At 68.7% G+C, this 94,376-nt stretch carries 80 protein-coding genes and 7 pseudogenes; 45 read left to right on the top strand and 42 right to left on the bottom strand.

What is annotated here, in order from left to right; translation table 11 throughout:
• Positions 1 to 339: 339 nt before the first annotated feature.
• Together ABZ479_RS30040 and ABZ479_RS30035 are read right to left on the bottom strand one after the other, a co-directional pair.
• Positions 340 to 2,688 carry an ABC transporter permease gene (locus tag ABZ479_RS30040; RefSeq protein WP_500464487.1) on the bottom strand — a complete coding sequence of 783 codons (2,349 nt, stop codon included), beginning with the start codon at positions 2,686 to 2,688 and terminating at the stop codon, positions 340 to 342.
• Positions 2,685 to 3,392 carry an ABC transporter ATP-binding protein gene (locus ABZ479_RS30035; protein ID WP_500464486.1) on the bottom strand — a complete coding sequence of 236 codons (708 nt, stop codon included), beginning with the start codon at positions 3,390 to 3,392 and terminating at the stop codon, positions 2,685 to 2,687. The genes ABZ479_RS30040 and ABZ479_RS30035 overlap by 4 nt, the downstream gene beginning before the upstream one ends.
• A gap of 215 nt (positions 3,393 to 3,607) precedes the next feature.
• On the opposite strand from ABZ479_RS30035, the gene ABZ479_RS30030 reads away from it, so the two are divergent.
• Together ABZ479_RS30030 and ABZ479_RS30025 are read left to right on the top strand one after the other, a co-directional pair.
• Positions 3,608 to 4,915 (top strand): sensor histidine kinase, encoded by a 1,308-nt coding sequence (locus tag ABZ479_RS30030; RefSeq protein ID WP_500464485.1) that lies wholly within the window; start codon positions 3,608 to 3,610, stop codon positions 4,913 to 4,915.
• Positions 4,912 to 5,613 (top strand): response regulator, encoded by a 702-nt coding sequence (locus tag ABZ479_RS30025; protein WP_500464484.1) that lies wholly within the window; start codon positions 4,912 to 4,914, stop codon positions 5,611 to 5,613. Before ABZ479_RS30030 ends, ABZ479_RS30025 begins: the two co-directional genes overlap by 4 nt.
• A 117-nt stretch (positions 5,614 to 5,730) precedes the next feature.
• Here the strand turns inward: ABZ479_RS30025 and ABZ479_RS30020 are convergent.
• Positions 5,731 to 7,261, bottom strand: a pseudogene (locus ABZ479_RS30020) (ISL3 family transposase).
• Positions 7,262 to 7,357: 96 nt separating this feature from the next.
• Positions 7,358 to 7,855: a DUF6841 family protein gene (locus ABZ479_RS30015; RefSeq protein WP_500464483.1), complete on the bottom strand. Its 498-nt coding sequence runs from the start codon at positions 7,853 to 7,855 to the stop codon at positions 7,358 to 7,360.
• A 161-nt stretch (positions 7,856 to 8,016) separates the two neighbouring features.
• Between ABZ479_RS30015 and ABZ479_RS30010 the strand changes: the two are divergent.
• Positions 8,017 to 8,343, top strand: a pseudogene (locus ABZ479_RS30010) (calcium-binding protein); the annotation flags it as partial.
• A 183-nt stretch (positions 8,344 to 8,526) separates the two neighbouring features.
• On the opposite strand, the gene ABZ479_RS30005 reads toward ABZ479_RS30010, so the two are convergent.
• Positions 8,527 to 10,563 carry an ATP-binding protein gene (locus tag ABZ479_RS30005; RefSeq protein WP_500464482.1) on the bottom strand — a complete coding sequence of 679 codons (2,037 nt, stop codon included), beginning with the start codon at positions 10,561 to 10,563 and terminating at the stop codon, positions 8,527 to 8,529.
• A 325-nt stretch (positions 10,564 to 10,888) separates the two neighbouring features.
• Here ABZ479_RS30005 and ABZ479_RS30000 point away from each other — a divergent pair, with 325 nt between their 5' ends.
• Positions 10,889 to 12,286 (top strand): carboxylesterase/lipase family protein, encoded by a 1,398-nt coding sequence (locus ABZ479_RS30000; RefSeq protein WP_500464481.1) that lies wholly within the window; start codon positions 10,889 to 10,891, stop codon positions 12,284 to 12,286.
• A 628-nt stretch (positions 12,287 to 12,914) separates the two neighbouring features.
• On the opposite strand, the gene ABZ479_RS29995 is transcribed toward ABZ479_RS30000, so the two are convergent.
• Positions 12,915 to 13,841, bottom strand: coding sequence for a DMT family transporter (locus tag ABZ479_RS29995; RefSeq protein WP_500464480.1), 927 nt, complete (start codon positions 13,839 to 13,841; stop codon positions 12,915 to 12,917).
• Positions 13,842 to 13,862: 21 nt separating this feature from the next.
• On the opposite strand from ABZ479_RS29995, the gene pdxR reads away from it, so the two are divergent.
• From pdxR to ABZ479_RS29970, 5 genes and pseudogenes are all read left to right on the top strand, one after another.
• Positions 13,863 to 15,431 (top strand): MocR-like pyridoxine biosynthesis transcription factor PdxR, encoded by a 1,569-nt coding sequence (gene pdxR, locus ABZ479_RS29990; RefSeq protein ID WP_500464479.1) that lies wholly within the window; start codon positions 13,863 to 13,865, stop codon positions 15,429 to 15,431.
• A 238-nt stretch (positions 15,432 to 15,669) separates the two neighbouring features.
• Positions 15,670 to 16,384, top strand: a pseudogene (locus ABZ479_RS29985) (DUF2637 domain-containing protein); the annotation flags it as partial.
• Between the two features lie 561 nt (positions 16,385 to 16,945).
• Positions 16,946 to 17,314, top strand: a complete 369-nt coding sequence (locus tag ABZ479_RS29980) for a GNAT family N-acetyltransferase (RefSeq protein ID WP_500464478.1) — start codon at positions 16,946 to 16,948, stop codon at positions 17,312 to 17,314.
• Between the two features lie 948 nt (positions 17,315 to 18,262).
• Complete coding sequence (locus ABZ479_RS29975) at positions 18,263 to 22,879, top strand: NPP1 family protein (protein ID WP_500464477.1); 4,617 nt, start codon at positions 18,263 to 18,265, stop codon at positions 22,877 to 22,879.
• Positions 22,880 to 22,988: 109 nt separating this feature from the next.
• The gene (locus ABZ479_RS29970; protein WP_500464476.1) at positions 22,989 to 23,999 is read left to right on the top strand and encodes a polyprenyl synthetase family protein; all 1,011 of its coding nucleotides are present in this window, start codon (positions 22,989 to 22,991) and stop codon (positions 23,997 to 23,999) included.
• Positions 24,000 to 24,765: 766 nt separating this feature from the next.
• Here the strand turns inward: ABZ479_RS29970 and ABZ479_RS29965 are convergent.
• The 6 genes from ABZ479_RS29965 to ABZ479_RS29940 form a co-directional block, all read right to left on the bottom strand.
• Entirely contained in the window at positions 24,766 to 25,899 is a 1,134-nt protein-coding gene (locus ABZ479_RS29965) for a PP2C family protein-serine/threonine phosphatase (RefSeq protein ID WP_500464475.1), read from the bottom strand.
• 99 nt (positions 25,900 to 25,998) lie between these two features.
• Positions 25,999 to 26,175, bottom strand: a complete 177-nt coding sequence (locus tag ABZ479_RS29960; RefSeq protein WP_500464474.1) for a hypothetical protein — start codon at positions 26,173 to 26,175, stop codon at positions 25,999 to 26,001.
• 32 nt (positions 26,176 to 26,207) lie between these two features.
• Positions 26,208 to 26,492 carry a hypothetical protein gene (locus tag ABZ479_RS29955; RefSeq protein WP_500464473.1) on the bottom strand — a complete coding sequence of 95 codons (285 nt, stop codon included), beginning with the start codon at positions 26,490 to 26,492 and terminating at the stop codon, positions 26,208 to 26,210.
• A 600-nt stretch (positions 26,493 to 27,092) separates the two neighbouring features.
• Complete coding sequence (locus ABZ479_RS29950; RefSeq protein WP_500464472.1) at positions 27,093 to 27,581, bottom strand: carboxymuconolactone decarboxylase family protein; 489 nt, start codon at positions 27,579 to 27,581, stop codon at positions 27,093 to 27,095.
• Positions 27,582 to 29,577: 1,996 nt separating this feature from the next.
• A complete protein-coding gene (locus ABZ479_RS29945) occupies positions 29,578 to 30,072 on the bottom strand; it encodes a DUF6233 domain-containing protein (RefSeq protein WP_500464471.1) in 495 nt (164 codons plus the stop codon).
• A gap of 40 nt (positions 30,073 to 30,112) precedes the next feature.
• Positions 30,113 to 30,730: an HNH endonuclease family protein gene (locus tag ABZ479_RS29940; RefSeq protein WP_500464470.1), complete on the bottom strand. Its 618-nt coding sequence runs from the start codon at positions 30,728 to 30,730 to the stop codon at positions 30,113 to 30,115.
• A 300-nt stretch (positions 30,731 to 31,030) separates the two neighbouring features.
• Here ABZ479_RS29940 and ABZ479_RS29935 point away from each other — a divergent pair, with 300 nt between their 5' ends.
• The 3 genes and pseudogenes from ABZ479_RS29935 to ABZ479_RS29925 all read left to right on the top strand — a co-directional run.
• Positions 31,031 to 31,234, top strand: coding sequence for a cold-shock protein (locus ABZ479_RS29935; protein WP_500464469.1), 204 nt, complete (start codon positions 31,031 to 31,033; stop codon positions 31,232 to 31,234).
• Between the two features lie 180 nt (positions 31,235 to 31,414).
• Complete coding sequence (gene ku / locus ABZ479_RS29930; protein ID WP_500464468.1) at positions 31,415 to 32,209, top strand: non-homologous end joining protein Ku; 795 nt, start codon at positions 31,415 to 31,417, stop codon at positions 32,207 to 32,209.
• 18 nt (positions 32,210 to 32,227) lie between these two features.
• Positions 32,228 to 32,965: pseudogene (locus tag ABZ479_RS29925) on the top strand (C40 family peptidase); the annotation flags it as partial.
• A gap of 253 nt (positions 32,966 to 33,218) precedes the next feature.
• Here the strand turns inward: ABZ479_RS29925 and ABZ479_RS29920 are convergent.
• Positions 33,219 to 33,809 (bottom strand): TetR/AcrR family transcriptional regulator, encoded by a 591-nt coding sequence (locus ABZ479_RS29920; RefSeq protein WP_500464490.1) that lies wholly within the window; start codon positions 33,807 to 33,809, stop codon positions 33,219 to 33,221.
• A 111-nt stretch (positions 33,810 to 33,920) separates the two neighbouring features.
• Between ABZ479_RS29920 and ABZ479_RS29915 the strand changes: the two are divergent.
• Positions 33,921 to 34,898: pseudogene (locus ABZ479_RS29915) on the top strand (NADP-dependent oxidoreductase).
• A gap of 32 nt (positions 34,899 to 34,930) precedes the next feature.
• Here ABZ479_RS29915 and ABZ479_RS29910 read toward each other — a convergent pair.
• Positions 34,931 to 35,179: a hypothetical protein gene (locus ABZ479_RS29910; protein ID WP_500464467.1), complete on the bottom strand. Its 249-nt coding sequence runs from the start codon at positions 35,177 to 35,179 to the stop codon at positions 34,931 to 34,933.
• A gap of 162 nt (positions 35,180 to 35,341) precedes the next feature.
• Complete coding sequence (locus ABZ479_RS29905) at positions 35,342 to 36,634, bottom strand: DUF8175 domain-containg protein (RefSeq protein WP_500464466.1); 1,293 nt, start codon at positions 36,632 to 36,634, stop codon at positions 35,342 to 35,344.
• Between the two features lie 545 nt (positions 36,635 to 37,179).
• Between ABZ479_RS29905 and ABZ479_RS29900 the strand changes: the two genes are divergently transcribed.
• Both ABZ479_RS29900 and ABZ479_RS29895 read left to right on the top strand, forming a co-directional pair.
• Complete coding sequence (locus ABZ479_RS29900; RefSeq protein WP_500464465.1) at positions 37,180 to 37,422, top strand: hypothetical protein; 243 nt, start codon at positions 37,180 to 37,182, stop codon at positions 37,420 to 37,422.
• An 87-nt stretch (positions 37,423 to 37,509) separates the two neighbouring features.
• Positions 37,510 to 37,773: a hypothetical protein gene (locus ABZ479_RS29895; RefSeq protein ID WP_500464464.1), complete on the top strand. Its 264-nt coding sequence runs from the start codon at positions 37,510 to 37,512 to the stop codon at positions 37,771 to 37,773.
• Positions 37,774 to 37,793: 20 nt separating this feature from the next.
• On the opposite strand, the gene ABZ479_RS29890 is transcribed toward ABZ479_RS29895, so the two are convergent.
• From ABZ479_RS29890 to ABZ479_RS29880, 3 genes are all read right to left on the bottom strand, one after another.
• The gene (locus tag ABZ479_RS29890; RefSeq protein ID WP_500464463.1) at positions 37,794 to 39,062 is read right to left on the bottom strand and encodes a hypothetical protein; all 1,269 of its coding nucleotides are present in this window, start codon (positions 39,060 to 39,062) and stop codon (positions 37,794 to 37,796) included.
• 288 nt (positions 39,063 to 39,350) lie between these two features.
• A complete protein-coding gene (locus ABZ479_RS29885) occupies positions 39,351 to 40,127 on the bottom strand; it encodes a helix-turn-helix domain-containing protein (protein ID WP_500464462.1) in 777 nt (258 codons plus the stop codon).
• A 70-nt stretch (positions 40,128 to 40,197) separates the two neighbouring features.
• Positions 40,198 to 41,040, bottom strand: a complete 843-nt coding sequence (locus ABZ479_RS29880) for a helix-turn-helix domain-containing protein (RefSeq protein ID WP_500464461.1) — start codon at positions 41,038 to 41,040, stop codon at positions 40,198 to 40,200.
• A 325-nt stretch (positions 41,041 to 41,365) separates the two neighbouring features.
• On the opposite strand from ABZ479_RS29880, the gene ABZ479_RS29875 reads away from it, so the two are divergent.
• A complete protein-coding gene (locus ABZ479_RS29875; RefSeq protein WP_500464460.1) occupies positions 41,366 to 42,313 on the top strand; it encodes a quinone oxidoreductase family protein in 948 nt (315 codons plus the stop codon).
• Between the two features lie 61 nt (positions 42,314 to 42,374).
• Here the strand turns inward: ABZ479_RS29875 and ABZ479_RS29870 are convergent, their stop codons facing one another.
• Positions 42,375 to 43,310, bottom strand: a complete 936-nt coding sequence (locus ABZ479_RS29870; RefSeq protein WP_500464459.1) for a hypothetical protein — start codon at positions 43,308 to 43,310, stop codon at positions 42,375 to 42,377.
• Between the two features lie 272 nt (positions 43,311 to 43,582).
• Here ABZ479_RS29870 and ABZ479_RS29865 point away from each other — a divergent pair, with 272 nt between their 5' ends.
• From ABZ479_RS29865 to ABZ479_RS29845, 5 genes and pseudogenes are all read left to right on the top strand, one after another.
• On the top strand, positions 43,583 to 43,780 hold the full coding sequence (locus ABZ479_RS29865; RefSeq protein ID WP_500464458.1) for a hypothetical protein: 198 nt from the start codon (positions 43,583 to 43,585) through the stop codon (positions 43,778 to 43,780).
• A 188-nt stretch (positions 43,781 to 43,968) separates the two neighbouring features.
• Complete coding sequence (locus ABZ479_RS29860) at positions 43,969 to 44,772, top strand: IclR family transcriptional regulator (protein WP_500464457.1); 804 nt, start codon at positions 43,969 to 43,971, stop codon at positions 44,770 to 44,772.
• 729 nt (positions 44,773 to 45,501) lie between these two features.
• Positions 45,502 to 46,719: a pyridoxal-dependent decarboxylase gene (locus tag ABZ479_RS29855; RefSeq protein ID WP_500464456.1), complete on the top strand. Its 1,218-nt coding sequence runs from the start codon at positions 45,502 to 45,504 to the stop codon at positions 46,717 to 46,719.
• Positions 46,720 to 46,886: 167 nt separating this feature from the next.
• Positions 46,887 to 47,261 carry a hypothetical protein gene (locus ABZ479_RS29850; protein ID WP_500464455.1) on the top strand — a complete coding sequence of 125 codons (375 nt, stop codon included), beginning with the start codon at positions 46,887 to 46,889 and terminating at the stop codon, positions 47,259 to 47,261.
• A gap of 126 nt (positions 47,262 to 47,387) precedes the next feature.
• A pseudogene (locus tag ABZ479_RS29845) lies at positions 47,388 to 47,696 on the top strand (transposase); the annotation flags it as partial.
• 15 nt (positions 47,697 to 47,711) lie between these two features.
• On the opposite strand, the gene ABZ479_RS29840 reads toward ABZ479_RS29845, so the two are convergent.
• Positions 47,712 to 48,035, bottom strand: coding sequence for a hypothetical protein (locus tag ABZ479_RS29840; RefSeq protein WP_500464454.1), 324 nt, complete (start codon positions 48,033 to 48,035; stop codon positions 47,712 to 47,714).
• A gap of 799 nt (positions 48,036 to 48,834) precedes the next feature.
• Here ABZ479_RS29840 and ABZ479_RS29835 point away from each other — a divergent pair.
• The 7 genes from ABZ479_RS29835 to ABZ479_RS29805 all read left to right on the top strand — a co-directional run bounded on the left by ABZ479_RS29835 (position 48,835) and on the right by ABZ479_RS29805 (position 54,249).
• Complete coding sequence (locus tag ABZ479_RS29835; RefSeq protein WP_500464453.1) at positions 48,835 to 49,209, top strand: SH3 domain-containing protein; 375 nt, start codon at positions 48,835 to 48,837, stop codon at positions 49,207 to 49,209.
• An 80-nt stretch (positions 49,210 to 49,289) separates the two neighbouring features.
• Positions 49,290 to 50,516, top strand: coding sequence for an MFS transporter (locus tag ABZ479_RS29830; RefSeq protein ID WP_500464452.1), 1,227 nt, complete (start codon positions 49,290 to 49,292; stop codon positions 50,514 to 50,516).
• A complete protein-coding gene (locus tag ABZ479_RS29825; protein ID WP_500464451.1) occupies positions 50,507 to 50,884 on the top strand; it encodes an SH3 domain-containing protein in 378 nt (125 codons plus the stop codon). Before ABZ479_RS29830 ends, ABZ479_RS29825 begins: the two co-directional genes overlap by 10 nt.
• A gap of 29 nt (positions 50,885 to 50,913) precedes the next feature.
• Positions 50,914 to 51,759, top strand: a complete 846-nt coding sequence (locus ABZ479_RS29820) for an isopentenyl transferase family protein (RefSeq protein WP_500464450.1) — start codon at positions 50,914 to 50,916, stop codon at positions 51,757 to 51,759.
• Entirely contained in the window at positions 51,747 to 52,373 is a 627-nt protein-coding gene (locus ABZ479_RS29815) for an LOG family protein (protein WP_500464449.1), read from the top strand. The genes ABZ479_RS29820 and ABZ479_RS29815 overlap by 13 nt, the downstream gene beginning before the upstream one ends.
• Positions 52,367 to 53,560 (top strand): MFS transporter, encoded by a 1,194-nt coding sequence (locus ABZ479_RS29810; RefSeq protein ID WP_500464448.1) that lies wholly within the window; start codon positions 52,367 to 52,369, stop codon positions 53,558 to 53,560. The genes ABZ479_RS29815 and ABZ479_RS29810 overlap by 7 nt, the downstream gene beginning before the upstream one ends.
• A complete protein-coding gene (locus tag ABZ479_RS29805) occupies positions 53,557 to 54,249 on the top strand; it encodes an HAD-IA family hydrolase (RefSeq protein ID WP_500464447.1) in 693 nt (230 codons plus the stop codon). Before ABZ479_RS29810 ends, ABZ479_RS29805 begins: the two co-directional genes overlap by 4 nt.
• 86 nt (positions 54,250 to 54,335) lie before the next feature.
• On the opposite strand, the gene ABZ479_RS29800 is transcribed toward ABZ479_RS29805, so the two are convergent.
• From ABZ479_RS29800 to ABZ479_RS29790, 3 genes are all read right to left on the bottom strand, one after another.
• Positions 54,336 to 54,554, bottom strand: coding sequence for a hypothetical protein (locus tag ABZ479_RS29800; RefSeq protein WP_500464446.1), 219 nt, complete (start codon positions 54,552 to 54,554; stop codon positions 54,336 to 54,338).
• Positions 54,555 to 54,579: 25 nt separating this feature from the next.
• Positions 54,580 to 55,809, bottom strand: a complete 1,230-nt coding sequence (locus ABZ479_RS29795; protein WP_500464445.1) for an MFS transporter — start codon at positions 55,807 to 55,809, stop codon at positions 54,580 to 54,582.
• A 341-nt stretch (positions 55,810 to 56,150) separates the two neighbouring features.
• Entirely contained in the window at positions 56,151 to 57,488 is a 1,338-nt protein-coding gene (locus ABZ479_RS29790) for a helix-turn-helix domain-containing protein (protein ID WP_500464444.1), read from the bottom strand.
• A gap of 209 nt (positions 57,489 to 57,697) precedes the next feature.
• On the opposite strand from ABZ479_RS29790, the gene ABZ479_RS29785 reads away from it, so the two are divergent.
• The 9 genes from ABZ479_RS29785 to ABZ479_RS29745 all read left to right on the top strand — a co-directional run bounded on the left by ABZ479_RS29785 (position 57,698) and on the right by ABZ479_RS29745 (position 65,383).
• Entirely contained in the window at positions 57,698 to 58,255 is a 558-nt protein-coding gene (locus ABZ479_RS29785; protein WP_500464443.1) for a hypothetical protein, read from the top strand.
• On the top strand, positions 58,252 to 58,776 hold the full coding sequence (locus ABZ479_RS29780; protein WP_500464442.1) for a dCTP deaminase: 525 nt from the start codon (positions 58,252 to 58,254) through the stop codon (positions 58,774 to 58,776). The genes ABZ479_RS29785 and ABZ479_RS29780 overlap by 4 nt, the downstream gene beginning before the upstream one ends.
• A gap of 37 nt (positions 58,777 to 58,813) precedes the next feature.
• On the top strand, positions 58,814 to 59,353 hold the full coding sequence (locus tag ABZ479_RS29775; protein WP_500464441.1) for a dCTP deaminase: 540 nt from the start codon (positions 58,814 to 58,816) through the stop codon (positions 59,351 to 59,353).
• Positions 59,350 to 59,832 (top strand): cytidine/deoxycytidylate deaminase family protein, encoded by a 483-nt coding sequence (locus ABZ479_RS29770; protein WP_500464440.1) that lies wholly within the window; start codon positions 59,350 to 59,352, stop codon positions 59,830 to 59,832. The genes ABZ479_RS29775 and ABZ479_RS29770 overlap by 4 nt, the downstream gene beginning before the upstream one ends.
• A 12-nt stretch (positions 59,833 to 59,844) precedes the next feature.
• A complete protein-coding gene (locus tag ABZ479_RS29765; RefSeq protein ID WP_500464439.1) occupies positions 59,845 to 60,741 on the top strand; it encodes a class I SAM-dependent methyltransferase in 897 nt (298 codons plus the stop codon).
• 46 nt (positions 60,742 to 60,787) lie between these two features.
• Entirely contained in the window at positions 60,788 to 61,864 is a 1,077-nt protein-coding gene (locus ABZ479_RS29760; RefSeq protein WP_500464438.1) for an NAD-dependent epimerase/dehydratase family protein, read from the top strand.
• Positions 61,822 to 62,853 (top strand): Gfo/Idh/MocA family protein, encoded by a 1,032-nt coding sequence (locus ABZ479_RS29755; RefSeq protein WP_500464437.1) that lies wholly within the window; start codon positions 61,822 to 61,824, stop codon positions 62,851 to 62,853. The genes ABZ479_RS29760 and ABZ479_RS29755 overlap by 43 nt, the downstream gene beginning before the upstream one ends.
• 37 nt (positions 62,854 to 62,890) lie before the next feature.
• Positions 62,891 to 64,444 carry a glycosyltransferase gene (locus ABZ479_RS29750; RefSeq protein WP_500464436.1) on the top strand — a complete coding sequence of 518 codons (1,554 nt, stop codon included), beginning with the start codon at positions 62,891 to 62,893 and terminating at the stop codon, positions 64,442 to 64,444.
• 72 nt (positions 64,445 to 64,516) lie between these two features.
• Positions 64,517 to 65,383 (top strand): glycosyltransferase family 2 protein, encoded by an 867-nt coding sequence (locus ABZ479_RS29745; protein WP_500464435.1) that lies wholly within the window; start codon positions 64,517 to 64,519, stop codon positions 65,381 to 65,383.
• 17 nt (positions 65,384 to 65,400) lie between these two features.
• Here the strand turns inward: ABZ479_RS29745 and ABZ479_RS29740 are convergent, their stop codons facing one another.
• The 3 genes from ABZ479_RS29740 to ABZ479_RS29730 form a co-directional block, all read right to left on the bottom strand.
• Positions 65,401 to 66,222 carry a phosphotransferase gene (locus tag ABZ479_RS29740; RefSeq protein ID WP_500464434.1) on the bottom strand — a complete coding sequence of 274 codons (822 nt, stop codon included), beginning with the start codon at positions 66,220 to 66,222 and terminating at the stop codon, positions 65,401 to 65,403.
• Positions 66,223 to 66,684: 462 nt separating this feature from the next.
• Positions 66,685 to 67,335, bottom strand: a complete 651-nt coding sequence (locus tag ABZ479_RS29735; protein WP_500464433.1) for a hypothetical protein — start codon at positions 67,333 to 67,335, stop codon at positions 66,685 to 66,687.
• A gap of 390 nt (positions 67,336 to 67,725) precedes the next feature.
• Complete coding sequence (locus ABZ479_RS29730) at positions 67,726 to 68,622, bottom strand: LysR family transcriptional regulator (RefSeq protein WP_500464432.1); 897 nt, start codon at positions 68,620 to 68,622, stop codon at positions 67,726 to 67,728.
• Positions 68,623 to 68,762: 140 nt separating this feature from the next.
• Here ABZ479_RS29730 and ABZ479_RS29725 point away from each other — a divergent pair, with 140 nt between their 5' ends.
• A complete protein-coding gene (locus ABZ479_RS29725) occupies positions 68,763 to 69,656 on the top strand; it encodes an SDR family oxidoreductase (RefSeq protein ID WP_500464431.1) in 894 nt (297 codons plus the stop codon).
• A 646-nt stretch (positions 69,657 to 70,302) separates the two neighbouring features.
• On the opposite strand, the gene ABZ479_RS29720 is transcribed toward ABZ479_RS29725, so the two are convergent.
• The 8 genes from ABZ479_RS29720 to ABZ479_RS29685 all read right to left on the bottom strand — a co-directional run bounded on the left by ABZ479_RS29720 (position 70,303) and on the right by ABZ479_RS29685 (position 81,348).
• Positions 70,303 to 71,406: an FAD-dependent monooxygenase gene (locus ABZ479_RS29720; RefSeq protein ID WP_500464430.1), complete on the bottom strand. Its 1,104-nt coding sequence runs from the start codon at positions 71,404 to 71,406 to the stop codon at positions 70,303 to 70,305.
• A 424-nt stretch (positions 71,407 to 71,830) separates the two neighbouring features.
• Positions 71,831 to 72,931: an alpha/beta hydrolase gene (locus tag ABZ479_RS29715; protein ID WP_500464429.1), complete on the bottom strand. Its 1,101-nt coding sequence runs from the start codon at positions 72,929 to 72,931 to the stop codon at positions 71,831 to 71,833.
• 198 nt (positions 72,932 to 73,129) lie between these two features.
• Positions 73,130 to 73,864, bottom strand: a complete 735-nt coding sequence (locus ABZ479_RS29710) for an alpha/beta fold hydrolase (protein WP_500464428.1) — start codon at positions 73,862 to 73,864, stop codon at positions 73,130 to 73,132.
• Between the two features lie 118 nt (positions 73,865 to 73,982).
• A complete protein-coding gene (locus tag ABZ479_RS29705; protein WP_500464427.1) occupies positions 73,983 to 76,634 on the bottom strand; it encodes a winged helix-turn-helix domain-containing protein in 2,652 nt (883 codons plus the stop codon).
• Positions 76,635 to 77,131: 497 nt separating this feature from the next.
• Positions 77,132 to 77,764 carry a SigE family RNA polymerase sigma factor gene (locus ABZ479_RS29700; RefSeq protein WP_500464426.1) on the bottom strand — a complete coding sequence of 211 codons (633 nt, stop codon included), beginning with the start codon at positions 77,762 to 77,764 and terminating at the stop codon, positions 77,132 to 77,134.
• A gap of 73 nt (positions 77,765 to 77,837) precedes the next feature.
• Positions 77,838 to 78,221: a hypothetical protein gene (locus ABZ479_RS29695; protein ID WP_500464425.1), complete on the bottom strand. Its 384-nt coding sequence runs from the start codon at positions 78,219 to 78,221 to the stop codon at positions 77,838 to 77,840.
• 544 nt (positions 78,222 to 78,765) lie between these two features.
• Positions 78,766 to 80,127 carry a SpoIIE family protein phosphatase gene (locus ABZ479_RS29690; RefSeq protein WP_500464424.1) on the bottom strand — a complete coding sequence of 454 codons (1,362 nt, stop codon included), beginning with the start codon at positions 80,125 to 80,127 and terminating at the stop codon, positions 78,766 to 78,768.
• A gap of 816 nt (positions 80,128 to 80,943) precedes the next feature.
• Entirely contained in the window at positions 80,944 to 81,348 is a 405-nt protein-coding gene (locus ABZ479_RS29685) for a RidA family protein (protein ID WP_354799635.1), read from the bottom strand.
• Positions 81,349 to 81,441: 93 nt separating this feature from the next.
• On the opposite strand from ABZ479_RS29685, the gene ABZ479_RS29680 reads away from it, so the two are divergent.
• Entirely contained in the window at positions 81,442 to 81,816 is a 375-nt protein-coding gene (locus tag ABZ479_RS29680) for a winged helix-turn-helix transcriptional regulator (protein WP_354799637.1), read from the top strand.
• 366 nt (positions 81,817 to 82,182) lie between these two features.
• On the opposite strand, the gene ABZ479_RS29675 is transcribed toward ABZ479_RS29680, so the two are convergent.
• From ABZ479_RS29675 to budC, 4 genes are all read right to left on the bottom strand, one after another.
• Entirely contained in the window at positions 82,183 to 82,893 is a 711-nt protein-coding gene (locus ABZ479_RS29675) for an alpha/beta fold hydrolase (protein ID WP_500464489.1), read from the bottom strand.
• Positions 82,894 to 83,412: 519 nt separating this feature from the next.
• Positions 83,413 to 84,153 carry an SDR family NAD(P)-dependent oxidoreductase gene (locus ABZ479_RS29670; RefSeq protein ID WP_354799641.1) on the bottom strand — a complete coding sequence of 247 codons (741 nt, stop codon included), beginning with the start codon at positions 84,151 to 84,153 and terminating at the stop codon, positions 83,413 to 83,415.
• 91 nt (positions 84,154 to 84,244) lie between these two features.
• A complete protein-coding gene (locus tag ABZ479_RS29665; RefSeq protein ID WP_500464423.1) occupies positions 84,245 to 84,895 on the bottom strand; it encodes a helix-turn-helix domain-containing protein in 651 nt (216 codons plus the stop codon).
• A 269-nt stretch (positions 84,896 to 85,164) separates the two neighbouring features.
• Positions 85,165 to 85,935, bottom strand: coding sequence for a meso-2,3-butanediol dehydrogenase (budC, locus tag ABZ479_RS29660; protein ID WP_500464422.1), 771 nt, complete (start codon positions 85,933 to 85,935; stop codon positions 85,165 to 85,167).
• 138 nt (positions 85,936 to 86,073) lie between these two features.
• On the opposite strand from budC, the gene ABZ479_RS29655 reads away from it, so the two are divergent.
• Positions 86,074 to 87,024 carry a helix-turn-helix domain-containing protein gene (locus ABZ479_RS29655; protein WP_500464421.1) on the top strand — a complete coding sequence of 317 codons (951 nt, stop codon included), beginning with the start codon at positions 86,074 to 86,076 and terminating at the stop codon, positions 87,022 to 87,024.
• A gap of 361 nt (positions 87,025 to 87,385) precedes the next feature.
• On the opposite strand, the gene ABZ479_RS29650 is transcribed toward ABZ479_RS29655, so the two are convergent.
• Both ABZ479_RS29650 and ABZ479_RS29645 read right to left on the bottom strand, forming a co-directional pair.
• The gene (locus tag ABZ479_RS29650) at positions 87,386 to 87,952 is read right to left on the bottom strand and encodes a DUF6233 domain-containing protein (protein WP_500464420.1); all 567 of its coding nucleotides are present in this window, start codon (positions 87,950 to 87,952) and stop codon (positions 87,386 to 87,388) included.
• A gap of 12 nt (positions 87,953 to 87,964) precedes the next feature.
• The gene (locus ABZ479_RS29645) at positions 87,965 to 88,990 is read right to left on the bottom strand and encodes a DNA polymerase Y family protein (RefSeq protein WP_500464419.1); all 1,026 of its coding nucleotides are present in this window, start codon (positions 88,988 to 88,990) and stop codon (positions 87,965 to 87,967) included.
• A gap of 161 nt (positions 88,991 to 89,151) precedes the next feature.
• Between ABZ479_RS29645 and ABZ479_RS29640 the strand changes: the two genes are divergently transcribed.
• From ABZ479_RS29640 to ABZ479_RS29630, 3 genes are all read left to right on the top strand, one after another.
• Positions 89,152 to 89,892: an SOS response-associated peptidase gene (locus ABZ479_RS29640; protein ID WP_500464488.1), complete on the top strand. Its 741-nt coding sequence runs from the start codon at positions 89,152 to 89,154 to the stop codon at positions 89,890 to 89,892.
• 72 nt (positions 89,893 to 89,964) lie between these two features.
• Positions 89,965 to 90,786, top strand: coding sequence for a hypothetical protein (locus tag ABZ479_RS29635; protein WP_500464418.1), 822 nt, complete (start codon positions 89,965 to 89,967; stop codon positions 90,784 to 90,786).
• 13 nt (positions 90,787 to 90,799) lie between these two features.
• The gene (locus ABZ479_RS29630; protein ID WP_500464417.1) at positions 90,800 to 91,324 is read left to right on the top strand and encodes a ferredoxin; all 525 of its coding nucleotides are present in this window, start codon (positions 90,800 to 90,802) and stop codon (positions 91,322 to 91,324) included.
• On the opposite strand, the gene ABZ479_RS29625 is transcribed toward ABZ479_RS29630, so the two are convergent.
• Both ABZ479_RS29625 and ABZ479_RS29620 read right to left on the bottom strand, forming a co-directional pair.
• On the bottom strand, positions 91,325 to 91,810 hold the full coding sequence (locus ABZ479_RS29625; RefSeq protein ID WP_500464416.1) for a hypothetical protein: 486 nt from the start codon (positions 91,808 to 91,810) through the stop codon (positions 91,325 to 91,327).
• Between the two features lie 72 nt (positions 91,811 to 91,882).
• Positions 91,883 to 92,161 (bottom strand): hypothetical protein, encoded by a 279-nt coding sequence (locus tag ABZ479_RS29620; RefSeq protein ID WP_500464415.1) that lies wholly within the window; start codon positions 92,159 to 92,161, stop codon positions 91,883 to 91,885.
• 173 nt (positions 92,162 to 92,334) lie between these two features.
• Here ABZ479_RS29620 and ABZ479_RS29615 point away from each other — a divergent pair.
• Both ABZ479_RS29615 and ABZ479_RS29610 read left to right on the top strand, forming a co-directional pair.
• Positions 92,335 to 93,583, top strand: a pseudogene (locus ABZ479_RS29615) (IS3 family transposase).
• Positions 93,584 to 93,603: 20 nt separating this feature from the next.
• On the top strand, positions 93,604 to 94,376 hold a 773-nt coding region (locus ABZ479_RS29610; protein ID WP_500464414.1), incomplete at its 3' end, for an IS630 family transposase.

Here is a 94,376-nt window from a genome sequence, read left to right as displayed (position 1 = left end):
CCGGTGGCCGTTTGTCTATGCGGGCACCAACCCAGACGCCGGAGCAAACCCCCGCATCAGGTCCAACCCGCTACACCACTTCCAAGGACGCAACCCAGCGCACACGTCGGCCGTGGCGAAGATCTCCCCCAGAGCTGTCTGTGGCTGGCCGGGCCAGGTCCCCAGCTGACTTCTTTGAACTCTGCAGTCCGTATCGCGTGACCTGCTTCGCGGGGAACGATCTTGATGTGTGCGGGAAACGATCTTCGCTGGTGGGATGCAAACCCCTGATCAGCGCATTTCGTCGGGCCCCGAATACAGCTAGCGGGGGCCGGTGGCGCGAGCTCTGGATCCGACCTCCTATTCGGTACGCAGGGCCGTGGCGGTTCGGGTTCTGGCAGTCCAGCCGGCGGGCAGGAGCGCGCCCAGGATGGCGATGAGCAGGCCGCCGAGTGCGAGTGGGAGTAGTTCGGCCAGGTGGTAGACGGCGATGACGGAATCGGGGAGGCGAAGTCCCACGCTGTCGCCCATCGCGGGGATGACCCAGCCGTGCAGGGCGACGCCCAGCGGCACGCCCAGAGTGCCCGCAACCAGTCCGGTCAGGGCGACCGAGGTGATGACCATCGCGATGGTTTGCCGGGGCGTCATGCCGAGCGCCTTGTGGACCCCTAGTTCCCGGACCCGCTCCCGGGTGTCGAGCAGCACACCGTTGAGCACTCCGAGCGCCGCGACGGCGACGAGCATCAGCGTGAGGGTCACGGACAGCGCGTTGAGGGTCGCCACCATGTCGCCGCCGTTGCCGAGCCCGCCGGCACGGGCGGTGACGCCCAGCGGTTTCAGATCCCTGTTCAGGGCATCGACGTACTCGGTGACGTTGGTGCCTGGCCTGACCGCGATGTGATGGGTCGTCTCCGTCAGGTCGGGATGTGCGGCCGTGAGGGTCGAGGCGTCGGTGAAGACCTGCATGCCGTCGTTGCGGGGGTCGAGGACCTCGCCGACGATCCGGACCGTGACCGGCAGGGCCAGGCCGGTCAGGGTGACGGTGTCGCCGATCCGGGTGCCGGTGGCGGTCAGGAAAGGTGTGGGGACCACGGCCTCGCCGGCCCTGTCGATCCAGCGGCCCGAGACCATCGTGTAGCCGCCCCAGGAGGCGTCGCCGGTGAAGGCGATGACGTTGACGGTGCCGGTCAGGCCGGACACGGTCGCCCGTACCGTTGCAGCGCTGTAGTGCTTGCCGGTTCCGGTGCTGGCGACGATGGCCGCGGTCACCGCGGCGGGATCGACCTCGGACTTCTTCTCAGAACCAGCGCTTTGGGCGCCGAAGTCCGGTATAGGCGCGGGCACGGTGACGTCGGCGGCGTCGTGGGCCCTGGCCTTCGTCACCTGGCCGAGCGACGCGCCCATCCCCACGGTGAAAGTCACGGCAATGGCGCCGAACAAGACCGCCGTACCCATGGCCAGTTGGCGGGCGGGCCGGGCGAAGGGCCTGGCCAGGCCCAGGGCGACCGGCTGCGGCAAAGGCAACCGTGCGGCCAGGCGGGTCGCCCACCGGCCGCGCCCCGCCGACGCGATACGCCCGACGGTGAGCGCGTCGACCGTCCGCAGCCGCCCCGCCCGCCACGCACTGGCCCACGCGGTCGATGCCACCAGCACGAGCACCCCGGCGATCACCGCAAGGTCGACCCAGGGGGCGACGGACAGGGCAGAGGTGCCGTAGATGTCTCCGGCCTCGGCCAGGACGGGCACGGCGAGCAGGTGACCGGTGAGGACCCCGAGCGCCGTTCCGACGGCGGCCGGGATCAGCGCCTGGCCCACGTACGCCCGGACGACCTGGGCCGGAGTGAAGCCGACGGCCTTGAGGATGCCGATGCGGCGCGTTCCCGTGCCGACGGCCGACGCGACGATGTTGCCGACGATGAGCACCGACATGACCAGGCTCAGGACACCGAACGCGATGAGGAACGGGACGTAGACAGCGGTGTCGCGCTCTGAGGCCTCCTTGACGGTGAGCCATGACTGTCGCCCGACGGCCGCTCCCGGTGGCAGGGACTCCGTGACCGCCCTGCCGCCCGCGGTGACCCGCGCGACGGTCCCCGCGTCGGTGAAGCGGTAGAGCATCTGGTAGCCGCCACTGCCGGGCGCCGTGAGGGCGGGCATCTGGGCCGGGACCACCCAGGCATCGGCGGTCCGCGTGACCGAGCGGGCCACACCGACAACCGTCAGCTCCGGGCTGCCGGACAGACCGAGGAAGCCAATTTTCATGCCCATGGTCGGGATGAGCGAAGAGTCGGCGGACAGAGCGACCTCGCTGCCGCGCGTGGGCCAACGCCCCTCAAGCAGCGTTACCTCGTCCACGTCTCCGCCGGGATCGCCCCGGCCGACCACGGTCATCGGCCACCCGGAGCCCGCCCTGTCCGCCCGCGGGGTGACCGTCGCCGTACGAAACGGCCCGGCCACGCCGCTCACCCCATCGGCGCCCGCGGACCCCGACAGCTGCCCGGCGCTCACCTTGCCCGCGTCGAACTGCACCGATAGATGCGCGCCCTGGTGCCTGGCGAAAGCGTCCTTGAAAGGCGCGCCGGAGACCGCGAGCAGCGAACCGCCCAGGACCGAGGCGGCCACCGCCATCATCGCGGCGAGCCCGATCACCAGCGTCTGCACCCGCCGACGCCCCACTCCCGAGCGCACGACCGCGCCGAGCGCGCTCATCGGACGGCCTCCGAGGCGACGGCCCGCGAACGGAGGTCTTCGGTGAGCCGGCCGTCGGCGATCCGGACCGTACGGTTCGTGCAGGACCGCGCCAGCGCCAGGTCGTGGGTGACCACCACGATGGTCTGGCCCTCGGCGTTCAGGTCGGTGAGCAGCCTGCTGACGTCCCGTCCGGCGGCCGCGTCAAGGGCCCCGGTCGGCTCGTCGGCCAGCAGCAAGGCCGGCCGGTTTATCAACGCCCGGGCCACCGCGACGCGCTGTCGCTCACCGCCTGACAGGCGTCCCGGGTGGGCGCGGGCGTGCCGGTCGATGCCGAGGCTCTCCAGGAGTTCGGCAGCCCGGCGGTCGGCCTCGGCGCGCGGGTGGCCCGCCAGGCGCGCCGGCAGGGCGACGTTGTCGGTGACGGTCAGGTCGTCGAGCAGGTTGAAGAACTGGAAGACCATGCCGATCTTCGATCGCCGATAGAGCGCCGATCCGGCCTCGCCCAGCCGGTCCACGCGCACCCCGTCCACGGTGACGGTTCCCGTGTCGGGCCGGTCCAGGCCGGCGATCAGGTTGAGCAGCGTGGATTTGCCGCTGCCGGAGGGGCCGAGGATCGCGACGGCCTCGCCGGGTCGCACGGTCAGTGACGCGTCGTGCAGGGCGGGCGGGCCGTCGTCGTATCGGCGGCTCACCTCGCGCAGTTCGATCACCGGCACGGTCATGGAAGGGCTCTTTCGGTGGGGGCATCGGATGCCCTGGACGGTAGGAGCGCACCCGGCATGTGCGCGTCGCCCGCTCGGACCCCTTGCCGTACCGTGTCGGGATGATCTGCTGGCACGTCATCCTTGCGATGTAGGCGCGCGATGTACGCGAGGTGCCGGAATCGACCACTGAGGCGGACTCCGAAGGATCGGGCTGCGGCGACAATGAACCGGTGATGAACCTGCGTACGGCGCTGGAGCGGCTGAGGGTCCTGGCCCGCGAGGCCGTCCGCGACGTCAGAGTCCCGACCGGTCCGCCACTGCGGCTCAGCCGTCGCGCCCGGGGGTTCGACGTGCTGGTGGCGCTGGTGCTCGGCGTCACCACCGTCTATTACGGCATCGACAACACGAACAACGTCGTGGTGCGCGAGATCGCACCCGGTGTGGAGTACGTCGTGCCGCGCCCGTCCGGCCCCGGTGGCATGGCGTTCATGGTGATCCTCGCGGTCGTCGCATCGGGTGCCCTGGCGCTGCGCCGCCGCTACCCGCTCGCCGTGCTGTGCGTCGTGACGGCGGCGACCCTGGCGACACCGCACAGTGTGCTGCGGCTGACCTTCTACGCGTTCGTCATCGCCGTGTACAGCGCCGCCGTGTACAGCCCGTACCGGGTGGCGACCCTAGGGGCGCTGCTGTCGGCGGTCGTCCTGGTCGGCACCGCGGGGAACTCGGTGACGCCGATCGTTCCCAACGAGTACATCGCCCTACTGATCCTGGTCCCGATGGCGGGAGCCGCCCTCGGGCTGCGCACCTGGAAACTCCGGACCGACGAGGGCCGGACGCGGCTGTCCGCCCTGGAGAACGAACAGGCCGAGGCGCTTCGCCGGGCGGTCGAGCACGAGCGAGCGCGGATCGCCCGCGAACTCCACGACGTCGTCACGCACAACGTCAGCGTGATGGTCATTCAGGCAGGCGCCGCCCGCAAGATCATGAAGGCCTCGCCCGAACAGGCCCATGAGGCCCTGCTCGCCGTCGAGGCAGGCGGCCGGGCGGCCATGACCGAACTGCGACACGTCATGGGCCTGCTCACGATGACCGGTGAGGGCGAGCCGACGGCCGGGGCCGACGACCCCGGCGCCGGCGTGGAACTGGCACCGCAGCCCGGCCTCGACCAACTGGACGCACTCGTCGGGCGGGTACGGGACGCCGGTCTGCCGGTCGACCTGACCGTGACCGGCCCGCCCCGCGAGATCCCGTCCGGCGTCGGGCTCGCGGTCTATCGCGTGGTCCAGGAGGCCCTGACCAACACGGTGAAGCACGCGTCGGGTGCCACCGCCTCCGTGACCGTCGAGTACGGACCGGAACGGCTGCGGGTGGAAGTCACCGACACCGGTGGACGCCCGGATCCGGGCGCCGCCACCGGGAACGGCCGGGGCCTGATCGGCCTGCGTGAGCGCCTCGCCGTCTACGAAGGAACCCTGAGCACCGGCCGGCGCCTGACCGGCGGCTACCGTGTGGAAGCGCTCATCCCCCTGGAGGCACCGTGACCGAGCACGCGCCGCGTGTGCTCCTGGCCGACGACCAGACCCTGGTCCGCACCGGATTCCGGATGATCCTCGGCGCCGACGGCATCGACGTCGTCGCCGAGGCAACCAACGGGGCCGAAGCGGTCGAAGCTTCCCGCCGGACACGTCCCGACGTGGTCCTGATGGACATCCGGATGCCCGAGATGGACGGCCTGGAGGCCACCCGCCGCATCCTCACCGGGACACCCGGCGAACCCCGCGTCATCATCCTGACCACCTTCGACCTCGACCGATACGTCTACGCGGCACTGTCCGCCGGGGCCAGCGGCTTCCTCCTCAAGGACGTCACCCCCGAACACCTGGCCTCGGCCGTCCGCACGGTACGTACCGGCGACGCCCTCCTCGCGCCCGCGATCACCCGCCGCCTCGTACAGCGGTTCGCACGGCACGGCAGCGACACCGCCGCCCTCCACCGCGACCTCGCTTCGCTCACCCCGCGCGAACTGGAGGTCCTGGGCCTGCTGGCCAGGGGACTGAGCAACGCCGAACTCGCCACCCGCCTGCGCCTGGCCGAGGCGACCGTCAAGACCCACGTCGCCCGCATCCTCGCCAAACTCGGACTCCGCGACCGCGTCCAGGCCGTCATCGTCGCCTACGAGACAGGGCTGGTCAGCGTCGGCGCGCACGAGGTCGCCCGGCAGTTCACAGATCAGGCATAGACCGAAGCCGACTCTCGGCAGACAACGCAGGTGTGCCACCGAATAGCCACGCCTGCCTTGAACGGGTCTGTCCATCGAACGGCTCTGTCTCACATTCGGTGGTGACGGGGTGTGCTGCTACCCGAGGAGGATGCGGTGGCGAAGCAGGGGGAAGCCTGCTCGTCCGTGCATCTGTCGCGCGATCCGCTTGGTTTTGGTGTTGATGCCCTCAGTGGGGCCGTTGCTGTACGGAAGCGTGAGCGCGGCGATCACTGCTTCCCGGTCTCGATCCAGGCCCCGGGCGAAGGAGTGCAGATGGGAAAGGTCGGTCATGCGGACCTGGTCGAGCCAGCGCGTGAGCCCGTCGGCGTTTTCTTCGCGAGGCGTCAGCAGCTGGGCAAAGTCCGCAATGCGGGAGGCCAGTTGGGTCATCTCGGGACAGGCGGCGGTGACGTGCCAGGAGGTCCTGACTTTCGGACTTGAGGTTGTCGGGCCTGGTGAGGAGCATCCGGGCGAGCCGGCGTGGGGAGATGTGGCTGCGGTCGGCGTCCGCGCGGCCTTGGTTGATGTACTTGTAAAGCAGGTTGAGGCAGCCTTCGTAGCCGATGGCCTTGATCTCTTCGAAGAGCTGATTAACGGGGACGGCGGGGTCCTCGGCCCGGCGTTTTCGAAGGTGCTCGCGGTAGGGGTCGACGAGGCCGGCGCGGTACTTGGGGACGCGGAGCATCCGCTCGGGCCGGTCGGCTCGTGCGTAGCGTTTGATGGTGTTCAGGGCCAGTTGCAGACGGCGGGCGCATTCGAGCAGGCCCACGCCCTGGTCGAGCAGGTCATGGATCTGATGCCAGCGTTCCAGGGTGGTTCGGGCGCGTGGCCCGTCGTAGATGGGTGCGTCCAGTACTGTGGCCCAGCAGGTGCTGTGGGCCTTCACCTCACTGGTGGCGGCTTCGCACAGGTTGTTCCACAGATGCCATCTGTCGGCGACCTGCACCGCGTCGGGCAGGGCGCGGCGGATGGCCTCGGCATAGGTCGTGGAGCCGTCGCGGCAAACGATCTCGACGCCCGGATGTTCGCGCAGCCACACCTCCAGCGTGTCGGCCGTGCGGTGAGGCAGCACGTCGATCCGCTCATGGGTCTCGGCGTCGATCACCACGGTGGCATAGCGGTGCCGCCGGCGCAGGGCGAAGTCGTCGACGCCGATCACGCGGGGCGTCCGCCCGGTGGGCAACGGGATGCGCAGCAGGGTGCGCAGGGCCGTGTGACGGGACAGGCCTACCGCGAGTATCGCCAGCAAACGTGATCCCGCCCGGCCCGCTAACTCTTTGACCACGGCCTTGACCTGCCTGTTTAGTCGGGCCGTGCGTCGCTGGTATCGCTCCAGCACCCCGGGCACCTGTTCGCGGAAGGTGTGACGGCAGCCTCGCGTGGGGCACACCAGACGCCGCAGCCGCACACGGACCACCACCCGCCGACCGTCCACCGGAACGTCGGCCACCGTCCGCCAGTGATATCCGTGCACCCGTCCCGACGAAGCTCCGCACACCGGGCAGACCGCGGTGTCCAGCGGCGTCCGGGCCCGAACCAGGATCCGCTCACCCTCATCGGCCACATCCTCCACGACCAGCGGAGACAGGCCCGAAAACACCATCTGCACAAGCTCGTTGACATCCATCACATGAAAATCAACGACCCTCACAACTCTCCGTCACCACCGAATGTGAGACAGAGCCGTTCTTTGTACAGTCCCTTCGGGGACACCATAGGCAGATCAGGGGGTCACGGTGACGAAGGTGTCCGCGATGCGGTTGGCGTTGGTCGGGTGGGAGGCGATGGCGATGATGCGCCAGGTACCGGAGGTGTGACGCCGGACCTCGAAGTGGACTCCGAGGCGCTCGATCTCGGTGTTGTCGGCGCTGCGGCGCGACCAGATCACGTCGATCCCGGCGGAGTGCGAGCTGTAGGCGGTTACTCGGCTGTCGGGAACTTCGGTGTGGGTGTATCCGGCAGCCCGCAACGGCTCCTGCTGCGTAGCAAGGTAGGCCAGTACCGAGTCCGGGTCGGGGCACCAGTCGTACAGGGCGCGGGCCGGGTCGGGGTCGTCCCTTGAGACGCTGAGCGGAGGGACCCAGAAGTTCAGAACGACCCGGGGATCGGTGGACGGGTCCGCAGCCACGGCGGTCCAGGCCGGGAGGTACTGGTTGAAGAACCAGTCACGGGCCTCCTCGGCCGCACGCGCCACGTTGTTCTTGTACTGCTCGAGGTTCACTTCGTTCCTTCGCCTTTCTTGCACCCCGGGCACGAGCGTTGCCCGGGTCTGGGATTGCCCCTGAGGCCATTCTGACGAGACGTCAGGCAATAGAAACCCGACCCGCCGACCCACACCGGGAGCGGCCGCCTCACCGGCCGCACGCCGCCGAAAGCGTTCTCGTGCAGCGTGACTCCGAGCTCACGGCGAACGCTTCGCCTGAGCCGATCGTCAAGGGCAAGACGCTCACGATCACCGGGACTCTGACCCAGGCGAACTGGCAGTCGGACACCAAGGCCGACGCGGGCTACGGCAGCCAGCCGGTGAAACTCCGGTTCCGCAAGAGGGGCACCACCACCTACACGACCATCAAGACGATCATGTCGTTGGGTGGAGCCCTGAGGACCACCGTCACCGCCTCTGCCGACGGCTACTGGCGCTTCAGCTTCGCCGGAACGACCACCACCCCGGCCGTCTCCGCAGCCGGCGACTACGTCGACGTGCGATAGCGAGCAGCACGACAGCGACACGACCCCCGACCACGCGCGGACGCTGTTGGTGAACCCGCCCCGCTGTATCTCGTCCGGCGGGGCGGGGTGCCACCGCCTGACCGGTCTCCCGCATCGACGGCGGGTGTCCGAGTACGGCCACGGAGTCGGCGATCACCTCGATGACGTGCGGGCGGCCGGGGGTCAGTCGTCCTTGGCGAGTTCCTGCCGCCAGAGGCGGTCGCAGAGCAACTCCGTGCCCCTGGTGAGGTGCCGGCGGTAGGTGGTGAAGGGAACGGCCAGTGACTGGGCGGCCAGTTCCTGGGTCGGAGCGGTGCCCAGGAACGTCGCGTCGAGCACCCGGTGCAGCTTCGCGAGCCGCTGGTCCACGGCCATGGCCCGGATCGTGCGCGTCAGCAGTTCCCGTAGTTCGCGCGTACGGTCGGTGAGGTTACCCGTGGCCACCAGGTGGCTGCGTACGAGCGGGTTGTCGGCCAGGGCGTCGCTGTGCAAGGTCCGGAGTGCGGCGCGCACCGCGTCGTCGAACTCGGGCCGGGACAGTACCGAGTACTCCTCCTCATCGGCGTCCGGGAGCACCGCCTGGCCGGACATCGCCTGGGTCGTGAGCAGATCCAGCCAGGGCTCCAGCGGTGTTCTGCGCCAGTCGCGGGCGAACAGGGCGAACTCCGTGGCTCCGATCAGCTTGGTGTCGGGCACCAGCGTGTGCTGGATGCCGGCGAAGTTCTCCTGCCACAGCCGGGAGTGGGCCGCGACGCAGAACGACCAGGCGAGCCCGTTTCCCATGAGCCATGCCTGCGCGTTCCTGAACAGCATCTGGTCCATCACCGGCGAGGATCGCTCGTACTGCTCAGGGTCGACGAAGAAGCGCGAGATGCCCAGGTGCTCTCCCGGCCGCAGCCCGCCCTGGTCCGCAACGTGGTTCCACGCGGCGTCGATCACCGGATCGGTCCGGCGGTCGTGCTCGTCCGGTTCGCTCAGCCGCAGCCATGCGGAGAAGCCGACCGGCAGTCCGGTGGAGGTGCGGCGGCACACCTGGAACGCCTCGGGGGCGCGGCCCAGCCAGTGGTTCACGATCGCGGCGAGTTCGGGGCCCTCGGCCCGCCGGGCGAGGTCCAGGACCTCTTGCCGGTCGGCCTCCTGGTAGCGGTCGCCGAAGACGTCCTCGGCACCGCCCCAGTGGAGGAATGCGGCCATGACGGGAGAGCGCCGGAAGGTGAAGAGGAGTTCACGGACCGTTCGCAGCGCATCCGCGTCGGCAGCCGCCCGTACGCGGTCCAGGAGGTGCCTTCGGACGGAGCGGTGGATCGACGCGTATCCTTCCGGATCGCGCCACCGCAGATCGGCCTCCAGAGCGTTGCGCACCACGTCGTGCGGGTAGACCCCGTGGGCGCCGGACTCGGTGAACGCCAGGCCCCGCAGCCACGTGAACAGGGCGCCCGCCTGATCGGCGGGTACCACGGCGCGTACGAGTTCCTCGGTGGTGGCCTCGGCGTGCGCGCACACCGCCAGGGCCCGGCGGTGGTGGTCTGAGGGCACCTCGCCCACCAGGTGGCCCAGCAGGGAGGCGACCACTTCCTGACCGGGCTCCCAGGAGGGGCTGGGGTACCGGGAGTGCAGCGTGCCTGGTTCGTCCCTGGCGACCTCGGCGGCCAGGGTCAGGGCGAGGGGATGGCCGCCGGTGAAGCCGAGGACTCTGGCGCGCAGGTGCTCGGCCACCCCCCTCTTCTCCATCAGGACAGCCGCGTCGTCCGGGTCGAGGTTGCGCAGCCTGATCACGCGCAGTGTCTCCGACCAGGCGGGGTCGGCTCGCCAGCCGGGAGTGGGTGGGATTCTGCTGGCCAGCACCACGATCGCGTCGTAGGGCAGTCGCGGCAGGAACTGCCGGCTGAGCCACGTCTCGAGGCCCTGACACCGTTCGAAGGTGTCGATCACCAGGACCATGCCCTCCGCCGGGTCGCCGACGGCGTTCTCGAACGCGCGGGGTGAGGCCTCGACCAGCCGCCCGTCCACCTCCACCACGGGCCGGCCCGCGTCACGGGCGTCGGCTGCGAAGCGGTTCAGCAGTGTGGACTTTCCGATGCCGCCCGGTCCGTGGACGTAGAACACCGAGAAGGCCCCGGTCTCACCGGCCAGCGCTGCGGCGAAGAGGTGACGTTCGTCGGCCCGGCCGACGAACGACCTGCGCCGGGCGGTATCGAGCCGGTCGCGCACGGTCCGCACACGTTCCCTTTCCTACCAGGACGTCCGACGAGGACGCCTCTCCCCTCCCAGAGCGGCGCACCTGCAGTGGCTCACCGGCTCGCGCCCCGGGTGCACGAGCACCGATGAGCAGTTATTGGACACGGGACGGCCTGGAGAGTGGACAGTCGATCTTCGTAACGTCATCCCATCGTACGACCCCGGCGCAGTCGCCGAAGGGCCGCGATCAAGGGTGCCAAAGCGGCATTCCCACGAGTGCAGGGCCGCGCCTCGGGCGGGTCCGGAAAGTCAGCCCCATGTCTTCTCACGTCCGCCGGCCGGCCGATTCCACCCACCGGGGATCCCTGTGAACAAGATCCTCGTGCAGACGACGCAGGGCACCGTCCAAGGCGTGACGGACGAGGGTGTCAGCGTGTTCAAGGGCATGCCGTACGCCGCGCCTCTCGACGGCCCCAGGCGCTTCCAGGCACCGCAGCCACCGCAGCCGTGGGACGGTGTCCTCGACGCTTCCGCTTTCAGCGCCTCGCCTCCTCAGGCCCAGATGCCTCCCCTGCCGGCGCTGTGGCACCCGGGCGACAACACCGACTGCCTCACCGTCAATGTCTGGACGCCCGATCCCGGGGCAGCCGGACTCCCCGTGATGGTCTGGCTCTACGGGGGAGCGTTCATCTTCGGCTCCGCGAGCCAGCCCGAGTTCGACGGCGCGAACCTGGCGCGCTCGGGCGTCGTGCTGGTGACCTTGAACTACCGCACCGGCTTCGAGGGCCTGGGCTGGCTGCCGGACGCGCCGCAGAACCGGGCGCTGCTCGACCAACTCGCGGCCCTGCGCTGGGTGCAGGAGAACATAGCGGGTTTCGGTGGAGCCCCGGACAACGTGACGATCTTCGGGCAGTCGGCGGGAGGCAGCGCCGTGGCAGCGCTGACGGCCGCCGAGGCCGGCCGCGGGCTGTTCCGCCGGGCCATCGGGCAGAGTGTCGCAGCGGCTTTTCTGCCTGAGGAACGGGCGCGCGACACGGCACAGCGGATCGCGGCGGCGCTCGGTGTCCCGCTCACTTCCGAGGCCTTCGCGGACGTGGCGCCCGAGGCGATCCACGCCGTGCAGTCCCGGGAGGGCGAGGTCACTCCCTACGGACCGGTGCTGGACGGGGATCTGGTCCGCGACCAGCCCTGGCGCGGCCTGCGCGCGGAGGTCGACCTCATGACCGGGTACACCCGCGACGAGTACCGGTTCTTCGCCATGGCGATGCACGAGGACCTGTCCGCCGTCGACGTCTCCGCTGTCGCGGCGGCGCACGGCGTTCCGCTCGACGCCTACCGGGCCGCCTACCCCGGCGCCTCCGACGCCGATCTGTACCTGCTCATCCAGTCCGACGCGTTCTTCCGCATGCCGTCGACGTGGTGCGCGCAGGAGCACGCCGGCCGCAGCTGGCTCTACGAGGTGGCCTGGCCGACGCCCGTGTTCGGCGGGGCACTCGGCGCCTGCCACCTGCTCGACGTCCCGATGACGTTCGGCAACTTCCACGGCCCGATGGCGGCCATGCTCTTCGGCGACGCACTTCCGCCGGAGGTGGTCGGCCTGGCCGAGGAGGTCCGCAGGTCCTTGACGGCCTTCGCCGCCACCGGCGACCCCGGCTGGCCGCAGTACCGGAAGAGTGAGGCGCTCACGCGGATCTGGGACGTGCCCGTCTCGGTCGTGGCCGACCCCGTCTCCGCCTCCCGGGACATCTGGGCGGACAAGGTGTAAGTCCGTCCCAGGAGCGTGCCGGGCGAGGACGAGCGGTGGGTCCTCGCCCGGCACGTGGTCGTGTGCCGCCGGGGGTCGTCAGCGGCTCTCCCGCCGGTTCAGCAGGCGAAGGCCATCCATGGCGGAGCCGATGAGAGCGCACCCCACCAGCCCGAGGAGAACGCCGAAGGCGGTCCGCCCGCTGGAGGAACGGTCCACCAGTGCCATCACCATCTGCACCACCAACAGGGCCCCGGCCACAAGGCTCAGGACGCCCGTCCACCGATTCCTTGGAACGAACCGCCACCAGGGTTCCTCCGCTGAACGCCCCCACGGACGCTTGCCCTGAGTCACACCAACCTCCACAGCGCACGGGTACAGACTCAGGCAGTAGCGTTGCCCGCCATCGCCGTCTCATGCAGCGTCCCAGCGGGGACGGCAACAGCAGCACCCCGGAACACGGCTGCCAGCGGCGGTCCCCGTGACGGTCGGGGATCATTCGGCGAGGGCCTTTCGGCGCTTCCGGAGCAGAGCTGACGCGGCACGGTACCGGGCGGTACCGCTGGATCGCGCGACGTCACGAGCCGCGGCGCGGCCAACGTCAGGCGATGCCCCGCGCAGGGCCCTCCCGAAAGGCAGTTGGCAGGGACTAGCTGGTACGTGCGGAGGTGGGCGGATCCACTCGTGCGACCTCGACGGCAGGAGTGCGGTGCGGGCGAAGCCCCAGCACGAGGCCGATGATGAGCACGGTGATCCCCAGCCATACCGACGGGTTCGGTGTGCCGTTGCCCGAGATGGCGCCGACAACTGCCGCGGCGAGCGGCGCGATGCCGGTGAGCAGTCCAGCCTGCCCGGCGCCGACGGCGCGGACCGTCGAGTACCACAGGACGAAGGCGACCGCCGTCACCATCAACGCCAGGTAGCCGATGGCGGCCCACTGGGCACCGGACAACTCCCGCACCGCCGAGGGCCCTTCGCAGACCGTGGCGAGAACGGCCAGGAGCACGGCGGCCATCCACATCGCGTGCACGGACACACCCCACGGGGAGTGCCGCCGCAAGACCGGTACCGCGAGAAGGGTGAAGGCGGCCTCGCAGGCCAGGGCCAGCGCCGCCCAAGCCACCCCCACGGCGTCTGTGCGACCCGTCCCCTCCACCAGTACCGCTCCCGCCACGACCACCGGTGCCGCCAACAAGATCTGACGGCTGGGCCGGCGCCCCTCCAGCGCCGGGCCCATCGCCGCGAGGACCACCGGTGCGCAGGCGACCGCGACGGCCACCACCGCGGGCTCGGCATGGGCGACGCCCCGGACCACGGCCACGTTGAACAGCAGCAGACCGGTGACAGCGATCCCGGCGAGCCACAGCCACTCCCGTCCTCGCGGCCACACCAGCCGTGCGCCGGCGAGCCGGGCGACGACCAGCAGGATCACCGTGGCCATCGCGTAGCGAACCGCCTGCGGGGTGAACAGTGGAGCGTCCACGAGGGTGTGCGAAACGGTGACGCTGCTGCCGACGAGCGCCATCCCGAGCATGCCGGGCACGAGGGGGGTGAGGGAAGCGAAAGGTGTGCGCATACCGTCCACGCTGCCCCCACAATGGACGTCATGGACAGGTCCACAAAGGCATCGGTGCAGGGGTCCAATCAGGCGGAGGATCCAGCAGACCAGGTGCCGGACCGTGCTGCCTCACCGGGCTCGGACTTCCTTCAACTGGAGATCGGCCACGTACCCGCAGGCGGGCGCACCGCCTGGCTCACGGACCGGCTGCGGTCCGCCATCGCCGACGGCCGGCTGCACGTCGGAGCGAGGCTGCCCGCCAGCCGAGTTCTGGCGGAGGAGCTGCACGTCACCAGGGGCGTGGTCACCGAGGCCTACCGGCGGCTCGCCGAGTCGGGACAGATCGCCGGTCGTGGCCGGCTCGGGACGGTCGTCGTGGCGGCTCCCGCCGCTCCGCCCGCACGCGCACACAACGTGCCGGGGACCGGAGCCGGATCCGGGGCCGCGATCTTCACCTCCGGCCACAGCGACGGTGTCGTCGACGCACTGCGGGCCATGCCCTGCCACATCGACCTGTCACCCGGTGTCCCCGACCTCGCCGCCTTCCCCCGCACCGGGTGGCTGCGCGCCGAGCGTGCCGTCCTCGCGGACGCCACCCCGGCCGACTTCGGCTACGGCGATCCCCGCGGCGCGGCCGCCCTGCGCCGAGCGGTCGTGGGCTGGCTGGCGCGCAACCGAGGCATCCGCGCCGACCCCGAGGAGGTCGTGGTGGTCGCGGGTGTGGCGCAGGCCCTGAGCCTGCTCGCACGGCTGCTGCTGGCGGACGGCGTCCGCAGTATCGCCGTCGAGGACCCCGGATCCCTCGGAGCGCGCCAGCAGTTGGAGTACGGAGGCCACTCGATCGTGCCCATCCGGGTGGACGCCGGCGGCCTCGACGTCGGTGCGCTGCGTGCCAGTGGCGCCCGGGCGGTGCTGCTGACCCCGGCCCACCAGTTCCCGACCGGTGTCGTGCTCGACGGGGAACGCCGCAGAGAGCTGCTGGGCTGGGCCGCCGAGGGCGGGGTGGTGATCGAGGACGACTACGACGCCGAGCACCGCTACGACCGGCCACCGGTGCCGGCGCTGCGCTCGTTGATGCCCGAGGGGGTCTGCTACGCGGGCAGCGTCTCCAAACTGCTGGCGCCCGCACTCCGCATCGGATGGCTCCTCGTACCACCGGACCGGCTGGACGCCGTTGTGGCCGCCAAACGGTACGCCGACCTGGGCAACGGCGTCCTCACCCAGTTGGTCCTCGCCAGGCTGATGGACTCCGGCGAGCTGGAACGCCATCTGCGCCACGTCCGGGGCCGCCACCGCCGGCGCCGCGACATGATGCTGAGGGCCATCGAGGAGCACCTCCCTGGTGCCCACGTGCACGGGACAGCCGCCGGCCTGCACCTCATGGTCACGTTCGGCGACCCGCCCGACGGCGCGCACGACCCCGGCCTGTCCGACGGCGCCCTCGCAGCTGCAGCCCTCGACCGGGGCGTGAAGGTACATCCGCTCTCCTGGCATCGCATCGGCCCCGGGCCGCCCGGCCTGGTACTCGGCTACGCGGCGGGCTCCGCCCGCGACATCGAGGAGGGCATCGCCGCCATCGGTGCCGCCCTGCGCGGGCTTCGTCCCTGACGCCCGTACGTCACCACTGCGCTCCGCTGTTCCCGACGGCGCCCGAGGCCTGAGGCCGGCGGCTTTGGTCGCGCTCCGGCTGCTTGCAGGTGATCGAGCGGGGGTGACTCCTGACCTTGTGCTCGTGGGGTGCCGTGTGCTGCCGGGCCGTGAGAGTGTTGGCCTTAGCTACAGCCTGTGACAGAAGAAGCAGGAGAGGCCGCCGGTCGTGGAGGGGGAAGCGCAGGACACCGAGCAGCTGGGGCGTACCCAGAGGATCCTGATCGGTGTCGTCGTGATCGGCGCGCTGATCATCGCCGCGATCGGCTTCGCCGGATCGTACGCCGCGGTACGCGAACTGGCGCTCCGCAAGGGCTTCGGCGCCTTCGCCAACGTCTTCCCGATCGGAATCGGACGCCGGCATCGTCGTCCTGCTCTCGCTCGACCTGCTGCTGACCTGGCTGCGCATCCCGTTCCCGCTGCTGCGCCAGACCGCATGGCTGCTGACTGCTGCCACGATCGCCTTCAACGGCGCGGCGGCCTGGCCGGACCCGCTGGGCGTCGGGATGCACGGCATCATCCCGATCCTCTTCGTCGTCTCGGTCGAAGCCGCTCGGCACGCGATCGGCCGGGTCGCCGACATCACCGCCGACAAGCACATGGAATCCGTCCGGCTCGCCCGCTGGCTCCTTGCCCCGGCCGCGACCTTCCGCCTATGGCGCCGCATGAAGCTGTGGGAGCTCCGCTCCTACGACGACGTCATCCGCCTCGAGCGGGAACACCTCATCTAGCAGGCCCGTCTGCGTGCCCGCTTCGGCCGGGCCTGGAGCCGCAAGGCCCCGGTCGAAGCTCTCATGCCGCTTCGCTTGATCCGCTATGGCATCTCGTTGAGCGAGACCGGCCCCGCTGGCCTGGCGGCGGCCGGGATACTTCCCGCCGCACCAGAGCGTCCTGCCCTTGAGTTGGCCACGCCCGAGGAGACCGGGGGAGCGGTCTAAGGCAGCTGCGGCCCGAAGTCGTCCTCCGCACCCCGCACAAGGGCGACGGGGTTGGCGAGGTCCGGCACCAGGACTGCCGGAACGCGCGATGGCCTTCTCCGCAGGAGGCGGGCGTTCGAGCACTTGGATGTCGTAGCCACCGAAACCCAGGCCTCCCTGGCCGCGTTCGTCATTCCCACCCGCTGCCTCACGCTCTTTGGCGCGGATCCCTGCGCCGGTGTCACGCGCACGGGTACCGGCATCATGCGTCGGCGAGTGCCGGGGTGCTGCCGCGGACGACGAGACGGGGCGTCATGGTGGTCTGCCGCCGTAGAGGCGTGTGCTCTCGTCCTAGGCACCGCGGCAGCTGGTGATCGCTCCGTGCTCTCTTAACGCCTCTTTGCCGTCCTCAGTGGCGCAAGCAACTCCTGCTGTTCACTAGGGGACTATATAGTCCCACTCAATGCAAGGCCGACTGAAAGACGGCTTCATACTGGACTATATGGTCCAGGTTGTCCTGGTTCGGAGCCAGCGCGACAACAGTTGGAGAGGAAGGCCATGAGTAGAGAACAGCACGTTCCATCAACTGAGCAGCTGATCGACAACATCGAGCAAGGCCGCTTTGGGGTCTGCCGTGACAACCAGCTTGCCGGCTGGCTGTACTACACCCACCTGAAGCCCAACCGGTACGCGCTCCGGCACACTGAAGTCGAGTCGAGTCATCAGCATCAGGGTGTGGGGGCCGCTCTGGTGCGGCGGGTGTTCGACGAGGTTCGCGCCCGTGGAGGCACGATCACCGCGAGCTGCCCAGTTGCGGGCGACTACCTCTCGCGGACGACCGCCCATGCCGATCTGGTCGACGCTCGCCACCCGGGCTACTCCGATCGCGCTTCGGCCGAGTTGGCGCTGACAGCGGTCGGTGGCTGAGACGATCGGGCCTCCACCAGGGACTTCCTCAGCGCCCCATTTCGGCCTGACCATGTGCTGGCTCGAGCTCGGTCGAGGCATACCGGGGCTTAGGCGCTGGCCAGGTGATTGGGTGCGCCGCTGGCCGCCGATGAGCTCACGTCTCCCCGATCGCTCGTAGTACCAAGGCGCTGGTAAGACGCCGACTCCGCCCGACGCTAACTTCTCGCCGACTACACAGCCGGCATGGATGGGGCTGCACCGACGCCCCTGCGGTGTCGCAACCGCTACGGACTTGGAGTGCCATCGAGCAAGGGACCGACAGAACTCTCCTCGAAGTAGCGCCCAAGAACAGCTGTGATCGGCGGGTCGGGGAGGACCGGTAAGGCTGAAGACTGGTGTGGGGTTGCTCGACGCGCGTCTGACCCTGCGGTGTGATGGCCCGTCAGCGTGTAATCGATACGGTTTCCCACATGGCGCTACTTACTGAGCTTCATGGCACTTGTGCGGGTTCGGATAGTGCTCATCGGCCCATAAGGTGTGCAGTAGAGCCCAAATGAATTCTCAGACAATTTATCGCGATGTCACCTGAGGCAGATGGCGCACGGGGCGTCAGTTTCCTTCTAGGCGTATAAATTGCCGCACCGGCATGCCGTCCGTGTGGGTTCGATTGGCGAACAACGGTCGCCCACGAGCGGTAGCAAACGCACGACTCGGGCAACCTGTCGGTCCACAACACGCGCTCATCGCTGACTATATCGGACATCTCATTCTGGTTGATTTATCAACCGCTTCGCCCTACGATCCCACCCGACGTCGTCGTCGACACCAAGTTGTGAGCTCATTCGGGTCGATGAGTGCGACCTCGACGCATGCATACCTAGATATCACGTCAGGCATGGGTGGACACCCAGGTGTGCTCTATTTGGCACGCTCCGATCTGATCGGAGCCATCATCAAGGAAGTCAGTTGCGACAGGAGTTCCTCCGAAGAGGCTGGCACGCAGCCGGTACCGCGCTGGTGGCCGGCATAGTGAGCCTGATTTCGGCGCTGGCCGCCGTCCAGATCGCCGTTCGCATCGTGATAAGACACAGCGGTTCCTATTTTGACGTTCTCGTAGCGAAGCACCTCGCCCCGGACCTCTCCGGCACCGTGGGCGGATTCGTCGCCGGTTCCGGCGTACCCGTCGACTGGCATATGGCCTTGTTCTCGGGCCACATCTCCGCCCCCTGGGTCTTCGAGCAGCGCTCCGAGTTGCTCCTCATCGGGGTCGGTCCGCTGCTCGGTGCCGTCGTGCTCGGGTGGTTCGTCGCCGCCGCGGCTCGAGTTCTCGGGCTGCCGAAGTGGCCGTTGCTGGCGGCGTCGGCGAGTTCCTACGCCATCCTCGCAGGCGTCGTACAGGTGGCGACCCGTAACGAGGGCGGTTCGGCGGTGATGGAACTGTCGATGTCGACCGTCTGGGCCGTCGTCGCGGCGGCCGGCTGGGCAGTGGTCGTCGGTGGTGCCGTCGCGCGCTTCTACCCCTCGACGAGGCAGCGTTCGGATCATGACGTGCAGGCAGCGCGACAGCGGGCCGTGCGGGGGACGGCGGTCGCAGCCGCCGTAGCGGTGGTCGCCTCGGTGCTGACGGCCAGTACCGCGTCGGCGGCTCCCACGCAGCCGCAGCCGTTGCCGAAGTGGAGGGCCTCAGGTGTCAGTGATGCCTTGAAGGGGCTCCAACGTGAGACCGGTCACAAGCTCAACGTGGCCAGCAATCCGCAGACGGGCACTCCCTCTGCGCTGGGTGGTCTGCACAGTCGTCTGGCCGGGGGTGACGTTCCGGCGTGGCTCCGCGCTCACGCGAAGCTCTTCGGTGTCGCCGACACCGACGGCATGCTCTCCAAGGGCACTGGCCGCGTCCAACTGCCCGACCCGACCGGCGCCCACCACGTCTGGTACGACCAGTCGATCCACGGCGTACCCGTGTACAACGCCCGGCTCGGCGTGCACCTGGACCGCAGCAACACGACGGTGACCGCCGTCACCAACGGGTTGCGCCCCGACCTGGTCCCTCCGGCCTCGACGGAGCCGACGGTACGTCAGAAGGACGCTGTCGCGGTCGCCAGCAAGACGATGCGGCACGCGAAGACGACCGCTTCCCCCTCGCTGGTGGTCTACCCAGGCTCTCCGATGCAGGGATTCAAGAGTCCCTCGGCCCTGGCCTGGCAGATCGATCTGATGGACGAAGGAGGATTCAGCGAGCGGATCTTCGTCGATGCTCTGCGCAAGGGAGTCATCGTCGGTGTCCAGCCCCTTACCGAGACGGCGGAGGCCGCGGCCGCGGTTCCCGACCCTCCGAGGGCGCTGCCGCAGAACGCCACGGAGAATGACCTCAAGTGGGAGCCGGCCGTCGACTACGACACCAACAGCTGCTACAACGTGCCGGCGATCGGGCCGGACGGCACCATCTCCCAGGGTCTCGACCACAACAACACGACGAGCTCGGCGTATTGCCATGACCAGTCCGATCTCGACAACACCAACGCCTACTCGCGGCAACGGTGCAACTACGGATGGTGCGTCTACCTCTACGACTACTACTTCGAGAAGGACGTGGCGGTCGAGACCGTCGCCGACGCCGGCGGGCACGTCCACGACTGGGAACACGTAGCGGTCTGGGTGAAGGACGACAAAGCCGAGTACGTGGCGACGTCCGCACACGGCGGGTACCACGTCTACCCGGCTAGCGGGGTCCGCTGGGACGGAACCCACCCCAAGGTCGTCTACCACAAGGACGGTGGCTTGACCCACGCCTTCCGTATCGCCACCGCGGGCGACGAGCCGCCAGAGAACTACTATCACGACTGGCGACGTCCAACGCTTGTCTCCTACAACGGCTTCCCCCGCGGAATCAGGGAGAAGCTCTTCGCCTATGACTTCGGCGAGGCGACGATGGGCATCAAGGACTCCGCGTTCGCGGGCAACCTCGAAGCTGCCATCCCGACGCATCAGGAATGCCGCGACTTGCCCCATGATGCAGGCCAGCAGTGCGAAGACGTCGCGAACTTCCCTTTCCTTTCCATTGCCGACCAAGGCTCTCCGGGCTATCCGCCGGTCCACCCGCAGGGCGTGTACCGTGAGGTCTTCGACATGAAGCACCAGACGAACTATTCCGCGGCCGTACAGGTGAGGGAGGAGGGTGGCCCGGCCACCAACGACGTCGACGCGAACGACGCATACGCGCAGAGCGGCGTGGTCTACAACTTCTACAAGGACAAGTTCGGGCGCAACAGCATAGATGATCTTGGCATGTCGCTGGAGTCATATGTGCACTACAGCACGGGTTACAAGAACGCTAACTGGAACGGCGCGTACATGACGTACGGCGACGGCATGCTGTCGCAGGACGTCTCCGGCCACGAGATGACGCACGGCGTCACCCAGTACACCGCCGGCCTCCAGTATGCGTTCCAGTCCGGGGCGCTGAACGAGAGCATCTCCGACTTCTTCGGTGAAATGACCGAGCGGGCAGCAAAGGGGAAGACTGACTGGCTGCTGGGTTCCGACATGAGGGTCATGGAACCGATCCGGTCCATGGCGGACCCCACCATTTACAATCAGCCGCGACACATGAGCGCGTACTCGCAGACCTGTTTCGACAATGGTGGTGTCCACACCAACAGTGGCATTCCGAACTATGCGTTCTACCGCATGTCCGTTCTCATGGACCCGGATACCACCACGAACATCCTGTGGCGGGCGATGACTCAGTACCTGTCTCCGACGTCGACGTTCGCCGACGCCGAGACGGCCATGGTGACCGCTGCCTCCGACCTCTACGGTGCGACGTCCCGTCAGGCGTCCGTGACCAACACTGTCTGGGAGAACGAAGTCGGGGTCACTCCGACCACCCCGGACGAGCGACCCGAGGGTTGTAGTACTGGCGGTGGCATCACCTGCACGACCATGGAGCAGATCTACAGCGGCTCCGCAGCGTTGACGGCCGACGGCGCCTCGCTCGAGGACGTGGTGGGGTCGCTGGTGCACATGTACGAGCTCGGCACGGTTGCCCCGTCCCCCGCTGTGGCCTATTACGAGAAGCTCTTCCTCGACAACAGGGACGATTTCGACGACACGTTGAAGCTTGAAGGGCCTCTTCTCGACCAGATGGTGAAGACGGTCCAGGCTGTGGCGCCCGTGTTCCAGGCGGTCGGAACCGACCAGGCCGACACGGTCATCATCACCCAGAACCAGATCGACTCGGCCGACGCTTTCAAGGACGCGGTGGTCACCGCCGCCAATGAGCAGGGCAAGACGTATCTGGCCCAGCTGGCCCGGCAGGAATGGGACAGGATCGACGCACAGCACCTAGTGGGCCTCAGCGTCACCGGAGGCCTCCACTACCTCGACAGCATCGCCCAGCAAGCTCCCACCGTCACCCCCGGACCGGCCGCACCGTCACTGGCCTCCACCTTCAACAACGTGTCCGTCACTCAGGACACCGCCACGAACGCCGGCGACGTCGACGGCGGCGGGGCCAGCTTCTCCGCCCAGGCACTCGCCAAGACGGGCGTCACCCCCGGCTCGACGGTGGCTCACAGCGGCGCGGCCCTGACCTGGCCGTCCACCGCAGGCAGCGGCAAGGCGGACAACACCGTCGCCAACGGTCAGACCATCGCCCTCAGCGGCACCGGCGACAGCCTCGGGTTCCTGGTCTCGGCAACGTACGGACCCGCGGGCGGAACCGGGACCGTCTTCTACTCCGACGGAACCAGCCAGCAGTTCAGCCTGAACAGCCCCGACTGGTTCAGCGGCGACGGTGACGTGGCCATCGCCGCCTCTTACCAGAACCGTGCGGGCAACCAGACGTACCAGGGACCTGCGTACATCCACTACGTCGGCGTGCCCCTGCGGTCCGGCAAGACACCGGTCAGCGTCCAGCTGCCCAAGGTCAGCGCCGCAGCGGCCCAGAACACGCCGACGCTGCACGTCCACGCCATGGGCCTCGGCAAGGCCGCAACCGGCCTGGCGTCGGCATTCAACAACGTCGCCGTCACCCAGGACACCGCCACGGACGTAGGCGACTTCGACGGCGGCGGAGCCAGCTACTCCGCACAGGCAATCGCCGCAGCGGGTGTCGCGCCGGGTTCCACCATCACCCACGCGGGTCTCGACTTCACCTGGCCCTCCACCGCCGGCACGACTGCGACCAGCGGCACACGTACCCTCGGTCAGCCCGACAACGCCGTCGCCAACGGCCAGACCCTCGCCGTCAACGGCACTCGAGGCAACACCCTCGCGTTCCTGGTCTCGGCCAGCTACGGACCCGTGGGAGGAAACGGCACCGTCTTCTACTCCGACGGAACCAGCCAGCAGTTCAGCCTGAACAGCCCCGACTGGTTCAGCGGCGACGGTGACGTGGCCATCGCCGCCTCCTACCAGAACCGTGCGGGCAACCAGACGTACCAGGGACCTGCGTACATCCACTACGTCGGCGTTCCCCTGCAGACCGGCAAGACACCGGTCAGCGTTCAACTGCCCAAGGTCAGCGCCGCGGCCGCGCCTCACACGCCCACGCTGCACATCTACGCCATGACCCGAGGCTGACACCCGCACCCTCACCACGCGGGGCCGGTCCGACCGGCCGGCCCCGCACCCGATCGCACAACCGCGCCGCCTCCACGAGCGTGAGCGCAGCTAGGGAACTGGTACCCGCGTGACCACCGCACCGCCCTACTGGCGCACCATCCGACACCGTGAGCTGAGAACCCGTATAGCCGAGGGCCTTTCGGCGGTCGACACCATGATGTTCGACTCGTGCAAGACCGAGCAGCCGCTGCTCGCCGCAGCCGCTCAACACCTCATCACCGCCGGCGGTAAACGCTTCCGCGCCGCACTCACCTTGCTCGCCGCGCAGTTCGGCGACGCGGACGCACCCGCGGTCATCAAAGCCGCTGCAGTCGTCGAGTTCATCCACCTGGCATCACTCCATCATGACGACGTCATGGACCAGGCCCACGTCAGGCGCGGCGTCCCCACCGTCAACGCCCGATGGGGGAACCGGATTGCCGTACGTTCCGGCGACTTCCTCCTCGCACGCTCCGCGCAGCTGACCGCAGAACTGGGCGCGGAAGTGATCCGCTCCCAACGATCGGCACTCAGCCGCCTGGTACAAGGACAAGCCCTCGAAGTCCAAGGGCCCCGTCCGGGAGAAGACCCTCTCACCCACTACCTGAAGGTGGTCGATGACAAAACCGGCTCCCTCATAGCCCTCGCCGGCCGCACAGGCGCGATGGTCGCAGGAGCCCACCCCGACATCGTCGAGGCGTTCGACACCTTCGGCGAAACCCTCGGCCGGGTCTTCCAACTCGCGGACGATCTCCTCGACATATCAGGCGACCCCGCCTCCTCCGGAAAGAAGGCTGGCACCGACCTGCGCCAAGGCGTTGACACCCTGCCCGTACTGCTTCTGCGCGCGTCGCCCCCCGATCCCCATGACCCTGCCGACAGCCGGCTGCGCGTCCTGTTGGACGGCAGTCTCCACAACGACCGCGATCACCAAGAAGCCCTCGAACTCCTACGCCGCCACGCCGCGTTTCAGCAAGCCCGCGAGTACACCGCACGGGAAGCGATCAAAGCACGCCAAGTGGTGGCTGAACTGCCCCGCTGCCCGGCCCGCACGGTCCTGCTCGACCTGTGCCAGAACGCGGCGACGCGCATTGCCTGACCCGACCGTGCACCTCACGACGTTTCGTGCGCCACGTTCCCTCCTGCCCCGCCTCCCGTCGCTATCGACGCCCAAAGCATGATCATTCCCCAGCGACTCGCGGACCGGACGGCACGTACGCACGTGACTCCTGCTAGCGCGGGCAGCGCCCCGGACTGCAGCGCCGCTCCCTGGCCGCAGCTTGGGACAGCCACGGACCCGGTCACCACCGATGATCTCTGACCGCTGTCTTGGTCTGCTTGGCCCCCTCGCACCGCCCGGACGGATTGACGTGCGAGGGCGCGGAGATTGCCCGAGCGCCGATCAGCGTTGACGCCGGGATCGTGGTGCTGCTCGCACTCGACCTGCAGCTGACCTGGCTAGGCATCCTGGTCCCCCGGCCGGAAGACCGTGGCGCATGAAGCCGCGGCAGCTTCGTGTCTAGAACGACGTCATCTGTCTCGAGTATGAGCAACTCATCTACCAATCCTGGCCTCGCACCGGCTACGGTCGTGCCTGCCAACGCGAGGCCGCCGTCGACGCCCCCATGCCGCTCCGGTTCACCCGCTGCGGCATCCTTCTCACTGAGACCAGCCCCACCGGTCTGGCCGCAGCTGGCATTGAATCTGTGGTGCGGGCAGCACCGCGTCCTGAAGCGTGAGCGCCACCTGCCGCTTACGGAGCATTGTCCTGTCGCAGATGTCCGTTGACCTGCTGGAGCTCGCGGATCGTGCGTAAAGGTCGAACTCCATCTGCCGGCACCCACCGGAATCAGCTCTTGACGACGTCAGCGTTCGCGCTGGAGGGCGACGAGGGCCATGTCGTCGCACAACGGCCCGTGGGCATGGCCCAGCAGGTCACGGGTGACCGCCTGCACTAGGGTGACCGGACCGGAGCTGGTGAGGCCGGCGGCGCGTTCCGTCAAGGGGTAGAAGCCACCCTCGACGTCACGAGCCTCGGTGAGGCCGTCGGTATAGAGCAGCATCTGATCGCCGACGACGAAGGGGAAGATGCTGGGGGCGTACGTGCTCTCGGCCAGGGCACCGAGGCCGAGCGGCGGGGCGGGCTCCGCGACGTTGAGCAGGGTCGCCCGGCCCTCGTGCAGTAGGAGCGGGGGCAGGTGACCGCAGCTGACCACGTGGACGCACGGCTCGTCGTCGGGGATCTCGACGACCGCGGCCGTCACGAATCGCTCCCCCAGGTCAGCCTCTGCTGGTGTGTCGCAGAACTCCACCAGATCCCAATGCAAGCTGGCCTCCAGCGATGCGACCAGTTCCGGCAGCGGTACCTGGCGGTGGGCCGCGGCCCGGAAGGCGCCGAGCACCGTCTGGGTTTCGCCGAGCGAGCTCAGTCCCTTGCCGCGGACGTCCCCTATGAGCAGGCGCGTGGCATTCGCGGTGCGGGCGATCGCGTAAAGGTCGCCGCCGACGCGGGCGCCGCCGTCGGCCGAGCGGTAAGCCGAGGCGATCGTCAGCGGGCCCGAACGACACGGAAGGGGCCGCAGTACGACCCGCTGGGCCGCCTCGGCGATCCGGCGCACGCTGGCAAGTTCGTTCCGTCCCCGCTCGCTCGACAGGGCGAGGACCACGAGCAGCATTGATAGCAATGCCAGCGACGCCAACTGCACCAGGACGTTCTCTGTGGTCACGACATCGCGTTCGATGCCGGCGACGACCCGCGCCAGCACGGCGAGCAGCGCCGTAATGGCTCCGCGCAGGGGCCCCGCGAAGGCGGCGACCAGCGCCACCGGCACCACCAGGATGTGCGCCACGTGGATGTCCGTCGGCAGGAACAGATCCGCCACCGGAACGGCCACGATCAAAAGCGCGGCCGCGGCGCTGAGTGCGTAGTCGCGGGCCCACGCCGAGACGGTTTTCCGGTCCCCCGTGCCACGGAGTCGGTCACGCCACCACGCGTCCATACGGACTCCTCTCCTTGGTTGGCCCGCGTCGCGCCACACGGGCTCAAAGAGGCCAGCTCGATGGCATCTACCATCGTCCAGCGTTATCGATGTGCTGTGTCAGATTTCGATCCACACTTGTCGTCGCTGGCTCCTTGATGTCCGGATAAGACCAAGCAGCGTCCCTAGGCGCCATCGCACCGACAAAAACGTCGTGGCACTGCGCTTGCCCTCGGCGATGCCTTTCTCCACAGCGGCGAGCAGCGCCAATCGGTTGTTCATCATGTAGATGTACATTTCGGGAGGAGGGTAAGCAGGCGAGGGGGGCCTTACCCGACGCCCGGGGCCGGCTCAGGTACCGGGGCGCCGCCGGGTCCGGGGCCGACGCCCGGTTCCTCCGGGAGGTGGAGGAAGAAGAGCGTGTTCAGCACGTCGTCCGACATGCCGGCCAGGATGGCCTCCGGCGTGGTGGCCATTGCGTGGGCGAGGTCGTCCACCAGGTGGGCCAGACCGTTGATGCCGGACTCCTGCGCGCCCGAGGCGGGGCGGGGGCAGGGGTCCGCGGGGCGGTGATGGTCACCGGCGCCGCGTTGGGTGGTCGTCTGGTTGCTCATGCGCATCCTTCCGAATGGACAGGGGCCGCCGCGGCGAGATGCCGTGCGAGGGGTGCCTGACAGGCCCGGCGGAAAGTGGGTATTACCCTCGATGCTGATTACCGATTCGTTAGCGGCCTCGGTCTCGACGGTCTCCCGAACAAGCACTGCCTTCATCATTCTTTCCCCTCATCGATCCCTTTTCTTGGGACGGATTTGCCCTCATGTCCGCCCGAGTTAGGCTCGAGACGCCCTCCCCGTGATTGCTCTTCAAGCCCGGTTATGACAGCGGGCTTCAGCCAGACGTCACGTTGTGAACTCGCAACCAGTTCACGCATTCGGCCAGAGATTAGCGTCGGGCGGACTTAGCTTCTTACCAGCGACTTGACGCTATGAGCGCTCGGCGAGACGTGAGCGCATCGGCGGCGGCCAGCCGGGCCGCATCATCTGGCCAGCGTGTCGTGAGGCCGCTATGAGGCTTAGAGGGAATGCCTGATCGTAGCCCGATAACGTCCTGATCCTGATGCCCGCAGCACGCGGGCACTGTCTGATGGCCGCTCGGACCGGCCGAAGCCGACTGACCGCGGAGGTTACAGTAGCGCCCGAGCGGTCCCGTTGGACTCAGCTGGATACCGGATCCGCGTCGTCGGTTACGGCGTCAGGTGTGGCGCCTTGGGCGAGCTTCAACCGCGTCCAAACATTCATGTTGATGATGACGGCGGCGAGTTCCGCGATCTCGGTTTCGTTGAAGTGGATGGTCAGCTCTTCGTGCAGGGCCGGAAACGCGTTCAGATCGTAGTTTGTCAGCCCTTCGCAGTACGCCAGCGCGGCCTGTTCGGAGGCGTGGAACATCTTACTCTGACGCCAGCTCGCTAGGTGCGCGACCTTGTCTGGGTTGATTCCCTTTTCAAGTGCAGTTCTCGTATGCAAGATCAGGCAGTAGGAACAGGGTGTAAGCTGCGCGACACGCAATCTGATCAATTGCGCGAGTTGACTGTCTATGGTGAGCTCAGCCTTGTATCCGAAGGCTTTCGCCATCTCCTGGGCGAGGGAGTGAAGCGACGTCAGGTCGGGATCGAACCGGAGATTCGCATATATTGTATCGTTCATCGCGTGCTCGATTCTATATGGCGTGAGAACTCAACTATGTTTAGCATAGGAGCGCGGTACTGTTCGCGCATTGGATCGGTTTCCGCTCGTCATGGAGTCGAAGATTACGAAGTTAATTCCTGAAGTCGCATCTCTGGCTGTCGAGCCAGTTCGCGGTATGTTCACCGGATTTCATCTTGATTGCCACGACAAATGGGCTGGTGAGTCTCGGCCGAAGCGCCGCTGTGAAGTGGGCGTGAAACCTGGGGATGTCTGATTTCCGCGCCTTGATCGCGGGGTGTTGCAATCAGCCCGGCGGGATATAGCTTGTCTGTCGTGACCAGGAAATCCTTGGACTCCACCACCCGGTGGGGTTCAACGATGACGGTGCTGTCGGCGATGTTGAAACGTGTTTAGCGGCACCACAGCACAGCCGGTCCCGTAGGTGTCGACCGAGTAGCCGAGGGCCGGTGCTGGGGACGGCACGCTGTCATCGTCGAGGCGAGAAGAATGGCCTTTCATCAGTCTTCTGATGCCTACCACAGTCCCACAGATGGTCGCGAAAAGGCTGGTCGGTCACCTGTCCGGCTTGCCCGGCTGGCTCCCCGGAGACGACGTCCACATTGGTCCCGGGTGCCCCGTTGTCCCAGTAAGCGTTAGAGGGCTCCGTCTCGTCTTGCTGGGGCACACGGTATTGCGGGTCGGTGAGCTGTGAGGTGCGCTGTGGGCTCTCGCTGTACTCCGGCGTGCCTACCTCCCAGACGGTGCTGGAGTGTTCCTTCTGCCCTATTCGCGTCATGCCTCGCCCAGACTCTTACCTTCTGGCAGCGTGTCAGGGATCGCGAGCGAGGGCCCGGCCATGTGTGGTCCATGAGCGGACGGTTGACTTGATGGTCAGAGGCTAGCTGTCTCGAGCCCGGGCTGCTTCCCCTCAGCTGCGTTGCCAGTCGCCTTCGACAGACGCGGCATGGATGCAAACGCATGGTGGGACGCGGGAGTCGTGGCGCTGACGCGTCCGGCTACGGCCTGGTCAGAAGTGCCGTGCATTGTGACGCTGGGCCCCGAGCACCTGTCGGCCGACCTATCGCGAATGATCACCGTCGTCGGCACCGCGTGTAGCGCCGACGGACGGGTGGGTCCACGATAGGGCGTCCAGCCCGAAACAGTGCTGCCGGGTACGCTTCCCGGCGCGCGGGCACCCGGGGAGGTAGACGCAGGTGCGCCGCACAGCGGGTCAGCGCCGCCACCTTCCGTTCGTGGTCGGAGAAGGAACAGATCAGCGTCCTGTACAAGCCGTCGCACTGGCAGATCCGGGTGACCGTGCCCGAAGGCTGGAGTCACGTCGGGCTGCTGCCGGCCCCGGTCGCCGGCGACGCAGCATGGGCCTACCCGAACCAACCTGGCAGCACCTTCACTACCTGGGCCGGGGGAGCGGAGGTCAACCTGGCGCTGCGCAACCACATCGCGCCGTGGCGAATCGAGATCCTCGACGGCCTCGTGTGGGAGTCCGGGGTCCCCGCTGCGGGACTGGGCGGACAAGCTCAAGACGGCCTGGCAGCGGCTGCGCGCGATCGCCTCGCTCCACGGAGACGACCACCAGCGCCTGGCCTGCCACCTCGCCTCGCGTGGCGTGCGGCAGGCGGTGCTCTATCGACTCTTCAGCCAGGGAGCAGGTCAGGGAGCCTGGAGCGTGGGCAAAAAACCGCATTCCCGACGGTGAGACCTTGGCGCGCATCTCGCGGCCGGACTCCGGGCACGCCAGCGGGGCCAACGGCCGGACGCGGTGCACCGCTTCCCACTCCCAGCCGCACCCCCTGTCGGGGAGCGTGGCGTCCAAGCGGCCGCGCTCGGAGTGATCGGCGGAAAGGCTTATGACGGCCGTCCTTCGTGACGTGCAGCAAGACAACGACTTCAAGGATCCAGGGCCGCTTCCAGGAGAAGCGATGGGAGGGAAGGGCGGCCCATCGTCATGGGCACTTCGCCCTGAGAGTGAGAGGCTCAGCCGTAGGCAGCAGTGCTACGGGGATCGTGGCGACTGCAGCTCCGCGATCAGCGCGCGCTCCGGCCGGCAGACCGCGCACTGCGCAGCGTCGGGCCGCTGCAGTGCCTGCCATGCCCGCTGCGGATCAACCTCTTCCCGGCCACCGCGGAGACTGCCGCAGTCGCCGCGGTGCACCAGCAGCAGCGGGACCTCTGGGCCCGGTACCTGCACGCGCCGCTCGACCAGCCACCGCGCGGCGTGCCCGGCCCGGGTCGTCGGCACGAGCGAGTAGTCTTCCCCCTCGAGCGGGGTGCAGGCCGCGGACGGCGCCCAGAACGACACCGGTGCCGGCACCGCTTTCATCACGCCGTGCACGTCGCCCCTCTCCAGCAAGGTGATCACGACCTCATACCACCAGGAACCGTCGTGCTCGAGCCGTCGCTGAAGCACCATCGCGCGCAGGTCCTGACCGTCGGGCAGCCGGACCGTCACCCATGGCCCGACACCGTCACTATCATCTGCGCTGCTCACCGCACTACGTTACCCGCCGGCCCTGCGCGGCTCGCCGGGTTCAGCTCGGCTGTGGCGTGTCCGCCGGCGTGGTGACGATCGGCAGGTCCGGGCATGCCGCGGCTTCTCGTACGAGTGCATCGCGCTCAATGTCGTCGACGGCCAGGTGCCAGCGGGTCTTCACTGTGACCCAGTCGACCAGGTACCCGCAGCGCGCGGCGGCGTACGGTGGCATCCATTCCGCGACATCTTTGTCGGCTTTTGAACGGTTTGTGCGGGCGGTGACCGCCACCAGCGCCCGCGGCTCATCCAGGTCGTTGGCGTACGCCTGCCACTGCGCCGCGGTCCACTGGGAAGCGCCGGAGTCCCAGGCCTCCGCCAGGGGCACGGCGTGGTCGATGTCCAGCCCGGACGGCCCGTTGACGTACGTGGCGTCGTAGTAGGAGTACCAGCGGCCACCGGTCAGCACGCAGCCGGCTCCGACGCCAGGCGGCGTGACCGCCTCCGCCAGCAGAACCTCCGACCTCGTCGAACATTGGTCCCGGTCGGCGTCGACCCAATGCCGGAACGCTGTGCGCTGGTAGCCGAGCCGATCCTCACCGATGACCGGGAGCGCCGCGATCGCCTCCCTCAGCGGGACACCGTCGGCGCCGGCTGCCGGGACCTGCTGGGTCGCCATGCTCCCCGCCAGCACGAACCCCGCAGCCAGGGCGACCGCCAACCGCCGTTGCGACTCCGTCCGCATACCCCGTTCCCTTCTCCGTGATCTTCCTCAGAGCTTCTTGAGTAGCGAAGATCGCGGCCTGAATGGGACCGGTACGGGGACAGACCACCCGAACGAGCCGTCTGCACCGACGCGGGCGTATCCGCTGGCTAAGGTGTCGCACCATCGGGTATGCATGAGCCGCGGCCCGGAACGGGGGCCCACCGGCGCATCCCACAGGAGCGCCGCATCAGCAGTATGTGAGGGACGAACACAGTGGCATCTGGCGTCGTGAAGTGGTTCAACGCGGAAAAGGGCTTCGGCTTCATCGAGCAGGACGGGGGCGGCCCGGACGTGTTCGCCCACTACTCCAACATCGCCGGCAACGGCTACCGCGAACTGCAGGAGGGCCAGCACGTCACCTTCGACGTGACGCAGGGACAGAAGGGCCCCCAGGCGGAGAACATCGTTCGAGCCTAACCGCTGGACGACAGAGACGGCTCGTACCGTCTCGAGTGGGGTCGACCTCCAGGTGGAGGCCGACCCCACTTCGTGTTTCCGGCGGCGGGACGGTGACCCGGGCGGCGCCCGTGCGAGCAGCGGCCCCCATGTGGGTCTACTCGGAATGCAGGGCAGTGTCACGCCGGGTGCGATGAGTCCATGCCGCCGTCCATTGCCAGGCTCGCGATCACCTTCGGACTCGTGTCGATCAGCGTCACCGTCCACTCCACCGTCGAGGAGATGGGCGTGACGCTGAACCAGGTCCACGCCGCCGATTCAGGCCGCATCCGACTACGCCGGACCTGCGAGGTATGCGGACAAGAGGTGCCCCCCCAGCAGATCGCTCGCGGCTACACCGATCCGCAGGGCCGGACCGTCGTCCTCACCGAGGATGACCTCGCACAACTCCCGCTCCCGTCGATCAAACAGATCCACGTCGTGGGCTTTATCGACGCCAAGACCGTCGACCCGCTGCGTCTGGGGAAGGGTTACTGGCTCAGTCCTGATCCAGCTGCCGGCAAGCCGTACATCTTGTTGCGTGACGCTATGCGCACAGCCGGTCAGGCCGCCGTCACGAAGATCACGCTGCGCAGCGGCAATCATGAGCCACTGGCTCTGCTGAGGGCGCGGGAAGACATGCTGGCGATCCAGGTCCTCAGATGGCTGGACGAGGTGCGTCCCGCCGAGGGCGTCGCGCCGCCGGGCGATGTCACCGTGCGGCCGCAGGAGGTACAGATGGCCGTGGCCTTGATGGACGCCATCTCACAGGACGTCGACCTCGCGGCCCTACGAGATCGGTACCGGGACGCCATGACCGAGCTGGTCACTGCGAAGCTGGAGGGCGAACCTGTACCCGAGGGCGCAGCAGTTGCCCCGGCGTCCGAGGGTGTGGGTCTGGTGCAGCGTTGGGTGACAGGTTGGGTCACGCGGCTTGTAGGGCCGGTGTGGTCATGACGGTCTCGAATTCGACGGGGGTCAGTCGGCCGAGCGCGGCTTGTCTGCGGCGGCGCCGGCATCGACCCCTCGCTTCAGGTCTTCCTCTCCTCGGACCCGGACAGCTACCTCGAAAAGGCGTCCACGCTCCAGGCGCTGAGCACCAAACAGGCCGAGGTGCTGCGGCAGATCGCGCAGAAGAAGCGCACGCTCGACCAGCAGAAGGCGGAGGCGGCGAGCAAGCTCTCCGAGCTCGGCCGGACCCGCACCGAACTGGGCAGGAAGAAAGAGGAAGTCCAGGGCAAGCTGGCGCAGACGCAGCGGCTGCTCAACTCGCTGACCGCCGCTCAGCGCGCCGCGGTCGCCGCGGAGGACGCTCGCGCCGCCCGCAGCAATGAGCACGCCGACCTGGGCAACGACACCCCGGCCTCCGGCCGCGCCGCCGCCGCCCTAGCGGCCGCCCAGACCCGGATCGGCATGCCGTACGTCTACACGCACACGGGTCCGACCTCCTTCGACTGCTCGGGCCTCACCATGTGGGCTTACGCCCAGGCCGATGTCTCGCTGCCGCGGACCTCGCAGGCCCAGGCCAATGCCGGCACCCGCCTGTCGATGAGCCAGCTGATGCCCGGCGACCTCGTGATCTTCTACGGCGACCAGCACCACGTGGGGCTCTACGCCGGCAACGGCATGGTCCTGCACGCGCCGCGTACCGGCACCGTCGTGCGCTACGAGTCGATCAACAACATGCCGTTCCAGTTCGGCGTCCGCATCTGACGCAGGGCCGCCGGAGTGGTTGACCGCATGACCGCAGACGCCTGCCACCGGCGCGGGCCTCGAGGGAGGTGGGCGCCTTTCCCCCTGTGCTGTCACCGAGCGCCGCGTGGGTGCTGGAGGGGACCAGCGTTCTGGGCCCCTCCAGACGTCGACGCCAGGCATAAGCCCCTTCGAGGAGCAACTCCTCGAAGGGGCCGTGGTCCGCATCCGCCATGAGGACGACCACCACGTTCGGATCCCGAAGCGATTTCGGCTACGGGCGCGAGTCCGTCGTTCCCCTCTCGGCATCACCACTCGCCGCGCCGGTCAGGATCGCGCTTGCGACAACGTCGAAGAGGTGGCCGGCGCGCGGCGCGAGCGCCGGTTGATCGCCGAGCCAAGCGAGCGCCGCCACCAGCGCGAACACGTCGGCGCCGTCGATGTCGCTCCGCGCCATGCCCGTGGCCTGGGCGCGCGTGAGGAGCCGCGCACCGGCCGCGCGCAGGGCGACGCACGAGGCGTGGAGTGCGGATTCCGGGTCCTCGATGGCGGCCGCCATCAGCACGGTCACACCCCGGTACTCGGTCGTCCACGCGACGCAGTCGCGCAGCCAGGAAACGAGAGCTTCGTCGGGCGAGTCGGACGTTTCGAGGACGCATGCCTTGGCCGTCAGCGCCTCAAAGCTCGTGTGGAGCAGAGCGTCGAGCAGTGCATCGCGCGTCGGGAAGTGCCGAAGCAGCGTCGCCAGGCCGACGTCGGCCCGGCGTGCGATGTCGCGCAGTGACACCTCGACGCCCTGCTCGGCGATGGCGGTGCCCGCGACTGTGAGCAGGTGGTCGCGGTTCTTCCTGGCGTCGGCCCGCATCTGTCCCTCTTGACTATCCGGATCAGTGGTCCATATATTCGGATCAGTGCTCCACCTATGTGGATCGCTGATCCGAATGATCGTATCCCGCATCACGGGCAGGAGAAAACGATGCCGAAACACACCACCATGAGGGCGGTCCGGCTCCACGAGCACGGCGGCCCTGAGGTTCTGCGCTACGACGAGGTGCCGATCCCCCAGCCGGGACCGGGCGAGGTGCTCGTGCGCGTGCACGCGGCAGGCATCAACCCTCCGGACTGGTACTTGCGCGATGGGATGTCCAACCTGCCTCCGGAAGTGAGGCCGAAGTTCAGCTTGCCCGTGATTCCGGGGACGGACCTGTCGGGCGTCGTGGAGGCCGTCGCCGCGGATGTGGAGGGTTTCTCCCTCGGCGATGAAGTCTTCGGCCTTCTTCGCTTCCCCAGCTTCGACGGCAGCACCTAGGCCGAGTACGTGGCCGCACCTGCGTCGGACCTCGCCCTCAAGCCGGCCGGCGTCGATCACGTACACGCCGCCGGGGCACCCATGGCCGGGCTCACCGCGTGGCAGTTCCTGATCGAACTCGGACACGATCACCCCTCGCCCTTCCAGGCGGCGCAGCATCGTCCGGTGCCAATCGACGCCGACACGACAGTGCTCATCAACGGCGCCGCAGGCGGCGTGGGGCACTTCGCGGTGCAGCTGGCGAAATGGAAGGGCGCACGTGTCATCGCGGTGGCCTCGGGCGCACATGAATGGTTCCTGCGCGACCTCGGCGCCGACGAGTTCATCGACTACACCAAGATCCGCCCTGAGGAAGTCGTGCACGACATCGACCTCGTTCTCGACGCCGTGGGTGGCCCCGACAGCAAGCGCCTCCTGCGCACACTCAAACGCGGCGGCGCCCAGTTCCCCGTGTTCTTCGGCGAATTCGACGAGGAGGAGACCCTGAGGCTGGGCGTCACCGTCACGGGCACTCAGGTCCGCTCGAACGGTGCACAGCTTGCCGAACTGGGCCGCCTGCTCGACGCGGGCACGGTCCGCGTCGCGATCGACAGCACGTTCACGCTCGCGGATGCCCACGCCGCACACGAACGCGCCGCCCGATGACACATCCAGGGCAAGATCGTGCTCACGGTCGCTTAGGAACGAGCCGTTTCCCCGTACCCGTCCGGCGCCCGTCCGCCGGACGCCCGCGCCGAGAGCTTGGAACGCAGTTGGTCACCGGGTGATCGATTCCGGTTGCAGCAGTTCATGGCGCCCTCGACCTGGCCGATGGAGACGGTGCGGGCAGGGGCAGGCCCGCCGGGCGGTGGCGGCCTCGGGAGCTGGTCGTCGATGCCGGCGTGTTCGCTGTTGAGGACGAGGGCGAAGATGGCGGAGCCGGTCATGGCACGGCGACCGACCGTTGAAGAAGAGCAGCGGCCGTGGCAGATCGTCCGGCGGGCCGCCCGAACCCAAGGGGCCGGCCCCTGGACCGGGCGGGGAATCTCCCTGCTGTGGCACACAGCGAGCAGGGGTGGAGGACCGTACGCTTCACGCGGCAGGCGAGGTCAGCTGCTCGCCCCCCACGGGACAACGCCGACGGTCCCGCTGAGTGTTCGCTGCACTGAGGTCCACACCCCGCCCGGCGGCGCCACCGCCCGCCAATCGTTCCCGCGCCACTTGAGCGTGACCACCGTCACCATCAGGCGGGCGGTGGGTGTCCTCAATACCAGCCCGATCACCGCGGTGTCCGGTGTGTACGACTGGTAGATATAGCCGCTGATCTGTGCCAGCGTTCCCTGTTGCACCGGCTGGGGCAGGGTGGCCTCCCCTCGCAGATACGCGAGAAGCCGGTCGCGGTCTGGGGACGGCACGAATTGATGTGTGATCGTCGGCTCCCACGACGATCGCCCGAAGCTGTACCCACTCCTGACGCCAATCTGCGCACCGGCGATGAGCGCGCCGGTGGGCGTGTGAGCGTAGCCCGCGGCGATGCCGCCGCTCACCCGGCGGGGCCCGGCTGAGGCGGAGAACGGAATCGCGATCCCGTAGTAGTCCGCTTCGTCCCCCTCAGCCGTCGCCAAGAGCTTCCAGGTCACATCCGTCGGTGCCGTGGTCAAAGCATCCGCCGACGATGCGGCGGATGTGTCGCCTGACGGCATGGTGGGTGCGACCGAAGGTACGACCGAGGCGTTGGGAGCCTGCTCCGGGCCGGTGTCGAGCAGCAGGACGGTTCCCAGGCCACCGGCAAGAACGACAGCCAGCAACCCACCGCCGACGACAATGATTCTGCGTCTGCGGGATTGATCGACGTCACCGCCGGCGATGATGCCCCGGCGATTGTCCACGCGCCCGTCGAGATGGACCTGGTGATGAGCGCTGCCACCGGTATGCGCCTGCCCCCGCGAATTTGCCGCTGATTCGACAGCGTTCCGCAGCGCCAGGGCGAACTCCGGATCCTGCTCGATCGCCTCCGCGAGTACGGAGGTGGCGGTTCTCTGCCAATCGGTGTCGTGGGGGCGTTCCTCAAGCCCTTCGAGCGCGGCACTTCCCAAACGCGTGGCGCGCAGTCGCTCGCCGATCATCTCGTAGAGTTGATCGGCGGCTTCAGCGCCCATGCGCGACACAGCACCGGCCGCCACGTCGGACAGGTGTGACGAGATCAGGCTGATCCCCTGTCCGGCAAGACCGAGCACATCCATCGCCGAATCCCCCCTGATGTCGGTCAGAATGTGTGTGTCACCGCGACGCACGCTTCCGGACCGCTCCACGTCCTTGATGCCCTCCCTCTCCCGAAACGACACGCCCGCGACGCGGGTGGAGAGGCCGCCGTCCGTCGACCACGGCGCGGTACTGCGCACCCGGCACACGACCCATCCGACCGGGGCCAGTCGCCTTCCGTCTCACAGCGAAAGTGCACCTTCACGTGCTCAGGGCCAGGTCCATCATGCGCGCCAGCATGCACACACGTAGTGACGCTTCGACAGGCAGGTTCATGGCGTGCTCGAAGCCGTCGCCCTTTGGCGCGGCGGTCGCGGAGACCGCGTTTCTTCCGAACTGGCCCCAGCAGCTTCACGAGTTGGCATCGTGACATGTCTCAGTGGGCGTGAGGCCGTCCCGGCCAGCTCAGCACTGATGACGAGGACTTCGTCTTCCAGACGGCCACCGCCCGCCCGACCAAGCTCGGCAAGCCCTTCACCCGACCTACCGCGGCTGAGCTCGCCCCGGCCGGCACGCGGGCCGTCCTGGCCCGGCCTCTGCCAGGTGACTCGGTCGTCTGCAGGTGAGGTGGGAAGCGCTCCCCTGTCCCCGAGGCCGGTGCCGGCACGCCCCCGCGAGTAAATCCCTGCACGGCCTGCGCGAGGCATGGAAGCTGCATCCCGAGACCACGTCCCTAGGTGTCCACATGGTCCTGCGCGGCGGGCCTGCTGTCACGGTCCAGGGGATCGGAGACTTCGTCCGCACCATGCAGCCGGCGGGCCCGAACCCGATCGCTTCGCAAGCGGAGTTCACGCATCACGACGCGCCAGACGCGGCCGCGGTGTTCGGCGAGGACGGCGGCTTCACCCTGATTCCCGAGGGCGACGCACGCGTGTGGCTCGCGGAGATGGTAAAGGAGGCCTCCCTCGAGGAACTCCGCCTGTCCTAGGCAGGCGCCGCCAACCTGCGGTCCTGGGCGACGGACCTGCACGCCCGTGTCAGCGAGGAACTGGCCCGGGACGAGCTCGGTGACGCCGTGCTGGAGTGGCTGCTGAGCCGCTTCCTCTGCGCCAGTGGCCTGCTGTCGGTCGGATTGAGCGACCGCCGGTGGAACACCTCTGCGCAGGCCAGCATCGCCATCACGCTGCTCCTCTTCCGCCGCAAGCTGCGCGAGCTGGACGCCCACGTCCCCGGGTGCCAGTGGGAACTGCTGGACCTGCCGGGCATGATCCCGCCGGTGCTGCGCAACCTCCTGCACCCACGCCCGGAGGAGGGGGCTCCGCATCCGGAAGGCGCCTGACAGGGACGACCCGTACGCGTTCATGACGTCGACCTCCACCACCAGGCGCGACTGCGGTCATCAAGCAGGTCCTCCCACTCCGACAGCGTGGAGCAGTCCTGCGGGCCCTGCGGGAGGCGGGCGGTGTCGGCCTGTGTGAACGAGGCGAGGATCCGCTGCCGGATCACATGCCCAGGTTCTTCCGGTACCGCTGCTGCGTTGTCGTCGTGCTGGGCGCTGGTGGTCGTGGCCGGTGGCCACTGGTCGCGTACCTGGGCGAGTGCCTGCCCGAACGCGACGTTGGGCGGTGCACCGGTCCCCGCCTCAGCCGGCGGGTCATCGGCCTGCGCCGGCTCGGTCTGCGCTGCGGAGGCCCGCAGGCGGGAGGTGATGTAGGCGGCGGGGGAGTGCGGTCGCCAGGTCAGCCACCAGGAGTGCAGCTCGGCCACGACAGCCTCGCGTGACAGACCTGCGGCGATGAGCGGGCGCAGCGCGAAAGCGAGGCGGCGCAGCTGCTCGCGCTGCGCCCATGAGACTCGCGGCCGGACCCATGCGGCGATCGACACGGCGTGGGCAGTCTGCTGGGGGGTGAACAAGGTGCAGCGCGCAGCGCGCTGGTGCCGCGCAGCGGTGTTCTTCTCTTTCCCTCCTACCTTGGCTTTCTGTCTCCTGGGGTACTGCCTACAGGAAGGGGTGTCACGCCGGGGGCGGCGGCCAGCTGCAGCGAGGCGGGCTTCGCCGAAGGCACGGTCACGGCCGTCGGGCGTGTAGCCGACGAGGCGTGCGGTGTAGCCGCGGCCGCGGATGCGGTGGCCCATGGCGTGGTCCCAGGCCGGCGGGGCGGTGGCAGCGTAGATCGTGGCGGTCCCGGCCCAGCCCGGCAGGCCTGCGGCACAGCGGGTGTTGGTGCGGCTGCCGTGGACGAACCAGGCGAGCAGGCCGAGCTCGCGAAGGTAGGAGACGTGGCGGTCGAGGGTACGGCGGCTGAGCTGGAGGCGCTTGGCCATGCGAGCGCGGCCGTAGGCGACGTGTCCGTCGGCGTTCATCCGGGCCGCGAGGTCCTCGGCGACGCGCACCGTGGTCGTGGAGGCTTTGGGATGGTGGCCGGCGCCGATGGCCCAGCAGGCAGCGCGCAGGAAGTTGTAGCGGCGCACCCGGCGTGAGGCCGTGGTGGCGGTTTCCTGGTCGGCGTGGGCCCGGATAAGGCGTACGGGCTTGACGTCAACTGTCGTGGCCCAGACGTCGATTTGGACAGTTGTGGTTTTGGCTGGCGGAACTACTTGGTTCCGCGCGCGGGCATGCTGCATCATGGACGGGCGCGCCCTCCTTGGGCGTGCAAGAACCCCGTGTGGCAGCGGGATTGTGTTGAGAACGCTGGTTCCGCCCTTGGGCAAGGGCGGTGACTGCCGGCCGTTGGCCGGGTAAGACGCCTGTCGAGGTCGGCACTCGGCAGGCGTTTGTTATGTGCGGCTCGAGGCGTAGTGCATACGCCGAGCTGCGGGCCAACCGCTGGTTGGCCCGCGAATCCTGGTGTTTAGATGTGGCCGCGGATGGCTCATGGCCCGAGGACCTCCTTCACTCTTTTCCCCGGCCTGGCGTCAGCTGGCCTGGCGGGTCTCCAGGCGGAACAGGTGGCGGCTGACGACGCCGGCGCTGTCCATCAGGGCGTGGACGTAGCGGGCGCACAGAGCCTGGCGCTGCACCATGCGGCTGGGGGCCAGGACGGCAATCGATCCGACGACGGCGGGCCCGCACCACAGCGGCGCGGCCAGGGCGTGCCAGCCGTCCAGCGGCGAGGGCCCGACGGCGTATCCCTGTTCGCGGACGATCCGCATCCGCGGGGAGGGCTGGTTCTCCAGGCACGCTCTGATGACGAGGCCCGACGTGTCGGCGTTGAGCGGGGCCTGCCACAGAGCCTGTTGCTGAGGTGGGGGAGCGGCGAACAGGGCCGCCATGTGCGGGCCGGGAACACGGTCGGTGCACATCCGCACCATGGACACGCCGACCAGGGAGTACAGCAGCGCAATCTGCCCGGTCGTCGCCTGCAGGGAGACCAGTTCGGCGCGGATGGCCTGCGAGATGCGGCCGGGAATCCGAAGGGGGAGTTCCTCGAGCGGCTGCACCGTGCCGGTGCGGACCGGGTCGGCCAGGCGCGCGTAGTAGCCGCGGGGGTAGTCGCATTGCCGGACCTGGCCCTCGCGGATGAGCGCCTGCAGGTACCGGTGGGTGGTCGGTGCCGGCAGTCCGGCGCGCGCCGCGATCTCGGCAAGCGGGTGCGGTCCGGGCTCGCTGAGTGCATCGAGGACGGCAAGGGTGCGCTGCACGGTGCTGCTGGCTCGCTCCGGCGCTGCCGTCAGGGTCACAGAGGGTGCCACCGGGGAGCTCCTTCTTTCAGCGAGGTGGTCGGACCGTTCGAGAGACGATTCGTTCCGCATGACCAGGGCCTCAGGCCGAGGCCCGCTCGAAGCGACCGCTGCGCCCGCACACCGCGGTGTGCACCGGTTCGGTTTCGGCGGCGGCCGCCTGCCCGGCGGCGCGGGACGTGTGGTGGCTCAGCGACGCCGCGGCCTTGGTGAGCACGTCGACGTAGCGCTTGCGGCAGTACGCGTACCGCATCTGTGTGTCGGGCACGACGAGGGCCAGGGCCCCGGTGACGATCTCCCGGCGCCAGATCGGGACGGCCAGCGCCACCCAGCCGGGCAGGGGGGAGGGACCGATGGCCATGCCGCGGTCCCGCACCCCCCTCAGTAAGGGCGACAGCAGGGCCGACCTGCTGTCCAGGTGGGCCAGGACAGCGAGCGCCACCGGGTCGTCCGCGACCGGTTCGAGCAGGGCCATGTCAATCGCGGCTTGCACGGAAGACGGGGCGGTGTCGATCACCGACCGGTTGGTGCCCAGGGCTTGACCGCGGCGCACCCGCAAGGGATGCCCGACCAGCTCGGCCGCGTAGAGGATCACGATCTGCCCCGTGGCCTGCTGAACCCGCGTCAGCACCGTGTCGGTCACCGTGGGCAGCGGCGGAAGCTGCGCCAGGCGCCCGCTGTTCCACGTCATGAGTGCGTAGCGGCCTCGTTCCGTGCGCAGGACCAGGCCCTCGTCGGCTGCTTCGTTCAGCTTGCGATGTGCGGTCGCATCGGGAATTCCGGCCGCAACGGCAATTTCGGTCAACGAGTAACTGCCGTCAGCCGACGGCCTGGTGGCTTCCAACTGCCCCAGCACGCGCAGTACAGCAAAGCCTCGTTGTGCGGCACTGCGGGTCTGACCTGAGGTTTTCAGGGCTTCTGGCATCGTCACTAACCCCCTGTGGAGGCCTCTACCGCCCATGCGGCATGGCCAGTTGTGAGCCTTTCATTCCAGCAAAGCGGTCTGTGACTGTAGGTGGAATACAACGTACGCGTCAACGAGAAACACATGCCCCGCAGGTAACAGGAATGCGTTTCTCGCCGGGCGAGAAAGCAGCTCCCGTCATTTCTCGCTGGGTGAGAAACGGAACCTCATTTCTCACCCGGTGAGAAAAGAGAGGCCGTTCGGGCCCTGATGTTGGAGTGCCCCTATGCCCTAGCCTGGTCGGCGGACCGGTCCCCATGCCCCGCCAGTTGAGGAGACAAGCACAGTGCGCGCCATCGTCATGCGTGAACATGGCGGTCCCGGCGTCCTTCAGTCGGAGGATGTCCAGGAGCCCGCTTTGCGTACCGGCCATGTCCGCGTGCATGTGTCTCTTGCCGGTGTCAGCGCCGACGATGTTCTCGCGCGGACCGGCGCCATCGCAGGCGGGCCGTTGCCTCGCACGCTCGGCACCGAGGTGGTGGGCATGGCGGACGACGGCCGCCGGGTTGTCGGCCTGATCGACGGAGGCGGCTACGCGGAGAAGGTGCTCATGCCGCTGGACGCGTGCTGGGACGTTCCTGCCGGCATCGACGACTTCCAGGCACTCGCGCTCGTCCGGGACGGCATCGCGGCCTGGCACGCGCTGTTCACTGCGGCGCAGCTGCAGCCGAACGAGACCATCGTCGTCACCGAGGCGGGCTCGGCCGTCGGCGTGCTGACGATCCAGTTGGCCCAGAGGTTCGGCGCTCGTGTCATCGCCCTCGTCCAGCACCCTGCAGAGGGAGAGCATGCGCGGGAGCTCGGAGCCGACGCGGTCGTGGACAGTACGGCCGGCAATTCGGGCGAACAGGTCACCGTCGCCGCCGGCGGCACGGTCGACACTGTCATCGACTTCGGCGGAGGGCGGACCGTCACTTCCCTGCTGACCACCCTGGCACCTGGGGCTCGGGTCGTGATGTACGGGCATCCGCCGGTGGATGCCGAGCCGATCGGCCTCGACCTGCTTCTGCGTCAGTCCCTGAGCATCTGCGGATTCCAGTTGCCGCACCTGTATGGCGACCGGATCGGCCTCGCCATGGGCCTGCGCGCCCTGTTCGCCACCGTGCTCGACGGCACGCTGGTCCTGCCGCCGGGCAAGACCTACCCGCTGGCACAGGCGGCTCAGGCCCATCTCGACCTGGAAGCAGCCCAGGGCCCGGGTCTGCGCAAGCTCGCCCTGGACGCCACCGTCTGACCACCGTGCGCTGGACAGGTGCGGCGCGACACGGGGCCGCGCCACACCTGTCCAGAGCATGTCAGTCCTGAAGGTGACGCTCGTCCGACGTTCCGTACCAGTACATCAGCGCGGGAAGCGTCGGTATGCCCAACCGCTCCTTGAGCACATTGAGACGGCTGATCAGCGTGCGCTCGCTCATGCCGTGCTCCTTGGCCACCTGCTTCTGCGACTTGCCCTGAGACAGCCCCCACAGGATCGACCGGTGCTCCGGCGTCGTGACCGGCGTACTGCCGTTCTCCGTAGAGTCGCCACCCGGCTCCGGGCTCTCACTCGCCCCCGGCACCCACGGGTCGGCCCTCTCCCACTGCAGATCGAAGACCGTACGGAGGAACTCGACGATTTCCGTGTGCCGAATGTGCAGCGCCCCCGGTTGCAGCTGACCGTCCTCGTAGACACCGATGAAGGCCTCACGGCTGTCAAAGATGATCATCTTCGGGATAGGGGTGGGAACCGTCCGTACCTGAGCTCCGAGCTCCGTTACGAAGGCCACCCACTTGCGGTTCCAGTGATCGTGCCGGTTGGTGTGGTGATAGAGCGTGCGCAGCTTCACGCCGCGCCGTAGCAGTTGCTCATCCCGCGAGCGGATCTGAGACATGTGCAGCCGATCACGCCGGCCGGGGTGCGAGGTGATGACGTCGCGCTCGGTGGCGTCGGTGGCCCGCGCCAGCCTGCCGTTGATCTGATCCCAGTCGAGGATGAGCTCCACAGCCGCGGTGTTCGTACGCTGCGCACGACGGAACTCGTCCTCGACAGCCGCCTCGAGATCCGGCAGTTGCTCAAGGAAGGCCGTGACATCCGCGAGCGTCTCGACAGCGCGGTTGCGCAGCGTCCGGGATACCCGCTCCGGCTCCGCCGGGATGTGCAAGCCTGGCCGGAGGGGATCGTCCACCATCAGCCCCAGGGACAACAGCTCCTCAAATCCCTTGCCGTCGGCCCCAGTTACTTCCTTCGACACTGCCTCGCGGTACAGCTCACGTGCCTCAGGCGACAGCTCTGGCTTCCCTAACTCGCTCACGTATATGCCCCGTTCATTACATATGCCGGTTCATTTTCGCGCAATGCAGATATCCGCGCGCGGCCATCCGTTGATCTGGCGTAGTGCGCTGAGCCAGCCTAAGGGTGGCTTCACAAACGTGCACCGATGCTTTCCGCATCGGTGCACTCGGGGTGGGGCCACCGCCTGCGTCGTCGACATCGCAGGTCCGCTGAAGAGGGGAAACACCACAAATGATCAACCGTATCAAGCTGCCCTCCGCTGCCCTGGCCGCCGCTCTTCTCGTGGCGCTCGGAGTTGCCGGAGCGGCTGCCGCCCACACCACCACCACGAACCGCGCCAGCGACATCGGCTGGAGCGACATCGGCTGGAAGGCGCAGGCCGCATCGTCGGCGCACGTCCGGGTCACCACCAACGACATCGGCTGGTGACGGCGGAGGGTGCCGCGCGGCCCAGCGCCGCCCGGCACCCTCGCCGGAAGTACGCCCGCACACGCACCAGCCCCGGGGCACCCCAGCCCCGGGTGAACAACACAGCACCACTCCAGACCAGACCAGCAGCACGACGCCCGGCCTCACACCGAGGCCGATAGTGCAGGAGAGAAGGGGCTCGGGGGTAAATGGGGATCCAGCAGGCTGGCAGCAGTCGCGGCGGCAGTCGGTCAGGCCGCGTCTTCGCTGTGCAGGCCGCGTTCGCCACGATTGGCCGCCCCACCGCCCGCCTCGCCGAGCTGGCAAAAGCCTCCGGCCTGGACGACTCCACCGTCAGCAGAATCCTGTCAGCGGGCGTCTATGACGGCTACTTCGTGCGACCCGAACGCGGCGTCTACGGTCTCGGTCCGGGCACCGCCCGCCTCGGATTCCAGGCCTCCGTCGCATACGGACACGACGGTGTCACCACCAACGAACTGCAGGAACTCCACCGCGCCACTGACAAGGGCCTGGTGTTCCTTTACATGGCCAGCCCCTTCGGCCTGAGCCGGCAGTGCGTCGACATGGCTGTCGGCGACGACGCGCTGGAACTCGGCTGGACACCCCGCGACATGCTCTCCATCACCCGCTCCCTGCGCGTTGGCGCGCCCGGCAGGGCGATCCTCGCCTATCTGCCGCTGCCGATGCAGAAGCAGGCCCTCGCCGCCCCGATCCCCGCCCGGGCGGGCCCGGGCGCATTCCGGGACGAGGACGAACTGCACGCGTCACTGGCCGCCATCCGCGATACCGGCTACGCCGCCGGATATGAGGAGTGCGTGGCCGGCTGGCACTCGGTGGCCGCACCGATCTTCTGGGACGACTCGGTGATGGGCAGCGTCCTGCTACTCAAGCCCGCACAGGAGATGCCCGAGCCGCCCGAGGAGTACATCGCGGCCATCAAGGCAACGGCTGCCGCGCTCAGCCGGACCGCCGGTAATTGGCAGGCCTCATGACCCGGGCGCTCGCCGCCACACCTCCGGCGACGGACAGCGCCGAAGTGAAATCCGATGGCGGGCTTTTTCCACACGATGGAAAGAGACCCGTGCGAGGCCGTCTGCCCCATGGCCCTCGTGAGCCGCGTACGTAACAGTGGTCTCACTCGGCGCCCGCCTCCCTCTTGGCGGGCGCCGGTCCCGATCTCCCGGGCCAACGCCCGGGCGCACGACTTCCGGCGGGGACGGCAGACCCTCCGCCGGGGGAATGAAGGACTGGTCCGATCCTCTTGGAGGTGCGATCGGGTCAGCCTAGGACCGTCCCGCTTGGGGGCGTGGTCGGTCCAGTTCGCCGGCACCCCCAAATTGGCGAGCGAAGGCGCTTCCGGTGGGCGTGAGCTCCCGTCGGAAGTGGTCCGGCCGGTGCAACTGGGGGCTCTTCGGAGCTAAACGCCCCGGCTGGACCACCTTCGTCTTCCGAAGCCCGGGCCCGCATCCTCCCGTCGGACCCGATGCCGGTGGCCGGTGCCCCGTCCCACCCCTCCCGGGACGGCACCGGCCATCCGAGCAGTGGCCCCTGGTTTCTCCCAGCGAAATCACCAGCCTCGCGTTCCGCGCACCGGAAGCCACACCGCGCCGCTTCCGCCAGCCGTTGCCGCCGTGATTCCGCAAGCACAACAGTGAGGGCTCAGCCCCCGCCCACTGGTCGCAGCCGCGGGGACCGCCTTCGAGCATCAAAGGCCCCCGCCCATGACCGTTCTGGACGACGCCCTCCCCACCACCGGCCGGACGACCTTGCAGATCGGCAGCCTGCCGCACGACTCCGGCCAGGACACCAGGCAGGTCCTGGACCTGGTCGACCGGCTCCGCAGGGAGAATCCCCGCATCCTGGGCTACCCCGGCAACCGCGCATTCGACTTCACCGACCTCGCCCCGGCCCTGGCCGTCATCCCCAACAACGTCGGCGACCCGACCGCGGGGGACCCGGACGATGTCACCCACACCAAGCCGTACGAGCAGGCCGTCGTCGACTTCCTCACCCGCGTCGCTCGAGGCGAACCGGAAGACACCTACGGGTACATGACCGCCTCGAGCACCGAAGGCTTACTCGCCGGCCTCTACACCGCACGCCGCCGCCTGCCCCGCGCACCGCTGTACGCCAGCGACCAAGCCCACTTCTCCGTCCACAAATGCGCCGCGCTGCTACGCGTGGAACTGGTGACCATCCCCAGCCTCCCCGACGGATCCATGGACCCCGCAGCGCTGCACGCCGCGTGCCGCGCCCGCCGCCGCCGCGACACCCTCAGCGGCCGCCTCGCCCCACGCGGCGCGATCGTGCTCGCCACCATCGGCACCACCATGACCGGCTCATGCGACAACCCAATCGCCCTACGGGCCGCGGCCACCGCCGCCGGCGAGGTCCACGTCCACGCCGACGCCGCCTGCGGAGGCCTACTCGCCGCCTACGCCCCAACCCCCCGCTCCTGGGGCTTCGACGCCGGCAGCGACAGCCTGCAGATCAGCCTCCACAAAGTCATCGGCAGCCCCGTGCCCGCCGGAGTCGTCCTCACCCGCAGCGAACTCGTCCCCGACCAGCACGCCGGCGCGTACGTTGGCGGCATCAGCGACCGCACCCTCAGCTGCTCCCGCAGCGGCCTCGCACCCCTCATCGCCTGGTCCGCGCTCCGCCGCACCGGCGAAGCCGGACTCTGCGCCCAAGTACGCCGTTGCCAGGAGACCGCCGCCTACGCCGTCGAGCGGCTCGAGGCGCTCGGGTGGCACCCGTGGCGGTTTGACGAGTCGTCCATCACCGTCGTCTTCGATCGCCCATCCCGGCAGGTTCTGGACCGCTGGCACCTGGCCAGCGAGGGAACGCGCAGCCATCTCGTCACGGTGTCGCATGTCACCAGGCGCGCGATCGATGCACTCTGCCGGGATCTCATTCACGAACCAACACAGCCGAAGTGATCGTGCCCCACCCGCGCCCAAGGTGCTCCTAGACGAGCTTTCTCCGACCAAGCGGGGGAGGACGGTTGACAGCAGGGTGATCCGTCGAGGCTATCCGTATCACCCGTGCGGAGCAGCCGAGCGTGACAACAGCGGTCCGGCAGTCAGCGAGTGTGTAGCTTGGCCGCATGATCCGTGTACAGCACGTTCTCGAGTGCGACTGGCCCCAGTGCGCCGCAACGCTCACGACGCCGTTCGCCAACGAAACGGACGTCAAACAGTACGCTGCCGAGCAGGGTTGGGTGTACACACCCTGCGACGCTGTGCAGTTCTTCTGCGGTACATGGGAAGACGGCAAGCGCACGGGACATGGCCAGCAGGTTCTCGATGGGCACTGGCCTGCTCTGATGAAGGTGCCCGGAGAAAAGGGGGGACCAGGGTTCTTTGTGGGCTGCTTCTGCGGCTGGTCGGAGACCGGAATGGTGACGGCGTCGACGCAGACCGGGGATCAAGCCCGGACGATCTGGTCTCAGCACCTTCCCCAAGCCGTCGACGCCGCATAGGGGTTCCGCCGCGCACCTACATGCACCTGACGACGGTGAACTGCGCGGTAGCCGACGATCCCCACAGGTCGAAGCAGAGGCCCACTTCGAGTTGAGCCCCATCAGTAGACCTGGCGGCATTGCGATAGGCCGGACAGCATCGCCGCTGACAAGGCCTACAGCAACCGACCGTGTCGGGAGTACCTGCGACGCCGGGGCATCCCGCACACGATCCCGGAGAAGGCCGACAGCCAGGCCACCCGCCTGCGAAAGGGCGCACACGCCGGCCGGCCACCGGGGTTCGACGACGCCCGCTACAAGAAGCGCAACACCGTCGAACGAGCCATCAACAGGCTCAAGAACCACCGAGCAGTGGCCACCCGCTATGACAAGCGTGGCTACGTTTTCCTCGGCACCATCACGGCGGCAAGCCTCGTCCTCTGGCTCCGCACATGACCGACCGGAGAGTTCCTAGGAACTCGCCTCAACCGGTGCGTTGTTGTGAGCGACCATCAGCTGAGCCATCCGGTGCAACCGAGTCCATACGTGCACGCTGTCATGTTCAGCCAGCTCGGGAAGGACCCTTTCAATCTCGTCAGAGATGATCCTCACGGTCGCCATCCCCCGCTCGTGGAGGGAGCCGCCATTGGTGATCCACGTGTACGTGCAGCCCTCCATCCGGGTGTAAATCGACACTAGATCGACGCCCGCCACCGCAAGGCTGTTCCACCTGCCGTCCCACGGCTCATCCAGCAAGCATGCAACCACGGCTACAGGGTCTTCAGCAGCATCCATACCCACATTGTCGCGGGCCGCGCCGTCGGCGAGAAGCTACGGCCGATCACCGCTGCCTGAATCCGCATCCGGCGCAGACGGGCCCGAGCACGAGGCGCATTGATCGACCGGACAGCTCACCTGTTCCTGACCGAGCAACGAACCTGCCCAAAAGCCCCTGCCAGGGCCTGACCCTCTACCAGGCCCTGGACCTGCTCCAACACCTCCTGGCCACCTGGACCGGCACCTGCCCAACCTGCCGACAACCCACCCCATGGCAGCCCTACGACACCACCTAACAAAGCCCTACTAGAGCGGCTCGTTAACAGCAGGCCATCCTGCGCGCCCTTCGCTGACCAGGTGGCTCAGGAGCCGCCGCCAGCGTGTCCGGCAAACCAGACGTTCAACTGCAGCCCAACTGGCCCCTGGTGACCGAACACAGGCGGTCCCCCCCGGTACCCAGAGCGCTTAAACAGTCGAGAGCCTCGACCGCCGACCATTTCCACTGATTGAAATCACCATCGGAGAGAAATTTCAAGCAGCGGAATGTGCGATGCCCTCACGCTAACCGCATACACGTCGCATCGTTTCCGAAGCCTGAAAATGAAGCCTTTTCGGTTTCGAAGAATGAAAGCGGGAACTGCGTGTAGCCGCTTCTGATTGATGCGCCCTTCCCATTCGCGGTCCAGTGGTGGTCACGCGGTGCCGCAAGCCGGTCTTCAACGGGACGATCCACCGGCTGCGGCCATCGCACTCCACTTCTTCCATGCGACTGCTGCTCGCCCACCAGGGCGTAGACACGGCAGGGACGGGATCCACTATGAAGATCGGGCACACAGCCGCAACGGTTGCCGCCGCGGCGGCCCTCATCGTCGGGGGGAGCGTGGCGCTCGCCCCGACCGCATCGGCCGTCGGCTCCAGCGCCTGCACCTATAACCCGACGGACGTCACCTTCAAGGTCAACGCCAACGGCCTGAACCTGCGGACAGGGCCATCGACGGGCTACACGTCGGTGGGGCTGCTCTACAAGAGCGACGGCTACATCTTCAAGGTCCAGTGCTACGCCGCCAAGAACCAGTGGGCGTACGGCTACCTGACGAAGAAGAGCAAGTCCGGTCTGGCCAAGGGACGGACCGGCTGGGTCTCCAGCCCCCTCATCACCTGGGACTCCCGCGACTTCGGCTGGCCCTACTGACGGTTCATCCTCCAGGACGGTACTCCGCTGCCTCTCCGGACTACTGCTGTCCGCCCTCTCTTCGCCAGGAGCTCGCTGCGATGACTCTGCCCGCAACAGGGCCACGGCGCCTGGCCGCAGCCCCAGTGGCTGTCGGCTATGGCGCGGTGCTGCGCACTCCTCACGTGGCGCGGCTGATGCTGGCCACGCACGTCGGGCGGTTGCCGTGCGGGATGACACCGGTGGCTTTGCTCTTCGTGGCGGCCGCCGACGGGGCGAGTCTGGCGCAGCGGGGGATCCTCGCCGCGACCTATGGGCTGGCGGCCGCGCTCAGCCAGCCGCTGCTCGGGCGGCTGGCCGATGCGCGGGGTCAGGCGCTGCCGCTGGCCGGCGGCGCCACCGTGTCGGCCGCGGCGCTGGTCGCGGTTGTGTTCCTGGACGCCACCAGGTGGCCGGCCGCCGTGTGTGTGGTCGTCACGGGCGTGGCCAGCCCACCGTTGGAGTCATGCCTGCGCGCGCTCCTGCCCACAGTGCTCGGCGGGCGTCCGGCAGCGGTGAAAGCCGCGTATGCGCTGGACTCCAGCGCGCAGGAAGGCGTCTACGTGGTCGGCCCGCTCCTGGCCACGGTGCTGGCGACCACGATCTCCCCGGGCGCCGCTCTGCTCACCGTCACGGTGGTAGGCCTGGCCGGTGCCCTCGGGGTCGCCACCTCACGGCCCTCCCGCAGCTGGCAGCCACAGCCCCGCCGTGACCGCGACCTGCTCGGAGCCCTGCGGCCGACCGGGATGACAGCGGTCCTCGCCGCCTACTTCTGCGTCGGCGTGGCCCTCGGGGCCTTGAACGTGGCGGCCGCAGTATCCGCGGACCGGCACGACGCTCTGTGGCTGACCGGCGCCCTGCCGGCGGCCCTGTCGCTGTCCGGGATCACCGGCGGCCTCATTTACGGCCGCTGGGCCTGGCCCGGCAGCCGCACCACCCACCTCCACGCGCTCGCCGCACTCTTCGCACTGGCGTGGATCCCTCTGCTCATGGACCCGCCGCCGATCCTTGCGCTCGCGCTGATCGCCGCCCCGGGCGGGATCTTCCTACCGCTTCTGACCGTCGGCTACCAGGCCGTGACCGACCTGGCCGCGCCCGGCACCGTCACCGAGGCCATCGGCTGGCTGGTGTCCGCCATCAACTGCGGCTTGGCACTGGGCACCGCGCTCGGCGGCCGCATCGGCGGATTCCACCTGTGCGCCGCCGCGGCCCTCGCAGCCGCCCTCACGCTCCTGACCCACCGCAACCCCATCAGACCTCACCACCGGGAGACCTCCCCATGCGCATGACCACCAAGGCCGTCACCATCGCCGCGAGCGCGGCCCTTCTCCTCGGCGGCGGGCTCGCTCTCGCCCCCACCGCGTCCGCCGTCGGCTTTAGCGCCTGCACCACCAACATCAAGGACCAGGACGTCTGGCCGATCACCAACGGCCTGCGCCTGCGGACCGGCCCGGGCACCAGCTACACCGCCACCGGGCTGCTCTACACCTCCGACCGGCTCACCGCCCGCTGCACCAAGGGCAGCTGGTACTACATCAGCACCGACAAGAAGACCAAGACCGGCCTCAAGGCCGGCACCTACGGCTGGGTCAGCGCCTCCTACCTCGACACCCAGATGTGCCTGCCCGAGAACGTCGAGTGCCCCTACAACCGGTGACCTCCTGACCTCGGCGCTCCCATGAGCCGGTGCCGCTGTCCCGGGCCACCCCAACGCCCTTGTCCACGCCCGGGACGGCGGCACCCACCACCCACGACCGAGCCGCTGCGACGGCGGGCGGCAGGAGGCACACCTTGATCCCGATCCATCTCATTCTCGGCCCTACCGGGGTCGGAAAGACCGGCCGCTCGGTCACGCTCGCACGCCGGCACAACAGTCCGGTCCTGGTGCTGGACCGAGTGCAATGCCACCCGCAGCTCGCCGTCGGCTCCGGCCGCCCCACCCACGACGAACTGCAGGACACCGTCCGCTACTACCCGACCGAGCGGCCGGTGCACCACGGCGTGATCACCGCTGGCGACGCCGTCGACCGCCTGGTCCACCACCGCAAGATGCTGGCCGACAGCGGCGCCGACCGCCTGATCCTCGAAGGCGGCTCCATCTCCATCCTCGCGGAGCTCCTGACCCGTGGCGACTGGTTCGAGGACGCCACCGTCGCCGTCGAATGCTGGCTGGAGTCCAATGCCAGCGCGTACGAGGCCCGGGTCGAGCAGCGCGTCGAGCAGATGCTCGGCTACGGCGACGTGACGGGCCGGACCCTGACCGACGAACTCGCCGACCTGTGGCCCATCGCCGAGGCCCGGCCCCGGCTGTACAACATCGCCGGATACCGCGAGGTCATCGACCTGTGCGCCGCCGAGGGCCTGGACCCGATGCACCTGCGCGGCCTCGCCGCCCGGCTACGCCGCGCCCGCTTCGCCCCGGCCATACGCGACGCGCACCTGGACTACGCGCGCCGACAGCGCCTCGCCCTGGCGGCGGCGCTTCCGGAGCTGGCGGAGCGCGGATTCGGGGTGACCTTGTGCGAGATCTGACCGCTCCTGCCCCGCCCGTCCTCGACACCCCGGTCGACCCCGGCCGGCCGCTGCGGTTCACGGTGTTCTGCGGTTCCGCCACCGGCCTGCACCCCGCCTACGAGCACGCCGCCCGCACCATGGGCGGCCTGCTGGCCGCGGCCGGCATCGAGATCGTCTACGGCGGCGCCCGCATCGGACTGATGGGAGCGTTGGCTGACACCGCCCTCTCCTCCGGCGGCCGCGTCACCGGTGTACTTCCCGAGGTCCTCAACCGCGCGGACATCGTCCACCCCGGCCTGACGCATCTGGAGATCGTGGCCGACATGCCCGCCCGCAAGGCCCGGCTGTGCCAGCTGGCCGATGCCTTCCTCGTCTTGCCCGGCGGGCTCGGCACGCTGGAGGAACTCGCCGAGATGTGGTCCTGGGCTCAACTGGGCCTCCACACCAAGCCGATCGCGCTGCTCAACACCGCCAGCTTCTTCAGCCCGCTGCTGACCTTCCTGACCAGCGCTCAGCAGGCGGGGTTCCTCGCGATCCGTGACCGCGACCTGGTGGTGGTCGACGGCGAACCAGCCCGGCTGACCACCGAAGTCCTCGCCCAACTGACACCCGCCGAGGCCAAGCCATGCTGACCACCACCGCCCCCGCAGCTGCAGCATCCGTCGTCCACGATGCGCCACCCGTCGCCGCCAGAAGGCTGCTCACCGGCTACTTCGCGGGACTCGGCGCGCTGATGGCGATCTGGGGCGCGAGGATGCCCGCCGTCCAGGCCGCCGCCCACCTGTCCGCGGGCCGCCTGTCCCTTGTACTGCTCGCGGCTGCCGCCGGAATGGTTGCGGGCCTTTACGCCGGCGGCCGAATCGGCCACCGGCACGGCCCTGCCGCGCTGTTGGCCGCACCGGCCGTGGCGCTCGCCGTCGCGCTGGCTGCCCTCGGTGCCTGCCGCACCCTGCCCGCCCTGATCGGGTTCGCGCTCGTCTTCGGTCTGGCTCACGGGCTGCTGGACGTCGGGGCCAACGTCGCCGCGGTGCGCTGCCAGGACGCCTACGGCCGCAGCATCATGTCGTCCCTGCACGCGGGCTTCAGCCTGGGCGCGCTCTTCGGGGCAGCCGCAGCCGCCGCCACCGCACACACCGGGCACGGCCGCGTCTTCCTCATCGCCGGCCTGGGTGCCGCCGCGGCGGCGCTGCTCACCGCCCCCGCCGCCCGCAGCGTCACCGCCCTCACCCCGCGCCTGCCGGAGACGCGGACAGCACCGCAGGAGGCTGCCGCTCCGAAGCACAGCCGGGCCGAGCTGTGGTTGCTCGGCGCCCTGGCCGCCGCCGCCTTGCTGGGTGAGGGTGCGGCCGCCGACTGGTCCGCGGTCCACCTGCACGGACTGCACTCCACCGCCGCGGTGTCCGCGTCGGCCTACGCCATCTACAGCGCCGCCATGGCCACCGGCCGCCTCGCCGGCGACCGCCTCACCAACCGATTCGGCGCACCCACCCTGGTCCGAGCAGGCGCGCTCCTCGCCACCGCAGGCCTTGGCACCGGACTGCTGCTCGGCACCACCTGGGCCGCACTGGCCGGCTGGGCCGCACTGGGGCTGGGCCTGTCCACCACGGTGCCCGCGCTGATCACCGCCGCCGGACGGCACGGCCCCCGCGCGGTCGCCGCCGTCACCGCCACCGGCTACGTCGGCCTGCTCGCCGGACCAGCCGCCATCGGCGCCCTCGCCTCCCTCACCGGTTCCCTGCCGGTCGCTCTCGCACTCCCCGTCCTGCTCGCCGCGGCCGTCGCCGCCTCCTCCCGACACGCCCTGGAGCCCTCCCGATGACCCACCATCCCCCCGCCGACACGTTCGAAGCAGTGGTGTTCGACTACAACGGCGTGATCGGAGTCCAGCCACCCGCCGAGGCCTGGGACCGCCTCGCCCACCTGGCCGGCTGGCCCCCCGACCGCACCCCCCAGTTCCAGCAGGCCTTCTGGGCCAGGCGCCCCGGCTACGACGCCGGCGTCACCACCAACGCCCAGTTCTGGTCCTCCGGCCTGGTCCTGCGAACCGACCGCACCTTCGCCGACCTGCTGCCCGACCTCATCGCCACCGACACCGCCATGTGGACCGAGGTCGACCCCGCCGTCGTGCACCTGCTGCGCGCCGCCCACCGCGCCGGAACCCGAATGGTGCTCCTCAGCAACGCACCGCACACCGTCGCGGACGCCCTCGACGTCGCCGAATGGTCCTGCAGCCTGATGTCCCGCACCGTCTACAGCGCCCGCATCGGCATCAACAAGCCCTCCTCCAAAGCCTACGAAGCCGCACTCGCCGCCGCCGGATGGCCCGACCCCTCCCAGACGCTGTTCGTCGACGACCGCGCCGAGAACACCGAGGCCGCCGCGCGGCTCGGCATGCGCACCCTGCACTACACCGGCAACCTCGCCGAGCTCGCGGCGCACCTCCCGCAGCCGCACCCCGCGCCCGCGGTGGTCCGGCCGGTCGGCGCCGTATCGTCGGCGGCCGCCTGACCCGCCCCACACACGAGCCGGGCGCGACCAGGGCCCCCACCCTGGCCGCGCCCGGCTCTTCGCTGTGCGCCTGGAGGTTCCGGTGTCTACCACCACCAGGGCATGCGCAGGCCCAGGTGAGGTGCGCCGAGGTCGGGCAGGGCTTCGAGGCCGCAGCTGGTCGGCGTGCGCGCAGTCGAGGTGCGGCGGCCAGTCTTGACGGCTGGCGCGTCGGACGTGGGGGCGGGCGAAGGCTCGGCGACCTGCTGTGCCGGCACCTTTGAGGGGTCGGTGGGCCAGGGCAGATTGCGGAAGTTGGCGGTCACGACGAAGTCCTTCCGGATGGCGGGTTCAGCGGACGCCCGTGCTGAGGCGCAGGGCCCGGGAGAGCGGGAGGCACGCTGCGACACCCAGCAGGGCGCAGCCACCCAGCAGCGCGGCGACCAGCGGTCGGCCACCGGCATGCAGCGCGAGGGCGATGCCCAGCGGCGGCAGCGATGCGACGGCGGACGAGGCGGAAACCACCGCCTGGTAGCGACCGACGGCACCGTCCGGCGCGGCGGTCGACAGGTACGCGCCGACGGCGATGCTGTAGCAGACCTCTCCGGGGACCAGGGCCGCGCAGGCAATGGAGTAGCCGAGCGTGGTGTGCTGGAACGCGGCCAATCCGATGCCTGCGCCGAGGATCGCGGTCCCGGCCGCCAGGACGACAACGGGGGAGAACCGCAAGGTCTCACCGCGGCCGATGAGCAGGCGCGTCATCGGCGGGGTCAGGGCCAGGACGGCGACGGTGTTGGCGATCATCGCGGTGCCGTACGCCGTGGACGGCAGCCCGTCGGCAGTCATCAGCAGCGGCAGGACGGACACCATGCCCCACGCGCACACCATGGCCGCCACGGACACCACGGCGACCCAGCGAAGGCCTCGGTCGGCGAGGACCTGGCGGAAGGTGACCTTGGCGCGCGGCTCGCCTGGCGCCGTCCGTTGGGCGGCCGCGAGCCGGAGAGCCAGCAGGGCGAAGGTGGCGCAGACGGCGGCGTTGGCGAGGAACAGCGGCTTGTAGCCGTAGTGGTGGGCGGCGTAGCCGCCGAGGCCGCCGCAGACCGCGATGCCGACGTTGATCGTCCAGTACAGGGCGGTCTGTGCCCGGGCCCGGGCGCCGGGTGAGGCGATGTGCATGTTGATCGCGGCTGAGACCGCCGGGCGGTAGGTTTCCATGGTCAGCCCGAGACAGACCGACACGAGCAGCAGCGCGGGCAGCGACGCCACCAGTGTGAGCGCGACGCAGGACAGTGCGGCGAAGCCCATCATGACGGCCAGGGCGGTGCGCTGGCCGGCGCGGTCGGTGAGCTGACCAGAGATGGCCTGGCCGATACACCAGCCGACACCGAACAGGCTCATGGACGCCCCGGCGGCAGTGGTGCCGTACAGGCCGGCTACGTGGTAGCCAAGGAAGTCCCAGGCAAAGCCCCCTGCTTTCACCAGCAGCGAGGCGGCGATCAGCGCCCAGACGGTAGAGCGGCCTGCCCGGGCGGGCGCTGCGTGCCGGGGGAGGGTGGGGGGTGCATCGGTGGTGGCCACGGGCCGGTCCCCTTGCAGATCACGGATGGGTGCGGGCAAGGAAGAAGGCGGCCGCGGGGCGCGGCCGCCTTCTGACCAGGGGAGCGGGGGCCCTTAGTTGGGGCGGGCGGCCCGGTTCGGACGGAGCGCCCGGTTCGGACGGGCGGAACGGTTCGGGCGGTCGGCGCGGTTCGGACGCATGGTTCCTCCGTGTGCGTGTGTGGCCCCCGGATGTGGGGACGGACATCACGCTAGGGAGAGCGCATGGCGGTGGGAACTCGCGCAGGCCTCGGGCACGGTTGTGCGTTCGGCAGGCGAAATGATGAGACGGCAGCTTCCGCCCACCGGAATCCGCGGGTCGGTCAGGCTACGTGCAAGGAGGTGGCAACGCGATCGCGGAAGTCGCGCACCACGGGAGTAGCGGCGTGGGGGAGCATCTTTGCGGCGAGGTCACGAAGCGGGCCGGTGGTGCGATGTGAGCTGATCTCTTCGGTGAGGTCGAGGGCTCGGTTGGCGGTAGCGCAGGCGCGTTCGAGGTCGTTCTGGCGCCATTGCGCGTCGGCTTGGCGGGTGAGGTAGAGGGCGTGGGTTCGTACCCGATCCGCGGGATACAGCGCTGCGGCCTGGGCGAAGGTCGTCTCCGCCTGCGCTGCGCGGTCCAGGTCGAGTTCGCAGGAGGCGCGTGCGGCGAGCAGTTCGCTCTGGTCGAACCAGTAGGCCCATTCGGGGTCTGTGTCGCCGGTGGTGGCGCTGGTGGCGAGGAGTTCGGTCGCCTGGTCGAGGTCCCGGAAGCACGTCGCGTCGCGTTGGTGGGCGCGGGCCCTGGCGCGGCGGGTGAGGAGCATGGCTTCGACTTTGGGGGTGGTGCGGCCGCGGGCTGCTGAGACGGAGGCGGCCGCCATGGCTTCGGCATCGTCGGGACGCCCGCAGTTGTAGGCGGCGGCGCACCAGAAGGCGAGGATGTGGGAGCCGAGGATGGTGTCGGAGGCGGCGTGAGCGCAGCGCAGCGCCGATTCGAAGACGGCGTCGGGGCAGTGGGACTGGACGTCGAAGACGGCCCAGGCGTGCATGCGGGCGAGGTCGGCGGCTGCGCTGTAGAGACGCTGGCCGTGGGTCTCGGTGTAGCTGCGGTCTTGGAGAAGCCGCACGACCATGCCCATGGCGGCCTGCGTTTCCTGGATGACCTGTCCGCCGCCGTCGGCATCGTCGGTGTGGCGTAGTTCGCGGACCTGGCGTTCGATGTGTGCGACGGCGGCTTCGCCGATCCGCCGGCCTTCGGCGATCTGCCCGGCAGCGGCGGGGTCGGCCGTGAGCCAGGACCACAGCGAGGTGGTCAGCGTGGCGCCGGTGACGAGAGCGAAGGTCCTCCGGTCTATGTCCATGTCACTCCCAGACACCTCGTTCAGGGACTGCAGGGCACCTGGGGCGTCCCAGGTGTAGCAGAGGGGCTGAAGCGCCGGGTCTGCGGCCAGCCAGTTGGGCCACGGCCGGTCGGTGACCGCATCGTCAGGAATACCCAGCAGCTCTGCGATGAGAACTCGCGTCGGGTGGTCCGGGTCGCGGCCGTGCTCCCAGCGCCAGACGCCATCCTTGCCCGTTCCCACGGCGACGCCGCGGGTGGCACCTAACACGCACAAACGGCGCGCGAGTTCGGTTCGCGTCCAGCCGCGGGCTGTCCGGGCTCGCTCCAGAAGATGCATCGCTGCTCCCCGCTCTGCCACTGCTTCCGCACGCAGATGCCTTGACGGTAGCGACCCGCCGGGACGGGCGGAAGTCGGCTCGGGGGTGCTCTCGGGGTGCTCTCGACGGCACCCGGAGCGCACCTGCTTGATCTCTTCACCGGCAGGTCAGGGGCGGTCATCGTGGCTGGACGAAGCGTTCGTGCCGGGAGAGCAAGGAGATGATTGCGATGGGTAGGTTGGCGCTCTACGGTCGGCCAGGCGCCGGCAAGTCCACGCTCACGCACCTGCTCATTGAGCAGTGCGAGGAAGCCGGCCTTCAGGCGCTCGTGGTGAAGCTCGGCGCGCCGCTGTACGAACTGCAAGCCCTCATTCACGCCATGGCCGGACAGCCGATGCTGGCCGGCGGCCAGCAGGACGGCCTGCTACTCAATGACCTGGGCGCGCACCTGCGCAGGATCAATCCCGATGCGCTGACGGCTCCCTTCGCAGCCCGGGTGGCACAGGCCACCAGCGTGATGCCCGATGTGGTGCTGGTCTGCGACGACGTGCGGGCCCCGGACGTGGAAGCGGTTGTCGCGCTGGGCTTCACCTTGGTGGAGGTGACAGCGCCCGAGGATCTGCGCCGTGCCCGCAAGCTGGCCCGTGGGGACTTCTCCGCGGGGGCTGACAGCCACCCCACCGAGGCCCCCTTATCAGTGACACCCGCACTCCGTATCGGTAACGACAGGACGCTGGAGCACCTGCGCGCGCGGGCGGCCCACCTCGTTCACGAGGTACTGCGGTGATCCTGACCGGCCGGGAGATCGCCCGGCAACACGCCGCAGGGCTGATCCACATCAACCCGTTCCACGAGGACCAGCTCAACCCGAACAGCTACAACTACCGGCTCGGCCCACTGCTGCGCACACACCGCGCCAGCGTCGTGGACACCCTGGGCGAACACGACCTCGACGAGGTCGCGATCCCGCCGGAGGGCATCGTCTTGCACCCGGGCCGGGTGTATCTGGGCACGACAGTGGAGTCCATCGGCAGCGAGCACTTCGTGCCGACGCTGATCGGCCGGTCCTCCCTCGGGCGTCTCGGGGTGTTCCTGCAGATCTCCGCCGACCTGGGCAACCTTGGCGCCGTACACCGCTGGACCCTGGAAATCGTCGTGGTCCAGCCGATCCGCCTCTACGCGGGCATGATCGTCGGGCAGGTCTCTTTCTGGATGCCCACCGGGCCGCGCCGCCTGTATCAAGGGCACTTCGGCCAGTTCAGCCAGGCCGTGACCCCTCACCCCTCTCTGCTGGCCACCGGCCGTTGACGTTCCCGCACGCCGACCCGCTACAGACAGGCATTCCATGATTCTCACCGGCCGGGAGATCGCCCGGCAGCACGCCGCCGGGCGCATCCACATCGACCCGTTCCACGAGGACCAGCTCAACCCGAACAGCTACAACTACCGGCTGGGCCCGGTGGTGAAGACCTACCGGCCCGAGGTGCTGGACGTGGCCCGCCCCAACGAGGTGGAGACCGTCACGATCCCCGACGACGGCATGGTGCTCTCCCCGGACCGCATCTACCTGGGGCACACGGTCGAGACGATGGGCAGCGCCCACTACGTGCCGATCATCCGAGCCCGGTCCGGCATCGCCCGCCTGGGCCTGTTCGTCCACGTCACCGCCGACCTGATCGACATCGGCTCGGTGAACCAGTGGACCTTGCAGCTGCATGCCGTGCAGCCCGTGCGTGTCTACCCGGGGCTGCTGATCGGGCAGGTGACGTTCTGGGAGACCACCGGAGAGATCACCCTGTACGACGGCAAGTACCAGCACTCTCAGGGCCCGGCCGAATCGCAGATCCACCGCGACTTCCGCCTCCTTGCGGGAGCCCGGACATGACCGCCGCGAGGCCTGCGGGCGGTATTCCGGCGTGCGGCGACGAGGTCAGCGGCCGTCTGGTGACCGCCGCCTATGACGTCATCGCTGCCCGCTACGTGCTCGCCCGGCACCAGATCGGCGCCGTGCTCCTGGACGCCGACGGCGAACTCCACGCCGGGCTGCACCTGGACGCGATGGTAGGACGCGCCGCGGTGTGCGCCGAAGCCGGCGCCCTGTCGGCGGCACGACTGGCCACCCAGGCCCCGCTGATCGCCGTCGCAGCCGTCCGCTACCCCAAGCCCACCGAGACCGGCCCGGCCCGGATCGTGCCGCCCTGCGGCCTGTGCCGGGAACTGCTCCTCGACTACGCCCCCGGCCTGCAGGTGGTGATCCCGATCAACGGCTACGGCCAGGCCGCGGCGCTGGCCAGTCTGCTGCCACACAAGTACGTCGGAACCAAATGGCCGGCCCCGTCCGGGGCCGGCCCGGCCACGAACTGAGAGGTGACATCAATGGACTTCCGGACCCCCGAGCTGGAGGAGATGGCCGCCGAGGTCATCCCCGGCGACCACTTCCGGCTGTCCGCGCAGGACGCCCGGGACAAGTTCTTCGCCACCAGCTGGATGCTCGATGAGAAGCAGCTGGTCCACAACCGGTTCCGCACCAACCCGCGGTCGATGCTCGATCACCTGCTGGACAACCTCGCCCTGACGGGCTCGGAGGAACTGCTGGACCTGGGCTGCGGCAACGGCTTCGTCCTGGAGCACCTGCGCCCGTACCTGGCCGCCGGACACATCGTCGGTCTGGACATCGCCCCCGGCGTGCTGGCGGCGGCCCGGCAGAGGCTGGAAGGCGTCGCCACGCCGTGCGAGTGGTACGAGGGCAGCGCCGATGACCTCTCGCGTTTCGCCACCGACTCCTTCGACCGCGTCATGGCGAACTACATGATGCATTACGTCCCCGACATCGGCCGCTGCCTGGCCGAGGCCCGGCGGGTGCTGCGGCCGGGCGGCCGCTTCATGCTCACCACCGACCGACCGGACTCCATGGTGGAGATGTACCAGGTGCACTTCGCCGCCCTGACCGCCATGAACGCCCCCCAGCGGTTGTTCAAGGCCACCCCCAAGGCCCGGATCTCCCTGGAGAACGGGCACGGCCAGCTCGCCGGGCACTTCGCCAGCGTCGAGACCAGGACCTGGCAGGACCAGCTGCAGTTCGCCACGGCGGAGCCGTTCCTGCGGTTCTACCGCGCCCACAACTACTGCTGCGCGGCCTCCGAGCCCGGCGACCTGAGCGAGGACTTCTTCACCGAGCTGGAAACACGGGTCCGCGCCCAGGTCCAGCAGGTCATCGACGACCGCGGCTTCTTCGCCGTCACCAAGTTCACCGGCTCCTTCATCTGCCGCTGACCCATCCCCACCAGCGCCCCAGACCCCCGCAAGGAGGCAACCTGCCATGACCCGCCACGCCCTCACCGGCCGCCGCGTCCTGCTCACCGGAGGAGCCGGCCTGATCGGCCGCCAGGTCCACGCCCAGCTCCAGGCCGCAGGAGCGACCGTGACAGTGCTGGACAACCTCAACGCCAGCGACCGGGCCACCTACGCCCTGTGCGGCGTCCACCCCGACGCCCCAGGCCTGGCCGTCGGCAGCGTCCACGACGCGCCGCTGGTTCGCTCACTGGTCGCCGACAGCGATTATGTGATCCACGCGGCAGCGCACTCCACCGTCGCTGGCTGCCTCGCCGATCCCGACACCGCGTTCGCCGCCAACGTCGCCGGCACGGAAACCGTGTTGCGGGCCGTCGCCGACTCCGGTCACCTCACCCGCCTGGTCTTCCTGTCCTCCGCGCAGGTCTATGGCCACGGCACCGGCAGCCACACCCACGAACAGGTCTTCACCGAAGGCTCCCCGCTCCGGCCACTGAACCTGTACGCCAGCGCCAAACTGTGGGGCGAGCACCAGACCCGCTTCCTCCTCAGCCACGCCGGGGTCGACTACACCATCCTGCGCCCGTTCTCCGTCTACGGCCGCGGGCAGATCCCCAAGCCGAACGCCTTCAACTGGGCCATCGCCCAACTGTCGATGTACGCCGCCATCGGCGACCCGCTGCCCCTCAACCACGGCGGCCGCCAGATCCGCGACTTCCTCCACGTCAACGACGCCGCCACCGGAATCCTCCACGCGCTGACCGCACAGGAGGCCTCCGGGCAGACCCTCAACCTCGGCACCGCCCACACCACGTCGATCGCACAGGTCGCCGAGATGATTCGCTCCCACTACCCGCACGCCCGCATCACCGAAGGCGCCCGCAGCGCCCAGGACCCGCTCGGCGGCCGCGCCGACACCACCCGCATGACCGCCGCCCTGGACTGGCAGCCGCGCATCACCGTCAACGACGGCATCAGCGACTACGTCCGCTGGCTGCGCGACACCCCCAACGCCATCCCGGGCTGGCTCCGCGAGGAGGGCAGCCAGCAGCGCCTCGCCGCATGGAACGCCGTCGACACGGCCGCCAAGGGGGTCCGCTCGTGAGGCGCCGCCTGCGATGCGCAGTGATCGGTCTTGGATGGGCCGGAGGGGTGCACTGCCGGGTCCTGCGCGAACTCGACGGCGTTGACCTGGTGGCCGTTGCCGACACCGACGCGGCCCTCCGCGCATCCTACGACGGCATCCCGGCCGTTCCCGGCATCGAGGACCTCCTCGCCCACGACCTGGACTACTGCGTGATCGCGACGCCCACCACCACCCACGAGCGGCTCGGACTGGCCCTGGCCGACGCCGGGATCCACGCGCTGATCGAGAAGCCGCTCGCCGACTCCCTGCCCGCCGCACTGCGTCTGACAACGGCCTTCGACTCTGCCGGCCTCATCGCCTCCGTCGGCCACACAGAGCGCCGCAACAGCGCTATCACGGACGTCGCCACGCGCCTCGCGCACGGCGAGTTCGGCGACATCTACCAGGTAAGCACCCACAGGCAAGGCCCCTTCCCCGACCGGATCAAGGACGTCGGCGTCATCCAAGACCTGGCCATCCACGACGTCGACCTCACCGCGTTCCTGACCGGCCGACCCGTCGTGCAGGTCACCGCTCACGCCCTGCATGTCAGCGGATCCGAACACGAGGACCTCGCCACCGCCGTCTGCCGGCTGCAGGGCGACCTGCCGGCCATCCACCACGTCAACCGGATCTCCCCGCTCAAAGAACGCCTCACCCTCGTGCACACCGCACGCGGATGCGTGGTTGCCGACGCCCTCGCCTTCACCGTCACCGTCCACACCAACGGCACCCCGCCCAGCCTCGACGGCTTCCCCGGCGTGACCATCGGACCTACCACGTCCTGGCACACCCCCCGCCGTGAACCCTTCGTCCTGGAACACCAGGCCATGCGCGACGCCGTGCTCGGCCTGCCGGCCGACATCGTGACCCTGCGCCAAGGAGCCGCAGCCGTCGGCGTCACCGAAGCCACCCTCGCCTCGGCGCGCACCGGCCGTCTCACCCCAGTCACGCCCCACGTGTGCTGACGCGGGCCCCCTCCCCATCCGTAGAACAAGGAGTCTCATGATCGTCGACAGCGTTGTGCAGTTCTTCCCCCGCGGCGGATCGGCGTACGTCGTCGCCTACGTCGCCCGGCAGATGGCCGCCCGCGGCGTCGTCTCTCGTGTCCTGTGCGGCACGCTCGGCGACCCGGGCGACTTCAGCCACGCCGAGTCCTTCTACGCGGGACTGCCCACAGCCGCGATGGACTACAACCCGGCCGCGGCCGCCCACCAGTGCGGTGAGCCGTCCATGGACGGGCAATCGCAGCCGTTCCACCCCTCCTACGAAGACCGCGGGCCTACAGCGCCGGACCGCATGTTCACCGCCGTTCCGCGCAGCACCCTCACGCACATCACGAACGCCTGGACAGCCCACCTGACCGCGTTCCGCAGCCCCTGCACCGACGTGGTCCACCTGCACCACCTCAGCCACCTGCAGCAGGCCGCGGCCCGCGCCTACCCGGGCGTCCCGCGCCTGACCACCCTGCACGGCACCGACCTCAAACTTCTCGACCAGGCCGCCACCCTCACCGCCCTGGCGCACGCCCTGGACGAACCGCTGGCCCGTCTCGCCCAGCTCCCACCCCCCGGCACGCCAGGCAGGGACTCCGCCATCACCACGCTGCTGCGACGCGCCACCAGCCTGACCGAGGACCAGCGCACCCTCCTCATCCAGTCCGACTGGCGGCTGTGGCGGCACACCGAAAGCTGGCTGACCGCAGTACGCCGCAGCCTGCCCCTGGCCGGCCGCATCGTGGCCGTCTCCGAAAGCGACCGCACCGAGATCCACCGCCTCCTCGGCGTCCCCGAACACGACATCACGGTGGTGCCCAACGGCGTCGACACGGCCCGCTTCATCCCCCAGCACCTCGGCGACCACGCCAAACTCGCCCACCTGCGACGCTGGCTGGTCGACGACCCCCGCGGCTGGCTCCCGGACAGCGCACCCGGCACCATCCGCTACACCGAGGCCGACCTGGACCGATTGACCAGCCCGGACGGCCGGCTACGGCCGATCGTCATGTGGGTCGGCCGGTACCAGCGCAACAAGCGCATCAACATCCTCATGGAAGCCTTCGCCGCCGCCCGGGCCAAGACGAGCACCAACCCGGCCCTGGTCCTGTGGGGCGGCGCCCCCGGCGAATGCGAAGGCGAACACCCCCTGCACACCGCCCAGCGCCTCGGCATCGCCGACGACACCTACCTGCTCGGCTACCGCGGCCACGACGAGCTCCCGGACGGCCTGAACTGCGCCGACCTGATGGTCGCCCCATCGGTGTGGGAATCCTTCGGCATGGTCTACATCGAGGCCGCGGCCTGCGGCACCGCCCCCGTGGCCGCACACATCGGCGGCCCCCTCGACATCCTCACCACCGCCGGCGAACACGCCAACGGCTGGACCGCCCGCCCCGATGACGCCACCGACCTGGCCCGCGTCATCGCCGACGCCCTCAACAACCCCGCTGAACGCGCCCGCCGCGCCGCCAACGCAGCCGCCCACGTCCACCGCACCTACAGCTGGGCCACCGTCACCGACGCCTACCTCGACCTCTATCGGCAGACCGCTCGCACATAGATGAACACCACACGACAGTCACGTGCCCATGACATGACCAATGGGAGAACCGAGGGCGGTAACATCCCGCAGATGAAACTCGGCGTGGTCATCCTCACCATGGGCAACCGGCCGACGGAGCTCGCCGCGCTCCTTGGCTCCGTCCTCGCCCAGCACGGAGACCCGATGCGCATCGTCGTCGTCGGGAACGGCACACCTCTGCCCACCCTCCCCGAAGGCGTCCAACCCTTCGAGCTCGACACCAACCTCGGCGTCTCCGGCGGCCGCAACGCCGGACTGGCCGCCCTGCGCGCCCATGGCGACGTCGACGTGGTGATGTACCTCGACGACGACGGCCTGCTTCCCGACCTCAGCACCGCCGACAAGGTCCGAGACCTGTTCGCCCTCAGCCCCGACCTGGGAATCGTCAGCTTCCGCATCGCCGACGAGACCGGCTTCACCCAACGCCGCCACGTACCCCGCCTCCGAGCAGGCGACCCCATGCGCGCCGGTGAAGTCACCACCTTCCTCGGCGGGGGAAACGCGGTCCGTATGGCTGTCGTCGACCAGACCGGTGACTGGCCCGAACCGTTCTTCTACGCCCACGAAGAAACCGACGTCGCCTGGCGGGCACTGGACGCCGGATGGCGCATCGAATACCGGCCCGAACTCGTCCTGCAGCACCCACGTACCTCGCCGACCCGGCACGCCGTGTTCTACCGAATGGTCGCTCGCAACCGGGTCTGGCTGGCCCGGCGACACCTGCCCGCGGTACTGGTGCCGATCTACCTCGCTGTCTGGGCAGCACTCACCCTCTCCCGCAGGCCATCAGCCGCCGGCCTGCGGGCATGGGTCGGCGGTTTCACCGAAGGCTGCCTCACGCCATGCCCGCCCCGGCATCCCATGCGCTGGCGCACCGTATGGAAGATGACGCGACTCGGCCGCCCGCCCATCGTGTGACCCCATCCGGCGCCCGACTACACCCCCAGAAGGGCTAGCAGCCGGGTCGCCTGCCGTTCAGCGGTCCCAGCGGGGTTGCGGTCGAAGCCAGGCCGTCCCGGAAGCAGCATGATCAGCCAGAGCAGTGCCAGCAGACGCCGCACGTCGCGTAGCCGGGCAGCTTCCATATCCGTCAAGGAGAAATGCCCCAGCAGGCCTTCAACGTCCAGGGTGCTGTCCACCCAGCCCGACGGATGCTCAGCGATCTCGGCGAGCTCGAAGACGCGATCGCTGCGGCCGGAGTCCTCAAAGTCGACCAACCGGACCACTTCCCCGTCAAAGAGGTAGTTCGCGAGGTTGCCGTCCGTGAGCCCGAACACCGGTACAGGATCGGCCTTCACCAAGTCGTCCAGCGGCGCAGCATCCAGCCACCGCCGACCCTCATAGAACGCCCGCTCAGTCTGCAGATCCGGCCCGAATAGCTGCTCCTGGGCACACCAGTCCTGTGCTTTGCTGACGGCCTTGGCCACGTTCCAGGCGCCCTCAGGGATCTCCGCAAGCACCTTCTGCGGAATCGCACCGTGCAAGGCGGCCAGCGCTTTTGCCAAAGCTGTCGCACTACGACCGGAGACCACGGTGCCGCGCAAAGGATGTCCAGCCAGTCGGGACATCGCCACGGTCGGCGGCTCACCCTCCAGGTCCGCGTCGAGGGGCTGCGGAGCCAGACCGGGGGCGTACCTGGCCAGCAGAGTCAACGCTCGCCACTCGCGCTGCGGCTCACCCCGAGCCCACGATGTGAACCGCTTGACCACCACGTCGGAGCGCATTTCCAACCCGTGGGTGTTGTCCTGCCCGGCCACACACATCTCCTGCTGCCTCGCCGGGGCACCTGAACCTCAGCCGCTTGCGACCCTACGCCACCCCAGCACTCACCAGGGCGAGACGACACCCCTTCAGCGCCGATAGATCGAGACACACGCTCACGGGCTCACGGCTAGCTCCGATCTTCCCCGCGCCGGCAAAACCTCGGGCACGCCGCATGGCCATCCGCGCTCCCTGGCCGTAGCGCACCGTCTACACCTCCATGGCAGCGCAAATCAGCGGCGCAACCTCAACTGAGGCAGCAACGAGCAGCGAGTCCAGGCGAAAGCCGTTGGAAGGGCTCACTTCGCTGATCAGCCTGGCTATCGCTTGGACGTCCGATGTCCCTGCTGGTCAAAGTCCCAGTTCGTTGACGCGCCGGGCCAATCAAGGCCGGCATCTACTGAGAATCTCCAGCGCGTCGACGTGAGACGCCACACTTCGTGACCACCGACCGGTTGTCACTCGTTTGCGGCGGCAACCTCCGCGTCGCCAGTTGAGGCGGAGTCGGACGGGGAGGTGTCTGCCGTGTAGTAGACCGTCCTACCCTGCCGTGAACGGTTGATCCGGCCTTTGGCGACCAGCTGCTCCAAGGTGTCGCGCACCACCGGGGTTCCCACCAGCCGGTCGGGAAGTGCCTCGGCAAGATCGCTAGTCACCTCGGCGGCTGTCCGGGGCTGCTTGTGCTGCAGCAGTCGCTCATGGATGACGGCGCCCAGGGTGGGGCCCTTGGCCGCTCCGGCAGCCTTTCCACGGGCGGCGCCAGCTGCCATCTTCCCGCGCCCGCCCCGTCCTCCGGCCTTGCCACGCGCGGTCCGGGGGGCGGGCACTCCCTGGGATTGCACACTCGCTTCAGCCGATCCGTCTTCGCTTCGAGTGGCACCCGCACCGGTAGCCGGCGACGCTGGCTGACCGGTCAGGGTGCTGCGCAGGTTCTCCAGCCAGACCGCCTCACGCTCCAGCGTGGCCAGGTGCTTCTGCCAGCGCTGAATGGCGTCGTGGGCCTCGGACCGGGCGGCGCTGTTGCGGGTCAGGTCGTCCTCGAGGCGGCGGACGTATTCCTCCTGGACGGTGGAGTCATCGGCTGGAGGGCTGGCGATGTCCTGGGGCATGGGCGTCTCGCTCTCGTCACGGAGGGTGTGCCTGATGCCGGATGGTACTCACCACGGGGCGCACGCAGTGGCGCGACTGAGATGAACGAAGCCAACCACCTGAACAACGACTCACCGCCGATCGTGCAGATCTGTTCAGTCCTAGCGGACTTGCCGGAGTCAGCGCCCAAGAGCCGACCGTTGGCCGCCTCGTAGGCGGGCTGGAATCGCTGGTAGTGCGCGGAGCAGTTCGTTGGGCGAGGCGCGTCTCTGGCCCCCTAGCGGACGCGTCACTGGTTGTTGGAGACGCAGCTGTTCCTGGTTGGGAGTCTTCGGTCGCAGCGAGGTCTTGTCGCGGCCAACAGTCCCTTCGGTGCAGGATGCGGCGCGGCAACTGCCCGGCATTCGTAACTACTCTTCAGAGCAGGTGCGTTCAGTCGGTGGGACCAAATGCCTCGCTGCCGCCCTGCGGAACGCAGCGAGCAAGGGGTGTCGTTCGCCGGATCTGGCGGCCAGCACGACCTGCACTGGCAGCGCGTCCGAGACGGGAACGCTCACGATGTCCGGGCGCAGGTTGGCTGCGAACCCGGCTGGCGCCAGCGACACCACCTCGTCACCCGCGATCAGTTCCAGCTTGTCCTCCAGAGTCTCCACCAGCGCACCTAGCCGGGTGTGGCCGGGCGGATTGGCCCCGCCACCGTCGACGCCCGCGAACCGGGGGAGCGTCTCGTCGGCGATGTCGTCGAGGGTGACCGACTCCTTCCCGGCCAGCCGGTGGCCGAGCGGGACCAGCAGGACGCGCGGCTCCTCGTAGAGCGGGGTGACGTCCAGGCCGTCCGGGGCGAACACCAGTCGCGCCGCGACTACGTCCACGTGGTGGTCGAGCAGCGCGTCCCGCGGCTCGCTCCAGCTCAGGTGCGCGGTGCGCACGTCGGCCTCCGGGTGCCGGTGGCGCAGCTCGCGCACGGCCGGGGTGACGATGAGGTTCGTGGTGTAACCCACGGTGAACGGGCCGTGTCCCGCGGCGGACCGGGCGCTCGCCACGGCTCGTGCGGCGGTCCGCAGTAGTTCCCTGGCTTGCGGCAGAAACGTCTCGCCAGCCTCGGTCAGCCGTGTTCCGCGCGGAGCGCGGTCCAGCAGCCGGACACCCAGCTGCTGTTCCAGGCGCCGGATCTGCCGGCTCAGCGACGGCTGCGCGAGCCGCAGCACCTCGGCGGCCCGGCCAAAGTGCAGCTCGTCGGCGACCACCGTGAAGTAGCGCACCAGGCGCAGCTCCAGGTCCGCCGGCGGTACGGGGGAATCGGTCACCAGTCGACCCTACTCCCGTCATGAGCTGCGGTGATAACCGATGGAGCATCGCCCGGTGCGGAACAGGTCTTGGACCGCGGGGCGGTGCGGGACGCAGGCTGGGGTCATCCCAGCAGGAACTCTCCGTGAGGTGAACAGTCATGCGTGTGTTCGTCACCGGCGCCACCGGGTTCGTCGGCAGCGCGGTCGTCCGCGAGCTGCTCGGCGCCGGGCACCAGGTGCTCGGCCTGGCCCGCTCAGACGCGGCCGAGGCGGCCTTGAAGGAGGTGGGAGCGGAGGCGTACCGGGGCGATCTGAACGACGTCACTGGGCTTCGAATCGCGGCAGAAGCCACGGACGGCGTGATCCACACAGGCTTCAACCACGACTTCTCTGACATGCCCGGCGCCCTGCGCACCGAGCTTGCCGCGCTCGCGGCGTTTGGCGACGCCCTCGAAGGCTCCGGCAGCCCCCTCATCATCAGCTCCGCCACCGGTGTACTCGCCCCCGGCCGCCTCGGCACCGAGACCGACGGCCCGCACCCGGCGGCGCCCGGCGCGCACCGCGGCGAGGCGGAACGTGCCGCGCTGGCCCTGGCCGGCCGTGGCGTTGGGGTCTGCGCGATCCGGCTCCCGGCGTCCGTGCACGGCGCCGGCGACCACGCGTTCGTCCCGCACCTGATCGGCCTCGCCCGGGACAAGGGCGTCTCCGCCTATCTGGGCGACGGCACCAACCGCTGGCCGGCCGTGCACCGCCTCGACGCCGCCCGGCTCTACCGCAAGGCCCTGGAGTCGGCCGACCCCGGTGCCGTCCTGCACGCGGCCGCGGAGGAGGGCATACCACTGCGGGCCGTCGCCGAGGTCATCGGCCGCCGCCTCGGCGTGCCGGTGGTCCCCCTCGGCGAGGAGGAGGCGGCCGCGCACTTCGGGTGGATCCTGCGGTTCGCCCGCAACGACAACCCGACGTCGGGCACCGCGACCCGGGAGCGATACGACTGGCACCCCCAACAGCCCGGCCTGCTGGCCGATCTCGACCAGGACCACTACTTCGCCTGACCCACCGGGAGAGTGGCGACTCGGCGTCCTGGTACGGAGCCTGGTGGCCTGCGGCTGGCTGCCCGGAAGGTCGACGCCGTCCTTCCGGGCGGGGGGAGTCAGCCCCGAGCGCTCCCGAGTAGGTTCGAACATGTGCGCGGCTGCACAGGGCGGCATGGCCTTCGGTAGCCGCAGATCGGTCGCGGTGGCGTGTCCGCCTTCCCGATGCCGCCGCCGTCACCTGTCCTGGGGCCACGCTGGAAACCTCGTGCCTCCGCTTGTCGTCCCGAGACGCATCGCGGATTGTAGGCGTTACCCGCCGGCAGCTCCGGCTTCTGGGGTGTGCACGTCTGGACGGCACAGGTACGTGCGGGACGGCGGGCCGTGGCGGAGTCGACCGGCTCCTCCGGCGGCGCCAGGTTGGCGGGGAGCGAACAACCGTGAGGTGGCCCGCCACCTCACCATCAGCGCACGGCCGCCTGCCACCTCCGACAGGCCTTGGCGCGGCTCGGATGCGCTCCGGAGATGGAGGGCTTCTCGCTCCAGCCGCCCAGCCCTGCTGTCACTGCCTCGAAGACGGGGTCGGTGACTGAGCCAGACACCGCGTCGCGGGGTGCTCCAGAGCGAGTGTCGACTACGCAGTCGGAGTTGGCCACTCTTCGGCTGGCTACGGCAGGGCGTGCAGGGGGGCGTGGTTGGCCTTGAAAAGACGCTCCCCAGCCCGGCGGAGAGTGAAGTTGCGCAGCGGTGTGGGCAGGTTGCGGGCTTTGTCACGGCGGTGGTTCTGGGCCACCACCCAGGCGACCCGCCCAGCGCGCCGGGCCTGGAATACGGCGAGGCTCGCGGTGAGATCAGGACCAGTTTCGAGCGTCTCGGCGAGCACCAGGGCATCCTCGAGAGCCATAGCGCCGCCCTGGGCCATGCTCGGGGAGAAGGCGTGGGCGGCATCGCCGATAAGGACAGCACCCGGGCGAGTCCAGACGGTGTTTTCACTCTCATGCAGCGCGGCGAAGTGCGCGTCTGCGCCCTGCTCCAGCAACCGCGGGACTGGACCGCTAAAGTCGGCGAAGAGCGCTCGCCAGTCACCGGTCGGAGCCGTCGTGACGGAGCTGTTGATGTCGGCGTAGCAGTAGACGCGGCCGGCACCGAGCTGAACGGTCAAGAACGTCCGGCCCTTGCCGCCTAGGCGCGCCGTCCAGTCCGTGAGGCCCGGTATCGCCGTGTCGTCGGCGATGAACCGCCAGCACAACTGGCCCAGAAAACGCGGTTCGGGGCCGCCGAAGAGGGAGCGTCGCACGGCGGAGTTGATGCCGTCTGCACCCACCACCAGGTCGTACGTGCCGGTAGCGCCGTCCGCGAAGGTCACGGTTCCGTCGTCGGCCACCGAGCTCACCTCGGTGCCGTGACGGACGACGGTGCTGTCGACGGCTGTACGCAGCACCTCGTGCAGATCGCCCCGGGTGATCGCCAGGCAGCGGCCGACATCGCCCCAGATCCGGCCCACCTCGAACTCGGCAAGTGGGCGTCCGCGGTGATCGTGGAGTTCCTGCCGCGCCACGGGCTCTGCGCGCTTGGCCACTTCGTCTCCCACGCCGATGCTCTCGAGCGTGCGGACGGCGTTCGCAGGAAGGTAGAGCCCGGCGCCGAGGGCCTGTCCGTCGTCGGCGCGGCGCTCGACGACGTCCACCGGAAATCCGCGGTCCAGCAGAGCTTTTGCCAGCGCCAGACCGGAGATTCCGGCCCCGACGATCAAGATGCGAGGCTTGTTCACAAGGTTTCCTTACCGACAACGGACAACGTGACAACCGACCTGAGCTGCGCGGACGCGTATCGCGAGGCAACCAGTCCGGAGACGACTCCTATCTTGCGTCACGCGCCAGGTGGCTCGATCAGCCCTGCACAGCCACAGCCACGACCTCCGCGAGCGCACGCCGGATCCGTCCCCCAGCGGCTCGAAGCCACGGAAGGGTGACCACATGCCGATCTCGCCCGAGAACCGCGACCGCACCCCGGCCGACGAGCCGGAGATCAGCAAGTGGATCGACAACGGTGGCGGGTGGCGGTGCGAGTGCGAAGGAGAGTGCGGGCGCGACAGCCGCGCCGGCTGGTGCCCCAACCGGCGCGGACAGCCCACGTACGGCACCGGCTCCGGCGTCGTCCTGACAACCGCAGACACGGCACGTGCGTCCTGGGATTCAGCCCCTCTTGACCGGATGTACGACCCGGACCTTGGAGGTGACCCCTGGCAGCGGCTGCTTGCCGGTGAGCACGTTCGTGGACGGCTTGTCGTCCTTCAGGTACCGCTCGTAGAAGGCGGTCGCGTAGGCGGTCAGTGCGCCTTGCTGGGTGTGTGGGGTGAGCTCCTGGCCGGGGCAGGTGCTGTCGTCGACGCCGGACGGGCTGGGCGGGGTCCAGTCGGCGTTGTAGTAGTTGTGGTTCGCGTTCTGCACGGACACCGAATACGCGGGCTCGTGGGTCTTGCCTTCCGCGTCGTCCAGGTACTCCTGTCCTGCCTCGTGGACCGCCCCGTCGCAGGTGCCGGTGACAACTGCGACGGGGACATGGGTGACGAGGGTGTCGCTGTGGTCACCCTCGGGGTCGTCAAACTTCACTGGGGCGAGTGCGAGCACGGCCGCTATGCGCACTCCGTCGGGTACCTCGGTGATGTGCTTGTCGGACGCTTCCCACATCACGCCCTTGCCGCCGCGCGAGTGACCCATGGTGCCGACCTGGTGCATGTTGACATGGCTCCTGAGCGCGGGCAGCCGGGGCGCCAGCGGTCCATTGCCGGCAGCGAGTTGCTTCCACAGGCGCAGATGCTCGTTGACGAGTCGGGCCCGGTCGCCGTAGTCGAACGAGGTCATGTTGATCCCGTTGGCGCTCAGCGAGACGGTGATGAATCCACGCTTGGCCAGTTGCTCGCCCAGGTAGTCGTGGCCGCGGTAGCTCGGCTCCGGGGTTCCCTTGTCGCAGGGCCAGGTCTGGGCGGTGGGATCGGTGCAGGCCAGCCAGGATCCGTGCGCCTGCACTACGAGCGGTAGCTGCCCGGACAGGTGCTTGGGGTAGTGGACCACCGCCCGTATCTCGCTGACGGTGCCGGTCTGCGGGTCGGTGAACGCGGTGTCCCCGAGGTCGTACTCGGCGGTGACCGTTGCGGCCCGGGCCGGGGCGGCGGCATTCGGCGTGCCGTCGGCGGGCACCGCGGCGTGGGTGCTGGAGGCCAGGGCGCAGGCGGCCAGGACAAGGGCGCTGACGAGGGACTTGCGCGCGGTGCTGTGGGGGGCGGTTCGGGGCACTCTTGACTCCAAGCTTCGGTACGTCCCGGTGCTCCGGAGGCCCTTGAGGGGCCTCCGGAGCACCTTCTGGGCCTCGTTGGCGGCCCGCCGCCCCGGGGGAAGGGGCCGGGTTCGCTGCCACACGGAGATGGATGAAGGCCGGCGGGCGGGTTTCCTCCGTGGCCCGCGCGTTCCTCCTGTTCGTTCAGCCGGTACTGCTTACTGGCGGGATGCCAGAGCGCTGATGAGGGCGTCGGCCACGACGGCCGGCTCAGTCAGCAGCGTCATGTGGTTGCCCGGGATGATGGTGGGCTCGACGCCGAGCCGAGCCGCGAGCTCGGCGGCGGGCCGGGCCAGGGCGATGTCGTCGGCGCACTGCACAAAGGCCGCGTCCAGTCCGATCTTCGTGACCGGGGGCACGTCGAGGCTGTCCGTCATATAACCGCCCGGCTGCGGCAGCAGCAGTTCGCTGACCAGCTTCTGGAGCGGCGCGGGGTCTCCGGGCATGAGCACGCCCTCGACCGCGTCGAGGCCGGCGGGAACGGTGCCATGAGGGGACGCTGCGATGGCTTGCCGAATGACCGCGGCGTACTGCTCGTTCTCATCGATCATCGGCCTGCCCTGCTCGGGGACCGCTGCGGCGAAGTAGATCACCTTTGCCACGCGGTCCGCGAGCCGGTGGGCCGCGCCGGTGATCGGGTATCCGCCCCAGCTGTGGCCGACCAGGACAATCTCGGTGAGATTGCGGCTCTCGACTTCGCTCACCACGTGGTTGACCGCGTCGTCCAGCCGGAGCCCGGCTGGCGAGCCGTCGTAGGCCAGTCCGGGCATGGTCAGCGCCAGAGTCGGGTAGCCCCGCTCGGTGAGTTGGCGAGCCACCGGGTACCAGCTCCAGGCTCCCAGCCATGCGCCGGGGACGAGGACGAAGGTTTGCGTGGGCGTGCTGGCAGTCAAGTTCAAACTCTCTATCTCTAACGATGGGCGCTCGGGCCAGGAAGCGGCGTGCGCGGCCGAGGCGGTGTGTTGATGGGGATGGTGCGCTCGCCTCGCCGCAAATTACGGTCCGGTCGGGTTATCGAGCGTCACCCGATCCGGGTGATAGCGCGGCGGCGCTCGCCGGCAGTGTCCGGGTGGCGGGTGCAAGCAGGCCCAGGTCGCGGGCTCGGGCGACGGCTTCGGCGCGGCGGTGGGCGCCGAGCTTGGCGTACAGGTGGCGCACGTGCACTTTGACGGTGTTGGGCGAGACATTGAGCTGGCTGGCGATGTCCGTCGTGGTCAGGTTGGTCGGGAGGTAGCGCAGTACCCGCAGCTCGCTTCGGCTCAGGGGCTCGGTGAGCGGCCGCGGTCCGGTGGTCGACGGCGCGGGCTGGTGGCCGGCGAGCAGGCTGAGGATCTCGGCGATCAGGGCGGCGTGGGTGGTGCGGTGCGCGGGGAGGTCCTCCAGCAGTTCCGGCACCGGGTGCAGGAGGAACCACAGCAGCACTCCGTCGGGTTCGGCCAGGTCCAGCGCGCGCTCCAGAGCGTGGGCGGCGGCGCGGTGGTCACCGAGCGCGGTACGGGCGATGGCCTCCAGTAGGAAGGCCTGGGCCAGCCAGCCCGGCCAGGGCAGGTGTGCGGAGCCGTCCAGCACCGGCGCGAGCGCGGCGACTGCCGCCTGCGGATCGTCTTGGGCCAGTCGCAGGGTTGCAAGGCCCAGACGCATCTGCCCGCCATCGCGGTCCTGGTCGCGGAGGCCGGCCAGGACCTGCTCGGCGCGGTCGGTCTCACCGAGGCGGACCAGGGTCTGCACGAGGAAGGACCGGTTCCCGTGGACCATCAGGTTCGGTTCGGTCAGGCGCTCAGCTATCTGGTCGGCAGCTTGGAAGGCGGCCAGCGCGTCGGCGTCCCGGCCGCGCGCCAGCGCCAGCACTCCGCGCAGGGAGCGGATCGCCAGCGCGTCCGCGGGCTCCGTCTCCGCCCGGAGTGTGCGCTCGGCCTGCTGCATCCAGGGTTCGCCCTCCTCCGGCCGCCCCTGCCAGGCCAGGATGGTCCCGACGTTCGTGCTCGCCAGGCCGAAAGCTGGCCCTTCGGCCCAGCCGTGCCGTTCGGCCAGCTCGGCCGCCTTCCTGCTGTTCTCCAGTGCCAACGGGATCGATCGGAAGAACTCGAGAGCGGCCTGGTAAACAAGGCCGGTGAACTCCAGGTAGGGCCGCCCGATCCGGCGCGCGAGCGCGACGCCCTGCTCCAGGTGCCGCACGGCCTCGGGGAACCTGGCCATCCAGAACTCGGTGCTGCCCAGGCTGATCAGCGCCAGCGCGCGCAACTCCTCACTCAGGCCGGGCTGCGTCGTCTTGGCCGCCTCCGCCGCGTCCTGCAGCCGCTGCGCCTGCTCGGTCACCGCCGACAGGCTTCCGTGCCAGCGGGCGATCAGCAGCCGGACGATCCCCACCAGCAGCTGCGCCTGCCCGGGCCGACTCTCCGACGCCAGCGCCCGCTCCGCCAGGGACAGGTACTGTTCCGCCGCTGCCGGCGACCCGCCGGCCAGCTCGTCGGCCGCGGCCACCGCCGCCAGCTCCGGGTCCGCCGTGCGGGACTCGGTGGGGAATCCGGCGAGAAGCTCGTGGATGACGGCGGTCTTCCCGTCCAGGTACAGGCCGGGCCACTGGTCGGCGAGCAGTCTGGCAGCCGGCCTCCAGTCCCGTGCGGCTTGGGCGTGCCGAATCGCTTCCACCGCCATGCCCCGGCCTGCCAGCCAGTCGGCGGCGGCCTGGTGCAGTGCGGCGACCTCGCCGGGGTGGGTGCGCCGCAGTTGGAGCTGCAGCAGGTCCGCGAACATCTGGTGATAGCGGAACCAGGTTCGCGAGGTGTCCAGCGAGACCACGAACGCGTTCGCGGCTTCCAGGTCCTGCAGCACCCGCTCTCCGTCCTCGCCCCCGGTCAGCAGGTTCGCGAGCTCGCCGTGGACCCGCTCCAGGATGCTGGTGCGCAGCAGCAGCTCCCGCACCTGCTCACTCTGCCGCTCCAGCACCTCAGCCAGAAGGTACTCGGCCACCGTCCGCTCACTGCCGGAGAACTCGGCCGCCAGCCGGTGGTCCGGAGCCGCGTGCCCCGCCAGGGACAGCGCGGCCAGCCGCAACCCCGCTGCCCAGCCCTCGGTCCGCGCGTGCAGCACTGCAACCGCAGGCCCGGGCAGCGCCAGCCCCGCCGCTCTGAGCAGCTCCTCGGTTTCGGCCAGGGTGAACCGCAGATCCGGATCGCGGATCTCGGCGAGCTCACCTTCCAGCCGCAGTCGGTGCAGGCCCAGGCCCACGTCGTGCCGCGCGGCCAACACAAAACGCAGCTGAGGCGACGCCCGCATGATGAGCAGTTGCAGTTGCTGCAGCGCCTCCGGGTCCAGCTCGTGCACGTCGTCGATCACCAGGTAGATCCGGTCCTGCAGCGGCGCCAGGTCCGCGAGCAGCCGCTCCACAATCGCCCACCCGTCCAGGTCCGGAGCCGCAGTGAGGCTCCCGACCAGCGCAGAGCCCGCCGTAGTCCGGCGCAACGCATCCACGACACCAAGCCAGAAGCGCTGCGGATCCCGCTCATCCCGGCCCACCGGCACCCACGCCGCGTATTCGGCCAGGCCCGCCGCGGACAGCCACGAACGCAGCAGCATCGTCTTGCCGCTCCCCGCCGACGCCGACACCGTCGTCACCCGGGCCGCCCCGCCCAGCCGCCCGAACAGCGCCGGGCGAGCAACCACCGCTCCCGCACCGGTACCCGCTGCTTGCGTGGATGCGGCACCTGCCTCGCTAGACCTCATGGGAACCGATTCTTCCGTTCTGCCCGGGGGACACAGAACTGTCGTCTGCCCAGAGCCTGTCTTTCGGGTCAGGCCGGCCCTGCTCCACAACCTCACGGCCGGCCTCGTTACGGCGCTTCGCTACCTGTAGGGAACGGACGCGACGGCGGAGGGCACGGGGGGCGGGGCGGTGGGGCTGGGGGTGACGGTGGGGGTGGACTGTTGTGCCGGCGGTGCCGGGCGAGAGTGGTCCGAGGTGGTGGAGGACAGCAGGAGAACGACGGCGGCGGCAGCCGCGGCGGCGGCCGCGCCGGCGACCGCCAGCACGCGCCTGATCCGGCGTGTCCCCCAGGCTCTGCCGGTAGGAGGGCGGCCCGGTGACAGGTCGTGGGCGTTGATGAGCCGCCCACGCGCTTCGAGCGCGGCACGCAGCCGTACCTCGATCGGCGCCTGATCACTCATCGGTCTCCCTCCAAAAGCTTCTCCAGAGTGGCAAGCGCGCGGCTCGCGGTCGACTTGACGGTCCCACGGGACACGCCGAGAGATTCGGCGATCTGCGCCTCACTCAGGTCGGACCAGTAACGCAAGACCAGTACCTCGCGCTGACGCTCGGTGAGCCGGGCCAGCGCGTCGAGGACCTCCTTGTGCTCCTCGGCGAGCAGCAACAGTTCGTCAACCGGCGCCCCTGGACCCTGGTAGGGCGGGATGTAGGCGCGTGCGGTGCGTCGCCTGCGCAGCACGGAGCGGGCGGCGTTGACCACCGTGGTGTGGAGATAGGCCTGCGCGTCCTGAAGGTTGTCCAGTTGTTCGCCGTGCCGCCGGCAGACGGCGGCGAAGGCGTCCTGGACGACATCCTCGGCGGTGTGCCGGTCGCGCACCAGGAACGCCGCCAGCCGAACCATGTCCACGCGTCGGGTCCGGTACAGATCGGCCAGCGTGGGAGAGCCCTCGTCGTCGTCCCGTCCAACCGTCGAATGCAGGTGCCGGAACCGTCGGCCGGGAAGCGGTGCGTCCGGCGCCGGAGAAGGCGTTGTCCGGGTGCGGCGCAGGAGCCGGGTCCACCAGGGCAGGGCAGGGATGGTGAGCTGCATCGTCCTCGTTCACATCAAGGGGTACGGCGGGGCCGGCTCCAGACCGGCCCCGCCATGCCTTTAAATCGGCGGCTCAGCGACCGGCGTGGCCCGGGAAGGGCTTGCCGTTCTCGTCACCCGGCACCGCAACCACCGGGTCGGTGTCACCGGAAGCCGGCTTCACCACAGTGGTCTGCTTGGCCCCGGTGGACGGGACAGGCTTCGGGAACGGCTTGCCGTTCTCGTCACCCGGCACCGCAACCACCGGGTCGGTGTCGCCCGAGGTCGGCTTGCCCGGGGTGGACGGGACGGGCTTCGGCGCCGAAGCCGACGTGCCCGGCTTGGCAGGGGTGGCATGGACGGTGGTGGCCGCCTGAGCGGCGATGCCGCCGCCCGCCACGAGGGCGAGACCGGCAACCGACCCCAGCACCCAGGAGCGCAGGGCTCCGTTCGCCTTCTTGGAGCGAATGTGTCGCATGGGAAATGACTCCAAAGAGTTCAGAGACAACACGGATGGTCAGGCAGCACGAGGGCCAGAAATCCCGTCCCTGTAACCGCCTTTCACCCCACCCGACGTGCGGCCCCACCCGAGGTTGTCGCGACTCGCGAAAAAACCGGAGCCTTCGTGAGGCCGGCCGAGAGCATCTACACGTGGACAGCGGTGAGGCCCTGAGCGGGGCCGTCCGCGCTCCGCGTAATCGCTTCACCACCACCTACGGCGCCCTCGCCTGCCCGGCCCCCGAACAGCACACCTGCATTGCTGAGGTCGGGTGGTCAGGAGGCGTGTGCAGGCACGCGGAGCCCAGTCGACGCACTGCCGGTCGTTCTCACAGAGGCGCTCCCCGCGGTGTTTCATCACAACCCCCGCTGCCAGTGAGTGCGGGGCGCGCGAGGACGCGCTGTCTGGGCACCACGAGTACGCGGTGGCCTGGTCGATGTGCAGGAGGACGCCCAGGGACGTGGAGGGGTGGTCGCTGCTTCTGGTATGAGCGTTGGTCCACACAGCCAAGGGAGATAAGGCTTTAACAGCGCGCCCAGTCGATTACTCCCGGCAAAGTCTGTTCAGACCAAATAACTTTACCGTCTGACGTGTAGCGAGTTCCGTAACGAGTGGAAAGCTGAGCCACGAGGAACAGTCCGCGCCCGCCTTCATCTGTAGTGAGCGCGCGGCGCATCCGGGGATGGATACTGGAGCCGTCGGATACTTCACAGAACAGAGACTGGTCCAAGATCAGCCGCAACTCGACAGGCCCCGCAGTGTACCGAATGGCGTTCGTCACCAGCTCGCTGACAATGAGTTCGGTGGAAAACGAAAGCTCAGGCAAATTCCACTCTTCAATCTGAGCCGCCACCTCATTGCGCACAGGAGCTACTGCTGCCGGATCTCTAGGGACGTCCCAATGTGCATAATGGGCGTCTGTCGAGCAGGTGGCAGCGATAAGCAGTGCGATATCGTCCGTGGGGCGGCCGTCAACCATCGCGTCCAGTACGGCGCCGCACATTTCGTCGGGCGGCAGGGCTGCTTTCGCTGCCAGGACGTCTGCCAGACGAGAAATACCGACATCAAGGTCTTGGTGCCGTTTCTCAATCAGACCATCGGTGTAGAGAACGATTTTACTACCGGCGGGCACGGCCAACTCGACTGTTTCAAACGGCCGATATGCCAGGCCGAGCGGGAGGCCCGGGGGCGGGTCGGGTAGGCGCACGCTGCCATCGGGGAGGACCAGCAAGGGTGGCGGGTGACCCGCCCGAGTGAAGGTGCACATACGGGTGGTTGGGTTGTAGACGGCATAAAGGCATGTGGCAGATTCGTCGACGCCGAGACGCGCGACGAAGTCGCAAAGATGGCTTACTAGTTCCTCAGGAGGGGAATCGGAACTGGCAAAATTTCGAACGGTCGTCCGCAATTGGTTCATGGTGATTGCGGCATGTATGCCGTGGCCGACTACGTCACCGACGACCAGAGCCACGCGAGCGCCAGACAGGGGAATTATGTCGTACCAATCGCCTCCTGCTCCAGTCTGAGCAGGTAGATAGCGGGATGCGGCATCGACAGCATTCTGCTCGGGCGGTTCCTGCGGCAGAAAGCCGCGTTGCATCGATTCGACCAACAGGTGGTCATGTGTATAGCGGCTGGCATTGTCGACCTTGAGGGCGGTGCGGCTCACCAACTCCTCAGCTAGCACGAGATCAGCATCACCGAATGGCTGGGCACGCCAGAAAGCGACCACGCCAAGGGTCTTCCCGCGTGTCTTCATTGGCACGGCAAGCAGAAAGTAGGCGTCCTCATCGAGGGTCTTCCCCTCACCGGCAGCCTTGCGGTCATCCGTAGCAGTAGAAGATTTTTCGAAACTGGATGCCCTAACAGGCATCCCGGAAAGCATGCAGCGGGCGTGCGGACTGTCGGGGGCGTAGTCGAGGCAATCGCCGACTGAGCAGAGGTACGGGGCAGGACAATTCCCGTGGAACGCGGCTCGCAGTAGGTGCGTCGTTCCCAGATCCGGCTCGTCCCCTCGCGCTACGGCGTTCGAAACGTCGACGGTTGCGCAATCCGCGAAGGCTGGCACGGATACCTCGGTGAGTTCCTGAGCCGTCTGCGTAATGTCGAGTGAGGTGCCGATCTCGGAGGCGGCTCTTGCGAGCAAAGCGACGCGGCTGTCAACGGGTAGATCACGGCTGCGGTCTCTGGGAAGGCGACCGCGGCTGCTGCTTTGAGTAGTCATTAAATGCCTCTCAGTGACAGGCGCGATGGCGCGTGCACTGGACATTCCTCGCGTTTAGACAAAATACCTTCATCTTGTCGCTGGCGCCTGGCCGAAGCTCCTACTCGCCGCTCTCGCTGTGGCAGTAGGTTGCCGTTGCCGAAAGGCTGCCAGACGAGGAACTACCCTCGGTGATCGAGGCGCTGCGCACGCCCTCTCGCCCCTATGGCGCGGACACGACCGTGACGAGTGTGGACGCCGAGCCGGAAACCGCGGCTTGCGGCACGTGCCGGCCGGCCATCCCGAGGCCAGAGCCTGGGTCTGGAAGCCGCTGGGCCACGGGATGGAGCCGGCTCGGCAGCCTCGGCCTCATCTCGTGCCCGGCCGGTTCGTCCCTCGTCATCATGGATGAGCACGGCCGGCACGTCCGGTTGCAGGTGCGGCCCTGGGCGATCCACCGCGCAATGCGCATGATCACACCAGGGCCGCACCAGGGCTTCAGGCGGGCAGCTTCATGTCGATGATGAAGCTGATCTCGATGACCTGGTCGGGGAAGCCCAGGTCGGGGACACCCAGGATCGTGCTGACCGGGCGGTGGTCGCCGAAGTAGTTCACGTTGGCCTGCGCCGTCGCCTCGAAGTTCTCCCGCAGGTTCACCACGTACAGAACCTGCGAGACGATCTGGTTCCGGGTGGCGCCGTAGTGGGCCAGGACCTTGTCCATCCAGGCATAGGTCTGCTTGAGCTGGGCGACGGTGTCGCCCGCGTGGAGGAACTCGCCCTCCTCGCTGAAGGAAAGCTGCCCCGAGACGTGGACCAGGTCGTCGGACTTGATCGCCTGCGAGTAGCCGAAGCTGCTCTCCACCGGGATGTTGTGGTTGAAGACGTCAAGGGTGGTGCTCATGGGTCGCGCCTTTCTCTCTTGTGGATTCTCAGGAACTGTAAGAGAGTGAGGCTTGACCTGCAAGAACGCACTTTTTCGAGACTGAGGAACCTGATGGTAACCACCTCGCCTGTACCCAAGGACGCCGACCTGCGGCGAGCGGACTCCCTCGCGCGAGAGATCTTCTCGGACATCGCCAACAAGTGGGCGCTCCTGATCATCGACGTGCTTGGCAAGCGCACTATGCGCTTCAGCGAACTGCGCAACGAGGTCGAGGGCGTCAGCCACAAGATGCTCACCCAGAACCTGCGCACGCTGGAGCGCGATGGCCTGGTCCACCGGAAGGTGCATCCCACCGTCCCGCCGCGAGTGGACTACTCCCTCACCGAGCCCGGCCTTGGCCTGCTCGTCGCGTGCGACGCGATATGCGGCTGGACCCAGCAGAACTACAGCTACATCCAGAGTGCACGCGCCCGTTTTGACGGCTGACGGCACCTCAAGGCTGTTCCGGGGCATGCACGCCGGGTCCGACCTGGGAAGGCGGGCGCGTCAGCGTGACCGATCTGCGGGGGCCGCCGGCCTCCATGCCGCCCCTTGCCGCGTGCCCGGGCGAACCTACTCGGTAGGGGCGCGGGCCGACGTGGCCCTGCCCGGAAGGACGGCGCGCCGGGCCTCGACAGGGAGAGGCCCGGCGCTGTCCGGAGCGACGTAAAGGGGAGTGTGCCGTCCCACTCTTCAGCTTCAGCAGGGTCATGTGTCCGCCGGGCACTCTTCGCGGCTCGACGCCAAGGCGGGCGGCAAACTCGGCTCCTGGACCAGATGGGAAGAGGAGGACCTCCGCATCGGAAGGGTCGCTCAGGCGAGCTTGAGCAGGAGATCGGTCAGTTCGGCCGGCATGGTGACCATGCAGTCGTGTCCGGTGGGCAGCTCCCATACTTGAGTGGGAGCAGAGTCGGCCTGCGCAGGCGGGCGGTTCCGGCTGTCCGGCGGTGCGCCTGCCGTGCAGTGAATGTACGTACGCGGGATGTCGGCGGTCGTGTTGCCGAGTCGGACGGGCTGCTGGAAGCAGAGCACGGACTCATCCGACAGAATCGTACGCAGCCAGGCTCGGTCTGCGGCGTCTGTCACACCAAACAGGTTGTCGGGCTGTTCCGGCAGCGGCGCGAGCCGCCACGGCTCGCCGGTTCCCGCGGCGTGATCGATCAGCAACTGGGCTGCGGGGATGATGTCGATCGCACTCTGGCCGTCCTTGGGGTCCATGGCGTCCAGGTAAACCAAGTGGCCTATCCGCTCGGGCACCCTGGCCGCGACCGAAGAGATGATCAGGCCTGCGTAGCTGTGTCCGACCAGTACGACATTCCACAGGTTCTGATCGGTGATCACCTGGACGATGTCGTCGACGTGCGTGTACAGCCCTACCTCCGGGCCGAGAAGGTGCGAGCGGTCCCCGTGGCCAGTGAGCGACGGGGCGAACACCCGGTGTCCCGCGCCGGTGATCAGCGGTGTGACACGTTGCCAGATCTCGCCGCTGTGCCAGGCGCCGTGAACCAACAGATAGGTGGACAATGTGTTCCTCTCGGCAGAGATTTCGTCGAGCCGTTTGCCGATCGCCGTGATGCTCCGCCCCATGTCGCCCTACGGAGCACATCAGCAGCAGATCGACGCAGCGGCGCACCGCTAGGTGCACCAACGGCCATTGGCCTGTTCATGGCGGGCCAGGGAAGTGGAGGCGGACGCCTCGATGGTCGGTGAAGCAGGGGGCGGTGAGGTTCCGCCCCCTTGCCTTGCGGGGATCAGCGGCGACGCAGCGACGGGTCGAGCGGCGCAGACAGGGTGTCGTTGGTTGAAGGCGGTGCGGCCGGTGGTGACCTCCCGGCTCTCGCGGACGGCTTCGACGAGGAGAGGCCCGGCGCCGTCCGGAGCGGCATGCGGGGGGCATGCCGTCCCAATCTCCAGCACCGGGTCTCCTCGACTCTGATCAGAAGAAGTCGGGCATGAAAGTTGCGATCTCTTCGGGGTGGTTCAGCCCCATCCACGCTCCCGGAACCAGGACGAATGCCGGCTCATCCACGGTGCACTTTCCATTCAAAGGCTTTGGCCTCCGGAGAGGTCGATGATCGCGCCGGTCGTCCACTGGAAGGCATCGGAGAGGATGGCGGGAACAGCGGAGGTGATGTCGTCCGGCGTGGCGATTCGGCCTTGGGCTATCGTGTGGGCCGCAAGCTGCTGTACCTCCGGCGAGCGCATGATGCCTCCGCCGAAGTCGGTCAGAACTGCCCCTCCCATGAGGGTGTTGACTCGGATGGACCGCTCGGCCAGCTCCACGGCTTGGTAGCGGGTCAGAACCTCGATCGCCCCCTTGCTTGCGGCATAAGCGGACATACCTGGGACGACACCCCGTGTCAGAGCGGTCGACACGTTGAGTACGCGGCCACCATCGTTGATCAGGGGCAGCAGCGCCTGGGTGAGGAAGAACGGGGCCTTGAGATTGATCCGGACCAGTTCGTCGAACTGATCCGGGGTGGTTGTCGCGTAGGGAGCGTAGGTGCCGATGCCGGCATTGTTGACCAGGTAGTCGAAGGTCTCCACGCCGAAGCTGTTCTGCAGCGTGCTCCGTACGGTGGTGACGAAGTCCGCGAACGTGTCGGTGCGGGTGACGTCGAGCTGGCAGAAGACCAGGTCCGGTCCAGCAGCCTCGGCGGCTGCGCGCTCACTGGTGAAGTAGGTGCCCAGAACTGCGACACCCGAGCGCCTCAGGTGTTCTGCCATGCCCCTACCCAGTCCGCGGCCAGCGCCGGTGACCAGGGCAATCTTCCGGTCCGTCATGAGGATTCCTCCATCGATAGATTGGTCTCCCACGGTGAAGGAAACTTCCGGCCCAAACGGGATGTTGTCCGCTGGACGGACAACCGTAGGGTCACAGCGCAGAGAGCTTGCCTTCCAAGGCGACGGCGGCTCGGTGAACCGGCGCTGCGAACCTCTCCGCAGGCCGCAGTGGCGTGGTGGCGATCTGAAGTGACGCCCGCCGCCCATCGGGCAGGCCGACCGGCACGGCATAGCACGTCAAACCCGCGAGCACGTCCTGGTCGTCGATCGCGGCACCAAACGGCCGCCGCCGGGCCGCCGGGAGAGGGCCGGGAGCCAGGACCATCGCGGCCGCGGTAGACCCGGGCATCCGCGCCCCACTGCGCGCGTCTATCGGCAGCGTCTCGCTGCCCGGAACCATCTCCAGAGCCACGAAAAAGTCCTCCGACGGCACAACCAGAGAGACCGCAGCACCGGTCTCCTCCCGAAGACTCTGGATGACCCGTGAAGCCGCAGCCCGTAGACCCGATAGCGGCTCCACCTGCTGCGCTAGGCCCAGCAGCGAGGCCGAAAGAGTCCAGTGGCCGTCAACCCACGTCACTGCGCCAGAGTCGCGCAGTTGACTGAGCAGCCGGTGCACCGTGGGACGAGGCAGCCCAGTCAGGTCCGCCAGACGCGCCACCTGATGCTCTCGCCCGGCTTGGGGAAGAGCCCGCAGCACGCGAAACGCACCGTCAACGACACTGCGCGGCTTCCGCTGCACAGCCAACTCCTGTCTCTACCGCGACTACGCTCGAGGGCACGGACAAGCAGACTCCACAGCGTCCCGTTCCACGCGATGCGCGGTACGGGGCGTGTGGAAACCGCCTAGTTCGCGCGGTGGGGCCGGACACTCGGCGCTTACTCGCACCGTGAGCAGCGCCGACCGCCCCCTTGCTCATCCTCGTGGCCGGAGCCCCGGCATACATCCGAGCCGGAGCCGGGCGAGACCCCGGTCGGCGGCCCTTCCAGGGCCGCGGGGAGAGGATGCTGTCAGATCTCGATACGAGGCTGACCGTTCGAGGCGGTCAAGCCACCGTCGACCGGTATCTGCACCCCCGTCACGTACCGCGCATCGGGGCCGGCCAGGAACGCAATGACTGCGGCAACCTCGTCGGGTTCAGCGGCCCGGCCGAAGGGAATTCGCTCCGTGAACGACTTCACCAGAGGCATCTCGGGCGTAGCATCGGCGGTGATCCCGGTGTTCAGTGTGAACCCGGGGTGAACAGCATTGATCCGCACCTCGGGGGCGTGGTCCAGCGCCATGGCGCGGGTCAGATTGACTACCGCACCCTTGGCCGCGTTGTAGGCGGCCATACCGTAGTCCCCGCCGAGCCCGCTGGCCGAGCCGACGTTGACGATCGAACCTCGTGCAGCACGCAGATGCGGCATCGCCACCCGGCTGGTGTAGTACACCGCGTCGAGGTTGATCGCCATCGTCGCACGCCACTGATCCGACGGGAGACCTTCGACCGTTCCCATGGACGGTGCGCCGGCGTTGTTGACCAATACGTCGATGCGCCCCAGATCGGCGATGACAGACGAGATCAGTGCATCAACTTCGTCCGGCACGGTGAGATCGGCAGTACGGGGAAGCACTCTGGCACCGGCCGGCGCGGCCGCGGCAGTGCGCAACAGTTTGTCATGCGTCCGGCCGACTACTACGACGGTTGCTCCGTCCCGGGAGAACCGGTGCGCTGCGGCGGCGCCGATGCCCTCACCCGCACCGGTGATCACAACAACCTGGTCAGTGAAAACACTCACTTTTTGGTCCACTCATATGCTGACATAGCCGCACGGGTCCGCCCGGCTTGTCCACAGTAGGAAGGGTGATGGCCTGTAGGCTCGAACGGTAGTGCCAGGGGGATAGAACCTCAGCGCCACGATGGAAGCGGGAAGACTATGGGCGCGGCCAACAAGGCGTTCGCCGCGGATGTCACCTCCCAGCACGCCCCGGCTCATGCCTTCAGCCTCTTCCGGAGGCGTTGGTCGGACCAGGTTGCGGAGACGTATCCCGCACCCGTGTTCACCCCAGGCCGTTCGGGTGACTTCCGGATCCGCGTCCGCGCCGTGAAGGCCGGCGATTCTGTGATCGCCGACGTGCGCAGCGAATCGCTCGTCGGTACTAACGAGGCTCTCACCACAGACAGCGACGGCCAGGTGCTCATGCATGTGGTGCGGCGGAACGTCTGGCGGTTCGTTCGACCTCGCGATTCCGAACTGGCAGTTTCGGCACACCACTTCATGCTTCAACGCAGCGGCCCGCCCACCTCGGAGATCGCGAAAGACACCGCGGCAACGGTGCTGATCCTGCCTTCGTCTGATCTCGGACCCCAGATCAAGGACAGGCTGGTCATCGGGTCGGCGGCATCGGCCGAGATGCGGCTCCTTCTCGCCCACGTGCACCTGCTCGGCGAGTCGGTCGGAGAGCTCTCGCCCTCCGGCGTTCAGGTTGCCGACCAAGCGCTGGTCGTACTGGTCCAGGGTGTACTGAACCGCCAGACCGATACTGCCGAGCCCCTACTCAGCCCGACCCTGGCCCAAGCTGCGAAACTCCTTGCGGATTCCCGGCTCGCCGAGCCCGACCTGTCACCATCAATGCTGGCCCGTGAACTCCACGTCTCTGTGCGAACGTTGCACCGCGCCTTCGCTTCCGAAGAGCAAACCGCCGCCCAGTACATCCGCCAACGTCGACTCGAACGGGCCCGACTGGACCTGCTGGCGTCTGCAGGACGGCCAAACACCACCGAAATAGCCGCCCACTGGTGCTTCGCCGACGCCAGCCACTTCACCCGGGCCTTCAAGAACCAGTACGGCCAGACGCCCACCGAGTTCGCACGCTGTCAGTCGTGAACAGCACCCGCAGGCAGCCCCCGAGACACGATCTGGGTAACGGTTCTACGACCTGCCCGTAGGGGCTCGACCATGTGATCCGTCGACCCGAACGCCGAAGTTGGCTCGGTATCACCGGCGGCAGATCAGGTGTCTATCACCGCCTGGCAAGGCGGCGGGCGCGGACTGGGAACGGCAATAGCCCGCCCGCCCTTCAGGTCGCGTCTCGTCTGCCCGACGACGACGTCGCCATGCTGGTGTCGCCGTCTCCCTCGATCATCCGCGCAAACCCGTTGCGGGTCGCCTACTTGTCGGCGGCAAGGCGCGCCAAGCGGCCGCAGCGGCAGTGAGGTCGCCACCGAATAGGACCACAGGTCGGCGCTCATCGGGAGCCGGGATAAGCCCCGAATTTGAATTTCATTGAACTCGAAAAACCGCAAAATGCATTTTTGGCGCTGCAACGCGGGGTCCGACCCGAGGCGGCGACGCTCACGCGGCCATCGCCCGATGCACAGGTCGGTAACGGCCCCACTGGTGGGTCCGGGCGACACAGACGGCACAGCTCCACCGCCGCCCGGGCCGCATGGCCTGAGGCCTCCTCCAGGGTGAGGTCCTCGCCGTTGTCGATCCAACAGTCCCTTCGGTGCAGGATGCGGCCTGGCGGTTGGCCGGCCGCGGTGGGTAGATGCTGCAGCCGCCACCCGGGAGCAGGTCCGGACACCCAGGGTTGATCGCCGGTCTTCACCTCGTACGCCTGCTCCCCGGCGCGGCGCAACTGCTCCACGGTGTGGGCCTCAACGATCTGCAGCCAAGCCGGATCGACGGGCAGATCCGGATAGAGCGGGACGGATGCGTTTCGCCTGCTCCCGGAGCCGGGCGAGCAGGCGGATGAGATGGTCCTGGATGACCTGGAGCTCGTCTGGATCGGTGGGCAGGTCCTCGTACACATCACTCGCCCGGGTCAGGCGCTGCGCCAACGGTGGGCGAGCGGCGCCCACGTGACCGTGCCGGGGCCGAACCTCGCGTTGAGCTGGTCGACGACGGGGTCCAGGAGGTGGCCGGCCTCGCGCTCGGCATCGAGACTCAGCTGCACCGAGGCCGCCTCGGCGCCGCCCAGTCGCTCGGCGCGGACGGAGATGCCCCGCACTCGGGCTCGCTGCAGCCCCATGCGCTCGAACAGCTGCGTCGCGGCGCTGCGCAGGTCGTCGGTGAAGGCGGTGGCCTCTCGCAAGGTCAGAGACCTGTTCACGCTGCTGCCACCGGCGAAACCCACCCCCAGCGTGAGCACGCGTGCGACTTGGCCGCGCTCGCGCAGCTGGTGCGCGACGTCCACGACGGCGTCGAGGATCTCCCGGCCGATGACGGTCGGGTCGAGGGTGTCGACGTCCAGACCTCGCAGGACGCTGATGGTTTGGGGCAGCGCGGTCGCGACCACCGGCCGCGGGTCGATGCCGCGGGCCCGTTCATGGACCAGCCGAGTCTGCCCCCGGCTCTCAAGGACCCGCTGGAGGGTTTCCGCCGGCAGGCGCGCCACCTGCCCGACGGTGCGCAAGCCATAGCGCTCCAGGGTCGCGGCCTGCACCGGCCCGACCCCGTACAGCTCACCGATCGGCAGTGGATCAAGGAAGGCCCTCACGGCCCGATGGTCGTCCGGGACGACGCGGATACCCCCGCGGTCCGGGCGGGCGGATGCCATCGCCGCCACCGCCCAGGAGTTGGCCACACCCACCTGGACGGGAAGTCCCAGCGCTTCGAGCGCGCGGGTCCTGATCCGCACCGCGAGCTCGTAGGGGGTGCGGTCCCAGTAGCGCGTGGCGCCGGCTACGTCGGCGAGTGCCGCAGCCGGCGGCAGCGGCTGTACCACCGGCGTGACGTCCCCCAGCAGCGCGAGCATCTCCCGGTAGGGGGGCTCGGGAAGTCGGCGGTCGGCCACCCGCACGTGCAGAACGTGCGCGCCCTGCTCGGCGCGATGTGTGTCTTCATTCATGGTCACCGCCTCCCTCACACTCATATTCGCACATATTTTCGAATCAGGGCTAGCGGCGGGTCAGCGATCCACCCTCACGGGTGAACGCGGGGAACGTGCAGGTGACAGCGTTGGACCAGGCCCGGCATGGCTACTGGTGGCGGCGTGGGAGGCTGGTGGGCATGTGCGGCCGTTACGTCTCCACCCGACGCCCCGAGGACTTGGTGCAGCAGTTCCGGGTCACCGAATGGAACCCGGAAGCCCTTGTGGCGCCGAGCTGGAACGTCGCCCCGACGGACAGCGTCTGGTCGGTCCTGGAGGGCGTCGACCGGGAGACCGGTGCGCTGGAGCGGCGGTTGCTGCCGCTGCGGTGGGGGCTGGTCCCGTCCTGGGCCAAGGATCCCGCGGTCGGGTCCAGGATGATCAACGCCCGGATGGAGACGGTCCACGAGAAGCCGGCCTACCGCCGGGCGTTCAGCCGGCGCCGCTGCCTGCTGCCGGCCGACGGCTTCTACGAGTGGGTGCCCGTCCCGGCCACCGAGGAGCGCAAGGCCTTCAAGCAGCCCTACTTCATCGGCCCCGAGCAGCAGGGCCAGGGCATGGCCTTCGCGGGGCTGTACGAGTGGTGGCGGAACAAGGAGGTCGCCGGTGACGACGACCCGGGCGCCTGGCTGGCCACGTGCACGATCATCACCACCGAGGCCACCGACGCCGCCGGCCGGGTCCACCCCCGGATGCCGCTGACCATCGCGGCCGCCGACTACGATGCCTGGCTCGACCCCGAGCACCAGGACCCGGAGGAACTGCGCGCGCTCCTGACCGCGCCGGCCGACGGCCACCTGGCCGTCCGCGCCGTCGGCACGGCGGTGAACAGCGTCCGCAACAACGGCCCCCATCTGCTGGACGCCGTGGCTCTTACCTGAGGAGCGCTATCAGGGGTCGTCGGTGCCGAAACTGCCTGGCTTCTCCAACCTGCGACTCGCTAACCTCCGGCCATGTCGGAACATGCGTCGTGGGAAGCCCGCCTGGGCCGAATGAAAAGCGCCGTCGAACTGTGGGCGCAACGCACCAGCGGGGACGACAACGGGCCAGCACGGGTGGAGCCGAGCAGCAGCCTGGCCGGGGACGACAAGTTGTTCCCGGATCATCCCGTGTCCAGCGTGGCCTGGCACGGACTGATCACTGCGGTGGAGCACCTGGACTTTGCCCTGACCGCCCTGGCCAAGACCCAGACGCTCTATCCAGCGGCCTACTTCACGACCCTGCGAGCCGGTCTGCTGGGCGCCGCCCAAGCTGTCTGGGTACTGGATCCGCATGGGCGGAAGGAACGGCAGATGCGCGCCCTCGCGGCCGCCGCGACGAACTACACCGAGCAGCGGAAGGCGATCGGCGCGCTCTCACCGACCACCCCGGAGCAGGCGGCGGAGCTCAGCGCGCTCCGCGACAAGCTGTCGAACCGCCTGAACGAGGTCGCGGCAGCTGCGGAGTCGATCGGCTGTGACCCGGCCAAGGCGCGCAAGCTCTCGCTTGTGGCCACAGACGTGATCAAGAGAGCTGCGTCAGCGGCTCTGGCTGGCACGCCGGAGCAGGAGTACGCCATGTACTTGTGGCGGATAGGCAGCGGCCACGTCCACGGACATCCCTACACCCGCTACCTCCAGCTGCGGACGGGTGACCTCACAACGGACGCGGACGGCCGCCTCTGGGGCCGAAACACCGCCACGATCACCGAAGTCGGCCTGGCTGCGTCAGCGGTCGTCCTCATCACCGGGCGCGCATGGGCGCTTTACGACCAGCGCCGGAGTAACCAGCTCTAGCTAGAGTCGGCAGATGACCCTCTACTTCGACCCCGTCCCACTTCTCGGCGACGACCGTAAGGCGTTCCGCGGGCGTTGGAAGGACCGTATGTGGCTCAACGTTCCCGGCCCTTTCTATGGCGCCGAGACCGACAACTGCTGGACGGGCCGACTGCACGCGCCCTGTCACGTCCTCTACGGGGGCGAGTACATGACGGAGTACGTCTACCGGCAGCCCCGGACGCCGGACGAGCTGGCGCGGCTCGTCGAAGCCGCGGACCTCGACCCCGTCCTCGGGTACGCCTGCGACGGCGACGCACACTGGACCGTCGAGTCCGTCCGGGAGTGGTGGCGCGAGCGCGGCCGGATCACCTCATACCTGTCGGCCGGGGAACGCCGCTGGGAAGAGGCGGACTGGGCCGGACAGGGCCTTGCCGCCTCCGTCGCCGACTACGCGGCGTACATCGAGGACGGGCTTGCGGCGGACCTGCGGGTCTACCTTCACTGGCTGGAAGAGGGGGTCTCGCCCACTCCCGGCGACCTGCTGCCGCAGCTCTAGCTAGGCGGCAGATCGGCGCTCCATGGCGCGCTGGCGGCTGGTCGGAGAGCGTTCCATCCCGGGCCGGGCATACCCGCGGCGGCGGGCCTTGATGTGCTCGCACACCCGCTCGCGGCGGGTGAAGGCAGTTCCGAGCGCTGCCTGAAGGGTCGGGAAGAACAGCTCGCCGTCCTCAAACCGGTTGGTGGTCGACCAGGAGTAGGTCTCGCACCCGCGTATCGCCCACTTCACCATCCGCGTGGCGTACCCCTGACGGGTCCACTCCCCGGTGACGCGAATCTTGGCGATGAGCCCGTGCCGGCACTCGTGGCAGATCCTGAAGTGCAGCACGGCGAAGTCGTAGCCGGAGCGCTCGCAGACCTTGACCATCTGGTGTCCGGCATCGGCCTCGCACGGGTAGTAGAGCCAGAACTCGCTGCGCCAGGGGCGCAGCAGTGTGGCCACCTTCCACTTCCAGTCAGTGAACCCGTCCGACGACGGTGCCATGAACCCTCCCCCTGTCTCGTTGCGACGGAGCGCCAGGCCGGGTTGCGGTTCGACCTCGGCGACGTCGGGTGATCATTCTGCTGCTGGTTCCTGACCGGGCAAGTGTCTGCCGAGATAGCGCTGGGCCGGCCGCCCTTTGGCTATGCGCAATCGCACGGTGGCGTGTCCAGTCCTCTCAAACTCCTCTCGCGCGTCGCTCATGTTGAGCACCTTGTCGACCACCACGGAGTCGACGCAGGGTCCGAGGTCGACTTGATGGAGGCCGAACGAGAGCAGCATGCCTTCGTAGGCGGCCGCGAGCGCGAAGGTGTCGCTCGCGGCCAGCAGGGTGAGAGCCTCTTCCCCGGTCACGCCGATGGCGACGGTCGTGCCTCGCAGGTCGATCGTCTCGCCGCGTAGTAGGGCAACGGCGTCCCGTACGTCGCGGGCATCGCGCAGCGTGTAGTCGTCCGGGGTCGGGAAGAACTGGTTGGTTGAACCGTTCCGGGTTCGGTGGGGACTCGATTGTTTGAGAGGATCGAGTCATGGCACGTCCTTCCCCGTACCCGCTTGAGTTGCGCCGTCGTGCGGTGCGGATGGTCGCCGAGGTGCGGCCCGACTACGACACCGAGTGGGCCGCGATGAAAGCCGTCGCGGCCAAGCTCGGCATCGGCACGACCGAGACGCTGCGCAAGTGGGTCCGCCAGGACGAGATCGATGCCGGCACCCGGCCGGGGACGACAACGGATGAGTCCGCGCAGGTCAAGGCGATGAAGAAGGAGATCGCCGAGCTGAAGCGGGCAAATGAGATCCTCAAGGCCGCCGCGAGTTTCTTCGCGGCCGAGCTCGACCGGCCACACACGCGCTCGTAGCGTTCATCGACGAGCACCGGGACCGCTTCGGCGGCGTCGAGCCGATCTGCCGTGTTCTGACCGACCACGACTGCAAGATCGCCCCGTCCACCTACTACGCCCACCACAAACGCCAGGCCACGCCTGCGGCCCGCACCCTGCGGGACACTGAACTGAAGATCCTTATCCAGGAGGCGTACGACGCCAACTACCGCGTCTACGGAGCCAGAAAGATCTGGCGACACCTGAACCGCCAGGGGCATGACGTTGCCCGCTGCACCGTCGAACGCCTCATGCGCGACCTCGGCATCACCGGCGCCTCCGCGGGAAAAAGGTGATCACCACCATCTGCGATCCGTCCGCGCCCAGGGCACCGGACCTGGTCGACCGCGACTTCGTCGCCGGCGCACCGAACCGCTGCTGGGTCGCCGACTTCACGCACGTCGCGACGTTCTCCGGGGTCGTCTACGTCGCCTTCGTCGTGGACACCTTCTCCCGCCGGATCGTCGGCTGGTCCGCCTCGACCACCAAGCAGACCCGGCTCGTCCTGGACGCCCTGGACATGGGACTGTGGCAGCGCGACCGGGACCAATACCCGCCCATTCCAGGTGAGTTGGTGCATCACTCTGACGCCGGGGCGCAATACACGTCCTTCGCGCTGGCTGAGCATCTGGAGCAGGCCGGCATCGCCGCCTCGATCGGCTCGGTTGGCGACGCTTACGACAATGCGCTGATGGAATCCGCCATCGGGCTGTTCAAGACCGAGGTGATCAAGCCGCAACGACCCTGGCGGTCCCTGGCACAGGTCGAACTGGCCACCGCCGAGTGGACCGACTGGTACAACCACACCAGACTCCACGGAGAGATAGGCCACATCCCACCCGCTGAATACGAAGCCCGCCACTACTGTCCTGAGTCGTTGTTTCGCTGCGTAAGTCGGTGATGGTTCGGCATGATGGCCGGATGGCGAGGACGGGACGGCCGAAGGCTGAGCTGGTACTGAGCGACGATGAGCGCGAGACGTTGACCCGCTGGGCCAGGCGCCGGACGTCTTCGCAGGCCCTGGCCCTGCGGTGCCGGATCGTTCTGGAGTGCGCGAGCGGGGCGTCGAACAAGGACGTGGCTGCCCTGCTGGATGTGGAGGCGCATACCGTCAGCCGGTGGCGGGGTCGGTTCGTGCGTGACCGGCTGGAGGGGTTGGTGGACGAGTCCCGCCCTGGTGCCCCGCGGAAGATCACCGATGAGCAGGTCGAAAAAGTGATCGTCAAGACGCTGGAGACCACCCCGAAGAACGCCACGCACTGGTCGACGCGTTCGATGGCCGCCGAGGCGGGCCTGTCGCAGTCGGCCGTCTCCCGGATCTGGCGGACCTTCGGTCTCAAGCCGCACCTGGTGGACACCTTCAAGCTGTCCAAGGATCCGCAGTTCATCGAGAAGGTCCGTGACGTGGTCGGGCTGTATCTGGCGCCGCCCGAGCATGCGCTGGTGCTGTGCGTGGACGAGAAGACCCAGATCCAGGCCTTGGACCGGTCCGCGCCGGTGCTGCCGATGATGCCGGGGATGCCCGAGCGCCGCACCCACGATTACGTGCGTGGAGGGGTCACCACGCTGTTTGCCGCACTGAACACAGCCACTGGTGAAGTGATCGGGCAGATTCATCGCCGGCACCGGGCGGTGGAGTTCAAGAAGTTCCTCGCCCGCATCGACCGCGAGGTGCCGGCCGAGCTGGACGTCCA

It is taken from the genome of Streptomyces sp. NPDC005722, assembly GCF_040630935.1.
GTDB lineage: Bacteria > Actinomycetota > Actinomycetes > Streptomycetales > Streptomycetaceae > Actinacidiphila.
Note: the sequence above shows the minus strand (reverse complement) of the source record. Positions and strands in the feature narration are given on the sequence as shown.

Excerpts from the sequence above, each read along its gene's own strand:
- ABZ479_RS30040 (WP_500464487.1), bottom strand. The coding sequence starts at position 2,688 with ATGAGCGCGCTCGGCGCGGTCGTGCGCTCGGGAGTGGGGCGTCGGCGG.
- ABZ479_RS30035 (WP_500464486.1), bottom strand. The coding sequence starts at position 3,392 with ATGACCGTGCCGGTGATCGAACTGCGCGAGGTGAGCCGCCGATACGAC.
- ABZ479_RS30030 (WP_500464485.1), top strand. The coding sequence starts at position 3,608 with ATGAACCTGCGTACGGCGCTGGAGCGGCTGAGGGTCCTGGCCCGCGAG.
- ABZ479_RS29995 (WP_500464480.1), bottom strand. The coding sequence starts at position 13,841 with ATGCGCACACCTTTCGCTTCCCTCACCCCCCTCGTGCCCGGCATGCTC.
- pdxR (WP_500464479.1), top strand. The coding sequence starts at position 13,863 with ATGGACGTCATGGACAGGTCCACAAAGGCATCGGTGCAGGGGTCCAAT.
- ABZ479_RS29980 (WP_500464478.1), top strand. The coding sequence starts at position 16,946 with ATGAGTAGAGAACAGCACGTTCCATCAACTGAGCAGCTGATCGACAAC.
- ABZ479_RS29965 (WP_500464475.1), bottom strand. The coding sequence starts at position 25,899 with ATGGACGCGTGGTGGCGTGACCGACTCCGTGGCACGGGGGACCGGAAA.
- ABZ479_RS29960 (WP_500464474.1), bottom strand. The coding sequence starts at position 26,175 with ATGTACATCTACATGATGAACAACCGATTGGCGCTGCTCGCCGCTGTG.
- ABZ479_RS29955 (WP_500464473.1), bottom strand. The coding sequence starts at position 26,492 with ATGAGCAACCAGACGACCACCCAACGCGGCGCCGGTGACCATCACCGC.
- ABZ479_RS29950 (WP_500464472.1), bottom strand. The coding sequence starts at position 27,581 with ATGAACGATACAATATATGCGAATCTCCGGTTCGATCCCGACCTGACG.
- ABZ479_RS29940 (WP_500464470.1), bottom strand. The coding sequence starts at position 30,730 with ATGGCGACCCAGCAGGTCCCGGCAGCCGGCGCCGACGGTGTCCCGCTG.
- ku (WP_500464468.1), top strand. The coding sequence starts at position 31,415 with ATGCCGCCGTCCATTGCCAGGCTCGCGATCACCTTCGGACTCGTGTCG.
- ABZ479_RS29920 (WP_500464490.1), bottom strand. The coding sequence starts at position 33,809 with ATGCGGGCCGACGCCAGGAAGAACCGCGACCACCTGCTCACAGTCGCG.
- ABZ479_RS29910 (WP_500464467.1), bottom strand. The coding sequence starts at position 35,179 with ATGACCGGCTCCGCCATCTTCGCCCTCGTCCTCAACAGCGAACACGCC.
- ABZ479_RS29900 (WP_500464465.1), top strand. The coding sequence starts at position 37,180 with ATGGTCCTGCGCGGCGGGCCTGCTGTCACGGTCCAGGGGATCGGAGAC.
- ABZ479_RS29890 (WP_500464463.1), bottom strand. The coding sequence starts at position 39,062 with ATGATGCAGCATGCCCGCGCGCGGAACCAAGTAGTTCCGCCAGCCAAA.
- ABZ479_RS29880 (WP_500464461.1), bottom strand. The coding sequence starts at position 41,040 with ATGCCAGAAGCCCTGAAAACCTCAGGTCAGACCCGCAGTGCCGCACAA.
- ABZ479_RS29865 (WP_500464458.1), top strand. The coding sequence starts at position 43,583 with ATGATCAACCGTATCAAGCTGCCCTCCGCTGCCCTGGCCGCCGCTCTT.
- ABZ479_RS29860 (WP_500464457.1), top strand. The coding sequence starts at position 43,969 with ATGGGGATCCAGCAGGCTGGCAGCAGTCGCGGCGGCAGTCGGTCAGGC.
- ABZ479_RS29855 (WP_500464456.1), top strand. The coding sequence starts at position 45,502 with ATGACCGTTCTGGACGACGCCCTCCCCACCACCGGCCGGACGACCTTG.
- ABZ479_RS29850 (WP_500464455.1), top strand. The coding sequence starts at position 46,887 with ATGATCCGTGTACAGCACGTTCTCGAGTGCGACTGGCCCCAGTGCGCC.
- ABZ479_RS29840 (WP_500464454.1), bottom strand. The coding sequence starts at position 48,035 with ATGGATGCTGCTGAAGACCCTGTAGCCGTGGTTGCATGCTTGCTGGAT.
- ABZ479_RS29835 (WP_500464453.1), top strand. The coding sequence starts at position 48,835 with ATGAAGATCGGGCACACAGCCGCAACGGTTGCCGCCGCGGCGGCCCTC.
- ABZ479_RS29830 (WP_500464452.1), top strand. The coding sequence starts at position 49,290 with ATGACTCTGCCCGCAACAGGGCCACGGCGCCTGGCCGCAGCCCCAGTG.
- ABZ479_RS29825 (WP_500464451.1), top strand. The coding sequence starts at position 50,507 with ATGCGCATGACCACCAAGGCCGTCACCATCGCCGCGAGCGCGGCCCTT.
- ABZ479_RS29810 (WP_500464448.1), top strand. The coding sequence starts at position 52,367 with ATGCTGACCACCACCGCCCCCGCAGCTGCAGCATCCGTCGTCCACGAT.
- ABZ479_RS29805 (WP_500464447.1), top strand. The coding sequence starts at position 53,557 with ATGACCCACCATCCCCCCGCCGACACGTTCGAAGCAGTGGTGTTCGAC.
- ABZ479_RS29790 (WP_500464444.1), bottom strand. The coding sequence starts at position 57,488 with ATGCATCTTCTGGAGCGAGCCCGGACAGCCCGCGGCTGGACGCGAACC.
- ABZ479_RS29785 (WP_500464443.1), top strand. The coding sequence starts at position 57,698 with ATGGGTAGGTTGGCGCTCTACGGTCGGCCAGGCGCCGGCAAGTCCACG.
- ABZ479_RS29775 (WP_500464441.1), top strand. The coding sequence starts at position 58,814 with ATGATTCTCACCGGCCGGGAGATCGCCCGGCAGCACGCCGCCGGGCGC.
- ABZ479_RS29770 (WP_500464440.1), top strand. The coding sequence starts at position 59,350 with ATGACCGCCGCGAGGCCTGCGGGCGGTATTCCGGCGTGCGGCGACGAG.
- ABZ479_RS29765 (WP_500464439.1), top strand. The coding sequence starts at position 59,845 with ATGGACTTCCGGACCCCCGAGCTGGAGGAGATGGCCGCCGAGGTCATC.
- ABZ479_RS29760 (WP_500464438.1), top strand. The coding sequence starts at position 60,788 with ATGACCCGCCACGCCCTCACCGGCCGCCGCGTCCTGCTCACCGGAGGA.
- ABZ479_RS29755 (WP_500464437.1), top strand. The coding sequence starts at position 61,822 with ATGGAACGCCGTCGACACGGCCGCCAAGGGGGTCCGCTCGTGAGGCGC.
- ABZ479_RS29750 (WP_500464436.1), top strand. The coding sequence starts at position 62,891 with ATGATCGTCGACAGCGTTGTGCAGTTCTTCCCCCGCGGCGGATCGGCG.
- ABZ479_RS29745 (WP_500464435.1), top strand. The coding sequence starts at position 64,517 with ATGAAACTCGGCGTGGTCATCCTCACCATGGGCAACCGGCCGACGGAG.
- ABZ479_RS29735 (WP_500464433.1), bottom strand. The coding sequence starts at position 67,335 with ATGCCCCAGGACATCGCCAGCCCTCCAGCCGATGACTCCACCGTCCAG.
- ABZ479_RS29725 (WP_500464431.1), top strand. The coding sequence starts at position 68,763 with ATGCGTGTGTTCGTCACCGGCGCCACCGGGTTCGTCGGCAGCGCGGTC.
- ABZ479_RS29700 (WP_500464426.1), bottom strand. The coding sequence starts at position 77,764 with ATGCAGCTCACCATCCCTGCCCTGCCCTGGTGGACCCGGCTCCTGCGC.
- ABZ479_RS29695 (WP_500464425.1), bottom strand. The coding sequence starts at position 78,221 with ATGCGACACATTCGCTCCAAGAAGGCGAACGGAGCCCTGCGCTCCTGG.
- ABZ479_RS29690 (WP_500464424.1), bottom strand. The coding sequence starts at position 80,127 with ATGCTTTCCGGGATGCCTGTTAGGGCATCCAGTTTCGAAAAATCTTCT.
- ABZ479_RS29685 (WP_354799635.1), bottom strand. The coding sequence starts at position 81,348 with ATGAGCACCACCCTTGACGTCTTCAACCACAACATCCCGGTGGAGAGC.
- ABZ479_RS29680 (WP_354799637.1), top strand. The coding sequence starts at position 81,442 with ATGGTAACCACCTCGCCTGTACCCAAGGACGCCGACCTGCGGCGAGCG.
- ABZ479_RS29670 (WP_354799641.1), bottom strand. The coding sequence starts at position 84,153 with ATGACGGACCGGAAGATTGCCCTGGTCACCGGCGCTGGCCGCGGACTG.
- ABZ479_RS29655 (WP_500464421.1), top strand. The coding sequence starts at position 86,074 with ATGGGCGCGGCCAACAAGGCGTTCGCCGCGGATGTCACCTCCCAGCAC.
- ABZ479_RS29650 (WP_500464420.1), bottom strand. The coding sequence starts at position 87,952 with ATGTGTACGAGGACCTGCCCACCGATCCAGACGAGCTCCAGGTCATCC.
- ABZ479_RS29645 (WP_500464419.1), bottom strand. The coding sequence starts at position 88,990 with ATGAATGAAGACACACATCGCGCCGAGCAGGGCGCGCACGTTCTGCAC.
- ABZ479_RS29640 (WP_500464488.1), top strand. The coding sequence starts at position 89,152 with ATGTGCGGCCGTTACGTCTCCACCCGACGCCCCGAGGACTTGGTGCAG.
- ABZ479_RS29635 (WP_500464418.1), top strand. The coding sequence starts at position 89,965 with ATGTCGGAACATGCGTCGTGGGAAGCCCGCCTGGGCCGAATGAAAAGC.
- ABZ479_RS29630 (WP_500464417.1), top strand. The coding sequence starts at position 90,800 with ATGACCCTCTACTTCGACCCCGTCCCACTTCTCGGCGACGACCGTAAG.
- ABZ479_RS29625 (WP_500464416.1), bottom strand. The coding sequence starts at position 91,810 with ATGGCACCGTCGTCGGACGGGTTCACTGACTGGAAGTGGAAGGTGGCC.